The following is a 110,268-nucleotide window of genomic DNA, read 5'->3' on the forward strand; positions in this document are numbered from 1 at the left end:
TATGGCTGGGGCGACGAGGTAGAAAGCAACACCATCGAAGTCCATATCTACAACCTGCGCCGCAAGCTCTCGCCGGACACCATCAAGACGATCCGCCGCCAGGGCTACCGGCTGGCCGACTGACATGCGCTGGCGCCGCCGCACGCCCGACCGCGCGGGCTATTCCATTCACCGCAGGCTGGTCACGACCACCCTGGGGTCGAGCATCGCCGTGGGCCTGATCAGCACGGCCATCGTGCTGGCGCTGGCCTGGAAAGAAGTCAGCGACACCTTCGACGACACGCTCGAAGAAGGCGCCCGGCTGGTGCTGGCGCTGGGCGAAGGCACCGCCATGGACAACATGCCGGCGCGCGATCGCGACAATGCCGAGCCCGCGCTGCGGCTCGACTACCAGATCGTGGCGCGCGACGGCACCGTGCTGGGCCGCGGCGAAGACGCCCCCAGGCGCCCGTTCGTGTTCCCCCAGCCTCGCGACGACCACTTCTACGATGTGCGCATCGACGGCGAACGCTGGCGCGTCTATGTGCGCAATCACGAGCGCCGGGATTTTTCCGTGCAGATCGGCCAGGAATGGGACGATCGCACCGACCTCATCGTCGATATGCTGGAATCCCTGGCCTGGCCCCTGGCCGGGCTGTGGGCATTGCTGGGGCTGGTCAACTGGTGGCTGATCCGCCGGCTGGTGGCGCCGCTGGGCCGCATGGCCCGTGGCATCGAGGCAAAATCGCCCGCCGACCTGTCGCCCCTGGCCTACGACGGCAGGGCCCGCGAAGTGCGCACCGTGGTCACGGCGCTGAACCGGCTGCTGGGCCGCCTGGCCCACACCCTGGAAAGCGAACGCCGCTTCACCGCCGACGCCGCGCACGAACTGCGCACGCCGCTGGCGGCCCTGGCCTCGCGCATCCAGCTGATGCAGCGCGGGCTGCCCGCGCAAGACGCCGACGCCAGCGCCGCCCATCTGCGGCGCCTGCGCGACGACGTGGCGCGCACCACGGCCCTGGTGGAAAGCCTGCTGCAATTGGCGCGCCTGGACCCCCAGTCCGCCGACGCCCTGGTTGCCGAGCCGGTCGATATCCGGGCGCTGCTGGACGAAGTCGTGCGCGCCTGCGCCCCCGACGCGGCCGCCAAGAACGTTGCCGTGTCGGTGGACTGCCGCGTGGACAGCATCGTTGCCAACCGGGACGGCTTGCTGACCGCGATGCGCAACCTTGTGCACAACGCCATCCACTACGGCCGGCCGGGCGGCAGGGTGGAAATCTCGGCTGCCTGGCAAGGCCGCGACATCGCCCTGGCCGTGCGCGACGACGGCGACGGTGTCGCGCCGGCCGACCTGGAGCGGCTGACGCAACGCTTCTTTCGCGCGCTGGGCAGCAAGGTGCCGGGCAGCGGCCTGGGCCTGTCGATCGTGGCGCGGGTGGCGGAACTGCACCGCGGCAGCCTGCGTTTCGGCCCGGGGCTGGCAGAACGCGGCCTGGGCGTGGTATTGATATTGCCTGACGCGCCGGCACGCTGAACACGCGGGCCCCGCCTCAGATTCACTTAAGCTTCGCCGGTTCAAATGGTGCTGTGTTCAACCCATAGCGCAATTCGCGCAAGGAGCAATACCATGACCAAGACCTTTTCCCGCACGACCCTGGCCCGCGGCCTGATCGCCGGCACCGCCCTGGCGGGCGCGCTGATCGCCGGCGGCGTCCAGGCCCAGGGCTACGTGGGCCCCGGCGCCGCCCAGCAACAAGGCTATAGCGGGCCGAGCACCATCCCGGTGATGTCGGTGAAAGAGGTCATCGAGCAAGGCCGCGACGATCAGAACGCCATCTTGCGCGGCCGCATCGTCTCGCGCGATGGCGACGATCACTACACTTTCGACGATGGCACAGGCCGCATCCGCGTCGACATCGACAATGACGATTTTCCCGCCGGCGTGAAAATCGACGACAAGACCAAGGTCGAATTGCGCGGCGAAATCGACCGCGACCGCCAGGGCATCGAGTTCGACGTGGACGAAGTGCGGGTGATGTAAGCGCGGGCGAAGCGCGGCCGCGCTTCGCCCCCTGGGCATCAGCCCTGGCCCATCGCCGGATCGGATACCGAGTCCCGGCCGCTTTCGATGCGCCCGGCAAAGCGGCGCGACCAGGCAGCCGAATCGTCCGACCTGACTTCGTAGTCGTACCAGTTGCCGCTGCCGCCCAGCGTCCAGCTCAGCTCGCCCACCTGTCCGGCTTCGACCAGGCGGGTCCAGGGGCCGTCATCGCGATAGGCCAGCGCGGCCACCGAGAACGTGGCCGCGCTGCTGCCCCGGTTGTACAGCCTGGCCTGCACCTCCGGCGGTTCGCACAGCCGGTAGCACACCTGTACTTCCAGGCCCGCCGTGGCGGCGTCGCCCAGGTCGCCCACGAACTCGCGGTGGTAGCCATTGGGACCGATCACCCACAAGTGATAGCGGCCGCCATCCGCGCTCACGTCGAAGGCATCGTCGAGCTCTTTGCCCGCCTCGACCATATAGCGGCGCGGAATCGCATCCAGGTGGAGTTTGTCGTACACATGGAACACCGCGCCCGCCTGGCCGCTGTTGGCGAATACCAGCGTGACGATGCCCGCGCCGGCGTCGGCCCGCGCGGTGGTGTGCAGCTCGTACGGCAGCGCGCGCGACGGCCGCGTGCCGGCCTGCTGGCCCGGCAGCTCGGCCGAGGCGGGCACCGGGATGGGCGCGGCGGCCTCTTGCTGCGCAATCAGCTGGTCGGCGGCATCTTTGGTGGTGCGGCCTTCCAGCGTGGGCAGCACCTCGCCATTCGGGTTGGCGAAGTTGAAGGCCGAGGAGAGGTCGCCGCAGATCGCGCGCCGGTAGGCGCTGATGTTGGGCTCGCGCACGCCGAAGCGCTTTTCCAGGAACATCAGCGTCGAGTTGTGATCGAACACCTGCGAATTCACCCAGCCGCCCCGGCTCCAGGGCGACACCACCCACAGCGGCACGCGCGGCCCGGGGCCGTACGGCCGGCCGTCGGGCGGCGTGTGCTTGGGCGAAGCCGGCGCGTAGTCGTGGTATTCGAACGCCATCGCGGCTGCGTCCAGCGTGGTCTTGCCGGCCAGGCTGCCGTCGTCGCGCCGCGACGGCGCCGACGGCGGCGGCAGATGGTCGAAGAAACCGTCGTTTTCGTCGTAATTCACCAGCAGCACCGTGCTGGCCCATACCTCGGGGTTCGAGGTCAGCGCATCCAGCACTGCCTGCACGTACCAGCCGCCCTGGGCCGGGCTGGACGGGCCGGGGTGCTCGCTGTAGGTGGATGGCGGGATGATCCACGACACCGACGGCAGCGAACCGTTCTTCACATCGTCGCGCAGGCTTTGCAGAAAGCCGTCGGGCATGGTGTTGCCAAAGCCCTTGGCCAGCGGACTGAGCGGATCGTCGATGGCCGGATCATAGGCCGGCGACACGGCTGGCAACGCCAGCGGCCGGCGATCGGCCGGCATCGCCTCCATTGCCGCGCGCCAGTGGCGAAACGACATCATCTCGTTGCAGCCGAAGTTGTCCGCCAGGCTTTGATAAACCTTCCAGCTGACGCCGGCCTGCTCCAGGCGGTCGGCATAGGTGGTCCAGGTCCAGCCTTCGCTGGACGGGCCGACGTCGTTGCCGCCGTTGTACTCGTTGACGATGGCCGCATAGTTGTCGCCCGACGGCCCGTTGGTGCCGGTCCAGTAGAACAGCCGGTTCGGGATGGTGCCGGTGTGCATCGAGCAGTGGTAGGCGTCGCACAAGGTAAAGGCTTCGGCCAGCGCGCGCTGGAACGGCACCTCGGCCTCTTCCATGTACCCCATCGACAGCAGCTGCTTGGCCACCGGCCAGCGGTTCATGCGGCCGTGATCCCAGGCGGCCTGGGCATCGGTCCACACGTGGGGCGTGCCGCCGGCACGCTGGGCATTGCCCTTGCTGCTGTCCAGGTGGTACGGAGTTTCGGTGTTGCCGTCGGCATCGGTCTGGTAGAACACGTTCTTGCCGTTGGCCAGCGGAATCGGATGGCGATCGCCGTAGCCCCGCACGCCGCGGAAGGTGCCGAAATAGCTGTCGAACGAGCGGTTCTCCAGCATCAGCAGCACGACGTGCTTGACGTCCTGGATGGTGCCGGTGGCGTTGTTGGCCTCAATGGCCAGCGCGCGGCGGATCGACAGCGGCAGGCTCGACAGCGCGGTCAGCGCGGCGGTGGTGCCCAGCGAGGCGCGCAGGAACCCGCGCTTGGAAGGATCAAAGGACATGTCGGTTCGATGAGATCTGGGGTTGAAGGAATCAGGGCGCGGGCGCGCAGTGCGCGTCGGCCGTGCATTCAGTGCCGCCGGACGGCGGAGCGCCGGCATCGTCGTCATCGGAATCGCTGCCGCAAGCGGACAGCAGCAAGGCCAGCGACAGGCCCAGCGCCCACGCCAGCTTGCGCGTGGCGGGCCAACCCTCGGAACAGCTCTGCATCATCGTTGTATCGCCTGGAAAGGTGCGCGGCAGCCCTTGGCCGGCCGCGCAAGTTGATAGACCATGAAGAATGGGCCAGCGACCTGCACAGGTAAAAACCTGCGGCGCAATCCTAGGCGTGCAAAAGCGATTTTTCTTGACAGCCGGCGCCGCAACGCGCCAGCGCGGCGCTGCCGAGGCGGGCGGCTGTCATGATTCCGTCATGGCCAATCGCGTTTCCCCACGGACGGCGGGCGCGCCGCGTGCGGCGCACCGAACGTCTACTAACGCTAGAAAACAAGTTTTACACGGCTTGCACAGGCACCCTCGCAAGCGCCCGGCCTATGCGCGCGGCCACAGCCACCACCCCGCCGCGGCGGCAATGGCCAGCCACAACAGCACCACCAGCGCCGCCCCGGCGCGGCTGCGCGGCTTCGAGCCCTTGGCCTGCATCCAGGCATCCGCCTGGCCCCGGCATTCGGCCAGCACCTGGGGCGGCAGCAGCCGGATGGCCAGCCATATCAGGCCGGGCAGCAGCAGCACATCATCGAGATAGCCCAGCACCGGCACGAAATCCGGAATCAGGTCGATCGGGCTCAGCGCGTAAGCCACCACGAACACCGCGATGGCCTTGGCGTACCACGGCGTGCCGGGATGCCGGCCGGCAAACCACAGCGTCATCCCGTCACGCTTGATCCGGCGGGCCCAGGTTCTGAGGTTGTCGAAGATGCGCATGGCGTTTGTCAGAGGCGAGGGGTGGGCTGGCCGGGACGGGCCAATTCGAAGACGTGCATGTCTTGCCAACGGCCGGACGAGTTTTCCATCAGGGAAACGGCGTTGCACTCGGCCTGGATTGGCGGGCCGGCGCAAAGCCGCTTTTCCAGTTCCAATGCCGCAAGCCGCGAATTTTCAACGTCTCCGTGCGCGACAGTCAGGTGGGGGATGGTTCCATCGTGCTGCCCGCCATAGGGAGGAAAATCGGGAAACTGCCTGGCCACGGATGCCGTCAACAACACGAACGGCTCGGCGGGAACCGGTGCAAGAAAAGCGGTTGCGTCAAAACGTCCCACCGATTCCAGCGAGTAAGCGAACGCAGGCACGGCATCCAGCGCCACCTGCAAACGCTGTAGCACCGTTGGCGTCACCCGGTCTGGCGGCATGAAAGGGAACAGAATCGTGATGTGCGCGGGCACCCTCAACTGCGACACGGCATCGAATCGCGCGCGCAATGCGCCTACCGCGGCTTCCGCCTCTGGCACCTTGACTATAAGCGCAGTAATTGCCATTCGTCACCTCAGCCGAATTTCCGCAGCGATGCGGTGTCTCCAAGCTGCTAGAACCAGACGCGCATCCCCTACCCATCAGATTGACTGCCCACGAACAAGCGTGGCCAGCTCATCAGCCTCTTTCAGCAGTGCCATGACTTCTTTTTTTATCTCCAACAGGCGAAGATATTGCGCTGATTTTTGGGGCAAATCATCCACCACGCCATACTTTTCCAAATACGCTTCGATGCGTACACGTTGTTCAGCACTGTTGGGCAGGGACAGTTTCTCGATATAGGAACGCCAGTGCTTGTTTCCTTTCGCTGAATTGCATGGTTTACAGCATGGCAGCAGATTTCCCAGCCTGTGGCCATGCCCGCTGAAATTCGAAGCCTTGACCGTAGCAAACACGTGGTCCCATGTTTCGGCATGAGTGCCACAGTATGCGCATTGAAGATTTTCCGGGTCTTGCCCCAGATCGATCATTGCAGTCCGCACGCGATCCACAGAGTATTCATCATTGGGCGCAATAGCCGCTGCGAAAGCGTGGTTTATCGTCGTTTTCCGGCGTGCGACGATCCCATAGGGCTTCAGATGGTGCTTAATGGTCGAGTAATCCATATAGGAAATCCGGCTCAGTCGGTCGCAAGCATATCGGGTACATTCCATGAGCGGCGCCAGCAGCGGGATACCGTTGCGCCACGGCGGCCTGCGCCGATTATCGCAGCATCGCTGCCGCCGGCCCCCCTCAACCTTCCAAATGGCACGGCATGTCGACGCGTATTGAAGGCACCCTCAAGACCTGGAACGACGAGCGCGGCTTCGGTTTCATCGCGCCGGACCAGGGAGGGCCAGAGGTTTTTGTCCATATCAAGGCCTTCAAGGGCCTGCGCGAGCGCCCCCAAGAACGCCAGCGCGTCAGGTTCCGGGCCGCCACCGAACCGGGCGGAAAACCGCGCGCCTACCATGCCGAACTGATCGACGCCGCCGGCAGGGCCATGCGCAGGCCTGCAACCCTGAAAGGCACGGCCAGCCTGTTTTCCGCGGCCTTGTTCGTGGCCGTGATCGTGGCTGCCGGCATCCTGGGCCAGCCGCCGCTGTGGGCCTTGTGGATCTATCCGGCCGCCGGCGTGCTGACCTTCCTGGTGTACGCCATCGACAAATCGGCCGCCCGCGCGGGCGCCTGGCGCATTCCGGAAAACACGCTGCACGGACTTGCGCTGGCCGGCGGCTGGCCCGGCGCCTGGGTGGCCCAGCAAGTGCTGCGGCACAAATCCTCCAAGACAGCATTTCTGGCCGTATTCTGGTGCACCGTGCTGGCCAACGTCGCCGCCTTCGTGTTCCTGGCCTTTCCGGCCGCACTGCCGTTGCTGAGGTCTTGGCTTTAGGCAAAGCGATTCACGGCAACTCACCGTGGCTCGCGGCGGCCTGCCGCGCACGCGCGATACCCGGTCTACATGACACGGCCATGCATCCATTGCCCTTTGTACATGGAAGATGCTTTCCCGCCACACCGTAATAATCCCGATCGACGTCGCCTTCTAGACTGCTCCCGTACTGGTGTTCGTGGCTCGAAACCATGAAGCCGCAACGCCGGTGCCGTTTGTAAACACAGGAGCATTACATGAAGAAGACTCTGCTCGCTGCCGCCCTGGCAACGGGATTCGTTGGCGCCGCGCACGCGGCCGGCACCAACGTCACGCTGTACGGCCTGATCGATTCGGGTATCGGCTATGAACAGGTCAAGGGCCCCAACGGCTTCAAGGAAAGCCGGGTCGGCTCGACCTCTGGCGTCAGCGGCGGTTCGCGCTGGGGCCTGAAGGGCACCGAAGACCTGGGCGATGGCCTGAAGGCCATCTTCACGCTGGAATCCGGCTTCGACAGCCAGAACGGCACCTCGTCGCAAAGCGGCCGCCTGTTCGGCCGCCAGGCCACGGTGGGCCTGGCCAACGACGGCTGGGGCAAGCTGGAATTCGGCCGCCAGACCAACATGGCCTCGAAATACATCGGCGGCATCAGCCCGTTCGGCACCGACTACGGCATCGCCGGCATCGGCAGCGCGTTCGGCTCGGCCAAGTCGCTGCGCTTGGACAACATGGTGATGTACCAGTCACCCAGCCTGTCGGGCTTCAGCTTCGGCATCGGCTATTCGTTCAACGCCGACGACGAGAAAGAAAGCCACTTCGCCACCGGCGACAACAACCGCGTCATCACGCTGGGCGCCAAGTACAGCAGCGGCCCGCTGACGGTGGCCGCCAGCTACGACCGCCTGAACCCCACCAACGCCGTGTCCGACGAGCAGGACACCAGCCTGCAGGAATACATCATCGGCGCCGAGTACGACTTCGAAGTCGTGGCGCTGCATGCGGCGTGGGGCCAGACCTACGATGGCTGGTTCTCGGGCATCAGCATGGGCACCAGCCCCGACGACTACAACTCGCTGGGCAGCCTGCGGGTGGTGGACGGCGCGCGCGTGAACTCGATGATGCTGGGCGTGACGGTACCCCTGGGCGCCACCAAGGTGTTCGGCGGCTGGCAGCGCGCCGATCCGAAGAACAGCAAGCTTACCGGCGACGACGAAGCGTTCAACGTTTTCGCCCTGGGCATGACCTACGACCTGAGCAAGCGCACCAACCTGTATGCCTACGGCGCATACGGCGACAACTTCGCTTTCCAGGAAGACGTGAAGAACACGGCCGTGGCCGTGGGCATTCGCCACCGGTTCTGATCGACCGGAAAGCGGGGCGGCCTTACGGAACGAGGCGGCCCCGCTGGCCCGGCGGCAGGATCAGGCCGGACGGACGCCGATCCTGGCCGAGAAGCGCAGCAGGTAGCCATCGGGGTCCTGCACCAGGAACTGGCGCACGCCCAGTTCGGTGGCATTGCTGCGATACCAGCGCTCTTGCGGTTCACGGTACAAGGGCCATGCCGCGGCCGCCAGCCGCTGCAGAATCGGCTCGATCGACACGACATTGATCTCGAAATTGATTCCCCGGCCCAATGGGGCGTCCAGCGGCCCGGTGATCCAGTAATCATCGCCCCGCACTTCCTCCAGCATGAACTGCGCGCCGTCCCGGTCCAGGTATACGAAACCTTCGGCCTCGCGCCGGTATGCGATATTGAAACCGCACAGGTCGGTCCAGAATGCCAGGCTGCGGGACAGATCGGTGACCAGTAGTTCGGGGACCATCTGGGCGCGGTGTAGGGATTCCATGGGGGATTCTTTCTTTTTGTGGGGGAAGCGGGCAATAGTATCCCTTGGGGGGTTACGCTAATGAAAGGGTCGCAATAAGCAGGTTCGGTTCACGACCACAGTCAATCGGCACGTTCATTGCACAGCCGACATTGCAAAATGACGTCGCTCACTCTCTTAAACCGGATCCACTTGCCAGTTATCAAATTGAACGCGCCGCCACTGGCGAATGGCCTCTCTTAGCCGAAGCACGCTGCTGTCGATGTCTCTTTTCAACCCGAAGTGGCGCAGTTCAGTGCCTACGCGGCCTACGGGGCTTAGGGGCAATCGAATCGGACGTATTTTTCGGACCTATGTTAGGTCTATCAGATAAAGATTGCGCGAACTGCGCCAACGTGACGGATTGACCTATGGGTTCATCCATGGAGTTGGTGCCGGCGGCAAGCACATATATATCTCTCTCCTGACCAGTTATGACCTTCGTTAACCAAGTAACGTACTTGATGAATTCATTTGCTTGCACACAATAGCCTGGAGGCTTTCCGAAAAATACGTCCGCAAACTTACTCAGCTCCAAAGCGCCTTCACTTAACCTCGTCTCTCCTGTGCAAGTCTGAGGAAAGAACGTCTTGCACACCGCTTCGCGATAACTCTGGATACGTAATTCTCCGGTGGCTTGCTTCCAGGCGATCCGATGGCAGCGCGCATGAATTTCGGCCATTCGAGGATTGTTCTGCAGAGCCGAGCAAAGGGCTTCCAGCCGCCAAGTCTTTTTTAATTCGTCTTTGATCTGTTTTTCGCCTGCTTTGGATTCGATGATCGCGAAATGATCGTGGGTAACAAAAAATCGTCCGCGAGCAGGAACCGATCCTGCCCGCCAAGCGGCAAGTCGTCGAAATGTCCACCGCGAGCTCTCGCTTGCGAGGCGAGGTATTTTTTGATGATGCTAATAGTGCCGGCTTCGTTCTGACTCACTGTATCAGCCTCAATACTATAGAACTGTTTTTTATTTGCTCTCTACGCTCTTAGCGCTATCAAACAGCGATACCTCAGATAGAGGTAGCGAACAGTCATTTTTTAGCGATTTAATGGCTACTTAGACTCGACTAGACCGATGTCCTCGTCTGACCAGGAAGACCACTTCCGTGCACCCCTGAAGGCACCAAATTTTTCATACGCAGAGTGCCGATTTGATTTGTGCCACTGTTAACCATTGACGTCTCGAGTGAACGACCCGGTGACAGTTTGAGCACAGTAGTACTAAATCCGCCACTTTCGTCTTCTCTCCCGGCCGCATTGTATGGACGGGCTTTGTGTGGTGAACGTCAATGATCCCCTTGCCGGTTATGCCATAGCTCTGCGAAAAGTCAAAGTTGCACGCAGCACAAACTAGCCGTCCATGCCTTTTTAATGCCCGAGCTTTCGCTTCTTTCACAAGCCGTGGATCTCGCTCCCTGTATCGGTGAATACGGGTAGCAACTCTGCCTTCTTCAGCTTCTTCGATCTCTGATTCGTCCCGCTCTGCGATACCCACATCTTTGGAGTACCCGAGAACACCATTCCGGATGAACTCCGCTACCTCGGCTAGGTGTACCGGGTCATGCGCAAAGAGTTTCCACACGCGCACCTCATCGCTATTCCCTCGTGTGAGCCCGCTTCGCCCTGAAGCCGTATAGTCTGGATCCAAACGCCTGAAGTTCATCAACTTCATATAAACGCCATTGGTGTTTCGATATGTCCTGCTGTTACTCGTTCCTAACATGATGCCCAGCTCATTCAATACCTGAGAGAGCTCTTCGATCACTGGCGCGTCTTTCGCCAGTGATGTACCGCGATGTCGAATATATAAATCAAGGGCAAGGATCAATTCGTCTCGAGACCAAATGGCATTGCGCGAGAATTCCTTCGAGGAAGAATCTTGTATTGGGAGCCCGCTGAGGTAAGACAGATCGATCCGCTGTGCGTCCGCGCCGATACTCCCACCCCTTGTATCTAGTCTGAGCCAAAAGGCCGAACCATCCTCCTCATACCGCACATCCACAATATGAAAAATGTGATGAATTGAACATCGCGCAGTCTCTCGATCTTTCAGAATCGCGAGTTTAGGAAGGCTAAACTCCTGCGCAATGCTCATCCCATTCCATAGAGCGGTACGGTGGCCCGGATGAGATTCCTTAATGGTACGAGGGACCCTATACCAATAGGATCCCGTGGCGATGTCCATACGAATCCCTGAGTTCCACACGGTCATTGCAAACAGCTTGGCTTCCCCGCGCCTGGCGGCAGGCATCAAGACGTCGAATGCAAACCATCCTTGGCCCGGAGGATGTGCTCCCACATGTCTATATGCTTCGTTTGAGCGTGTTTCGAACGCTAGGCTTGTCATCTTATGTCCAAAAAAATTGCGATGTAACTTGATATTACGCAATTTACTGATCCAGTGACACGGGAATAGCACTTAAGAAAACACCGTCAGTCTAGGCACGGTGTCAAATGGCTCTTCTTTGCGCATTGATTGATTGCACAAACAACCGCTCCTGACCGGAAGCGGACATTGCCTCGATAGCCTACAAAACCTGAAGGTGTTTATGCAGACAGAAGCGCCAAAGCATTCCTGAACCGGGCGCTCAACCCCTCACAAGGCCAGGTAAAAATCCATAGGAATAAGCTCGACGGCCCATCCCCCTTCTTCGCCTAGCGTGGCGGCCGGGTGCATGGACGCAATGCGCAGCGCCTCGTCATGGCTATCCGCTTCAATAATGAACAGGCCGCCCACCACTTCCTTCGATTCGGTGTAAGGCCCGTCGGTGATGCGCGTCTTGCCACTGTGCGGGCGAAGGGTCTTCCAGCTTTCGATGTCGCCCAGCGACGCGGAAACCAGAACCTTGCCGGTGGCGCGCATCTTCTCGTCCAAAGGCGGGCATTGGCTGGCCAACTCCTTGACGTCGTCTGGCGCCATGGCGGCGAATTTTTCGGGGGTGAAGTAGGCCAGGCCGAGATATTTCATGGAACATCCTTTGGGTGGTAATGCACCAACGACGAATCTGACGGCCGGAAATCGACATGCGCAGGGAAGAGTTTGCAGCGACTCTCGCCGGCCTGCCCGCCTTCGGTGGAACGCATCACCCAGGCTTGCGAAGCCTGGTCACCCCCTTGCGGCAGTCTTCCCGGCGCTTTTCCTGGCCGGCCCGGCAGGCTTGGCCAGGTTCATCTCCACGGCCGCCCGAATCAGGGCTTTCAAGGCGGTTTCGTCGATTTCATCGCCTTCATGAATATCGATGGCGCGCCGCGTACCACCCGCCAGGCTGGCGTTGAACAGGCCCGACGGATCATCCAGCGCCGCGCCCTTGGGAAACGTCATTTTCACCGCGCTTTTGTAGGTTTCACCGGTGCAGATGATGCCGCCGTGCGACCACACCGGCACGCGCCATTTCCATTCTTCGATCACGCCGGGATCGGCCTGCTTGATCAGCGCGCGGATGCGCGCCAGCGTGCGGCCCCGCCAGTCGGCCAGTTCGTCGATGCGGGCATCGATCAGCACAGAGGGATCCTGAGCCCGCTCTTCCGGCGTGCTGCGCTTGGTGGCATTCATGATCATTTCCTGTTTATTTTCTGGCGCGCGGCCCGGCGCGCCTACATGCGTTCGCCCGGCAGCTGGCAGGCTTGCCGCACCCAGTCGGCGAACTGCGCTTCGTCCAGCGGTTTGTCTTCATGGATATGAAGATACCGCGTTTCCGCCGTTTTCGACTCAACCGGCGGCACCGGGCGCAGCGACGTGCCGCGAAAGAATGCCACCTTGATGTACTTGTCGAAGCAGTGCAGGCTTAGAAACCAGCTCTGGTCTTCCATGCCATACAGCGGCGAATTCCACTTGACCGCCTTGTGCACGCCGGGAACGGTTTGCATGATCAGCGCATCCAGGCGGCGGCCGACGGCGCTTTTCCAGCCCGGCATGGCGGCGATATAAGCCTGCACGGGCGCGTCGCCGTAGCCTTTCGGGATTTGCGGATTACCGCCCGACAGCAGCTTGGGCTGGCCGGTGGCCGGCCTGGCGGCTTTCTTTGCGACGTTCTCTGGCGGCTTGGAGGTACTGTCGGCCATGGTGTTCGCTCCGGTTGACGTGCTTCGTTGGCCGGGCCGGTAACGCGGCGCGGCCAGTCGTGCCTTTTTACACCAGGGGGGCGATGCCAGTCCTGTTCCGGCAGCCGGTGATCCTGGCCGGCTCAGCGCAGGCAATAGGCAAGCAATGGCGCCATCAGCACGTTGAACAGCCCGGCCAAGACCATCATCAGGCCGGCCACGGAGCCTTCCAGCGCGCCGAGCTCGTGCGCCCGCGCCGTGCCGATCCCGTGAGCGCCGGTTCCGAACAGCGCTCCGCGGGCCAGCGGCGAACGAATCGGCAGCCGCGCCAGCATGCAATCGCCGACGACCGCGCCCAGCACGCCGGTCAGCACCACGAAGATCGCGGTCAGGTCGGGAACCCCGCCGATATCGCCCGACACGGCCATGGCGAACGGCGTGCTGACCGAACGCGGCAGCAAGCTGAGCCGCAAGGCGCCGTCCAGGCCCAGCGCCGTCGCCAGCCCCCAGCCCGTCAGCACGGCCGTGGCGCTGCCGGCGATCACCCCTGCCGCCAACACGGGCCAATGTTGTCGAATGCGCGCGCGCTGCTCGTAGATGGGCACGGCGAACGCGACCATCGCGGGGCCAAGCAAGGTCAGCAGCCAGCCCGTGGCGCGCAGGTAGTCGGCATAACTGGCGTGCAGCGCCAGCAACGCGGCGGCCAGCATGATGGGCGTAACCGCCATCGGCATCGACCACCAGCGCGGCCAGCGGCGGTACAGGCGCTTGGCGCCCAGGTAGCACCCGATAGTCAGCGCCGACCACAGCAGCATGCCGGCCAGCGGCTCAAGGGCGGGCGGCATGGCCACGGGCCCTCCAGCGGTCATACAGGCCGACCGTCAGCGCCGTTACGCCCATGACGGCGACCAGGCCGGCCAGAATGACGCACAGCACTTTCAACCCCAGCACGCCAAACAATTCGCGGTGTTCGACAACAGCCAGCACGGCCGGCACAAAGAACAGCAGCATGTCGCCCAGCAGCCATTCGGCGCCGCGGCGCGCGCTGGCGGGATGGAGCCGGCGGCTGAGCAGGACGGCCAGCAGCAGCGCCATGCCGATGATGCCGCCCGGCAAGGGGATGCCGCCCCGACGGGCAAGCATTTCGCCCGCCAGCCAGAACATCATGATCAGGGCCGTCTGCGCCAGGCGGCTGGCCTGCAGGCGGCGCCGCAATGCGGCAGTAAGGGTATGCAAAGACATAAGGAATGCTTCCGGCGGCCACTATAAATGGCCGCCCCGGATGCATAAAATGAATTATTTGACTAATTTCAATTCCATTTTGGAATCCATATGGAACTGCGCAATTTGCGGGCGCTCGTCGAAGTCGTTCGCCAGGGCGGCTTCTCGCAGGCCGCCAAAGTGCTATTCGCCACCCAGTCCACTGTCAGCAAGGCGGTCAAGCAGCTCGAAGACGAGCTGGGCCTGTCCTTACTGGATCGCATCGGCCACCGCAGCACCCTGACCGCCGCGGGCGAGATCGTGTATCAGCGCGCGCTCGACATGCTGGCGCAGCGCGACGATCTGCTGATCGAGCTTGACGACCTGCGCGGCCTGCGCCGGGGCACCCTGCGGCTGGGCCTGCCGCCGGTGGGGTCCAGCACGCTGTTCGCTCCGCTCTTTGCGCTGTACAGGCAGCGCCACCCGGCCATCGAGATCCGCCTCACCGAGCATGGCAGCGACCGGCTGGAAGAGATCCTGCGCGCCAACGAGATCGACCTGGCCGGGTCGCTGTTGCCGGTAGCCGGCGAATTCGAGTGGCAGGCGGTGCGCCGCGACCCGCTGACCGCCCTGCTGCACAGCCAGCACCCGCTGGCACGCGCCCGGCGCCTGACGCTGGCGGACCTGAAGGCGGTGCCGTTCATTCTGTTCGAAACCGGCTTCGCGCTGAATCGGATCATTCTCGACGCTTGCCGGCGCCACGGCTTCGAACCCGAGATCGCGGCGCGCAGCAGCCAGATCGAGTTCATTGTCGAGCTGGCGGCCGCGGGGCTGGGCGTGGCGTTCCTGCCGCGCATGATCGCGGCGCAACGCCTTCATGCGGGCGTGGCCAGGGTCTCGCTGGCCGAGCCGTCCACCGACTGGCACATGGCGATGGTGTGGCGCCGCGGCGCCTATTTGTCGCACGCTGCCCGTGCCTGGCTGGAACTGGTGCGCGAACAGCACGGCGCGCGGCGCCGGTGATGCTAGGCCTGGCCTCGGGACAGGAAATCGGCAAATAGCGCGGCGGCGCCATCGGCCCCCAGCGTGGGCAGCAACATGCCGATGCCCTCGCAGGCCACGGGCAGGTCAACGTCCAGACGAACCAGTTGGCGGGCTTCGAGCGCCTGGCGAATCATGCATTCCGGCAGGATCGTCACCAGCGGTTCCACCTGCAGCAAATGCTGGATGATCGTCAGCGAGCGCGTGCCGATCGGCTTGATGGCCGGTTCGCCGCCCATGCCGGCCATCAACTCGTCGAAAGCCCGGCGCGGGTCGCTGGGCGCGGGAATCAATATCCAGGTCTCGGACAACAGCGCCCGCATGTCCAGGCGGCGGCGTTTCGCCAGCGGATGCCTCGGGCCGGCCGCGACGACATAGCGGTCGACGGTCAGCGGCAGGAACTGCCAGCCTTCCGGCACGACCGCGGGACGGCGGCACAACGCGATATCGACGCTGCCTTCAGCCACCAATTCGCCGATCTCGTGTATGCCGGCCTCGGTAATCGTCAGCCAGACATCTGCATGCTGCCGGCAGAAAGCCGGCAGCATGGGGTTGATGACTCCGGAAATTGCGCTGGCGATAGACGCCACGCGCACCACCGCATTCGCCTTGGTTGTCATGGCGGAGGCAACCTCGGCGCATTCATAGATGCCCACCAGGATGCGCCGCGCATAAGGCAGCAACGCCAGGCCGATCGGGGTGGGCAGCACACCGCGCGAGTGCCGGTGAAACAGCGTGCAGCCCAGCAGCGCTTCCAGGTCTGCCAGCACATGAGTAACCGACGGCTGGGCCATGCCCAGGGCATCGGCGGCGCGTTTCACGCTGCCCAGCTCGGCCAGTTTCACCAATGCCTGAATGTGACGCAGCCGGGCCCGCAACAGCAGCCGGTTGGCGAGCACGGTGGTGTCCATTGGTATTCCTGTTTTCTATTGAACAGGCATTAATTCTATTAGATTCAAATATCGAGTCTGCCTATGATTTGCCACACCCGATTACGGCGCCGGCACTCGCTTCGCGCGCTTTGAAACAGACAAGGAGACAACCATGGACAGGCGAATGCTCTTGAAAACGCTTGCGGCGCTCGGCGCGGGGCCCGTGATGCCCGCCCGCGCGGCGCAGAACGGGTATCCGGCCCGCCCGGTGCGGGTGCTGGTGGGCACGGCGCCGGGTGGCATCACCGATTTCATGGCGCGGCTGTTCAGCCAGCATGTGGGCAAGGCGCTGGGCCAGAGCTTCGTGGTCGAAAACCACGGTGGCGCCAGCGGCACGCTGGCCGCCGCGCAGGCCGCGCACGCTGCGCCCGATGGCTATACCCTGCTGGCCACTACGCCGACTGTGTCGATCGTCGCCCCCTACCTGTTCAAGAACCTGAGCTTCTCGCCGTCTCGCGACCTCGAGCCCGTCTGCCTGCTTGGCGCCGGCCCCATGGTTCTGGTCGTCAACGCCGCCCTGCCCGTGCACGACCTGGCCGAACTCATCGCCTACGCGCGCAAGCGCCCCGGGCAGCTGGCATACGCATCCGGCGGCGCCGGCTCGGCCGCCCACCTGACGGGCGCGCTATTTGCTTCGGCCGCCGGCCTGGACTTGATCCACGTGCCATACAAGGGGGACGGCGAAGGCGTGCTGGATGTCATCGGCGGCCACGTGCCGATGATGTTCTCGGTAATGAGCGTACTGGAGCCGCACATCAAGTCCGGGGCATTGCGGGCATTGGGCGTGGCCAGCGATACCCGCCTGGCCGCATGGCCCGACATCCCGACGCTTGCCGAGGCGGGGGTGGCCGGCGTGGATTCATTGGCCTGGGTGGCGATTTATGCGCCGCGCGGTACCCCGGCGAATGTGGTCGGGCAGCTTAATGCGGCCTGGCAAGCCGCGCGCCAGCAGCCTGGCGTTTCCGCGCAGATCGCGGCCATTTCCATGGCGCACCGCACCGTTTCGCAACCCGCGGAGCTGGCCGCATTCCAGCAACAGGAAGCGCGCCGCTGGGACGGCATCATCCGCAGCGCCCACATCGGAACAACGGCAGAATAAGGCAGCGGCATGCGGCGCAACCCCATCGAAAAAATCGAAACCTATCTGGTGGACCGCTGGTGCATCGTGCGCGTGATCTGCGCGGATGGCACCAGCGGCATTGGCGAGGCCGGCGTGCACGCCTGGCCGGGCCCCACGGCCGCCATGGTGCGGGCCATGTCGGCCTATCTGGTCGGCAAGGATCCGGCTCTGATCGAGCACCATGCCCAGTACCTGTTGCGCAACCTGCACTTCGGCGGCGCGGTGATCGCCGGCGCGATCTCGGCATTGGACATCGCGCTGTGGGACATCAAGGGCAAGCAGCTGCAAGCCCCCATCCACGATCTCATGGGCGGCAGCACGCGCGACAAGGTGCGCTGCTACATCCATATTCATGGCGACAGCACCGAGGCGCTGGTGCAGGCAGCGCTGGCGCGGCGCGGGGAAGGCTTCACCGCGGTGCGGTTTTCTCCGTTCGCCCCCCGCCACTACCGGCATCGCTCGTTCGAAGGCTGGGCCGCCGAGGCCCGCCAGCGAGTGGGCGCCGTGCACGAAGCGGTCGGCAAAGACATGGACCTGTGCATCGAATTGCACCGGCAGATGGATCCGGCGCAATCCATCGCGCTGGCGCAGCGGCTGCGGCAGTTCCACCCCTACTTTTACGAAGACCCCATGCTGCCTGGCAGCCCCTCGCGCATGGCCGAGGTACAGGCGCGCGGCGGCCTGCCGGTGGCCACGGGGGAACGGTTTACGTCGATCCACCAATTCCAGCAAGTGCTGGCCCATGCGGCGTGCGATTTCATCCGCCCGGACGTCTGCATGTGCCTCGGGCTCACCGGAGCCAAAAAGGTGGCCGCGCTGGGCGAAGCGCATCATGTGAAGATCATTCCACACAACCCCCTGTCGCCGATTTCCACCGCCGCCTGCGTGCAGCTCGACGCGTGCATCCCCAATTTCGCGTTGCAGGAATACACCGGCGAAGACCAGCCTCCCAAGCGCGACCTGGTCAAGCGCCCGCTGGTCTTGCGCGACGGCTACCTCGAGGTGCCGCAGGCGCCGGGCCTGGGCATCGAACTGAACCTCGAGGCAATCGCGCAGCTGCCGGCCAGCCCCTGCGAGCCTGCGGTGCCCATCGGGCTGGACGGCTCGGTACAGGACTGGTGAACCCGCGTCGGCATGGCCGGTTCATGGATGAATACGGATTGCGCTTGCGTTTTTTCGCAAGCCGCGGGATGCTGCCACCGTCGTCGTGCCGACCTCATCATCCACCATGCCATCAACATCCACCAACCCGCCGCCGTTTCCACTGCGGCGCCTGCGCGGCGCCGACGCCGCCCCCTACCGGGACCTGCGGCTCGAATCGCTGCAGGCCTCGCCCACGGCCTATGGCAGTTCCTGGGAAGAAGAAAGCGCGCAGCCGCTGGAATGGTTTGCCCACCGCCTGGAACACAGCTGGACGCTGGGCGGCTGGCTGGGCGAGCGCCTGTGCGGCACTGCCGCCGTCATTGCGCACGAACAGCTCAAGATGCGGCACAAAGGCATTATTGTTGGCGTGTATGTACACCCGGATGCCCGTGGGCTGGGCATGGGGCAAGCCTTGATACGCGGGCTGATCGCGCATGCCGGCGGCCGGCTGGACACGCTGTTGATAAGTGCCGAAGCGTCCAATACTCCCGCCCGCCGGCTATACCAGAAGCTGGGGTTCAAGGAATACGGGCGCGAGCCGCGCGCCATGAAAATCGATGGCCGCTTCTACGATGAAGTACTGATGGCGCTGCAGCTGCTGGCCGCTACTCCGGCCGCGGGCCGGCCGGCGCCGCCACCGGCGGGGGAACCGACGCCGAACGGGTAACCAGCACCTGGTCGACCCGGTAAGTGTCCACATCCAGCACCTCGAACTGGTAGCCGCCCAGGGCGACCACGTCGGTGCGGCGCGGTACGCGGCGCAGCGCGTCCATCAGGAAGCCCGCCAGCGTTTCGTATTCTTCGCCGTGCAGGTGCTCTTCGATGCCCAGCACGCGGCCCACGTCCTGGATAGGCGTGGCGCCGTCGATCAGCCACGAGTTGTCGTCGCGCTGGATGATGAGTTCTTCGTCCCAGGGCGACACCAGTTCGCCCATCACGGTGCTCATGACGTCATTCAGCGTGACCAGCCCCACGACCAGGCTGTATTCGTTGACGATCATGGCGAAATCTTCGCCCACCTGGCGGAACTGCTCCAGCACTTCGGCCAGGGTCAGCCTGTCGGGCACCACCAGCACCTTGTGAATCAGCTTGCTGTCGGTCAGGGCGATGGACTGGCCGTTCAGCAGCCGCTGGTACAGGTCGCGCGTGTCCACGTAGCCGACCACGTGGTCGATGTCGCCCTTGCAGACCGGATAGGTGGAAAACGGCTCTTCGGCGATGCGGGCCCGGATGATGTCTTCGGGGTCGTCCTGCAGGAACCAGGCGATGCGGTCGCGCTGCGTCATGGCGCTGGACACGGTGCGCGTATCGAGCTCGAAGATGTTTTCGATGATGCGCTGCTCGCCGCGCGCCAGCACGCCCGAGCGCGTGCCGGCTTCGGCCAGCGCCAGAATGTCGTCCGAGGTGATGCGCTCATCGCGCCGCGTGGGCAGCCGCAGCAGGCGCATCAGTTGTTCGGCCGTGTGCGAATACACCCAGACCAGCGGCGAGAAAATGCGCACCAGCACGCGCATGGGGCCGATCACCGCCAGGGCGAAGCGCTCGGGCTCGGCCATGCCCGCCTGCTTGGGAATCAGGTCGGTCAGGATGATGAACAGCGACGTGACCAGCACGAACGAGCCCAGGAACCCCAGCGACGCGGCCAGGTCGGCGGAAAGCCAGTTGCCCAGGAAGCGCGAGAACGTCGGGCTGAAAATGCCTTCGCCCACGATGCCGCCCAGTATCGCCAGCGCGTTGACGCCGATCTGGATGGCCGTGAAGTAATGCCCCGGCTGCTGCTGCACGCGCAACACTTCTTCGGCGCGCGCGTCGCCGTCTTCGGCAAGCTGCCGCAGGCGCAGGCGGCGCGAGGCGGCGATGGCGATCTCGGCGACAGAGAAAAATGCCGCCGCGACAAGCAGCGCCAGCAGCAGCAATAGATTCTGGCCGAGCGTCATCAAGGAAAGCGGGCGTGGCGCCGCCCGCAAGAGCGAGAGATGCTACAGATTCTACCCGCCCTGCCGGGTTGCCGCGCTCAAGCCACGGCTACCGGGATTTTCCCGATGCGCGCCTGCCATTCTTTCGGGCCAGTGGTGTGCACCGAGGTGCCCTGCGAGTCGACCGCCACGGTTACCGGCATGTCTTTTACGTCGAACTCGTAGATGGCTTCCATGCCCAGGTCTTCGAAGGCCAGCACACGGGCCTGGCGGATGGCCTTGGACACCAGGTAGGCCGCGCCGCCCACGGCCATCAGGTAGGCCGACTTGTGGTTGCGGATGGCCTCGATGGCCACCGGGCCGCGCTCGGACTTGCCGATCATGGCGATCAGGCCGGTTTTGGCCAGCATCATGTCGGTGAACTTGTCCATGCGGGTGGCGGTGGTGGGGCCGGCCGGGCCGACCACTTCGTCGCGCACCGGATCGACCGGGCCCACGTAGTAGATGACACGGTTGGTGAAGTCCACCGGCAGGGGCTCGCCCTTGGCCAGCATGTCTTGAATGCGCTTGTGGGCGGCGTCGCGGCCGGTCAGCATCTTGCCCGACAGCAGCAGGGTCTGGCCGGGCTTCCAGCCGGCCACTTCTTCAGGCGTGAGCGTGTCCAGGTTGACCTGCTTGGACTTGTTGTAGTCGGGCGCCCAGTGCACCTCGGGCCATTCGGACAGCGAAGGCGGATCGAGGCGCGCGGCGCCAGAGCCGTCGAGCACGAAGTGCGCGTGGCGCGTGGCGGCGCAGTTGGGGATCATGGCCACGGGCTTGGACGCCGCGTGCGTGGGGAAGGTGTTGATCTTGACGTCGAGCACGGTGGTCAGGCCGCCCAGGCCCTGCGCGCCGATGCCCAGCGCGTTGACCTTTTCGTAGAGCTCGATGCGCAGCTCTTCCAGCTTGTTCTGCGGGCCGCGGGCCAGCAGTTCGTACATGTCGATGTCGTCCATCAGCGACTGCTTGGCCATCAGCATGGCCTTTTCGGCCGTGCCGCCCACGCCGATGCCCAGCATGCCCGGCGGGCACCAGCCCGCGCCCATGGTGGGCACGGTTTTCAGCACCCAGTCGACCAGCGAATCGCTGGGGTTCAGCATGGCGAACTTGGATTTGTTTTCAGAGCCGCCGCCCTTCGAGGCGATCTGCACGTCGACCTTGTCGCCCGGGACGAGTTCGACGTGCAGGATACAGGGCGTGTTGTCGCGGGTGTTCTTGCGGGCGAAGATCGGGTCGTCGAGCACCGAGGCGCGCAGCGGGTTGTCGGGGTTGGTGTAGCCGCGGCGCACGCCTTCGTCGCACAGTTCTTGCAGGGTGCGTTTGGTATCGAAGCGCACGTCCATGCCGACCTTCAGGAAGACGTTGACGATGCCGGTGTCCTGGCACAGCGGGCGCTTGCCTTCGGCGCACATGCGCGAATTGGTCAGGATCTGCGCCATCGCGTCGCGCGCGGCCGGGCTTTCTTCGCGCTCGTAGGCGCGGGCCAGGTGGCGGATGTAGTCGACGGGATGGTAGTAGCTGATGAACTGGATGCCATCGGCAATAGACTGGACGAAGTCTTCTTCTTTGATGAGGACGGACATGGCGGTATGGGCAGAAGCGGAAAAAAGGGAAACGCGCGGCCAGGCGGGCGGGCCGCGCGCGGTCAACAGCTTATTTTATGACCGGTGCGGGAAAGGCTTATTTGCCCTGCCACACGGGTTTGCGCTTTTCGGCGAAAGCGGTGGCGCCTTCCTTGGCGTCGGCCGAGGTGAAAATGTGCGCGATCAGGGGGCGCTGGCGGTCGAACATGCCGTCTTGTTCCCAGTCGGTGGCCTGGGCCACGATGCTCTTGGCGGTCTGCACCGCCAGCGGGCCGTTTTCCACAATGACGCGGGCCAGTTCCAGGGCGCCTTCCAGGGCCTTGCCCGGCTCGGTCAGGCGGTTGACCAGCCCGTAGCCGTGGGCGCGCTCGGCGCTGAGCATGTCGCCCGTAAGAATGATTTCCATGGCAATGTGGTACGGCAGGCGGCGCGGCAGGCGCAGCATGCCGCCCGAGCCCGCCACCAGCCCGCGCTTGACTTCGGGCAGGCCGAACTTGGCATTGCTGGCGGCCACGATCAGGTCGGCGGCCAGGGCCATTTCGCAGCCGCCGGCCAGGGCATAGCCTTCGACGGCGGCGATCAGGGGCTTGCGCGGCGGCCGCTCGTTCAGGCCGGCAAAGCCGCGGCCTTCGACCAGCGGGCGCTGGCGGCTTTGCGCAAAGGCCTTCAGGTCCATGCCCGACGAAAACGTGCCGCCCGCGCCGGTCAGGATGCCGATGCGGATGTCGTCGCGGCTGTCCAGCTGGTCCAGCGCGGCGGCCATGGCCTGCGCGGTTTCCAGGTTGATGGCGTTCTTGGCTTCGGGGCGGTTGACGGTAATGATCTGGATACCGTCGACCACTTCGACTTTGATCAGGTCGGACATGCGGGGCTCCTGGGCGGGCGCGCGGGCCCGCGGTTATCTATAAGACTTGGGGGATACCGAATCATACGACTATCCGGGGAATGGGGCGGGCGGTCACTATATTGAACGGGGCAGAGCGTGCTTGAACCAGGTGTCTGGCTTCCTGCGGGAGCCAGACACCGCCTACGAATGCCGCGCCAGTTGCGTCACGGCCGCGACCAGCCGGTCGAGCTCCGCCCCCGAGGTCAGGTAGCTGACCGAGGCCCGCGCCACGCTGTCCAGGCCGCGCGTCCGCATGTCCAGCGGCGTGTAGGGCACGCCGTTGGCGGTGATGTTGATGCCTTGCCGCGCCAGCGCCTGGCGCACGTCGGCGGCGGGCATGCCGTCCAGGTTGAACGACACCAGGGCCGAGCAGGCCTCGCCCAGGTCGTGCAGGGTGACGCCGGGAATGCGCGCCAGGCGGTTGCGCAGCGCGCCGGCATTGGCGTCGATGCGGGCGCGGATCGCCTCGATGCCCAGGTCCAGCGCTTCCTGCAGGGCGTTGGCCAGCCCGCACAGCAGCGCCGCGGGCTGTTCGCTGGTTTCCAGGCACTGCGCCCCCGCACGCAGCACCGAGGCGCCGCCGTCGGCGCCGATCGGGGCGGACGAGGTGTCCACGAAAGCCGGCGCCAGGCGCCCGGCGAAACCGTTGCGCACGTACAGCAGCGACAGCCCGCGCGGCCCGCGCAGGTGCTTGCGCACCGGCGCCACCAGCACATCGCAGCCCACGCTGCCCACATCGATGGGCAGCTGCCCCAGCGCCTGGGCGGCGTCAATGATGTAGGGAATGCCGTGGCGGCGCGCAATGGCGCCGATGGCGGCGGCGGGGTTGATCAGGCCGCCGTTGGCGGGCAGCCAGGTCAGCGACACCAGCCTGACCCGGTCGTCCAGCATGGCCTGCAGCGCCGCGGGGTCGGCGCGGCCGTCGGCGTCGCAGGGAATGGGCTCGATGCGGGCGCCGGTCCGGCCGGCCACCTGCTGCATGGTGGCCAGGTTGCCGCCCCATTCGTGCCGGCCCACCAGGATGCGGTCGCCCGGCCCCCATGGCCCCAGCGCGGCGAAGGCGCGGCCCCAGGCGTCGGAACAGCCCGAGGCGAAGGCGATTTCGCCCGGCTGGGCGCCGATCAGCCTGGCCGCCCGCTGGCGGGCCGCGGCCAGGGTGTCCTGGGCCGCCTGGGCGGCTTCCATGGGGCCCAGCGCGGCTTCGCGGTGCAGGTGGTCGATCACCGCCTGCACCGTGGCGGCCGACGGCAGCGAGGCGCCGGCGTGATTGAAGTGCACGATCTGCGCCACGCCGGGCGTGGCCCGGCGCAGGCGCTCGACGTCGGCATCGGATAGGGCGGCTTGGGGCATGGCGGTTCCTGGGGTTTGATCTGGAGGATGGCCTCGGCCTCGACCGCCACGCCGCGCGGCAGCGGCGCCACGCCCAGCGTGGCCTGGCGAGCGGCCCAAGGGATCATGGTAGCGCGTTCAATATCTTTACCACCCGCCGGCGGGCATGAAATTCCCGCGCATGGCGCTCTTATAGTGACCGGAACCGCAGCCCCTTCGTCATCGAGAGACTTCATGCCCAGCACTACCGCCGTTCCCGCCTTCATCAAATCGCCTGCCGCCCGCGCCCAGGACAGCGTCGGCGCGATCGAGGACACCGTCCGCGAGATCATTGCGCAGGTGCGCGCCCGCGGCGACGCCGCCGTGCGCGAATATTCCCTGAAATTCGACCGCCAGGACACGCCTGTGCTGGAAGTGGGCATGGAGGCCCGCCTGCACGCCGTGGCCGGCCTGGACGACCAGACGCGCCAGGACACCGAGTTCGCCATCGAGCGCGTGCGCGCCTTCGCCCAGGCCCAGCTGGCCACCATGCTGCCCCTGGAAATCGAGGCCCTGCCCGGCCTGCACCTGGGCCACCGCGTCATTCCGGTGCAGCGCATCGGCGCTTATGTGCCGGGCGGCCGCTATCCCATTCTGTCGGCGCCTGTCATGACCATCGTGCCGGCCAAGGTGGCCGGCTGCGAAGAAGTGATCGCCTGCCTGCCGCCGGGCGCGCACCCGGCCATGATCGCCGGCTGCCATCTGGCGGGCGCCGACCGCATTTTCCTGGTGGGCGGGGCGCAGGCGATTGCCGCCATGGCCTGCGGCACCGAGTCGATTCCCGCGGTGGACAAGATCGTGGGGCCGGGCAATGCCTACGTCAATGAAGCCAAGCGGCAAGTGTTCGGCGAAGTCGGCATCGACCAGTTGGCGGGCCCCAGCGAGATTTTCGTGGTGGCCGACGAGACGGGCGACGCGGACATGATCGCCACCGACCTGCTGGCCCAGGCCGAGCACGACGTGCGCACCCGTGTCGGCCTGATCACCACCAGCGAGCCGCTGGCGCGCGCCACGCTGGCCGCGGTCGAGCGCCAGCTGCAAGACCTGCCCACGGCCGACGTGGCCGGGCGCGCCTGGCACGACTACGGCGAAATCGCCCTGTGCGCCGACGAAGCCGCGATGCTGGCCTATTCCGATCAGGTGGCCGCCGAGCACCTGCAAGTGCACACGCGCGACCCGCACGCCACCGGCCAGAAGCTGCGCAACTACGGATCGCTGTTCATCGGCCCGCTGGCCAGCGTGGTGTATTCGGACAAGTGCTGCGGCACCAACCACACGCTGCCCACCATGGGCGCCGGCCGCTACACCGGCGGCTTGTGGGTCGGGTCGTTCGTGAAGATCTGCACGCACCAATGGCTGGACCCGCGCGGCGTGGCCGCCGTGGCCCCGCCCGCCGTGCGCCAGAGCGCCACCGAAGGCATGGAAGGCCATCGCCGCGCCGCCGCGCTGCGCCTGGGCTGACCTCGCCGCAACGCCTACTATTCACACTCAAGGGGAACAACATGACATTCCGCACATCCGCCGCCGCGCTGGCCATGGCCGCCTGCTTCATCGCGCCGCAGGCCCAGGCCGAATCGCCGTATCCGTCGCGGCCCATCAAGCTGGTCGTGCCGTTTCCGCCGGGCGGCACTACCGATGTCCTGGCGCGCACCATCGCCGATCCGCTGGGCAAGCTGCTCAAGCAGACCGTGGTGGTGGAAAACCGCAGCGGCGCGGCCGGCCGCATCGGCAGCGAATATGTGATCCGCGCCGAACCCGACGGCTATACGCTGGGCATCGCCACGGTCAGCTCGCACGCCGTCACGCCGGTGGTGTACGACAACATCACGTACGACGTCACTACCGACCTGGTGCCCATCACCCGGTTGGCGTCGGTGCCCAATGTGCTGACCATCAGCCCCAAGGTGCCCGCCACCGACATGAAATCCTTCATCGCCCTGCTCAAGAGCCGGCCCAACCATTACACCTATGGGTCCGCCGGCGCCGGTTCCGAGGCCAACATGATGGGCGAGCTGTTCAAGCTGAGCACGGGCACCCAGATGATGCATGTGCCCTACCGCGGCTCGGGCCCGGCCTTGCAGGATGCCCTGGGCGGCCAGATCGCGGCGGTGTTCGACAACCTGCCCTCGTCGCTGCCTTTCATCCGCAACGGCGACCTGAAAGCGCTGGCCATTGCCTACCCGCAGCGCATCGACGCCCTGCCCGACGTGCCCACGTTCGCCGAAGTCGGGTTGCCGGAAGTGAACGACGCGTCGTGGTTCGGCTTGGTGGCGCCCAAGGACACGCCGCCCGAGATCGTGCAGCGCATTTACGAAGCCACCCGCGAAGTCCTGGCCATGCCCGACGTCCGGCAACGGCTGGCGGGCTTTTCGGCGGTGCCGGTAGGCAACCCGCCGGCCGAGTTCGCCGCCGAACTCAAGGCCGAGATCGACAAGCAGCGCAAGACGGCCGAGCGCGCCCACATCAACCTGAAATAAACGGGCAGGCGCCCGCGGAGACCGCCATGGCCACTTCCTACCGCATCCTGGTGGCGCAGTTGTTCCAGGAAACGCACGGCTTCACGCCCGTGGCCACGCCGCTGTCGGCCTTCGAGATCGAGGAAGGCCCCGCCATGCTGGCCGCCAATGCGGCGGCCGACTCGGTGCTGGGCGGCATCCTGCGCACCCTGCGGGCGCGCGGCTGCGAAGCCGTGCCCACCCTGGCCGCGCGGGCCCGGCCGGGCGGCCGCGTGGAAGACGCCGCCTATGCGCGGCTGCGCGACGGCATTCTGCAGGTGGCCCGCCAGGGCGGCTACGATGCCATCGCGCTGTGCCTGCACGGATGCATGCAGACCATCGGGCTGGACAGCGCCGAGGCCGACCTGCTGGCGCGGCTGCGAGGCATCGTGGGGCCGGACATGCCCATCGTGGCGGGCTTCGACCTGCACGCGCACGCCATCCCCGCGATGCTGGGGCAGCTGGACTTCGCCTCGGCCTACAAGACCAACCCGCACGCCGACGCCGCGGCCACCGGCGAACGCGTGGCGACGCAGTTGCTGCACATCCTGGACAGCGGCCGGCGGCCGGTGGGCGCCAGCGTGCACGTGCCCATGCTGACGCGCGGCAACGACGAAACCGCGCAGGGCCCGCTGGCCGACCTGCACGCGCGGGCAAGCGCCGCCGTAACCGCCGGGCGGGGCCTGATCGACGTGTCCATTTTCAACGTCAACCCGTTCATCGACGGCGCCGGCGTGGGCCAGACGGTAGCGGTATACGCCCAGCCGGACGCCCGCGGCGCGGCGCGCCAGCTCGCCGTGGAACTGGCGCAAGGCCTGTGGGACGGGCGCGACCGCTATGTGCACGACTTGCCCGACGTGGCCGGCCTGCTGCGGGCGCATGGCGACGATCCGCGCAAGCTCATCATCGGCGACTTCGGCGACCGCGTGCTGGCCGGCGGCCCGGGCGACAGCCCGCATGTGCTGGAGCGCTGCCTGGCGCTGACCGGCAAGCGTATCGCCGCCGTCATTACCGACCCCGACGCCCTGGCGCAATGCCGCCGGGCCGGCCTGGGCGCCGAGATGGCGCTGCAGGTGGGCGGCGCCTATTCCCCCGATTGCCCCGCCCTGGCCGTAAGCGGGCGCGTCGCGGCCCTGGGCGACGGCGTGTTCCGCAACCGCGGCGTATTCATGCGCGGCGCCACCCTGCGGCTGGGGCCCTACACCGTGCTGCGCCACCCCCGCTACGACCTGCTGATCACCCAGGACGCCATCATGTCGCAAGACCCGGGCTGCTACCTGGATGCCGGCATCGACCTGGACGCGGCCGATATCATCGTGGTGAAGTCGGGCTACCACTTCAAGCTGGCCTTCGACACCCTGGGCGCGTGCGCCTGCGCCGAAACGCCCGGCCTGACGGGGTACCACCCCGAACGCCTGCCGTTCGGCCGCGCCCGCCCGCTGTACCCGCTGGACGAGATCGCGTTCCGGCCCGCCCCGGTCGATTTGCCCAGGCGATCCGCGGCGTCGCCGGGGTATGGCCAGGTGTCAGGCTCCCCAGGTGCCTGACACCAAAGTGTGCAGCGACTGTCTCAATATAGAACGGTGTCAGGCACCTGCGGAGCCTGACACCTGCCAATAGCGCCCGGCTAGCCCCTGGCGGCGTGTATCCTGCCTGGCAGGGCTTTCCAAGGGGGACCACGCCATGCCGAGAATCGGTGCAGATATCAGGGAACTACGTCGCCGGCGCGGGCTCGGCATACGCGAGGTCGCGCAGCGCTCGGGCGTATCGCACGCCTCGATCTCGCTGATCGAGCGCGACAAGATCAGTCCGTCGCTGGACACCCTGGCCGCGGTGCTGGACGCCCTGGGCACCACCATCGTGGGCTTTTTTTCCAGCAGCCGGCTGCTGGTGGCCGAATCGCCTTTTTACGGCCCCGAAGACCTGCCCGAAATCGGCAAGGCCAGCACCATTTCGTACCGCATGATCGGCAGCCGCTTCGCCAACCGCGCCATGCTGATGATGCAAGAACGCTACGCGCCGGGCGCCGATACGGGCCAGCTGTTCAGCCACAACGCCCAGGAAGCCGGCCTGGTCACCGCCGGGGCCATCGAGGTCACCGTGGGCGACAAGACCCGCGTGCTCGAGGCGGGCGACGCCTATTATTTCGACAGCCGGGTGCCGCACCGTTTCCGCAACGTGGGCGACGGCACCAGCGAGATCGTCAGCGCCGTCACGCCCCCCACCTATTGACCCCGGGACAGGCCGGCGGCCCCGCCCGCGCCCCGGGCCAGTTAAAATGGCCGGTTTCCTGCGCCAGGCGGCCGGGCCGCCCGCGCGCCGGCCTTGTTGCACGGCGCCCCGAATTCCAAGAATCCTATGCTCACTTTTCAGCAAATCATCCTTACGCTCCAGGACTACTGGGACAAGCAGGGCTGCGCCCTGCTGCAGCCATACGACATGGAAGTCGGCGCCGGCACCTCGCACACGGCCACGTTCCTGCGCGCCATCGGCCCCGAGCCCTGGCGCGCCGCCTACGTGCAGCCCTCGCGCCGCCCCAAAGACGGCCGCTATGGCGAAAACCCCAACCGCCTGCAGCACTATTACCAGTACCAGGTGGTGCTCAAGCCCGCGCCGCCCGAAATCCTGGACCTGTACATCGGTTCGCTGAAAGCGCTGGGCATCGATCCCACCCAGCACGACATCCGCTTCGTCGAAGACGACTGGGAAAACCCCACGCTGGGCGCCTGGGGCCTGGGCTGGGAGGTCTGGCTGAACGGCATGGAAGTCACCCAGTTCACCTACTTCCAGCAAGTGGGCGGGCTCGACTGCACGCCCACCACCGGCGAAATCACCTACGGCCTGGAACGCCTGGCCATGTACCTGCAGGGCGTGGAAAGCGTGTACGACCTGGTCTGGACCGAAGGCGTGAACGGCAACCGCGTGCTGTACCGCGACGTGTTCCACCAGAACGAAGTCGAGCAGTCCACCTACAACTTCGAGCACGCCTCGGCCGACATGCTGTTCGCGCACTTCAACGACTACGAGGCCGAAGCCAAGCGCCTGATGGACGTGCCCCTGGCGCTGCCGGCCTACGAGGCCACGCTGAAGGCCGCGCATACCTTCAACCTGCTCGACGCGCGCGGCGCCATCAGCGTCACCGAGCGCGCCGCCTACATCGGCCGCATCCGCAACCTGTCGCGCGCCGTGGCGCAGGCTTATTACGATTCCCGTGAACGACTGGGCTTCCCCATGCTGACGAACCGCCGCGCCGGGGAGGCTGCCTGAATGACGACGAACCTCCGCCCCCTGCTGGTCGAACTGCTGACCGAAGAACTTCCGCCCAAGGCCCTGCAGAAGCTGGGCCAGGCCTTTGCCGAGGGCGTGCGCGCCACCCTGCACAAGCACGGCCTGCTGACCGACGGCTGCCAGGCCACGGCCTTCGCCACGCCGCGCCGCCTGGCGGTGCGCCTGTCGCAGGTGCTCGACCAGGCGCCTGATCAAGACTACGCCGAAAAGCTCATGCCCGTGAAAGTGGGCCTGGACGCCGACGGCAGCCCCACGCCAGCCCTGCTGAAAAAGCTGGCCGCCAAGGGCCTGGAAGGCATCGACCCGGGCAACCTGGCGCGCGAGTCCGACGGCAAGCAAGACTACCTGGTCGCGCGCGGCACCGCGCCCGGCGCCCGGCTGGCCGACGGCCTGCAGGAAGGCCTGCAGGCCGCCATCGACGGCCTGCCCATTCCCAAGGTCATGCGCTACCAGCTGGCCGACGGCGTCACCACCGTGAAGTTCGTGCGCCCGGCGCACGGCCTGATCGCCCTGCATGGCGCCGCGATCGTGCCCGTGTCGGCCCTGGGCCTGTCGGCCGGCCGCCGCACCCTGGGGCATCGCTTCATGGCCGATGCGCCGGTCGACGTGGCCGACGCCGATGCCTACGAAACCGTGCTGGCCGAACAGGGCCGCGTGGTGGCCTCGTTCGAGGCGCGCCGCGCCGAGATCGACAGCCAGCTGCAGGCGCACGCCGCGCGCCTGGGCGCCACGCTGGGCACCGATCCCGAAGTCGCCGCCCTGCTCGATGAAGTCACCGCCCTGGTCGAGCACCCCACCGTCTACGAAGGCCAGTTCGACGAGCAGTTCCTGCAGGTGCCGCAGGAATGCCTGATCCTGACCATGCGGCTGAACCAGAAGTACTTTCCGCTGTTCGACCCGGCCACCGGCACGCTGACGCACCGCTTCCTGATCGTCAGCAACATGCACACCGCCAACCCGGCCAATATCGTCGAGGGCAACCAGCGCGTGGTGCGTCCGCGCCTGGCCGACGCCCAGTTCTTCTTCGACACCGACCGCAAAACTCCGCTGGCCGCGCGCGTGCAGCAGCTGGGCAGCATCGTGTATCACAACAAGCTGGGCACCCAGCTCGAACGCGTGGAACGCGTGCGCGCCATTGCGCGCGGCGTCGCCGGGCTGTTGGGCGGCGACGCCGCCGCCGCCGACCGTGCCGCCCTGCTGGCCAAGGCCGACCTGGGCACCAACATGGTGGGCGAATTCCCCGAGCTGCAGGGCATCATGGGCGCGTACTACGCGGCCGGCGACGGCGAACCCGACGACGTGGTGCAGGCGCTGCGCGGGCAATACCGCATCAGGCTCGAAACCCCGGTCACGGCCGGCTCGCTGACCGCCGCCGTGCTGTTCATCGCCGAACGCGCCGAAACCCTGGTGGGCATCTGGGGCATCGGCCTGGCGCCCACCGGCGAGCGCGACCCCTTCGGCCTGCGCCGCGCCGCGCTGGGCCTGATCAGCGCCTTCGAACAACTGGCCGCGGGCGGCCTGCTGGCCGCCAGCGCCAGCGGCCCGCTGTCGCTCGACGGCCTGCTGGAACTGGCCGCCGGCACCTTCCCGGCCGGCAAGATTCCGGCCGCCACGGTGCCCGAAGTGCGCGCCTTCATCTACGAGCGCTACCGCAACCAGCTGGCCGCCGAATTCGACCGCAACGCCGTCGACGCGGTGATCGCGCTGGCGCCGCCCCTGCACCAGGCGGGCGCGCGCGTACGCGCGGTGACGGCGTTCGGCCAGCTGCCCGAAGCCGCCAGCCTGGCCGCCGCCAACAAGCGCATCGGCAACCTGCTCAAGAAGGCCGAAGGCGAGATCGGCGCGGTCGACCCGGCCCGCCTGGCCGAGCCCGCCGAACAGGCGCTGGCCGCCGCCGTGGCGGCCCTGCGCCCGCAGGCCCAGGCCCAGCTGCAGGCCGGCGATTTTGCCGGCAGCCTCAGCACGCTGGCCCAGGCGCGCGAGCCGGTCGACGCCTTCTTCGCCGACGTCATGGTCATGGCCGACGACCCGGCCGTGCGCGCCAACCGGCTGGCGCTGCTGGCGCAGCTGCACGGCCTGATGAACCAGGTGGCCGACATTTCCAGGCTGGCACAGTGAAGCTCATCGTCCTCGACCGCGACGGCGTCATCAACCAGGACAGCGACGCCTTCGTCAAGAACCCCGACGAATGGATCGCCCTGCCGGGCAGCCTGGCGGCCATCGCCCGGCTGTCGCAGGCCGGCTATACGGTGGTGGTGGCCAGCAACCAGTCCGGCGTGGCGCGCGGCCTGTTCGACATGGCCACGCTCAACGCCATCCACGCCAAGCTGCACCGCGAGCTGGCCCTGGCCGGCGGCACCATCGACGCCATCTTCCTGTGCCCGCACGGCCCCGACGACGGCTGCGCCTGCCGCAAACCGCTGCCCGGCATGTACCACGACATCGCGCGCCGCTACGACACCGACCTGACCGGCGTGCCCGCCGTGGGCGACTCGCTGCGCGACCTGCAGGCCGCCGCGGCGGCCGGCTGCGCGCCCTGGCTGGTACTGACCGGCAACGGCGCGAAAACCCGCCAGGGCAGCCTGCCCGACGGCACCCGCGTCGCCCACGACCTGTCGGCCGTGGCCGACGCCCTGCTGCAGGAAGCCTGACCCCATGGCCTGGTTGCGTTCGCTGTTGTATATGGTGTTCCTGGTGGTTACGGTCATTCCGTACGCCATCGCCTGCATCCTGTGGGCCCCCCTGCCGCTGCACTGGCGCTACAAGCTTACGGTGGGCTGGCCGCGCCTGGCCATCTGGGGCGCGTGGGTCTTCTGCGGCATCCGCTGGCAGATCAAGGGCGCCGAAAACCTGCCCGACGGCGGCTGCATTCTGCTGTCCAAGCACCAGTCGGCCTGGGAAACCCTGTTCTTCCCGGCCCACATGCCGCGCGAAGTCTGCTACGTGTACAAGAAAGAACTGCACATGCTGCCGTTCTTCGGCTGGGGCCTGGCGCTGTTGCGCATGATTCCCATCGACCGCTCCAAGGGCCGCGATGCCTTCGAGCAGGTCATCCGCCAGGGCAAGGTGCGGCTCGAAGAAGGCCGCTGGCCGCTGCTGTTTCCCGAAGGCACCCGCGTCCCCCCTGGCAAGACCGCGCGCTTCAAGATGGGCGGCGCGCTGCTGGCGTCGCGCACCGGCGCGGTGGTGATCCCTGTGGCGCACAACGCGGGCGAATGCTGGCGCCGCAATGCCTTCGTGAAACGGCCCGGAATGATCACCGTATCCATCGGGCCCGCGATAGAATCGCAAGGAATTTCCCCCGACGAGCTCAACGCCAGGGTGCAGGCCTGGATCGAAGGGGAAATGCGCCAACTCAATCCCGAAAGGTATGCCCAGCAACGGCCAGCTTGAACTTCTGTTCGCCGAACCCGCCGCCCCGGCGCCCCGCGCGCCCGAGGCCGCCCCCCTGCTGACGCCGCCGCCCGCCTTCGCCCCCGCCGCAACCGTTGCCACGCCGCGGCCCGATCCGCTGCCGCCCGGCGCGCGCTGGCGCGAAGTGGCCACCGAACAGCAGGCCATCGGCTTCGTGCTGCTGCGCTCGCGCCGGCGCAGCATCGGTTTCGTGGTGGCCGACGACGGGCTGCGCGTCACCGCGCCCACCTGGGTCACGCTCACCCAGATCGACGACGCGGTGCGCGAAAAAGCCCGCTGGATCCTGGCCAAGCTGCGCGACTGGCAGGCCCGCAAAGAACAGCTGGCCCTAGCCCAGACCCGCTGGCAGGCCGGCGGCGAACTTCCCTACCTGGGCAAGCGCATCGTGCTGGGCGTGGGCGCCGAGTTCCGGCAGGCGCGCCTGTCGGGCGATGCCGACGCCCCCTGCGACGGCGACACCCTGTGGCTGGCGCTGCCCGCCGACGCCGACCCGTCGCGCATCCGCGATGCCGCCCAGGCCTGGCTGCAGCAGCGCGCCGGCACCCTGTTCGGCGCCCGCCTGGCGCATTTCCTGCAGGCCAGCGGCCTGAAAATCCGCCGCTGGCGGCTGTCGTCGGCGGCCACCCGCTGGGGCTCGTGCACCAGCGACGGCAACATCATGCTGAACTGGCGCCTGATCCACTTCGCGCCGGCCATCATCGACTACGTCATCGCGCACGAACTCGCGCACCTGCGCGAAATGAACCACAGCCACGATTTCTGGGCCGAGGTCGGCAACATCCTGCCCGACTTCGAAGAAGCCAAGAACGTGCTGCGGCGGCACGACCCCGCCAGCCTGCCGCAGTTCTAGCCCCATGGAACTGCGCCAGCTTCGCTATTTCGTCAAGGTGGCCGAATGCGGCAGCATGGGCCGCGCCGCCGCCGACCTGGGCGTGGTCACCTCGGCGCTCAGCCAGCAGATCAGCCGCCTGGAAAGCGAACTGTCCACGCGGCTGCTGACGCGCACGTCCACCGGCGTGATGCCTACCGATGCCGGGCTGGCCTTCCTGCGGCAGGCCCAGCTGGCCCTGCGCCATGCCGACGGCGCCGCCCAGGCGGCCAAAGAATCGCGCCTGACCGGGCAGGTCAGCATCGGCCTGGCGGCCACCACGGCCTCGGTGCTGGCCCTGCCTTTCATGCGCGCCATGCGCGAGCGCTACCCCGACGTGCGGGTGCGCCTGGTCGAAACCCTGTCGGGCTACCTGACCAGCATGCTCAATGCCCGCCAGCTCGACCTGGCGATCGTCTTCCAGGCCGAGGCGGCGCGCCGCTGGAGCGTGCTGCCGCTGATCGACGAACGCCTGTTCCTGATCGCCCGCCCCGACCTGCCGGGCCTGCCGCCGGAAGGCCCGGTGCGGCTGCGCGATGTCGGCGGCCTGCCCTACCTGCTGCCCGGCATGGCCCACGGGCTGCGCTCGCTGGTCAGCAGCGCGTTCAGCCGCGTGCACGTCGAGCCCAATCTGGTGGCCGAGATCGACGGCCTGGATGTGCTGATGGACCTGGTGCGCAACGGCTTCGGCGCCACCATCCAGCCCGGCGCGGCCACCGTGCGCCTGCAGGGCGAGCCGCTGGCGCTGCGGCTGATCTCCGACCGCCACCTCAGGCGCCACAACCTGCTGGTCAGCCTGTCCGACGACGAACTGTCGCCGGCCGCCCTGGCGGCGCGCGTGCTGCTGGCGCGCACGGCCAGCGAACTGGTCCATTCCGGCGCCTGGCCCGGGGCCACTCTTCACAAATCGTGAACAGCCATTGAGGATACCGGCGTAGCGGGCGGCGCCGCTCCCGCCCTATAGTCACGGGCTGACTATAGGAATTTTTCCAATGATCGACGTACTGGTAATCGGCGGCGGCAACGCGGCGCTGTGCGCCGCCCTGATGGCGCGCGAAGCGGGGGCCAGCGTGTTGCTGCTGGAGGCCGCGCCCCGCGAATGGCGCGGCGGCAATTCGCAGCACACGCGCAACCTGCGCTGCATGCACGACGCCCCGCAAGACGTGCTGGTCGAGGCCTACCCCGAAGAAGAATACTGGCAAGACCTGCTCAAGGTAACGGGCGGCCTTACCAATGAACACCTGGCGCGCCTGGTGATCCGCGAATCGTCCACCTGCCGCGACTGGATGCGCAAGCACGGCGTGAATTTCCAGCCGCCGCTGTCGGGCGCACTGCACGTGGCGCGCACCAATGCCTTCTTCATGGGCGGCGGCAAGGCGCTGGTCAATGCCTACTATCGCAGCGCCGAGGCGCTGGGGGTGCAGATCCGCTACGACACCCTGGTCGATTCGCTGGAACTCGACAACGGCCGCTTCGTGGCGGCACGCGCCGGCGCCGAACGCTTTACCGCGCGCACCTGTGTGCTGGCTTCGGGCGGCTTCGAGTCCAACCGCGAATGGCTGCGCGAGGCCTGGGGCCAGAACGAACGCGGCGAATGGCCGGCCGACAACTTCCTGATCCGCGGCACGCGCTTCAATACCGGCGTGCTGCTGAAGTTCATGATCGAGGCCGGCGCCGACACCATCGGCGACCCGTCGCAGTCGCACTGCGTGGCCATCGACGCGCGCGCGCCGCTGTACGACGGCGGCATTTGTACCCGCATCGACTGTGTATCGCTGGGCGTGGTGGTCAACCGCGAGGCCAGCCGCTTCTACGACGAAGGCGAAGACTTCTGGCCCAAGCGCTATGCCATCTGGGGCCGGCTGACCGCCATGCAGCCCGGGCAGATCGCCTATTCCATCATCGACAGCAAGGCCGTGGGGCGCTTCATGCCGCCGGTATTCCCGGGCGTGCAGGCCGACACCCTGCCCGAACTGGCGCGCAAGCTGGGCCTGGACGAAGCCCGCTTCATGCAGACCCTGTCCAGCTACAACGCGGCCTGCCGCGTGGGCACGTTCGACCACACCTCGCTCGACGACTGCCACACCGAAGGCGTGCAGCCCGCCAAGACCCACTGGGCCCGCCCCATCGACACCCCGCCCTACTACGGCTATGCGCTGCGGCCCGGCATCACCTTCACCTACCTGGGGCTGAAGGTGGACGACACCGCCGCCGTGCGCTTTAACGACCGGCCCAGCGACAACCTGTTCGTGGCCGGCGAAATGATGGCCGGCAACGTACTGGGCAAGGGGTATACCGCCGGGGTCGGCATGTCCATCGGCACGGCCTTCGGCCGCATCGCCGGCACGCGCGCCGCCGCGGCGGCGCTGGCGCAACGGGCAACAGGAGCACAACGTGAAGCAGCTTGAAGAACTCACCCGCCAGGCGCGCGCCGCGGCCGCGCCGGCCATGACCGGCATGGCGGCCGAACAACCGGTGCAATGGCACGCCAAAGCCGCCGCGCCCGCCGCCCTGAGCGAAGATGAAACCGAAGTGGCGCGCGTCATGCAGATATGCAATGCGTGCCGCTATTGCGAAGGCTTCTGTGCCGTTTTCCCGGCCATGACGCGCCGGCTGGAGTTCGGCAAGGCCGACATCAACTACATGGCCAACCTGTGCCACAACTGCGGCGCCTGCCTGCACGCCTGCCAGTACGCGCCGCCGCACGAGTTCGGCGTGAACGTGCCGCGGGCCATGGCCAAGGTGCGGGTGCAAACCTACACCGACTATGCCTGGCCGGCCGCGCTGGGCAGGCTGTACAAGCACAACGGCCTGACCCTGTCGCTGGCCGTGGCCGGCGCCCTGGCGCTGTTCCTGGTGCTGACCGTGGCCATCACCGGCGGGCTGCTGCACGAACCGCTGGCCGGCAACTTCTACGCCATCTTCCCGCACAACACGCTGGCGCTGATGTTCGGCCTGGTGTTCCTGTTCGCCATCGTGGCGCTGGGTCTGGGCGTGGCGCGCTTCTGGCGCGACGTGTCGCCCGGCGCCGCCAGCGGCGCGGCCGTGGCCGAAGCCACCCACGACGCGCTGCGGCTCAAGTACCTGGACGGCGGCCACGGCAAAGGCTGCAACAACGCCGACGACGCCTTCACGCTGGCGCGGCGCCGCTTCCACCACCTGACGTTCTACGGCTTCATGCTGTGCTTTGCCGCCACCTGCGTGGCCACGCTGTACCACTACGCCTTCGGCTGGCAGGCGCCCTACCCGGTCACCAGCCTGCCGGTGCTGCTCGGCACGGCGGGCGGCATCGGCCTGCTGGCGGGCCCGGCCGGCCTGCTGTGGCTGAACCTCAGGCGCCATCCGCTGCAGGGCGACGCGGCGCAGCGCCCCATGGACCGCGGCTTCATCGCGCTGCTGTTCCTGACCAGCCTGACCGGCCTGCTGCTGCTGGCCCTGCGCGACACACCGGCCATGGGCCTGCTGCTGGCCATTCACCTGGGCATGGTCATGGCGCTGTTCCTGACGCTGCCCTACGGCAAGTTCGCCCACGGCATCTACCGCTGCGCGGCGCTGCTGAAATGGGCCATTGAAAAACGCCAGCCCGACCCGTTGAAACTGGGGGCCGACTGACGCGGGCGGCGCGCCGCCGGGCGGTTTGCTACGATGTAAGCCTGGCCGCAAGGCCTGGCCTCATCTAGCACAAGGAATTCCCCCATGCGTCTCTTGCACACCATGCTGCGCGTCGGCAACCTGGACCGATCCATCGACTTCTACACCAATGTCCTGGGCATGCGGGTGCTGCGCCGCAAAGACTACCCCGACGGCAAGTTCACGCTGGCCTTCGTGGGCTACCAGGACGAAAGCGAAGGCGCCGTCATCGAGCTCACCCACAACTGGGACACCGACCACTACGACCTGGGCAACGGCTACGGCCACATCGCCCTGGAAGTCGACGACGCCTACGACGCCTGTGAAAAGGTCAAGCAGAAAGGCGGCAAGGTCACGCGCGAAGCCGGCCCCATGAAGCACGGCACCACGGTCATCGCCTTTGTGGAAGACCCCGACGGCTACAAGATCGAGTTCATCCAGCACAAGGGCCGGGCCGACTGACCCCTGCCGCGCACGCCGCCATGATCCACACCATTCTCAAGATGGGCGACCCGCGCCTGCTGCGGGTTGCCCAGCCGGTCGGGCAATTCGACACCCCCGAACTGCACGCGCTGGTGGCCGACATGTTCGAAACCATGGTGCACGCCCAGGGCGTGGGCCTGGCGGCCCCGCAGATCGGCGTCGACCTGCAGCTGGTGATTTTCGGGTTCGAGCACAACGAGCGCTATCCCGACGCCCCGCCGGTGCCGCTGACGGTGCTGTGCAACCCCGTGATCACGCCGCTGTCGGACGAACGCGAAGACGGCTGGGAAGGCTGCCTGTCGGTGCCGGGCCTGCGCGGCCTGGTGCCGCGCTACCGGCGCATCCGCTACAGCGGCCGCGACCCGCACGGCCAGGCCATCGAGCGCGAAGCCGAAGGCTTCCATGCGCGCGTGGTGCAGCACGAATGCGACCACCTGATCGGCCGGCTGTACCCGTCGCGCATCGAAGACTTCTCGAAGTTCGGCTTCACCGAAGTGCTGTTCCCGGGCATGGACCCCAACCGCGACGACTGATCGCCAGGTGTCTGGCTCCGCAAGGTGCCAGACACCGACGTGCGCAGCGACTGTCTCAGCAACACGGTGTCTGACACCCGCTACGCGGGAGTCAGACACCTGCCTACGTTGCCTTGCGCTCGAACGCGCCCGGCGCGAAGTCGTCTACCGCCACCACCTGCGCCACTGCCGCCTCGGCGGCTTCGATCTGGCGCGCCTGGTCGTCGCTGATGGCGCCGCCGCGATGGGCCTCGCGCCAGTCGCGCACGCCTTCGCGGCGCAGGCGGTCGTACAGGGGCTGCACGGCGTTGACCAGCGCGAAGGCGCGTTCCAGCTGCGCCACCGGATCGGCGCCGTCGCCGCGCTGCAGGTCGGCGGCCAGGCGGTCGCGGGTGGCCGAAGGCGCCAGCAGCAGGTCGGCGCAGTCGCGGGTCAGGGCATCGCCGGGCCCGCGGTTCAGACGCACCGGCAGCACCACGGCCCGCAGCAGCCAGGCCAGCGGCCGCGCGGGCAGGTTGGCCAGCACCTGGTCGATGCGCGTTTCGATGCGGGCGCAGCCGTCGTCCATGCACCAGTGCACCAGCGGCAGGTCGACGTGGCGGCGCCCGTCGTCTTCCCAGCGCTTGAGCACGGCCGACAGCAGGTAGAGTTCGGCCAGGATGTCGCCCAGCCGCGCCGACAGCATTTCGCGGCGCTTCAGCGCCCCGCCCAGCGACCCCATGGCCGCGTCGGCCAGCAGCGCGAAGGCCGACGCATAGCGGCCCAGGCGCCGATAGTGCCGGGCCGTGGGGCCGGTGGCTGGCGCCGGCGCCAGCAGGCCGCCCGTCCAGGCGCGGCCCCAGGCGCGCAGCGTGTTCTTGGCGGCGTGCCCCATGTGCTTCCAGAAGACCTCGTGGAACGCCTGCGCGCCGCGGGTTTCGTCGCTGTCGCCCAGCGCGGTGACTTCGCGCATCAGGTAGGGGTGCGCGCGGATGGCGCCCTGGCCGAAGATGATCAGGCAGCGCGTCAGGATGTTGGCGCCTTCTACCGTGATGGCGATGGGCACGGCGCGGTACAGCGAGCCCAGGTAGTTGGCCGGGCCGTCGATGACCGCCTTGCCGCCGTGCACGTCCATGGCGTCGTTGACGGACTCGCGCATGCGCTCGGTGGCGTGGTATTTCATGATGGCCGACACCACGGCCGGCTTCTGGCCCTGGTTGAGCGCCGCGCAGGTCAGCCGGCGCGCGGCCTCGACCAGGTAGGCGTTGGCGGCCAGGCGGCCCAGCTTTTCCTGCACGCCTTCGAAACGGCCCACCGGAATGCCGAACTGCTGGCGCACGCGCGCGTACATGCCGGTGACATGGGCGCAGTACACCGCCGCGGCGGCCGACAGCGACGGCAGCGAAATGCCGCGCCCGGCCGCCAGCGCGCTCATCAGCATCTGCCAGCCGTGGCCGGCCTTGGCCGGGCCGCCGATCAGGGCGTCGAGCGGCACGAAAACGTCTTTGCCCTGGTTGGGGCCGTTCTGGAACACCTGCATGGACGGCAGGTGGCGGCGGCCGATGGTGACGCCCGGCGCGTGGGTGGGCACCAGCGCCACCGAAATGCCGATGTCGGCCGGCCCGCCCAGCAGGCCGTCGGGGTCGTGCAGCTTGAAGGCCAGCCCCAGCACCGTGGCCACCGGCCCCAGCGTGATGTAGCGCTTGTGCCAGTTCAGGCGGATGCCCAGCACTTCCTGGCCGTCGACCGTCTGGCGGCACACGACGCCGGTGTCGGTCATCGAGGCGGCGTCGGAGCCGGCCTCGGGACTGGTCAGGCCGAAGCAGGGCACCTCGGTGCCGTCGGCCAGGCGCGGCAGCCAGTAATCGCGCTGCTCGGGCGTGCCGAACTGCAGCAGCAGCTCGCCCGGCCCCAGCGAGTTGGGCACCATGACGGTGACGCCGGCGGTGACCGAGTGCGCCGAAATGCGCCGCACCACCTCGGAATGTGCGTAGGGCGAGAACCCCAGCCCGCCGTACGACTGCGGGATGATCATGCCGAAGAAGCGCTGTTCGCGCATGAAGCGCCAGACGGGCTCGGGCAGATCGCCATGGGCCCATGTGATGTCCCATTCGTTGAGCATGGCGCACAGTTGCGCCACCGGGCCGTCCAGGAACCGCTGCTCGGCCTCGGTAAGCGTGGCCTGCGGCACGGCCAGCAGCTTGTTCCAGTCGGGGTTGCCGGTGAACAGGTCGGCGTCCCACCAGACATCGCCGGCCTCGATGGCTTCGCGTTCGGTGTCGGAAAGGCCGGGCATTGCGCCGCGGGCCCAACGGTAGGCGGGATCGGAAATGCGGCGGCGGCGCCAGGCGTTGAAATCCATGTTCAACCTATTATGAGGGGCACGTACACCGGGCCAAGTTAACAGAATTGACGGACGGCCGACATCCCCCGCGGGCCAAGTCTGCGACAATGGGCGTCGCCGCCGACGGCGATTTTCACGCAGGGCTTGTCTTCCGTCATGCTCAATAAACTCTGGTTGGGTTTCTTCCTGGTTGCCGCCGCCGCGGGCCTGTACCGCTGGCTGGCCATCGGCGATGCCGATGTGTTCCGGCAGATCGTGGCCAGCCTGTTCGACATGGCGCGCGTCTCGGTCGAAGTCATGGTGCTGCTGTTCGGCACCCTTACCCTGTGGCTGGGCTTCCTGCGCATAGCCGAGGCCGCCGGCCTGGTCGAGAAGCTGGCCGCGCTGCTGGGGCCGCTGTTCGCCCGCCTGATGCCCGAGGTGCCGCGCGGCCACCCGGCCATCGGCCTGATCACGCTGAACTTCGCCGCCAACGCGCTGGGCCTGGACAACGCCGCCACGCCCATCGGCCTGCGCGCCATGCGCGAACTGCAGACGCTCAACCCCGCGCCCGACACCGCCAGCAACGCGCAGATCTTGTTCCTGGTGCTCAACGCCTCGTCGCTGACCCTGCTGCCGGTCACGCTGTTCATGTTCCGGGCCCAGCAGGGCGCGGCCGACCCCACGCTGATCTTCCTGCCCATCCTGCTGGCCACCAGCGCCTCGACCCTGACCGGCCTGCTCGCCGTCGCGGCCTGCCAGCGCCTGAAGCTGTACGACCCGGTGGCGCTGGCCTGGCTGGGCGGCGCCGCCCTGCTGCTGGGCGGCTTCATGGCCGTCCTGGCGGGCATGTCGGCCGCCGCCATCGCCAGCCTGTCGTCGCTGCTGGGCAATGTGGCGCTGTTCGGCGTGCTGCTGGCCTTCCTGCTGGTGGGCGCCTGCAAGCGCGTGCCGGTCTACGAAACCTTCATCGCCGGCGCCAAAGAAGGCTTCGATGTCGCCAAGAGCCTGCTGCCCTACCTGGTGGCCATGCTGTGCGCGGTAGGCGTGCTGCGCGCCTCGGGGGCGCTGGACATGGCGCTGGACGGGGTGCGCTGGGTGGCCCACGCGGCCGGCTGGGATACGCGCTTCGTCGATGCCCTGCCCACCGCGCTGGTCAAGCCGTTCTCGGGCAGCGCGGCGCGCGCCATGATGCTGGAAACCATGACGCACTTCGGCGTCGACAGCTTCCCGGCCCTGCTGGCCGCGGTCATGCAGGGCAGCACCGAAACCACGTTCTATGTGCTGGCGGTGTATTTCGGGTCGGTGGGCATCCTGCGCGCGCGCCATGCCGTGGGGTGCGCGCTGGCGGCGGACCTGGCCGGCGTGCTGGCCGCCATGGGCGTGTGCTACTGGTTCTTCGGCTAAGACCCGCGCCGCGCGCCGGGCGCCGCCGCCTCAGCGCAGCGCGGCCTCGATCAGGGCCAGGTCGCGCTCGGCCTGGATGCGCATCAGGCTGAGCAGGTCGCGGGCATTTTGCGAAAGCGGCTTGCCGGGCCGGAACACCAGCAGCGACCGGAATGCCACGTCGATGTCCAGCCGTTTGATGATGAGGCCGCGCGGCAGGTAATCCACCGCCGTCATCGGATGGATCAGGCCGATGCCCATGCCGCACAGCACCAGTTCGCACACCGAAAACGCGTAAGGCGTCTCCAGCACGGGACGCAGGGCCAGGCCGCGCTCGGCCAGCGTCGACTCCAGGCGCCGGCGGCTGGCGTCTTCCGGGTTCAGCGCAATGAAGTCGTGCCCGACCAGCGCCTCGGGAGACACGGTCTTGCACTGGGCCAGCGGATGGCTGGGCGTCATGGCGATCACGCCCGGCATTTCGATGAAGGGCGAATGCTCCAGGCCGACCACCGCGATTTCATCGGCCATCAGGCCGAAGTCGAGTTGGCCCGCGCCGACCTGCTGCAGCACCTCGCGCGAGCTCATGATCTGGAACGACATCTGCACGCGGCGCGATGTGGGGTTGAACGCCGCGATCGCGCGCGGCATGAAGCCGACCCCCAGCGCCGGCAGCGACCCCACCGTCATGCGGCCCACGCCGAACGACTTCAGGCTGCGGATGCGGTGCTCGATCTGCTCGAAGCCGGCAAAGCAGCGGTCCACTTCCACCAGCAGGGCGTCGGCCTCTTGCGTGGGCACCAGCCGGTTGCGCACGCGGTCGAACAGGCGCAGGTCCGCGTCGGCCTCCAGCCGGCGGATCGCCTGGCTGACGGCCGGCTGCGAAATATCCAGCAGCAGCGCGGCCTTGCTGGTGGTGCCGGCCCGCATCACGGCACGGAAGATCTGGATGTCGCGCATTTCCATATCTATAAGCGCTGCTTCTTGTTTAAGTAATATTTAATATTGAAATAATAGTATGCCCGGCACACACTGCGCCATCGATACTGATGACACCGCCCGCGCGGTTTGTGCCAATGCCCTTTTCCCCCGATGCCCCCGCCAGCGCCGGCCGCGCCTATGCCAGCCTGTCTCCCGCCGTCTGGCGCGGTTCGACCGTGGTGTTCGATTCGCTGGACGATTTCGCGGCGCGCAAGCACCGCCAGCCCGACGGCTATAGCTACGGCATTACCGGCACCCCCACCGCGCGCCTGCTGGAAGACCGCATCGCGGCGCTGGAAAACGGCAGGCACTGCGTCATCACTCCGTCCGGCGCCGCTGCCCTGATGACCGCCGTTCTGGCGTATGTGCGCGCGGGCGACCACCTGCTGCTGTCGGCCGCCTGCTACGGTTCGCTGGCGGCGCTGGCCGACAAATGGCTGGCCGCGCTGGGCGTGGCGGTCGAGTATTACGCGCCCACCATCGGCGCCGATATCGAGAGCCTGATCCGGCCCAACACCCGCATGATCTGCCTGGAATCGCCCGGCAGCCTGACCATGGAAATGTGCGACGTGCCGGCCATCGCCGCCGTCGCGCGGCGCCATGGCGTGCTGACCATGATGGACAACACCTGGGCCAGCCCGCTGGGCTTCCGGCCGCTGGACCATGGCGTGGACTTCAGCGTGGAAGCCGCAACCAAGTTCTTCAGCGGTCACTCCGACGTGCTGATGGGCAGCATCGCCACCAACGACGCCGGCCACTATGCCGTGCTGCGCGACGCGCAAAGCACGCTGGGCCAGCAGGTCAGCCCGGACGACTGCTTCCTGGTGCTGCGCGGCCTGGAAACGCTCGCCCTGCGGCTGCAGGCGCAGGGCGAATCGACCCACCGGATCGCCGGCTGGCTGGCGCAGCATCCCCTGGTTGAACGGGTCTGGTACCCGCCCCTGCCGTCCGACCCCGGCCACGCGCTGTGGCAGCGCGATTTCCACAGCAAGGGCTGCCTGTTCTCGCTGCAGCTGGCAGCGGCCGAAGAGCCGGCCTATCGCGCCTTCTTCGGCGCGCTGAAGCAGTTTCCCATCGGCGCCAGCTGGGGCGGCGTGCACAGCCTGGCGGCGTTCTATCCGGCCGAGCTGCAGCGCGCGCGGCAGTATCCGGCGACCGACCAGCCGCTGGTGCGCCTGTCGATCGGCCTGGAGGACAGCGGCCTGCTGCAGGCCGACCTGCAGGCCGCGCTGGCCGCCTATGGCGCGGCGCGGGGCTAGGGCCCATATAGCAGCACCCGCGGCGGCCCGCCGCCGCGGCCTATAACGACATTTCAAGAGGAAAACCATCATGATCGCCAACGTTGTCAGAAAAGCCGCCGGCCTGGCGCTGGCCGCCACGCTGTTCAGCAGCGCAGCCCTTGCCGATACCAAGGACGCCATCCTGGAAAGCCACAAGGTCACCATCGGCATCCACAATCGCCAGCCCTGGGGCTTTCGCGCCGAAGACGGCTCGGCCGCGGGCTTTCATCCCGACCTCATCCGCGCCGCCTTCCAGCGCCTGGGGGTCAAGCAGGTGGATTTCGTCATTACCGAGTTCGGCGCGCTGATTCCGGGCCTGAACGCGGGGCGCTTCGACATGGTGGCCTCGGGCATCGCCATCACGCCCGCGCGCTGCAAGGTGGTGATCTTCAGCGAACCCGACCTGGCCGTCGGTGACAGCCTGATCGTGAAAAAGGGCAACCCGCTGAACATCCACAGCTATGCCGATATCGTGGCCAACCCCAAGATCCGCCTGGCGGGCGGGCGCGGCACGCTGAACTCCAAGAATGCGGTCGACGCCGGCGTGCCGGCCTCGCAAATCACTTACCTGGGCGACGCGCAGGCCATGCTGTCGGCGCTGCTGGCCGACCGCGTCGACGCAGCCACGCTGTCGGCCCCCAGCGTGGCGGGCCTGCTGCAGGATCCCAAGCTGCAGGGCGTGGAACGGGCGCGGCCGTTCACCGGCCTGGTGCGCAACGGCGTGCCGGCCATGATGTACACCGCCATCGCGTTCCGCTCCGACGACACGGCGCTGCGCGACGCCTATGACGAACAGCTGCGCGCCCTGAAGGCCGACGGCACGGTGGACAAGCTGCGCGCCAAGTACGGTTTCACCGACGACGACAAGGTCGACCCGGCCGTGACGACCGACAAGGTCTGCGCCGGCAAGTACTGATTCCGCGCCCAGGATCGGCCATGCAAGGCTTCGACATTCTCGCCGGCATTCTCGAAGGATTCCGGGTGACGGCGCTGGTCACGCTGTACGGCATGATGTGGGCCGTGCCGTTCGCCCTGGTCACGGGGGTGCTGCAGTACTTCACCCGTGGCGGCGCGCGCTTCGCCGTTACGTGCCTGATCGAGTTCTGGCGCAGTTCGCCCGTGCTGATCCTGCTGTTCGTGCTGTACTACGCCCTGCCCGACTTCGGCATACGCCTGTCCAGCATGACCGTAGGCGCCATGGCGCTGGGCCTGAACATCGGCGGCTACGGCAGCCAGGCCGTACGCGCCGCGCTGCAGGCGCTGGACCGCGGCCAGGTCGAGGCGGGCCGCGCCCTGGGCCTGCGCCGGCTGCACATTCTGTGGCTGATCGAGCTGCCCCAGGCGCTGTCGGCCATGATGCCCACCTTTGTCAACCAGTTCATCCAGCTGGTCAAGGGCACGGCCATTGTGTCGCTGATCACGCTTACCGACATGACGTTCCGCGCCAAGCAGATCGCCGAGCTGCAGTACAACCCGGTAGGCGTCTACACCGCGCTGATGCTGGCCTACCTGATCGTGTGCTACCCCGCCACATTGCTGGGACGCCACCTGGAGCGCCGCGTGCAGATAAAGAGCCGAGGTCGCCGTGAGATTTGACCCCGACTTCGCCGTGTCCGTGGTGCCCACCATTCTGGGCGGGCTGGGCACGACCTTGTGGATTACCGTGGCGGCGTCGCTGTGCGCCGCGGTGCTGGGCTTCATCCTGGAGATCCTGCGGCGCAGCAACCGCTGGCTGGGCTATGTGATGCGTTTCGTGATCGACGCGATCCGCTCCACGCCGGTGCTGGTGCAGCTGTACTTCATTTATTTCGTGCTGCCCGTTTACGGGCTGACGCTGCCGGCGGCCGCCTCGGGCGTGCTGGGCCTGTCGATCTACTACAGCGGCTATCTGGCCGAGGTGTTCAAGGGCGGCATCGACAGCATCGACGCCGGCCAGTTCGAGGCCGGCAAGGCCCTGGGGCTGCGCCGCCGCGATGTGATCGTATCGGTGATATTGCCGCAGATGCTGCGCAACGTGGCTGCGCCCATGGGCAATTACTTTGTATCGGCGCTGAAGGCCACGCCCTACCTCGCCGTGATCGCCGTTCCCGAAATGCTGGGGCTGGCCATGGAAGTGGGCGCGAATTCTTTCCGCTATGCCGAACCCATGGTGGCTGTCGGCATCATTTTTCTGATTCTGGCGCTGGGCATCAATTTCCTGGTGCGCCAGCTCGAACGCCGGCTGCAGGCGGCGCACGAACGTTGAGAACGCAGGCCATGACCCCTACCCCTTCCGCGCCGGCGGTGCGCATCGCCGGGCTGCAAAAATGGTACGGCAGCTTTCAGGTGCTGCACGACATTGACCTGACCGTGCAGCCGAACGAGCGCATCGTGATCTGCGGGCCGTCGGGATCCGGCAAGTCCACCCTGATACGCTGCGTCAACCAGCTCGAGACGCACGACCGCGGCACCATCGAAGTCAACGGCCGCCAGGTCGGCCGGTCCACGCCCCGCATGCATATCCTGCGGCGCGACATCGGCATGGTGTTCCAGCACTTCAATCTGTTCCCGCACCTGACGGTGCTGCAGAACTGCACGCTGGCCCTGCGCAAGGCGCGCGGCATGACACCGGCCCAGGCCGAAGAGGTGGCGCGGCACTACCTGGGCCGGGTCCGCATACCCGAACAGCAGGACAAGTATCCCGGCCAACTGTCCGGCGGCCAGCAGCAGCGCGTGGCCATCGCCCGCGCGCTGTGCATGAGCCCCCGGATCATGCTGTTCGACGAGCCGACCTCGGCGCTGGACCCGGAGATGATCAAGGAAGTACTGGACGTCATGACCGACCTGGCGCGCGAGGGCATGACGATGATCTGCGTGACCCACGAAATGAATTTCGCGCGCACCGTGGCCGACCGGGTAGTTTTCATGGACGCCGGCCGCATTGTCGAGCAGGCCGATCCGCAGACATTCTTCCAGGCGCCGTCGCATCCGCGCGCGCGGCAATTCCTGAGCCAGATCTTGTAGGCCCGGCTCGTCACGATACAGCAAGGACTTCACCATGGCGGACAACAGCCGCGTCTGGACCCACATCGACTTCAACCTGGATGGCAAGCAGGCTGGCAACCTGCACGTACCGCATTCGGTCGACCTGTCGGCCTATGCGATGATCCAGATTCCCATCGTCTGCATCCGCAATGGCGAGGGGCCCACGGCGCTGCTCACCGCCGGCAACCACGGCGACGAATACGAAGGGCAGATCGCCCTGCGCAGGCTGGCGCAGGCGCTGCGCCCCGGCGACGTGCGCGGCCGCGTCATCATTATCCCGTCGTTGAACTACCCGGCCGTGGAAGCCGGCCGGCGCGCGTCGCCGGTGGACGAGGGCAACCTGAACCGGCTGTTTCCCGGGCGCGCCAACGGCACGGTCACCGAAATGATCGCCCATTACGTCGACAGCGTGCTGTTCGCCCTGGCCGACGTCGTGATCGATCTGCATTCGGGCGGCCGCTCGCTGGACTACGCGCACACCGCCCTGGCGCAGCGCGTGGCCGATGCCGCCCAGGACGGGGCGCTGCGCAGACTGCTTGCCGCATTCGGCGCGCCGCACAGCGTGCTGACCACCGGCTCGGGCGGTGGCGGCGCCACCACGCTGTACGCCGCCGCCGCCAAGCGCGGCATACCGGCCCTGACCACCGAACTGGGCAGCGGCGCCACCCTCGACCCGCAGGGGCTGGCCATTGCCGAGCACGGCGTGCGGCGCGTGCTGCGCCATTACGGCATCGCCCCCGGCCTGCATTGCGAGCCGGCGCCGGCCACCCAGCTGCTGACATCGCTGGGGCCGCGCCACGCCATCTATGCGCCATGCGCCGGCATGATGGAGCCGCTGGCCAAGGTGGGGGAACGCGTGCGCGAGGGGCAGGCCGCGCTGCGCCTGCATGGCCTGGAAGACCCGCTGGCCCCGCCCCTGACCCTGTATTTCAGTGCGGACGGGATTGTGTCCTGCCGGCGTTTTCCGACGCTGTGCGCGCGCGGCGACGGCCTGTTCCACCTGGCGGCGCCGCTCGACGAACGCTAGCAGGCAGCGGCGGGCGCGCCGAGGCAAGCCCGCCGGCCGCGGTCATTCGACCATCAGGATTTTCATGCCGTTGGTGCCGCCGCTGTCGCGGTAGAAATCGCCCTTGGTCAGGATGATCCAGTCGCCCGGCTGCACGCGGCCGCGTTTTTTCAGTTCGTCGATGGCGGCGTTGCTGAGTTCGGCCGGGTCGTACGCGGAAGGGTCGAACGGCACGGTGTACACGCCGCGGAACATCGCCACCCGGTGCTGGGTCTGGCTGTGCGGGCTGTAGCAGTAGATGGGCACGCCCGAGCGGATGCGCGACATGATCAGCGGGGTATGCCCGCTTTCGGTCAGGGCGATGATGGCCTTCACGCCGGGGAAATGGTTGGCCGCGTACATCGCCGCCAGGGCGATGGTTTCGTCGCAGCGCGAGAACGTTTCGCCCAGCCGGTGGTGCGAGTGCGTGGTGGTGGGGTGCTTCTCGGCGCCCAGGCACACCCGCGCCATGGCCTGCACCGCCTCGGCCGGGTACTGGCCCGACGCGCTTTCGGCCGACAGCATCACCGCATCGGTGTAGTCCAGCACGGCATTGGCCACGTCGGAAACTTCGGCGCGGGTGGGCAGCGGGCTGGAGATCATGGACTCCATCATCTGGGTGGCGGTGATGACCACTTTGTTGAGCGTGCGCGCATGCTGGATGATGCGCTTCTGGATGCCCACCAGCTCGGCATCGCCCACTTCGACGCCCAGGTCGCCGCGCGCCACCATGACGCCGTCGCTGGCACGGATCAGCGAATCGAGGGCCTCGTCGTCGACCACGGCCTCGGCGCGCTCGATCTTGGCGATGATCCAGGCCTCGCTGCCGGCGGCGCGCACCAGTTGGCGGGCCTCGTCGATATCGCGGCCGTAGCGCGGAAACGAGACCGCCACGTAATCGAGGTTGAGTTCGGCCGCCACCAGGATGTCGGCGCGGTCTTTGTCGGTAAGGCTGGGGGCCGACAGGCCGCCGCCGCGCCGGTTGATGCCCTTGTTGTTCGACAGCGGGCCGCCCACGGTTACGGTGGTGTGCACGGAATCGCCGGTAATGCGGTCGACCATCAGCACCACGCGGCCGTCGTCGAGCAGCAGTTCGTCGCCCGGCCGGCAGTCTTGCACCAGCTCGGGATAGTCGATACCCACGATGGAGGCATCGCCCGCGTCTTTGGGATGGCTGTTCGACAGGCAGAAGGGCTGCCCGGCGCGCAGCACCACCTGCTTGTCGGCAAAGCGCGCAATGCGGATCTTGGGGCCCTGCAGGTCGCCCATCAGGGCCACGAAGCGGCCCTGCTTCGCGGCGATTTCGCGCACCAGGCGCGCGCGCTCGCGGTGGTCGTCGGCGGTGCCGTGCGAGAAATTCAGGCGGGCCACGTCGACCCCGGCACGCACCAGCGCTTCCAGCTGCTCGGGCGTGGACGTGGATGGCCCCAGCGTGGCGACGATTTTGGTGCGGCGCAATACGGACATGGATAAACCTCTCGCAGAACGACGAAATCGCTATGGTACGACGCGCGCCCCGGCCGCGGGTATTATGCGCATACCCGACCCGACTACGTTGCGCGCCCGCCACCGACCACCGTGAAAATCGTCATCGCTCCCGATTCCTTCAAAGAAAGCCTTTCCGCCCCCGACGCCGCGGCCGCCATCGAGCGCGGCATCAAGCAGGCCTTCCCCGGCGCGCGCACCCTGTGCGTGCCCATGGCCGACGGCGGCGAGGGCACGGTGGCGGCGGTGCTGGCCGCCACCGGCGGCCAGTGGCGCGCCACGCCCGTCACCGGCGCGCTGGGCGAGCCGCTGCAGGCAGCCTGGGGCTGGCTGGAAGACGGCACGGCCGTGATCGAAATGGCGGCCGCGGCCGGGCTGGAACAAACCCCGCCCGAACGGCGCGACCCGCTGCGGGCCAGCAGCGGCGGCGTGGGCGAACTGCTGCGCGCCGCGCTCGACGCGGGCGCAAGGCGCATCATCCTGGGCCTGGGCGGCTCGGCCACCAACGATGGCGGCGCCGGCCTGCTGGCGGCGCTGGGCGTGCGTTTCCTGGACGCCAACGGACAAGACCTGCCGCCCGGCGGCGCGGCCCTGCTGCAGCTCGAAAACATCGATACGCAGGGCCTGGACGCGCGCCTGGCCAAGGTGCGGATCGACATCGCCTCGGACGTCGACAACCCGCTGTGCGGCCCGCAGGGCGCGTCGCATACCTTCGGCCCGCAAAAAGGCGCAATGCCCGAACAGGTGCAGATGCTGGATCGCAGCCTGGCGCGGCTGGCCGACGTCTGCGCGCGCCACCTGGGACGCGACGTGCGCGATGCGCCGGGCGCCGGCGCGGCCGGCGGGCTGGGCTATGCCGCACACGCTTTCCTGAATGCGCGCTTCCGCCCCGGCGTGGAACTGGTCGCCGAACTGGGCGGGCTGGCGCAGGCCATGGAAGGCGCGGCGCTGGCGTTCACCGGCGAAGGCCGCATGGATGCGCAGACCCTGCGCGGCAAGACCCCGGCGGGCGTCGCGCGCATTGCGCGGCAGGCGGGCGTGCCGGTGGTGGCGTTGGCGGGTTCGCTGGGCGAAGGCTACCAGGACCTGCACGCCGGCGGCATTACCGCGGCGTTCAGCCTGGCCCCGGGGCCGGTCAGCTTGCAGCAGGCCTGCGACAACGCCGCCCAATACCTGTGCGACCGCGCCCGCGACGTCATGCAGCTGTGGCTGGCCGCCGGCAAGCGCATGCTGTAGGCGCCGGGCGTATCAGGCCGGCACGGCGCCGGCCTGCAGCAGCGCATCGGTCAGGCGGATGAATTTCTCGACCGACACTTCTTCGGCGCGCGCCGTGGGCGCGATATCCAGCGCTTCCCAGGGCACCAGCGCGGCCCAGTCGCCCAGCCCGCGCCGCAGCATCTTGCGGCGCTGCGCGAAGGCCCGCGCTACCACGGCCTGCAGGGCGGCGTCGCTGGCCGGGCGCAGGCGGTCGGCCGACAGCGGCACCATGCGCACCACCGCCGACACCACCCGGGGCGGCGGGTCGAAGGCCTCGGGCGGCACATCGAACAGCTTGTCCATGCGGTAGCGCGATTGCAGCATCACCGACAGGCGGCCGTAATCGGCGCTGCCCGGCGCGGCGACCATGCGGTCGATGACTTCCCGCTGCAGCATAAAGTGCTGGTCGCGCACCGTATCGGCGGCGGCCATCAGGTGAAACAGCAGCGGGCTGGAAATGTTGTACGGCAGGTTGCCCACCACCCGCAGACGCTCGCCCAGCGCGGCGAAGTCCACGGTCAGGGCGTCGGCCTCGATCACGGTCAGTTGGGCGGGCGCATGCGCATTGCGCAGGCGCGCCGCCAGGTCGCGGTCGATCTCGACCACGGTCAGATGCGCCAGGCTGCGCAGCAGGGGCTGCGTCAGCGCCGACAGGCCCGGGCCGATCTCGACCACGCGGTCGTCGCGCGCGGGCGCGATGGCCCGCACGATGCCCTCGACCACGCTGTCGTCGGTCAGGAAGTGTTGCCCGAAGCGCTTGCGCGCCTGATGCCTGCTCATGATGGGCTCGCGCCGTGGTCAGCGGTTGTTCTGCTCGATGCGTTCCTGCTTTTCGAGGCGATTGTCGATGTAGGCTTCGTTGCGCAGCTGCGCCAGCCAGTCTTCGAAGGCGGGCTCGGCGCGGCGCTCGAACAGCACCTGGCGTGCCTGCATGCGCTGCAGCTCGTCGCTGACGTCGTGCTCGCGCCGCTGCTCGACCTGGATCAGGTGCCAGCCGAACGGCGACAGCACCGGCTCGCTGATGCCGCCGACTGGCAGCGCGTTCATGGCCTGCTCGAACGCGGGCACCATTTCGCCCGGGTTGACCCAGCCCAGGTCGCCGCCTTGCGGCGCGTTGGCGTCTTGCGAGTACTGGCGCGCCATGTCGGCAAACGAGGCGCCGCCATTGACGATGCGCTGGCGGATCTGTTCCAGGCGCTGGCGCGCCTGGTCGTCGCTCATGACGGCCGAGGTCTTGATCAGGATGTGGCGCGCGTGCGTCTGCGTGACCTGCACGGGGCCCTGGTGGGCCGGCATGCCGGCGCCCGGCTGCGGCGCCGGCGGCGCCTGGGGCGCGGCGGCCTGGGCGGGCGCCGGGCGGCCGCCGGCGCGGTCCAGCACCTTCAGGATATGGAAGCCATTGCCGCTCTGGAGCAGGCCGCTGATCTGGCCCGGCTGCAGCGAGGCGATGGCCTTGATGAACAGGTCGGGCCAGCCGTCGAGCGGACGCGCGCCCATGACGCCGCCCTGCAGCGCCTCGGGCCCGTCGGACGACGAGGCCGCCAGGCTGGCGAAATCGCCGCCCTGCTTCAATTGCGCCAGCAGGCCCTCGGCCTTCTTGCGCAGGTTGGCGACCTCGCTCGGGCTGGCGCCTTCGGGCACGCGCACCAGGATCTGCGCCAGCGCCACCTGCTCGGGCCCCGACTGCGCGGGCTGCGCCGGCCGCGGCGCGGGCTGGCCCTGGGCCTGGGCGCCGAAGCCCGCGCCGGCGGCCGGATTGTGGGCGCGGTCTTTCAGGAAGGCGTCGACTTCGGCGTCGGTGATGATGATGTTCGAATCGACCGCGCGCTGGCGCAGGCGGTTCATGCGGATGTCGCTGGCCAGCGATTTGCGGTATTGGTCCCAGGTGACGCCGGATTTTTCGATCTCGGCGCGCATCTGCGCCACCGGAATGCGGTTGCGGCCGGCGATGGTTTCGATGGCCTGGTCGACCTGCGCATCGTTGACGCGGATGCCCAGGCGGTCGGCCTCTTGCTTCTGCAGCCGTTCCATGATCAGGCTTTGCAGCACCTGCCTGCGCAGGATGTCCGGCGGCGGCACCTGGATGCCGCGATGCTTCAGGTCTTCGGTGGCGCGCGCCGCGCCGCTTTCGACTTCGCGCAGCGTGATGACGTCTTTGTTGACCACCGCCGCGATGCCGTCGACGAATTGCTCGCCCTGGGGCGCGGGCTGGGCCGCCGTGGCCGGGGCCGCGGCGGGCTTGGTGCCGCCCGTGGCCGGCCGCTGGGCCTGCGCGACGGAGGCGCCGGCGCAGACAGCCAGGATCAGCAGGCTGCCGGGCAGCCGGCGCAAGAAGTGCAAGCTACGCATCATTCATACCTTTCAAATGTCGTGCCCTGGGGCGTCGGGGGCGTCACGGCCTGATAGCCCGGGATGCTCTTGTTCAACAGGCTCATGGGGTCGGTGCCCAGCGAACCCAGGCCGGTCAGTTCAAGCTGGAAGAACACTGCCGTATTGGCGTCGGTGGCCGACACGGCATAGCGCTGGAATACGACGCGGCCGGTCCAGCAGCAATCGCCCTTGTACTCGAGCCCGGCGATGGCTTGCGTGACGCGCGGCGATTCTTCGGCGGCGGTGGCGGTGGCGGGCTCGGTGCGCAGGGAATAGTCGATGCGGCCCACGCCGTACCAGCGTTCGGTGAAGGGCCACTGGAACGCCAGGCTGATCTGGTCTTGCCCGCGCGGCTGGTAGGCCACGCCCGGCAGCGGGTCGCGCTGGTAGCGGTACGACAGCGCCACCGAGGTCAGGCGCTGCGGCCGCCAGCGCGCGCTGATCAGGCCGCGCGACCAGTTGTTGCGGTAGGGGTCGTACTGCGCGGCCACTTCGGTGCTGAGCGTGTCGGTCAGGGCGGCGCTGGCCGCCACCAGGAAATCGGAGCGCACGTTGTCGCGCGGTGTTTCGCCCGGCAGCGTGACGCGCTGGTCTTCGAAGTACAGGCGCTGCGCCGCCGACAGCGACAGGCGCTCGAGGCCGGAGTCGGCATCCAGCCAGCGCGTCGTCAGCGCGGCGGTCAGCTGGTTGGCGTTGGCGATGCGGTCCCAGCCGCCGGTGTAGATGTTTTCCTGGAAGGCCTGGTCGAAGCTGAAGTTGGCCAGCGTGGTGTCGTAGACCGGGATATCGGACTGGTCGCGGTACGGCACGCGCAGGTAATACAGGCGCGGCTCGAGCGTCTGGATGGAATCGTTGCCGAACAGCGTGGTGTCGCGCTCGAAGACCATGCCGGCATCGACCGAGAAAATGGGCAGGGTGCGCGAAATGGACTGCGGATTGTTCGACAGCCGGTACCAGTCGGTTTGGTACTGGGTGTAGTTCAGGCCGATCTTGGGGGTCAGGAACCAGCCCGGGCGCACAATGGGAAAGGCGGCCGTGGCGTAAGTCTGGAAGCGATCGCCGTCGGGGCCCAGGCGCACGCCGTCGAGCAGCGGCCGCTGGAAGCGCACGGCGGTGTTGGTCCATTCGAGGTCGAAGCCGCCCACGTCGTAGCGCGCGCCCTTCAGGTAGAGCTCGGGCACCTTGTCGTAGGGCGGCGCCAGCGGGGCGTCGGGATCCTGCAGGGTCTGGTACTTGTAGACCTGCGCGTACGACTGCCAGTAGCGGCTGCTCCAGCCCACCCGGCCGCGCTGCGGCAGGTAGGTGGTAGAGGCCTCGTTCAGCCCCAGCGTGGAAAAGTCGCGGAAATAGTTGTCGTCGGAAACCTTGGCGAAATCCCAGTCGGTATAGAACCCGCCGCCCAGCAGCTGCTGGTGGCGCGACCGGAACATCCAGCGGTCATCGCCGGTTTCGCGGTCGCTGGACAGGTACGTGCCCACCAGGTTGCCGTTGTACGACTGGCCCAGGTAGCGGAACTCGCCGCCCAGCTGCGGGCCGCGCTTGCTCAGGAAGCGCGGCTGCAGGGTCAGGTCGTAGTTGGGCGCCAGGTTGAAGTAATACGGCAGCGACAGGTCGATGCCGCTTTTGCTGGTCAGGCCATAAGTGGGCACCAGAAAGCCCGACTTGCGCTCTTTCTTGACCGGGAAGGTCAGGTACGGCGAGGCCAGCAGCGGCACGTCTTTGAAATACAGCACGCCATTGCGCGCCACGCCCTCGTTTTCGTCGAAATCCAGGTCGACGCTGTCGGCCTTGATGTACCACGACGGCTTGGGACACGGGCAGCCGCTGTACTGCACGGTGGTCAGCCGCATTTGCGAGCGGCTGAAGATTTCGGCCCGCTCGGCGCGGGCAAAGCCCCCGCTGGCGCCGATCCAGAAGTCGGGCGAATCGATCTCGCCGCTGTCGGTGTCGATGTTGAACTGCGCCGACGGGCCGGTAACCAGGGTGCCGTCGCGCATCAGGCGGGCGTTGCCCTGGATGTCGACCGCGCCGGTGTCGCTGGCGTAGTCGATGTGGTCGCCCTTGACCACGCCGTCGATGCGGCGCACCTGAGCGCCGCCGGTCAGGGTGACGTTGGAGTCGGGATCGCCCTTCAGGTGGTCGGACTCGGTGAACACGGGGATCTGGTCGTCGTCCATCCGGTGCATGCGCAGGCCGGGCGAGGTGCGCAGCTGGGTGGACTCGCGCAGCTGCGACTGGGGCGCCGTGTCGGCGGGCGGGACGGTTCCCTGGCTGCCTTGGGCGTGAACGGCCCCGGCCAAGCTGACAGCAGAGAGGATCAACCACCGGACCATACGCACCGTGAACGCAAACCTTATCGACAGAAACACCCGCCCCGGCGCGGACGCGCATGGCGGCGGTGGCGGCCCGGGCATGGCACGCGGCAAGCCGCGTGCCAACGGGAACGACCCGGTATTATAGAGAAGCCGCGCGCCATCGCCGCCATCGGCGGCGCACGCGGTTCGCAACCAAACCCTACCGCACTTCCGAGACGGCCCTTTGAGCACCGACCACGATCCGCGTCTGGCCCAGGTACATGCCTGGCTGCGCACCCTGCCCGCCAGCCTGGAGCTGGCGCCCGAGACCCTGCGCCCCGCGTCCAGCGACGCCAGCTTCCGGCGCTATTTCCGCCTGGACGCCGGCGCCCGCACCCTGGTCGTGATGGACGCCCCGCCGCCGCATGAAGACGTCGGCCCGTTCCTGCATGTGGGCGGCCTGCTGAGCCAGGCCGGCCTGAACGTGCCCCGGGTGCTGGCGCAAGACCCGGCGCAGGGCCTGCTGCTGCTGTCCGACCTGGGCCGCGACACCTATTACCAGCGCATCCAGGCCGGCCTGTCCGACGCGCAGCTGCAGTCGCTGTACCGCGACGCACTGGCGGCCCTGGTGCGCATGCAGCAGGCCCGCACCGACGGCCTGCCCGCCTACGACCAGCCCCGCCTGGCCGCCGAGCTCGAACTGTTTCCCGAATGGTATTTGGCGCGGCACCACGGTGTGCAGCTCGACGACAAGGCCGCCGCCGCGCTGCAGCAGATTTTCGGCCTGCTGTCCGCGGCCAATGGCGCGCAGCCCCCGGTGCTGGTGCACCGCGATTTCCATTCGCCCAACCTGATGGTGTGCGACGACCCGGCCTACGGCCCCAACCCCGGCGTCCTGGACTTCCAGGACGCGCTGGCCGGCCCGCTGACGTACGACCTGGCTTCGCTGGTGACCGATGCACGCACCACCTGGGAAGAGCCGCAGCAGCTCGACTGGGCGGTGCGCTACTGGGAAATGGCGCGCGCCGCCGGCCTGCCGGTCGACAGCGATTTCGCGGTCTTCCACCAGGCCTACGAATGGATGAGCCTGCAGCGCAACCTGCGCATCCTGGGCGTGTTCGCGCGCCTGCACCACCGCGACGGCAAGTCCGCCTACCTGGGGCACATGCCGCGCGTGAACGGCTACGTGCGCCAGGTGGCCCAGCGCTATGGCGTGTTCAAGCCCCTGCTGCGCCTGCTGGACAAGCTCGACAACCGCGAAGTGCGGGCCGGATACACCTTCTGATGCGCGCCATGATCCTGGCCGCCGGGCGCGGCGAACGCATGCGGCCCCTGACCGACCACACGCCCAAGCCGCTGCTGCCGGCCGGCGGCAAGCCCCTGATCGTGTGGCATATCGAACGCCTGGCCGCGGCCGGCATCCGCGACATCGTCATCAACCATGCCTGGCTGGGCGAACAGCTGCCGGCCGCGCTGGGCGACGGCGGCCGCTATGGCGTGCGCATCGCCTATTCGGCCGAACCCACCGCCCTGGAAACCGCCGGCGGCATCGCCCAGGCCCTGCCCCTGCTGGGGCCGCGACCGTTCCTGGCCATCAACGGCGACATCTGGTGCGACTGGGACCCGGCCCAGGCCGGCGTCCTGGCAGGCGCCCTGGACAGCGCGCAAGCCGACGCCTGGCTGCTGCTGGTGGACAACCCCGAGCACCACCCGCAGGGCGATTTCACCCTGTCCGGCGACGGCCGGGCCGGCACCGGAGCCGCCGGGCGCCTGACATTCGCCGGCATCGGCCTGTACCGGCCGGCCCTGTTCGCCGGCCTGGCGGCCGGCACGCCTGCGCCCCTGGCGCCCCTGCTGCGCCAGGCCATGGCCCGCGGCGCGGTGCTCGGCGCCCATCATGCCGGCGCCTGGACCGACGTGGGCACACCGCAGCGCCTGGCGGCGCTGGATGCCCGGCTGGCCGCCGCCCCGCCGGGCTGAACAAGGTGTTTCCAAGCCGTACGTGCGCAACCAGACTTGTCTGTCGTAACCTGTACAGGCTGTCACACGGTATCCTCTAGGGTTTGGCCGGTTGCTTACCGGCAGACACATATCAATACAGGGTTCTCGCATGGGGATGTTCGGACGCTCGCAACGGGCCGTTTTCAAACCTTCGGTCTATCAACCGGGCAAGCGCACGCGGCGCATGCCGCGCTGGCTGGTGCTGCTGCTGGTGGGCATCGGCCTGGGCGCAGGCGGCGTACTTTTCCTGCAGGCCAACTACGGCCCGCCGCGCCTGACGGCCGAACAATCCGAACAGCTGCAGTCCGAGCTCAACACCGCCAACCTCGACCGCCAGCGCCTGCGCACCCAGCTCAGCGAAGCCACGGCCCAGCGCGACGCCAACCAGGCCACCCGCGAGCAGGCCACCACCGAACTGGAACAGGCACGCGCCCGCATCCAGGAACTGAACCAGGAATTCCTGATCTTCCAGAACGCTGTTCCGCCCGATCCGCGCGGCACCGATATCGGCGTGCGCTCGGGCTCGTTCAACCGCGACCCGGGCAAGCTCAACTACCAGGTGCTGCTGATGCGCGAAAGCAGCGACGCGCCCGTCTTCAAGGGCACGCTGCACCTGGCCGTCACGGGCGTCTACCGCAACGGCCGTTCGGGCACCATCGAACTCGATCCCATCGATGTCAGCCTGGGCCGCTACCAGGTCGCGCAGGGCGTGGCCGACCTGCCCGAAAACTTCACGCCGCGCTCGGTGCGCATCCAGGTGCTGGACCCGTCCGAACGCCAGCAGGCCATGCGCATCTACTACGTGCGCAACTAAGGCCCCTGCCTCGCCAGGCCGGCCCTAGGCACCCGCATCGGCCGCGCCCATGGGCGCGGCCGTTTCGTTCATGAACCGCGCCATCCGCGCGTCCAGCTCGGTGACGCCACCGGCCGAGTGCGTGGCCAGCACCACATCGACGCGGTTGTACACATTGAACCATTCGGGATGGTGGTCCAGCTTCTCGGCCTGCATGGCCACGCGCGCCATGAAGCCGAAGGCGGCATTGAAGTCCTTGAACCGGAAAGTCTTCTGGATGGCATCGCGTTCCGCGTGCGCCTGCCAGCCGGCCAGGCCGGCCAGCACGGCCTGCGCGCCCAGGCGCGGCAATGATGGCTCGCTCATGGTGGATCTCCTGAAAAAAAAGGCGGCCGCGCGCCATGCCCGCGGCCGCCGTGCCCAGTGTGCGCCTACTGCTTGACCGCGTACAGGTAGACCTCCACGCGCCGGTTGGCGGCGCGCCCCTCGGCAGTGGCATTGTCGGCGATGGGGTCGCGCGCCGCGCGGCCTTCGATGGTCATGCGGGCCGGCGCCACGCCCTGCCTGGCCAGGTAGTCGGTGACGCTGCGCGCACGGTTTTCAGACAAGGTCTGGTTGTGGGCGGCGCTGCCGGTGCTGTCGGTGTGGCCCACCACCTTGGCGCGCAGCTCGGGATGCTGGCTGAGCGCGCGCGCCACGCTGTCCAGCACGGGCAGCAGGGCCGGCTTGAGCACCGCCTTGTCGGTGTCGAACGACACGTTGCTGGGAATGTTGACCTTCAGGCTGCCGTCGGGCATTTCGACCACATCGATGCCCAGCGAACTGGCGCCGGATTGCTGCACGTCTTTTTTCACGCCCGACCAGTTGTAGCCGATCAAGCCGCCGGCCACCGCGCCGATGCCGGCGCCGATGGCCGCGCCCTTGCCATGGCCGATCAGGGCGCCGATGCCCGCGCCGGCCGCGGCGCCTGCGCCGGCGCCGACGGCGGTGTTGGTCTGCTGCGGGGTGGCGCAGCCGGCCGCCAGCAAGGTGGCGGCCGCAATGGCGGCAATACGGGGAAAGGTTCTTCTTGCTTGCATGACAGCCTCCTGTGACGCTGTGTGTGGACACCGGGCGACCCGGCCGGACCATGCTAGCAAGGCGGTTGCGGACTGCTGCAACTTTTTGTACCGGATGATCGGCCTTTTAGTGTGAACGGGCTGCTGATCTAGGCGTTGGCGCGCAGCTTGCGCAGCAGGGCCGGCAAAAACAGCACCGCCAGCGCCAGCACGATCAGCGTCACCGACAGCGGCGACGACAGCAGCACGGCCGGGTTGCCTTCGCCGATGGACAGCGCCCGGCGCAGCTGCGTTTCGGCCGACGGCCCCAGGATCAGGCCGATCAGCACAGGCGCGATGGGAAAGTCGTACACGCGCATCACGTAGCCCATCAGGCCGATGCTGAACATCAGCAGCAGGTCCATCCATGACGTGCCCACCCCCCAGATGCCCACCATGGCGAACACCAGGATGCCGGCATACAGGTACGGGCGCGGGATCAGCAGCAGCCGCACCCACAGGCCCACCAGCGGCAGGTTCAGCACCAGCAGCATCAGATTGCCCACGTACAGCGAGGCGATCAAGCCCCACACCAGGTCGGCGCTGTTGACGAACAGGAACGGCCCCGGCTGCAGGCCGTAGCTCTGGAACGCCGCCAGCAGCACCGCGGCGGTGGCCGACGTGGGCAAGCCCAGCGTCAGCAGCGGCACCAGGATGCCGGCGGCGGCCGAATTGTTGGCCGCTTCGGGCCCGGCCACGCCTTCGATGGCGCCATGGCCGAACTCGTCGCGGCGGCGGCTCAGGCGGCGTTCCAGCGTGTACGACAGGAAGGTCGGCACCTCGGACCCGCCGGCCGGCAGCGCGCCGATGGGAAAGCCCAGCAAAGTGCCGCGCAGCCACGGTTTCCACGAACGCCGCCAGTCGTCCCGCGTCATCCAGCGCCCGCCCGACAGCGGGTTGACCGCAGGCGGCGCGCTGCGGTAACGGCTGGCCACGTACAGGATTTCGCCCACGGCGAACAGGGACACCAGCACTACCGTGATATCGATGCCGTCGAGCAGGTCGGGCGAACCGAACGCCAGGCGCGCCTGGCCCGACGGCCCGTCAATGCCCACCACGCCCATCGCCAGCCCCAGGAACAGCGCGATGAATCCGCGCACGCGCGAGGTGCCCAGCACCACCGACACCGACGTGAAGGCCAGCAGCATCAGGGCGAAATAATCGGCCGGCCCGAACACGAAGGCCAGTTCGGCAATGGCCGGCGCCAGGAAGGTCAGCCCCAGCGTGGCCAGCGTGCCCGCCACGAACGACCCGATGGCGGCGGTGGCCAGCGCGGCCGCGCCGCGCCCGGCGCGCGCCATCTTGTTGCCTTCGAGCGCGGTCATCATCGACCCGCTTTCGCCCGGAGTGTTCAGCAGGATGGAAGTGGTGGACCCGCCATACATGGCGCCGTACAGCACGCCGGCGAACATGATGAAGGCGGCGGTGGGCGCCACCTTCACCGTTACCGGCAGCAGCAGCGCGATGGTCAGCGCCGGCCCGATGCCCGGCAGCACGCCGATGGCGGTGCCCAGCAGCGAGCCGACGAACGCCCACATCAAATGGGCCGGCTGCAGCGCCACGCCGAAGCCGGCCATCAGGGAATGAAAAGCGTCCATGTCACCACCCCGCCAGCGGCAGCGCGCCGCCCAGCGTCACGCCCAGGCGCGTGAACCCCAGCCAGCAGATAATGCCCAGCGCCAGGCCGATGGCGCAGTCGAGCACCACGCGGCGCGACCCGAAGGCATGCGTGACCAGCGCGAACGCCAGCATCGCCGTCAGCGGAAAACCCAGCGGCCGCATGGTGAGCAGGGGAATGGCCGCCCCCGCCGCCGCGAAAAGCAGCGCCTTGCGCGAGGGGCGCGCGCCGGCTTCGGCGCTTTCGGCCTCTTGCGGCTCGAAGGAATCGCCGCGCGCGATCTGCGCCAGCAGGGTCAGGCCCAGCGCGATCAGCGCCGCCCCCACCAGCATGACAAAGTCGCCAGGCCCTACGCCTGCGTAGCCGCCCGACTTGGGCAGCGCGTATCCCTGCTGCAGCCAGACCGCCCCGATGGCGATCACGGCCAGCCCCAGCCACCATGGACGGCGGCGCGGCGGGTTTGCGGACATGGCGGTCTCCTGTGCCGGCGCGTTACTTGACCAGGCCCAGGTCCTTCAGCACTTGTTCCTGGCGGACTTTTTCTTCGTCCAGGAACTTGGCGAACGCGTCGCCCGCCAGATAGGCATCCGACCAGCCATGGTCGGCCAGCGTCTTTTTCCATTGCGGCGAGGCGTGCATCTTCTGGAAGCGGTCCAGCCACATGTCGCGCCCCTGCTTGCTCATGCCGGGCGCGCCGATGATGCCGCGCCAGTTGCCGATGACCACGTCCACGCCCGATTCTTTCAGTGTGGGCGCGTCCACGCCGGGCAGCCGCTGCTCGGACGTGACCGCGATGATGCGCAGGCGCTTCTGGTCGGCGTAGGGCTTGAATTCCGACAGGCCCGACAGCGCCAGCTTGAGCTGCCCGCTGACCAGCAGCGGCACCAGCTCGGCGCCGCTGGGATAGGGAATGTAGTTCAGCTTGCTGGGCGGCACGCCGGCCGACTTGGCGATCAGCCCGGCGGCCACCTGGTCGACCCCGCCGACCGAGCCGCCGCCGATGGCCAGCGCGCCCGGATTCTTGCGCAGCGCGGCGATCACGTCGGCCACATTCTTGATGGGCGAATCCATGGGCACCGCCAGCACATCGGCGTCGTCGGTCAGGCGCACCAGCGGCGTGATCGTGTCCAGCGTGACCGGCGATTTGTTGAGGATGATGCCGCCGACCAGGATGGAGCCCATCGACATGATGGCATTGTCGTCGTTCTTGCTGGTATTGATGAATTCGGCCAGCCCGATAGTGCCGCCCGCCCCGCCCTTGTTGGTGACCTGGTAGCCGTCGGTGAAGATGCCGGCTTCCTGCATGACCTGCATCGGCACGCGGGCCGCGGCATCGTAGCCGCCGCCGGGGCCGCCCGGGGCCATGACCTTGGCCGGCGCGGCGCCCGCGGCCAGCGGCAGCGCGGCCACGGCCAATGAAACCAGAACCTGTTTGATGCGTAGCATGGATGTCTCCTTGGGGCGCGGCACCCGCTGCGGGTATCGGCCAGTTGCCTGTTTATTGATGTGCGGTTCAGCAGGCTTCGATACTAGACAGTTTCTGGTGCCTCGCCAAGCGACGCGCGGCGCCCCTGTTCAGCATGCCGACAGAATGCGCACCGCCATCGGCGCCGATGGCGGGCGGGTTCAGCGCGCGCACAGGCGCCTGAGAATGTCGGCCAGGCCCCGTGCGGCCGGCCCCAGCGGCGCATCCAGCCGGTGGGCCAGATAGACTTCCGAGGCCGCGGCGCTGTTGCGCCCCAGCGCCGGCGTGCGCACCCGGACCAGGCGCGCCTCGTCCAGGTCGCGCTGCACCTGCCACTGGGGCAGTCGGCCCCAGCCCACGCCCGCCAGGATCAGCGCGTGCTTGGCGTCCTGATTGCCCACGCGATACGTGCGCGGCGAGATGACGCCAAAATCGCGGCCGCCGGAATGCGGCGTCGGATCGGCCAGCACGATCTGCACATGGTCGGCCAGTTCGGCAGCGCCGATGCGCTCGCCGTGGGCGCGCGCGGCAAGCGGATGCCCGGCCGCCACGACGGCCACCTGGCTTACCACCGACAGGGCCTCGAAGACGATGCGCGGATCGCGGAAGTTTTCTCCGGCCATGATGGCCAGGGTGCAGCGCCGTTCCAGCAAGGCCTGCAAGGGCCCGCCCAGCGGCGCGATGTCGAGCCGGATCGCCACCGACGGATAGGCGGCCTGCAGTTCAGCCAGCGCCGCGCCGATCTGGTGTAGCGGAAACAGGGTGTCGACCACCAGCGCCAGTTCCAGTTCGACGCCTTCGCCAAAGCCGCGCGCGCGGGCCCGCATGGCGTCGACGCGCAGCAGAATGTCGCGGGCGTTGACCAGCAGCGCGTGCCCCTGCGGCGTCAGCACCGGGCGATGGCCCGACCGGTCGAACAAGGCGATGCCCAGCTGCGCTTCCAGATTGGCGATGCTGGCGCTGACGCCGGACTGCACGCGCCGCAGCCTGGCGGCGCCCGCGCGAAAGCTGCCCTGCTCGGCCACCGTCACGAAAGTGCGAATCTGGTCCAGCGTCAGCGCGTCGAGCATGATCGTTTTTTATGATCAGAACAATCTGAATTATGTCACTTCTACTGCTCGACTTCCGTCGCTAGTATTTCGCCAAGACCGCTTCCCTTTCCACCATGACTCATCCGCCAGCAGCTGTTTTCCGTACCCGATGGGCCGCCGTGGCCGTGGTGGTCGCCTGCGGCGTGGTCGCCGCCATGCAGGTCGGCAAGGCCGCCATCGCCGGGCCGATGCTGCAGGCCGACCTGCGCCTGAACCTGGACGCCCTGGGCTGGCTGAGCGGCATTTTCGCCGTGCTGGGCGTGGTGGGCGGGATTCCGGCCGGCGTCATCGTCGGCAGCCTGGGCAGCCGGCGCGTGCTGGTCGGCGGCCTGCTGGCCACGGCCGCCGGCACCGCGGCGGGCGCCGCCAGCCCTTCCTATGGCTGGCTGCTGGCTTCGCGCGTGATCGAAGGCGCGGGCTTCCTGTTCATCACGGTGGCCGCGCCCTCGGTGCTGCAGCGGCAGGACGTGGTGCACGAAAGCCGCCGCGACCTGGTGTTTTCGCTATGGAGCTGCTTCATGCCTGCCGGCATGGCCATCGCCATGCTGGCCGGCCCGCTGCTCGGCGGCTGGCGCCCCCTGTGGTGGGCCAGCGGCGGCCTGGTCCTGCTGGCCGCCCTGGCGGTGCTGGCGGCCGTGCCCGGCCACGGCGCCCGCGCGCCTGGAGGCTGGCGCGCCGCGCGCCATGACGCCGCCCGCGTCGCGCGGGCGCGCGGCCCGCTGCTGCTGGCCGCCGTGTTCGCCTGCTACAGCCTGATGTTCTTCGCGCTGTTCAGCTTCCTGCCGGTACTGCTGATGGAACGCATGGAAGCCAGCCTGCGCACCGCCGGACTGCTCAGCGCCCTGGCCTCGGCCGTCAACATCCTGGGCAACCTGGCCGCCGGCCATTTGCTGGCGCGCGGCGTGGCCCGGCCGGTGCTGCTGGGCGCGGCCAGCCTGGCCATGGGCGCAGCCGGGCTGGGCATTTTCCTGCCACTGCTGCCCGACGCGGGCACGTTCCTGCTGTGCATCGTGTTCTCGGCGGTGGGCGGGCTGATCCCCGCCACCCTGCTGTCCGGCGCACCGCTGGCGGCGCCCGCGGCCGGCCTGGCGCCGATCGTGCTGGGCCTGGTCATGCAGGGCAACAACCTGGGCCAGATCGCCGGGCCGGTGGCCGTGGGCAGGGCCATCGATACCTACGGCTGGCATGCCGCCGCCCTGATCGTGGCGGCGGCGGCGCTGCTTGCCGCCGCCGCCGCGGCCGCCCTGCCCGGCGCCCACCCGGCATGCCGGCTTACTGCACCGCAGGAAAATCGACGTCGGTGTCGTTGATGCGGTTGAAGGTATTGGTGAAGAACACCAGGGCAATCACCAGCGAGATCTCGGCCAGCTGCACATCGGTATAGCCCGCGGCGCGGATGGCATCGAACTCGTCCTGGCTGAGGGTGCCGCTGGTGCGCACGATCTGCCGCACGAAATGCGCCAGCGCGTCGCGCTTGGCATCGCCCGAGGGCTGGCCGGCGCGGATGGCGCGCAGGGCGTCGGCGGGCAGGCCCGCCAGCTTGCCCAGCAAGGAATGGGCGGCCACGCAATAGTCGCAACCCGTCTGCGCGCTGGCGGCCAGCTTGATGATTTCCAGGTCGTGCTTGCTGAGCGTGCCGGCGGCCACCGCGCCTTCGGCGTTCAGCACCGCGGCCAGTTGCCTGGGCGCCAGGTGGCCCAGGGCGGCGAAAAGATTGGGCACCTTGCCGCCGGCGATTTTGCGGATCTGGTCATAGACCTCGGCGGTTGCGCCGGTGGCGGACGACAGGGCGGGAATGGCGATGCGGCTCATGATGTAGCTCCTTGGGTGGGTTAGAAAAAAACCGATGTATCGGTAGGTGCTACTGTAGAGACCGCGATTGATCCCGATAAGTCTTATAAAATCCACATAAATGCCCAATAGTTTCAAATCAACGCCGCACCCATGGCTGCCCCGATCGACTGGCTGAGCCGCCTGCTGGAAATCATCACGATTACCGGCCAATTGGAAGTCCGCTGCGCCTATGGCGCGCCGTGGCGGGTGGCATACGCCCCCTCGGCCGCGCGCGAGATCCCGTATCACGTGGTGCTGAAGGGCCGCGCCATGCTGGAAAACCCCGCTGAAAAATCGATGCGCGAGCTGGCAGGCGGCGACATCGTGCTGCTGCCGCACGGCTCGGCCCATGTGCTGCACGACGGCAGCGGCGCCGCGCCGACAGCGGCCACCGAGCGCCAGGGCTTCAACCTGCGCTACAGCGAAAACGGCGGCTCGGGCGAACGGCTGGACATGCTGTGCGGGCGCTTTTTCATTGCGCCGCCCCACGACAGGCTGGTGCGCGACTACCTGCCGGCCACGCTGGTGGTGCGGGCCGCCGATGACGGCGCCGACGGCCAGCCGTCCGCATCCGCGCACCTGGCCCGGCTGATGGACCTGATGCGCGTGGAATCTTCCGGCGAAAGGCTGGGTGGGCACGCCATGCTGAACGCACTGTCCGCGGCGCTGTTCGCCCTGGCCGTGCGCGCCGCCAGCGAATCCGAGCAGGCGCCGGCCGGCTTGCTGGCGCTGGCCGGCCACCCCCGGCTGGCGCCGGCCCTGCTGGCCATGCTGGGCAACCCCGCACGGCCCTGGACGCTGCCCGAACTGGCGGCGCTGTGCAGCATGTCGCGCTCGACCTTCATGCGCCATTTCGAAGGCCGGCTCGGACGTTCGGCCTTCGACTTGCTGACCGACATCCGCATGAGCCTGGCGGCCAACGAACTGAAGAAGCCCGCGGCCACCACCGAAGCCGTCGCCGAACTGGCCGGTTATCAATCGCTGTCGGCCTTCCGGCGCGTCTTCACGCAATGGATGGGAATGACACCGGGACAATGGCGCCGCCAGGCGGCGGCCGGGCCCGGGAACGCCTGAGGCACTCCAGCGGCGGGCGATCCGGCTGTTGATCTTGACGGTGCCCCAGCGCAAAATCAGGGCATGGATACCGGAGACAGCCATGACTTTGCTGCTCACCACGCCTGATGTCGCCACCCTGGTCGAACGACGAACGCTGCCCGGTTTCCTGCGATTGCTCGAACAAGCCATCCACGACGACTTCCTGCGCTGGCCCGACTTCGACAAATCCGCGCGCCTGGCGACGCACTCGCCCGACGGCGTCATCGAACTGATGCCCGCCGCCGACCACGCGCTGTACAGCTTCAAGTACGTCAATGGCCATCCGAAGAACCCGCGAGCGGGGCTGCCCACCGTCATGGCCTTCGGCGCGCTGGCCGAAGTGGCCACCGGCAGGCCGCTGCTGGTCAGCGAACTGACCCTTGCCACGGCCCTGCGCACCGCCGCCGCCTCGGTCATGGCGGCCCGCGCGCTGGCGCGCCGGGGCGCGCGTTCAATGGCGCTGATCGGCAACGGCGCGCAAAGCGAATTCCAGGCGCTGGCCTTTCACCACCTGCTTGGCGTATCCGAAATCCGCGCCTACGACATCGACCCCGCGGCAACCCGCAAGCTGGCCGGCAACCTGGCCGCCACGCCGGGCCTGGAAGTGATCGCGGCCGGCAGCACCGCACAGGCCGTGCGCGGCGCCGACATTGTGACCACGATCACGGCCGACAAGACCCGCGCCACCATCCTGACGCCCGACCTGATCGAGCCGGGCATGCACCTGAACGCGGTGGGCGGCGACTGCCCCGGCAAAACCGAGCTGCACCGCGGCATCCTGGCCGCGGCATCCACCTTCGTCGAATTCGAGCCGCAAAGCCGCGTCGAAGGCGACATCCAGCAAATGGACGCCGGCTTCCCGGTCACCGAACTGTGGCGCGTACTGTGCGGCCTGGCCGCCGGGCGCACCAGCGATGCCCAAGTCACCGTGTTCGATTCAGTGGGTTTCGCCCTGGAAGATTATTCCGTGCTGCGCGTGCTGCACGACGAGGCCACGCGGCTGGGGCTGGGCCGCGACGTGGCGCTGATTCCCGACCTGCCTGATCCCAGGAACCTTTACTCCGTCTTGCTTGCCGCAGACGGCGCCCGGCCGGCCGGATTGCCCGCCGGGCACGCCGCTTGCTGCCCGGGCGGGCAAGCCGAGTTCTCAACCTGAACCAGGAGAAAGGATATGGACAGCAAGAAATGGATGCTTGTAATGGCCCTGCTGGCCGCCAGCGTGACTGCAGGCTGCAATACCATGCACGGCGCCGGCCAGGACATCGAGCGCGGCGGCGAAAAGATTCAGGAGAATTCGCGGTAGAGGTTCCTGCCCCCAATGTCATTGGAAGTTTGTCGCCAAGAGGCTAAAGATTGGGATATTGACGGGCCAAAAGTCGCGAATCAGCTTTTTAAAGCAGGCTTTTGTCGCAAACCAGCTAATGAACAAGCCATAGCAGCGGCGAGCACTTACCGCAGCAGCTCCAGCGTCCGCCCGTCCGCCCCTTCCGGATAAAACCGGCCCAGCGCATCGCCGAACCGCGACTCGCCGGACGAAACGGCGTCAAACAGCGTCAGGCATGACCTGAGTTTCAGGTCGTCGGGCGAGCCGAAAATGGCGTGCGGGTCGGTCAGCCCCAGATCCAGCAGCTGATCCACGCACTGGCGTGGCCGCGCGCCCAGCACGGGATGCCGCAGGTAGGCGGCTGCTTCTTCTTCGGACGCGATGCCATAGTACTGAGCGGTGGCGCTGCGGCCCAGCGCCCGCAGCTGCGGAAAAACGAACCACATCCAGTGGCTGGTCTTGCGCCCGCGGGCCAGCTCACCCAGCGCCTGGTCGTATACGCCGGCCTGGGCATCGACGAAACGCTGCAGGTTGAAGGGGTCCGCGTTCATCGGCCGCCCCCGGACTACTCATTGATCCAGTTCTGCGCGTCCTGGATGAACCACGGCAGATTCAGTCTTTCGCCCTCGCCGGACTGGATCGTCAGGCGGGGCCGGGGCGCGCCGGGGTCGCCGGTCGCTTCCTGCCGAGTGGCGGGCTGGGCCTGCGGCTCGGGGGGCGGGGATGGCGCATTGGCGCACGCGGCAACCGAGGCGCACAGGGTTGCGAGCAGGCTGGCCGGGAATATCGAACGGAAGATCTGCATGATGCTGGGGCTCCAAATAACAACGCTGGCGGACACGCCAGGCGCCCGGATCGCTGGATCTGCCGAAGCGTGATGATCCATCAAGCAAGATGATAAGGCGTCGTCGTGCCCTACCGCTTGGACCGGTGGGACGATAGTCGAATCGATTGGAATGTCATTTAATATGACCCCATTAAGAAGTCGGCTTCTTATCGCAGTAAACAGCAGCGTTTCGCACACACCTTAGGGCTGGCATGCCATGACACGCAAAGGTTCCAAGCTTGTACACAGGTCAACGACCATTTTTGCCTTGCTTTGCGCCTTCGATGGCATGCGCCCCACCCTCGCGCAATCCGTGACAGCGACGGGCGATGTCTCGCCCGGGCCCGCGACAACGCCATGGGTCGTCGGCGGTGATTTGGTCGTAGGCGACACGGCCGCTGGCACGCTCGATATCGATGCCGGCGGAGAAGTCAGCAGTATTGATACTTACATCGGCAACCAAAATGGCGCAGTCGGCGCCCTTACGGTTTCAGGAAGCGACGCGAGCGGCGACGCTTCTACCTGGACCAGCTCAGGCCAGGCAATTATTGGCGTCGAGTCCGGCGCCAACGGAACGCTCAATATTCTCAATGGCGGCGTGGTGCGTGGCGACACCGCCACCATTGGCCGTGATAACGGCAGCACGGGTGTCGCCACCGTCGTCGGTCCCGGCTCCAGTTGGACACTTTCAACGGCGACCGCCTTCGTGATCGGTAGCGGCGGCAGCGGTACGCTCTTGATCAGCGATGGCGGCACCGTACATAGCGGGCAGGGCGTGATCGGCTGGGTGAATGGCAGCGATGGCCATGTCACCGTCTCCGGGCCGGCTACGGTCTGGGATCCCAAAGGCAATATTTACGTAGGGCTCGACGGCAGTGGAGAACTGAACGTCCAGGAAGGTGCCGCGGTGAGCACCGTCGGGTTCAGCGGGCCGACTTCCGCGGCCACCATCTACGTTGGCCTGAACGCCGGGAGTAGCGGCTTGGTCACTGTGTCGAGCAGCACATCCGATATCTCGACGCTTAGTGCGAGCGACAATATCGAAATCGGCCTGGGTGGAAGTGGAACCATGACCATCGAAAAGGGCGGCCTGGCTGTCGCCGGCACAAGCACCTGGATCGGCCGCAACAGCACCTCGGATGGCACCTTGAACCTCACCGGAGACGCCAGCGGCCGGGGGGTTCTTCAAACAGGTGCGGTGATCCACGGCGCTGGCGGCGTCACCTTCAACCTCGATGGCGGTGTCCTGCGTGCGAATCGCGATGAGGCGGACTTTCTGAGGGGGTTCACGACGCAGGCGGTGGGGGCCGAAGGAGCCTGGTTCGATACGAACACCTACGAGGTCGGGATCAGCACTGCGCTTTCCGGAACATCAAGCTTCCATAAGCTGGGCGCGGGCAGGCTGACCCTTACTGGCGACAGCTCGGCGTTCACGGGCGATACGGAGGTCCAGGCGGGAACGCTGCAAGTCGATGGCGTGCTGGGAGGGCCTACCGATGTTCTGACGGGCGGCCGGCTGACCGGCACGGGCCGGGTGGGCCCCACGACCAACTGGGGCACGGTCGCTCCCGGCCCCCGCAGCGGATTCGGGACGCTTACGATCGCGGGCGACTACGAGGCCCTGGGCGGCGGTCTCAACATCCGGACGCAGCTGGGCGACGACAGTTCGCCGACCGACAAGCTGGTCATCACGGGAGCCACTTCCGGCACGACCCCCGTCACCGTAACAAACGTCGGCGGCACAGGCGCGCAGACGCAAAACGGCATACAGGTGGTGCAGGTGGATGGCAACTCGGCCGGCCGGTTCGCCCTGGCCAACGGCGATTACGTCATCGAAGGCCAGCCCGCGCTGGTCGCCGGGGCATACGGATACGTACTGCAGAAGAACGCCGCGAACGGCAATTGGTATTTGCGCTCGTCGCTGATAAATGGCGGCCCGGGCGACGACGCCTCGCTCTACCAGCCCGGCGTGCCGGTGTACGAAGCCTACGCCAATACGCTGATGTCCTTGAGCCGGCTTCCCACGCTGCGCCAGCGGGTCGGCAATCGTCTCTATGACCCTGCCGATACCGGCCACGATGGCGTATGGGGCCGCGTGGAAACGGCCACCAGCCGTTTCGACCCGTCGAGCTCGACCACCCGCCAGCATCACGACATCGATAGCTGGAAAGCGCAGTTTGGCGTCGATCGCGTCCTGTACGGCCGGCAGGACGGTTCGCGCCTGGTGGGCGGGATCAATTTCAATTACGGCACGGCCAACGCCCGCGTGTCTTCGCTGTATGGCAATGGCCATATCGACACCGCCTCTTATGGCCTGGGCCCCACGCTGACCTGGTATGGCAAGGACGGCACTTATGTCGACGCGCAGGCCCAGGCGACCTGGTTCGACAGCGATCTGCGTTCCAGTCTGGCGGGCGAGCTTGAAAACGGCCAGAACGCGCGCAGCTATGGACTTGGGATTGAAGCTGGCAAGGCGTTCGCGCTGAATGACACATTCGCGCTTGTCCCGCAGGCCCAGATCAGCTACGTCTCGACCCGGTTCAGCGCGTTCAACGACAAGTTCGGCGCGCGTGTCGAAAGCGACAAAGGCGACAGCCTGCAGGGCCGTCTGGGCGTGGCGCTGGACTACAAGCGAAGCTGGGACGCGGCCGGGAAGACGCGCGAGGCCAGCGTGTACGGCGTGGTCAATGTCAAACACGAATTCCTCGACGGAACCCGTGTGGAGGTGGCGAGCGTGCCCGTCAGCAGCCGCATGGGCCGTACCTGGGGCAGCGTCGGGCTCGGCGCCAACTACGGGTGGAGCGAACGCTACGCCATCTACGGAGAAGTGGCCGCGGATGCCGACTTCTCGGGCAGCTACATTCTGGCCGCCACGGCGGGGTTCAGGATGGCATTCTGAACATCTGCCACATCGCGGCGCACGCTGGAACGGCCAAGTTTTGGCCAAAGCCTGATCCGCAATAACAAACGCCACCCCTGGGGGTGGCGTTTGCCTGGAATTCTGGTGGGCTGTGAGTGGCTCGAACACTCGACCTACGGATTAAGAGTCCGCTGCTCTACCAACTGAGCTAACAGCCCGCTAGCCGCGAAACGCCCCGTAAAAAGGCAGCCCCGCCGCGAGAAGAACGAGATTATACATGGTTTTTTTTCCGCCTGATCAGCAACCTGGGCGGGCCCGCCGCAGGGCCTGGGGACAATGCTGTGGATAAGCCCGTGCATACCGCGTGCATAACCCGGTGCACAAGCCGTGGACAACTTACGGGCCATCGGCCCCGGGCGGGCATCGTGCGCGAATGGCGGCCACCCTGGCCTGCGCGCCCGCCAACAGAAAGCCGGTATCGGTGCCGGCCGACACGTAGCGGACCCCGGCCGCGACCACCTCGGCCAGCAGGTCGAGCTGGCCGGCCAGCCCCCCTGCCCCGGCGGTCTTGCCGTGGCGCCGGCAGGCGGCAATGACGGTATCGAAGGCGCCGCGCAGGGCCGCCTGCGCGGATGGCCCGGCCACGCCCAGGTCGGCCGCCAGGTCGCCGGCGCCCACCAGCAGCATGTCGATGCCTTCGACAGCTGCGATCTCGTCCGCATGCCGCAGCCCGCGGCCGCTCTCGATCATGGCCGCCACCAGGGTTTCGCGATTCAGCAGGCCGTGGGCCTCGGCCGCGGGCAAGGGGCGGTACGCCAGCTGCGGCAAGGTGGTGGACACCGAGCGCCGGCCCTGAGGCGGATATTTGGCCAGCGCCACGGCGGCGCGGGCCGCGGCCGCGTCTTCGACATGGGGCACGATGACGCCCATGGCGCCGCCGTCCAGCACGCGCGATATCCAGGCCGCGCTGGCTTCCGGCACGCGCACCAGGGGCGTAACGCCCGCGGCCTGGCTGGCGATGCACAGCATGCTGGCGGTATCCAGCGACAACGGGCTGTGTTCCAGGTCGATGTACAGCGCATCGAAGCCGCTGCTGCGGGCCACCAGGGCGATCTCGGGGCCGCGCGCGCTGCGCACGATCAGCGACACGGCCACCTGGCCGCGCGCCAGCCTGGCTTTCAGCGCATTGTGCGCGGGTGCTACGTCACGGGTCACGTCTGCTGCTGCCAGGGGCGCGGCGAAAACGGCGCCAGGCGCAATATCTTCACCTCTTGCGCGGTGAAGGCGCCGCGGTTGCCGCGCTTGAAGGCAATCCATTCCGGATCGGCATCCAGGCTGGCGCGGCGCTGCTCGCGGTCGGCCAGGCTGTCGTAGGCCCAGATGTGCAGCACCTGGTTCAGCGGGCCGATCTCGCTGACGAAGACGCCCACCAGGTGGCCCAGGTGCTGCCGCAGCACCGGCAGCGCCTGCCGCTCGAAGCGCGCCAGGTAGTCGTCCAGCGTGCCGTGCGGCACGGTATAGGTGCGATGTTCGATGATCATCATGAGGCGGGTCGTTTCAGGCGGGCGGGGTCAGCACTTTGCCGGTGGCGAAGAAGGCGGCCAGGTTGTCCAGCACCAGCTGCTCCATGGCGCGGCGAGTCTCGCGCGTGGACGCCGCCACGTGCGGCAGGGTGACCACGCGGTCGTTGTCCAGCAGGCCGGCCGGCACGCGCGGCTCGTCGGCATACACGTCCAGGCCGGCGCCGGCGATGCCGCCGGCCTGGATGGCCGCCACCAGCGCGTCTTCGTCCACCACGCTGCCGCGCGCGATATTGATCAGGTAGCCGTCGGGCCCCAGCGCATCCAGCACGCCGGCCGACACCAGGTGGCGGGTTTGCGGGCCGCCGGGGCAGGCCAGCACCAGGAAGTCGGCCCAGCGCGCCAGCGCGGGCAGGTCGGGCTCGAAGCCATACGGCACGCCGGCGCGCGCGCTGCGTCCGTGGTAGCGCACGGGCATGTCGAACCCGCTGGCGCGGCGCGCGATGGCCTGGCCGATGCGCCCCAGGCCGACGATGCCGACACGCTTGCCGCTGACCCGCGCGGCCAGCGGAAAAGGCCCTTGCAGCCAGGCGCCGCTTTGCACGTGGCGGTGGGCCGCCACCAGTTGGCGCGCGCAGGCCAGCATCAGGCCCAGCGCGGTATCGGCCACGCAGTCGGTCAGCACGTCGGGCGTGGTGCTGATCTGCACGCCGTGCCGGCGGGCGGCCGCCAGGTCGATGCCGTCATAGCCCACGCCGAAGCAGGCCACCACGCCGGGGCGCGGCGCGGCGGCCAGGCATTCGATGACCGCGGCCGGGCAGCCATGGCGCGACATCATGATGGCGCCGTCGAAGGCGCCCTGCTGCGCGGCCAGGAACTGCGCCGGCGCGGGCTGGGTCCACAGCGGTTCCAGCACGTACTGGCTGGCGGCCTGGCGCTGCAGGTCGGCGGGCAGCGGCCCCAGCTGCAGCAGCCGATGAGCGGGCATGGAAACGGCGCCGCTCATTTTTTCGCGCTCAGCCCGACTTCGCGCAGAAACGGCACCCAGCGCGCGAACTCGGCATCCAGCTTCTTGCGGAAATCGGCCGTACCCATGGGCCCGCGCAAACCGGCCTCGGACAGCCGCTGCGCGATATCGGGCTGCCGGATGGCGGCCAGGAAGGCGTGCTCCAGCTTCTGCTTGGCCGCCTGCGGCGTGCCGGCGGGCACCATGGCGCTGTACCAGTTGCTCATCAGCAATTGCGGGTAGCCCACCTCGACGGCATCGGGCACATCGGGCAGTTCGACCGAGCGCTTGGTGTCGTAGATCACCAGCGCCTTGACGCGGCCGCTTTTCACATAGGGCTGCAGCACCGGCACGTCGGCGTTCACCATGTCGACCTCGCCGGCCATCAGTGCGGTAATGGCCGGCGCCGCGCCGCGATACGGCACATGCAGCGCCTCGATGCCGGCGGCGCGTTTCAGCAATTCGCCGCCCACGTGCATGGTGCCGCCCACGCCGGTCGAGCCGAACGACAGGGGCTTGCCCGATTTGGCCAGCTTGACCAGTTCGTCCAGGCTGTTCACGCCCAGCGAGGGCCGCACCACCAGCAGGGTCTGCACCTGGCCCACCAGCGCAAGCGGCTCCAGGTCTTTGTGCGGGTCGTACGGCAGGTTGGCGGTGGTCTGCGACGAGATCACGAAACTCGAGGTCGCCATCAATACGGTGCGGCCGTCGGCCGGGGACTTGGCCACGTAGTTGGTGCCCACGGTGCCGCCCGCGCCGCCGCGGTTCTCGACCACCACCGTGGCGCCCAGCGCGGCCTCCAGCCCCGGCGCCAGGATGCGCGCCACCTGGTCCACCGGGCCGCCCGCCGAAAACGGCACCACCAGCCGCACCACGTCGTTCGCCGCGCTGGGCGCGGCCGCCAATATGCCGGCCAGCGCCAGCATCACAGTCAGGATACGCATGAGTTCTCCTTCGGGCGTTCAGCCCGCAAAGCGCGGTTCGGGCAGGCCGCGCACGCCGACGTCCAGGGCCAGCAGCGCGCCGGCCCAGGGCTCGGCCGCCAGGCGTTCGGGCGGGATGCGCTGCGAATGGCTGGTGACGTACAGCGTGGCCAGGTCCGGCCCGCCGAAGGCCGGGCAGGTGGGATTGGTGACCGGCAGCGCGATGACGCGGTCGACGCTGCCGTCGGGCGCCAGCCGCACCAGTTCGCCGCTGGCCACCATGCAATTCCACAGATAGCCTTCGCGGTCCACTGTCGAGCCGTCGGGGCGGCCGTGGTGGTGGGTCCAGTCCTTGAAGACGCGGCGGTTCGAGATGACGCCGTCATCCAGGTCGAAGTCGAAGGCCCAGATCAGCTGCCGGTGCGTGTCGGCGAAATACATGGTGCGGTCGTCGGGGCTCCAGGCGATCGAGTTCGGCACCACGATTTCGTTGAACTGCGCGTGGCAGGCGTAGTCGGGGTCGAACCGGTACAGGGTGCCTTCGGGCAGGCGCTGCGCGTCGCGCATGCTGCCCACCCAGAAGCGTCCGCGCCGGTCGCACTTGCCGTCGTTCAAGCGGTTGGCGGGCTTGTCGGCTTCGGGGTTGGCCAGGAATACCGGCGGCTGCGGCACGGCGGGGTCGTACCGGTACAGGCCAGTGTTGGTGGCCAGCACAAAGCCGCCCGCCTCGCGCAGCGCGATCGAGCCCACCAGCATGCCTTCCGGCATGCGGCGCGCCTGGTGCCGGCCCGTGGCGGGGTCGTACGACTGCAGCGCGCTGCGCCGCACGTCCACCCACCACAATTGCCGGGTGCGGTCGCACCACAGGGGCACTTCGCCCAGGATGTCGGCTGCGCCGACCGCGCATTCGATGCTTGTCTCCATGGCTCCCTCTTTGAGGAACGTTTATCGGACTACTTGTATTTGGTGCTTGCCAGCGTCTGCAGATCGACGCCGGCGGCAATATCGCGCTGCTGCCGGTGGTCGCCGGCCTGGATGCGCTCCATTTCCTGCAGCACGGCCTGCGCTTGCGCATAAGGAACGAAGGCCACGCCGGATTCATCGGCCAGCACCAGGTCGCCGGCCTCGACGGCCACGCCGCCGATGCGCACGCGCCCGTTGATCTCGGCCGTCTGCAGGCGCCACTTGCCGGTAACGGGCGTGACGCCGCGCGACCAGATGGGAAAGCCCAGCGCGCGCGAGACGCGCGGATCGCGGAAGCCGCCATCGACGATGGCGCCCGCGCAACCCGCGCGATGCGCCACCGAGGCCGACTGGCCGCCCAGGTTGGACACGCCGGGCAGGCCTTCGATCACCACCACGTTGCCGGGCTCGGCCAGGTTGTAGGCCTCGTGTTCGCCCATGCGGCTTTGGCCGGCCTGCGCGGCCGCGCCCACCGCATCGGGCCGTTCGGTATTGCGCACCGTGACGGCCTGCCCCGCCAGGCGCGCCGCGGCCAATTGCGGCGCCAGCACCGAGGCGGGCACCACGCCGGCCAGGCCCAGGTTGTCCATGGCGTCGGAAGCGGTAGCGGTCAGGTCTTCGATGCGCGCGTAGCGCTGCAGCACATCAGCCGGCAGGGCCGGGAATTCGCGGCAGCGCACGGCTTGCGGCGGCACGCGGCCGGTAAGGGGTTTCTGCGGGCGCGTCGGGGCGGGATCGGCCATGGCGATAGAGACTTTGCGGCGGGACGGGGCCGCGTTGCAATGAACAATATCCTGCCATTTTGATAATGTCAATATTCCCGAATATTGGGATTTCTTTATATTTTGGACGGACCGACCTCTGGCGGCGCTTATCATGTGGGGCGTCGTTTGCCCGCTTTACCGATTCACTCCTGTTCGGACTGCTTTCCGTGACCGCCAAGGAAAATGCCTCTACCAGCCTGGACAAGGCTTTCGAGATACTCGATCTGTTCTCGCTTGCGCGGCCCATCCTGCGCATTGAAGAAATCTGCGCGCTGCTGGGCTATACCCGCTCGACGGCCTACCGCTACCTGAAGGCCCTGTGCGATGCCGGGCTGCTGGCGCCCTCGTCGGGCGGCACGTATGCGCTGGGGCCGCGCATCATCGAACTCGAGCACCTGCTGCAATTGACCGACCCGCTCTACCTGGCGGGCCGCAAGGTGCTGCGCACCCTGCACGCCGAGAACCGCGTGCTGCTGCTGCACAACCTGTACCGCGACCAAGTGCTGTGCATCTACAAAGAAGGCCCGGACACGCTGGTGCACAAGGGCCGCCGCATTGTGGTGCGGCGCGCGCGCGGCGTGCCGTTTCCGCTGTTCCAGGGCGCGGCGTCGCTGGCCCTGCTGGCCTACCTGGCGCCGCACCGCGTGCGGCAGACCTACCTGCGCAACGGCGCGGCCATCGCCGCGGCCGACCTGGGCGATTCGTGGGAAGCGTTCCGCAAGAACCTGTCGGCCATCCGGCGGCGCGGCTACGCCCTCAGCCGCGAACGCATCACGCCCAACCTGGGGGGCGTGGCCGTGCCCATCCTGCTGCCCGCCGACAAGCGCGTGGTGGGCAGCCTGGCGCAGACCCTGCCTTCGGAATCGATGACCGATGAAGTCATCGACGAAAGCGCGCGCCGCCTGTGGACGGCCAGCGAGCAGATCGCCGCGGAATACGTCCGCGCCAGCGAAGGCTAGGGCCGGAGCCGCTGTCGCCGCCGGGATCTAGGCGGCAAACCCGCCGTCCACCGATATTTCGGCGCCGGTCACGTAGCCGGCGGCCGGGCTGGCCAGGTAGCCCACCATGCCGGCAATGTCATCGACATGGCCATAGCGCTGCAGGGCCAGGCCGGCCGCGCTTTCGGCCGCGCCCTCGCGCTGGGCGGGATTCATGTCGGTGTCGATGGGGCCCGGATGCACCACGTTGACGGTGATGCCGCGCGGCCCCAGGTCGCGCGCGGCGCCCTTGGTCAGGCCCGCCACCGCGGCCTTGCTGGCGGCGTAGATGGCCAGGCCGGCCTCGCCGGTGCGGTCGGCCAGGCAGCTGCCGATGTTGATGATGCGCCCGCCGCGCGGCAAGTGCGGCAGGGCCGTCTGGGTAGCCGCGAATACGGCGCCCACGTTGACGTCCAGCGTGCGCTGGAAGTCGTCATGCGCCAGCGCGTCCAGGCCGCCCGCGATGAAAATGCCCGCGTTGTTGACCAGGATATCCAGCCCGCCCAGGTCGCGCACGGCCTGCTCCACGGCGGCACGCACCTGCCGGTGGTCGGCCGCGTCGGCGGCGTAGGCATGGGCGCGGCGGCCCGTGCCGCGCAATTCTTCCACCAGCGCCCGCGCCCGGTCGGGCGTGCTGACGTAGGTGATGGCCACATCGGCGCCGCGCGCGGCCAGGTGGCGCGCGATGGCCGCGCCGATGCCGCGGCTGCCGCCGGTCACGAATGCGATCTTGCCTTGCAGGTCTGACATGATGAATCCATATTTGTAGTGATTAGTACAAATATCATCGCCTGATTGCCGGGCGGCCGTCAAGTGCGGCAGGCGGCGGGTAAAATCGCCCTTATGGCAGAACGAGGACGCCCCCGCTCTTTCGACCGCGACGCCGCCTTGCAAAAGGCCATGGATCTGTTCTGGGAGAAGGGCTACGCAAGCACGTCGCTGGCCGACCTGACGGCCGCGATGGGCATTAACGCGCCCAGCCTGTACAGCGCGTTTGGCTCGAAAGAGCAGTTGTTCCGCGACGCCGTGGCGCTGTACAGCAACGGCGAAGGCGGCTGCACGCAGGCCGAACTGCTGCGCGGCCCCACCGTGCGGGCCGGCATCGAGAACATGCTGCTGGCCGCGGCCCGCGCCGGCACCCAGCCGGGCCGGCCCCGGGGCTGCATGATCGTGCTGGGCGCGCCCACGAACGCGGACGACCACGCCCCGGTCCACAAAATGCTGTGCGACAGCCGGCGCCACGCACAGGCGCTGATCCTGCAGCGGCTGCGCGACGCCGTGCGGCACGGCGAACTGCCCGCCCACACCGACCTGCCCGCCCTGGCCGCCTACTACACCACCGTGTTGCACGGCATGGCGATCCAGGCGCGCGATGGCGCCTCGCGCAAGATCCTGCAGCAATCGGCCCGCCTGGCCATGCTGGCCTGGGACGCGCTGGCCGCCCCCGCCTGACCGGCGCGCGCCCTCCTTGCCCGCGTCCTACTTGCCCGCGTCCTTGCCGCCGGCCCGGCCCTTGGCGGGCGGCGCCTTGGGCGGCTGGCGCATTTGCTGCAACAGCGTGGCGCACTGGTTGTCTTCTTCGCCGGCGCTGGGCGCCACCAGGGCCAGCAGGCCCGCCACCGGCGTCAGCAGCACGCCCAGCGCCACGGCTCCGGCGCCGCGCGCGGCCAGCGGCAGCACATGCACGCCGGCCTGCGGGTCGCCGAACGTGCCGCGCACGTACAGCGGCGAACGCAGCGAAAACACCCGCACGCCCTTGCTCTTGGGCATGATGTCCAGGTCCAGGGTCTCGTCCTTGAAACTGACCGTGCCGTCCACTTGCACCAGCGCGTTCTCGGTATCGAACACGAACACCCGCGGCGTCATCACGCCGCGCTGCATCTGCAGGTCGGCTGCGCCGCAGTTGATCTTGACCTCTTCGTCGCCGAACAATTTGCTGACCACATAGTTGCCCACGTTCAGGCCGGCGATCTCCATCAGCGCGCGGCTGATCAAGCCATCATTGACCAGCAGCCTGGTGTCGCCGCTGGCGCTGCCCAGCAGGGCGGCCACGGAATTGCCGGTGCCGCTGAGCGCCGCGTCGCCGTTCAGCTGGCCCAGGGCCCGCTGCATGGATTCCACTTTCGGAAACAGGCGCTTCAGGCGCAGGCCGCGCGCCGCGATCTGCACCTTGCCCGCCATCGGCGTGCGGCCGCCGTCGAGCCGCAGCGTGGTGTCGATGGTGCCGCCCGCCATGCCGAAGCGCAGCGGATCCAGCGTAAGCAGGCCGTTGTCCATGATCAGGTGGACGTTCAGCTTGGTAATCGGCAGGTCTTCGTCGTAAATGATGCGCTCGGCAGTCAGGGTGACGTCGGCGTCCATGACGCGCCAGCGATCGGTGCGGAATTCCTGCGTGGGCAGCACCTTGCCGCCGGCCGGACGCTTGGGGCCGTCCTTCGATGCAGTGTTGGACTTGCCGGCGGGCGGCACGCCCACCAGCGGCCCCAGGTCGCGCATGCGCAGCAGGCGGGAATTCAGCTTGCCCGCCAGTTTGGGGCGCGGCGCCCCGGCGGTGAAGGTCAGGTCGCCGTGCAGGTCGCTGGCGCCCACCTTGCCGTTGAAATCGCGGTAGTGAAACACCGCGCCGCCCGGCTCGTGCAGGCGCGCGCTCAGGCGGCCGTCGGTGGCATAGCGCGGCGTATCCGGCAGCGTGACGCCCGTCAGCGGATACAGGTCGGACATGGTGGCGCCCGACAGCTCCAGCCGCAAGTCCAGCGCACCCAGGTTGGCGGGATCGGTCAGCGTGCCCGCCAGCGCGATGCGCGTGTCGCCCACCGTCACGTCGGCCTGCAGCGGAAACGGGCGGCTGGGGTCGCGCACGGCCAGCATGCCGCCGATCTTGCCGGCGCCGTGCAGCGGCAGGCCCTTGTAGCGCCCTTTTACCTTCCAGCCGAAGATGTAGTCGGGCGCCGCCGGCGCCTGGTTCGTGCTGTCCGCGTTCTCTGTGTTGCCTGTTTTCTCCGTGTCGTCCGCTTTCTTTTCCTTGTCCGCCTTGTCCGCCTTGTCCGCCGGCGTCTGCCCGGCGATGTCGGCAAACGGCACCGGCTTGCCCAGCGGGTCGATCTGCGCCTCGATGTCGGCGCGCAGGGTTTCATCGCGGAACTGCACCTGCCCCTGGTCGAAGCCGATCTCGTCGATATCCATCACCCAGGGCGACGGCTCGCCGCTGTCCGGCAGGGTGAACACCCAGTTGGCGCGGCCGTCTTTCAGGCGCTGCAGGCTGGCGGCCGGCCGGGTCAGCTGGATCTGGCGGATGACCACATGGTGGTTCAGCAGCGGCAGCGGCGACAGGCTGAACTCGGCCCGCTGCAGCGTGGCCATGTTGGGCGCTTCGGCCCAGTCGGGATTGCCGATGGATACGTCGTTCATGCCGATGTGCGGCCATGGCACCCAGCCGCGCCAGCCCGGCTCGCCTTCGGGGCGCCGCCACTGCACGGTCAGGTCGCCGTTGATGGCGAATGGCCGGCCCAGGGCGGCCGATACGCGCTCATTGATGGTGGGCTTGAGCTGGTTCCAGTCGAACAGCGCCACCACCAGCGCCAGAGCCGCCACCAGCAGGACGATGGCGCCGCCCAGCCCGATCAGTACTTTCTTCGTGCGCGTCATGGCCGGTTTTCCTTTGCCAGGCCGTCCCGATGCCGCCTGGCCTCGCTATCAGGGTATAGGCGGATACGGAAATCTGTGACAAGGAATGTGTGCGGATTTTTCCAAATCTGCCCAGGGTGATATCACACAGGACGCACAAAGCGTGCCCGGGCCTGTTCACATTCGGCATGATGATGGCACTGCGGGCTGTGGTCGTTGACCATGCCCACCGACTGCATGAAGGCATACACCGTGGTGGGGCCGACGAACTTCCAGCCCAGCTTCTTCAGGTCTTTGGACAGGGCCAGCGACTGAACCGACTGCGACGCCGGCTGCGCCGCGCGCCGTGCGGCCGGCGCTTCGTAGCGCCAGAAATAGGCGCCCAGCGAGCCGTGCCGGTCGCGCATTTCCCGGGCGCGGCGCGCGTTGTTGATCACGGCCTCGATCTTGCCGCGATGGCGCACAATCGAAGCATCGGCCACCAGTTTTTCGACCCGCGCCTCGGTGTAGCGCGCCACTTTGTCGATGTCGAAGCCGGAAAACGCGCGGCGAAAGCCGTCGCGCTTGTCCAGGATGGTGCGCCAGCTCAGGCCCGACTGGAAGCCTTCCAGGCTCAGTTGCTCGAACAGGCTGCGGTCGTCGCCCACCGGCCGCCCCCATTCGTCGTCGTGATAGCACCGGTAGCCGGCCGAGCCGTCCACCCAGGCGCAGCGCGCCAGGCCATCGGGGAAATCTGTGCGCACAGCCATGCCTGTGTCTCCTGACCAACGGTAGCGCCGATGCTACTACGGCAGCCTGCCAAACGTCAGCCGCGCCGGGGGGCCCGACAGGGCAGGATCAGGCGGCTGCCGGCTGGTGCGGGTGCACCGGTCCCTGGGGGTCGTTCTCGGCATCGGGGCGCGGATCCAGCGGCGGCAGGCCCAGCGCCGCGCGCAGGCGCTGGCAGTCGGGGTTGACCGAGCCATCGGGCTGCCACACTTCGAATTCGCGGCATGGAGTGGGCCGCTGCAGGTAAATGACGCAGCGGATGCCGGGCTGCCCCAGCTCGCCGCGCAGGGCCACGCAGCGCCCGCCACCCTGCTCGGTGCCGGCCATGCAGACGCGCAGCGGGCTGATGGGGCGCACCAGCTCGACCGGCACCGTGCCGCCGTTCTCGCCGGCCACTTCGCCGCAATAGAACGACACGCGAAAATGCGCGCAGCAGGCGCCGCAGCTCAGGCAGGGATTGGCGGCATCGTGCCCGCCCAGGGTGGCGGGCGAAACCAGGTCGACGGGATACGGTTGCAGGCGCGGCATGAAAACGCCAAAAGAGGGGAAGGCCGGAGAACCGCGCAAGTTTAGCCAAGTTTGGCGGCGCGCGGAACCGGCCCGGCGGCCCCGGGGGTCAGGCCGCTGGCACCCCGTCCGCCCTGCCATCCGGCACCCCGGTCAGTTGTTCACCGTGATGCCTTCCGCGCGGATCAGGTCGCCCCATTTTTTCGTGTCGTCGCGCACGATGTCGGCGAACTGCTGCGGCGTGGTGGGCGAAAGCTCCACGCCGGTGGATTGCTCGTAGGCTTTCAGTTCCGGCGACGCCAGCACCTTGCCGATCACCTTGTTCAGCGCGGCCACCGTGTCGGCCGGCGTATCTTTGGGGGCGAATACGCCGTACCAGTTGTTGGCATACACATTCGGCACGCCCAGCTCGTCGAAGGTGGGCACGTCGGGCAGCACGGGCGAGCGCTTGGGCGCGGCGATGGCCAGCGCGCGGGCCTTGCCCGACTTGATGTGCGGCATCAGGCCCGAAACGTCGCCGATGAAACCGCCCACCTGGCCGCCGATGGTATCGGTGATGGCCGGCGCGGCGCCCTTGTACGGCACGTGCAGGATCTTGGCGCCCGTGGACTTTTCCAGCTGCACGATCGCCATGTGCGGCATGCTGCCCACGCCCGACGAAGCCATCGACACGCCCCCGCTCTTGGCTTGCGCCACGAAGGCCTTGGCGTCCTTGGCCGGGTTGCCGGGGCCCACGATCAGCACTTCGGGCACCGACACCAGCAGCGACACCGGCACGAAATCCTTGGCGGGATCGTAGATCAGCTTGGGATACAGCGACGGGTTGATCGAAATGGCGCCCACCGAGCTCAGGAACAGCGTCTGGCCGTCGGGACGCGCGCGCCCCACGAAGGTGGCGGCGATGGCGCCGTTGCCGCCCGGCTTGTTCTCGACCACCACCGGGTGCTTCAGTTCTTTTTCCAGCTGCGCGGCCACGACGCGCGCCAGCGAATCGGCGGGGCCGCCGGCCGGAAACGCAACCACCAGGCTGGTGCTGGACTGCGCATGCGCACCGGCCGCGGCCAGGCCGAGCAGGCCGATGGCCAGGCCCTTGAGTATCTGGGTATACATGGTTTTCTCCTTTGTGTGCTTATAGGCGGGAATTGACGCTCAGGGGACTGCCGCCCCTTGCGTGTTGACGAACAAGGAATAAATCGACGTGCACGACGCCATGAACAAACGGTTGCGGTGCTTGCCGCCGAAACAAAGGTTGGCGCAGCGCTCGGGCAATGCGATGCGGCCCAGCAGTTCGCCGCGCGGCGAATACACGCGCACGCCGTCCAGTTCGGGCGTGCCCATGCCCCAGCCGCACCACAGGTTGCCTTCGACATCCACGCGGAAGCCGTCCGGCGTGCCTTCGGCGGCGTCGAACAGCACGCGCGACGGGCCCAGCGCGCGGCCGTCGTCCGACACGTCGAACACCAGGATGTTGCGCGGGCGCGAGCGCGACTCAATGACGTACAGCAGTTTCTCGTCGGGCGAGAACGCCAGGCCATTGGGGCCGTTGACCGTATCGCACACCCGCTCGACCGCGCCGCTGTCGGGGCAGATGCGGTAAATGGCCGCGGGCAGCTCCTGCTCGGCTTTTTCGCCCTGGTAGTAGCCGATAATGCCGAACGGCGGATCGGTGAACCAGATCGAACCGTCCGACTTCACCACCACGTCGTTGGGCGAGTTCAGGCGCCTGCCCTGGTAGCGGTCGGCCAGCACGGTGATGCGGCCGTCGTGCTCGGTGCGGGTGACGCGGCGCCCCAGGTGTTCGCAGGTAATCAGCCGGCCCTGGCGGTCGCGCGTATTGCCGTTGGCGTGGTTGGACGCGTGGCGCCATACCTGTGTCTGCCCGGTGATCTCGTCCCAGCGCAGGATGCGGTCGTTGGGCACGTCGCTCCATAGCAGGTAGCGGCCGTCGCCGAACCACACCGGCCCCTCGGCCCAGCGGCTGCCGGTGGCCAGGCGCTCGACCGCCGCCAGCGGCAGCACCAGCTCCTTGAAGCGCGGGTCCAGCGCGATTACCGCCGGATCGGGGTAGCGCGTGGGCATTGCGCCCTCAGTCGCAGCGTGCACTCATGCCTCCGTCGACAACGATTTCAGTGGCCGTGATGAAGCGGGCCTCGTCCGAAGCCAGGAACAGCGCCGCATTGGCGGTGTCCAGCCCGTCGCCCATGAAAGGCAGCGGAATGCGCGCCTGGCGCTGGGCCAGCAACTGGCTCACGTCGCCGCCGGTGCGCTGGCCGGCCAGCCGCACTTCCACCATGGGGGTGTGCATCTGGCCGGGAATCACGGTGTTGCAGCGGATGTTCTTTTTCGCGTATTCCAGCGCCACCACGCGCGACAGCTGGATGACGCCGGCCTTGGCGCTGGCGTAGCCGACCTGGGCCGACCCGGTCCAGCGTATGCCCGAGGTCGACGCGATGTTGACGATGGCGCCGCCGCCCTGCTGCTCCATCAGCGGCAGCACATGGCGGCAGCCCAGATAGACGCTCTTCAGGTTGAAATCGATCTGCTTGTCCCAGGTGTCTTCGTCCAGGCTCGCCGGGCCACCCTTGCGCGAGCCGCCCACGTTGTTGACCAGGATGTCGACGCGGCCCCAGGTGTCGGTGCACGCCCGCACCAGCTCGCGCACGGCGTCCGACGAGGTGACGTCGGCCCGCCAGGTGGCGATCTCGCCGCCGGCCTCGCGCACGCGGGCCACGGTCTCTTCCATGGCGTCGGCGTTCATGTCCACGGCGAACACGCGCGCGCCTTCCTGCGCGAAACGGTAGGCAATGGCGCGGCCATTGCCCCAGCCCGGGCCGACACTGCCCGCGCCCGTCACGATCGCCACTTTGCCCTGCAATCGGCCTGTCATGATGTGTCCTTCAGGATAAGGTTGCGGCGGCTCAGCGCCCGAAGCTGACCGTGCTGCCATCGGTCGGCGCAATGTCGAAGACATTGATGGTCATCGAGATCAGCGAGTAGTACCCGGCGACGCCGACCAGGTCGACCACGCTGTCGGTGCCCAGCACCTGCACGGCTTCCTGGTACAGCGCGTCGGGCACCTGGCGCGTTTCCAGCAGCGCGCGCACGAAGCGGTACACGACCGACTCGTCGGCCTGCTCGAACGCCGGCGTGTCGCCCAGGCGGATCTGCTCGGTAATGCCGGCGTCCAGCCCGGCCTTCACGGCGATGGGCTGGTGGGCCCACCACTCGAACGATGAACGCCACCAGGCCGCCATGGTCAGGATGGCCAGCTCGGACAGCCGCGGGCTCAGGCTGGAGTCGTAGCGGCAATACTGGCCCAGCGCCTGCGCGTGCTCGGCCAGGCCCGGGCGGTGCAGCCACACCGCCAGCGGTCCGCGCACGCGGCCGCGCGGGCCGCTGGCGATGGCATCGTAAATGCGGCGCTGGTGCGCCGACATGCCGTCGACCTCCGGGGGATTCAAGCGCGGCATGGTCAGGCCTCCTGGTTGGCGGGCACCCGGCGGAACATGGTGCGTTTGGTGTTGATGAAGTTGGGGCGCACGCGGCTGCTCCAGTCGGTGGCGCGCACGGCCAGCCAGGGCGGCGAGCCGAACGTCTCGCGGCTGGCCAGGTCATAGCAGGCGTAGTAGCGCGGCGAGCCCTCGCGGGCCAGATAGCGGCGCGCGCGCACCGTGCCCGGCACCGCGGCCAGCCCGGGCAGGTGTTCTTCTTCGTACCAACGGTCGAAATCGGCCTCGGCGCCCGCCTTGATGTCGGTTTCCACCACGTAGAACCAGGGCGCCGGCTGGCCGGCGGCCTGCCCCGCCACATCGGTGGTCAGCGCCAGCGCCACCGCCTGCGCGCGGGGATGCCTCGCGCGCAACGCGTCCTGCAGGGCGCGCGGGTCGGCCGGGGCCGCCAGCAGCGCATAGGTTTCGGTATGGTCGGCGGCGTGGTAAAGCCACGCGTCGCCCCGGCCCGCGCCCGGCAGGGCGCGCACGGCGGCGATATCGACAGTCTCTTCCGGAAATTTGATCAGCATTTGCTCCATGCTTGTTCTCGGCAAAGGAATCAGGGGGTATCGGCAGGCTCGAAGCGGTACAGCCGGTCGGGGTTGTCCACCAGGATCTGCCGCCGCAGGCCCGCATCGGGGCACAGGCGCAGAAAGGTGTTGAGCAGTTCGCCGTCGTCGGGCATGGCGCCGGTCACGTTGGGATGCGGCCAGTCGGTGCCCCACAGCAGGCGCTCGGGCATGGCGTCCAGCAAGGCCGACACCAGCGGCTCGCCGTCGTAAAACGGGCGCACGCCGCTGCTCGAGACGCGGTCCAGCCCCGAGATCTTGACCCACGCGCCCGGATGACCGCGCAGCGCCAGCAGCGCCTGGAACGCTTCGCCGGCGGTGCCCTGCGCGGCGGCCGCGCGTCCCATGTGGTCGATCACGAACGGCACGGGCAGGGTCTTCAGGCGCTGCAGCAGCCCGGGCAGCGAAGCCTGGTCGGAATGGATGCACACATGCCAGCCGAACGGCGCGATGCGGGGCGCCATCGCGGCCAGTTCGTCCCAACCGGCATTGGCCAGGTGCGCCACGAAGTTGTAGCGCACTCCGCGCACGCCGCGGCGGTCGAGCTCGGCGATCTGCTGCGGGCCCGCATCGGGCGCCAGCAGCGCCACCGCGCGGTACTGTCCGGCGCCCCGGTCCAGCGCGTCCAGCGTGGCCGACATGTCGTAGCCGTGGCAGCCGGGCTGCACAATCACGCCGCGGCTGATGCCCAGCTGCCGGTGCAGCCGGCGCAATTGCCCGAACGGCGCATCTGGCGGCGTATAGGGGCGGTGCTCGGCATAAGGAAAAACGTCCGCCGGGCCGAAAATATGGAAATGGCTATCGCAGGCATGCGCCGGCAGCGTTGCGCTGGCGGGCGTGATCTGGGTTAGCGCAGGTGCGCAATCGGGCATGGAAGCAGCTGGGTAACCGTGAATCCCCGCATGATGCGCAGCCCGCGCGGCCCCGGCAATGGCGCGGAGCTGACTTCTGATATAGAAAAAACGTATACCATTGCCGTTATGGATCTGAAGCAAGTCCGCTACTTCATCATGGCGTGCGAAATGCGCAGCCTGTCCCGTGCCGCCGAGGTGCTGGGCCTGTCGCAGCCGTCGCTCAGCCGGCAGATCCAGCTGCTCGAGACCGAACTGCGCCACCACCTGCTGACCCGCACCGGGCGCGGCGTGGAGCCCACGCCGGCGGGCCTGCGCTTCCTGGCGCACGCCAAGGCGCTGGACGCCCTGGCCCAGCATGCCAGGCAGGACATGCGCGCCTACGCCTCCACCGTGCAGGACAAGGTGCGGCTGGGCATGCCGCACCGCGTGGCGCGCCGGCTGGCGCCGCAGATCGTGCAGGCCTTCCGCCGCCAGCATCCCGACGCGGCGCTGACGCTGGCCGAGGGCCTGAGTTCCGAGATGAACGAGTGGCTGGTCAAAGACCGCGTCGACCTGGCGCTGCTGTACGACCCGCCCCCTTCCACCCTGGTGCGGTTCGAATCGGTGTACCGCGAAGACCTGGTGCTGGCGTACGCCAAATCGTGCCGGCCGGTGCCGCCGCCGCGCGTGCGCGCACGCGACCTGGGCCGCTATCCGCTGGTGCTGCCCAGCGCGCCCAACACTATCCGCGCCCTGGTCGACAAGACCTGCCGCGACCTGGACGTGGCGCTGGACATCGCCGCCGAGGTCGACGTGGTGCACACCATCCTGGAAACCATGACGCAGGACACGCTCTACACCATTCTGCCCCGTTCGGCCCTGCACGACATGCCGGGACAGGACTACCTGGTTTGCTCGGAGATCGCCGAGCCCGTCATCATGAACAACCTGACGCTGGCCACGCCGGTGCGCGATCCGCTGCCGGCGCTGGTGCAAGCCACGGCGGCCATCATCCGCGGGCTGGACATGCGGCAGCTGTTCGCCTGAACCGCGCGCCGCTCAGCCCAGCACCGACACCGCCTTGATCTGCGCCCACGCCTGCGCGCCCGGCGCCAGCTTGAGCTGGTCGCGCGAATAGCGCGTGATGCGGGCCAGCAGCGCCGTGCCATCGGCGTCCAGGCGCACCAGAATGTGGTCGGGGTTGTCGGCCGGCGCCATGTCCAGCACGCGCACGGGGATCACGTTCACGATGCTGCTGCCCCGCGGATGCTCCAGCGCCACGCTGACGTCGCGCGCCTTGATGGCCAGGCGCGCCGAATGGCCGTCCGGCAGCGCGCCGTGCACCACGCGCAGGCAGGCCGTGCTGCCCGGCAGGCGCACCGACATCAGGCGGTAGGCCGGATCGAAGCCCGCCACGCTGCCCGCCACCACCACCGATGCGTCATCGTCCATCGCCAGCGGCAGGTCCAGGCGCGACAGCATCTGCCCGATGGGGCCGCTGGCCGTGGCGCGGCCCTCTTCCAGCAGCACCAGGTGGTCGGCCAGGCGCGCGACTTCCTGTGGCGCGTGGCTGACGTACAGCACGGGGATGTCCAGCTCGTCGTGCAGGCGTTCCAGGTACGGCAGGATCTCCTGCTTGCGGGCCATGTCCAGCGACGCCAGCGGCTCGTCCATCAGCAGCAGGCGCGGGCTGGTCAGCAGCGCGCGCGCCATGCCCACCCGCTGGCGCTCGCCGCCCGACAGGCCGGCCGGCATGCGCCGCAGCAGGTGCGCAATGCCCAGCAGATCGACGGCCTGGTCCAGGTCGACGCGGCGCTGCCCGGCTGGCACCCGCTTCAGGCCGAACTGCAGGTTGCGCAGCACGGTCAGGTGCGGGAACAGGCTGGCTTCCTGGAAGACATAGCCCAGCGCCCGCCGGTGCGTGGGCACGTTGATGCCGGCCGCCGTGTCCAGCCAGACCTCGCCGTTCACGCGCAGGTAGCCCTGCGCCACCGGCGCCAGGCCGGCCACACCGCGCAGGCAGGTGGTCTTGCCCGAGCCCGAATGCCCGTACAGGGCGGTCACGCCGCGGCCGGGCAGGCGCAGGTCCAGGTCCAGCGAGAAATCGGCGTAGTCCACGCGCAAGCGCGCCTCGATGCCCACCGTATCATTCACTTCGTACTGCATCGCCGCCATGGGGCTACCACACCGTAACGGCGCGGCGCCGCGTGTAAAGCAGCAGCAGCACCACGAACGAGAACACGACCATGCCGCCGGCCAGCCAGTGCGCCTGCGCATATTCCAGGGCCTCGACGTGATCGTAGATCTGCACCGACACCACGCGGGTCCGGCCCTCGATGTTGCCGCCTATCATCAGCACCACGCCGAACTCGCCCACGGTGTGCGCGAAACCCAGGATGCCGGCAGTGATGAAGCCGGGCCGCGCCAGCGGCAGCACCACCGAAAAGAAGCAGTCGCGCGGGCTGGCGCGCAGCGTGGCGGCCGCCTCCAGCGGGCGCGCGCCGATGGCTTCGAAGGCATTCTGCAGCGGCTGCACCACGAACGGCAGCGAATACACCACCGAACCCACCACCAGGCCGGCAAAGGTGAAGGGCAGCACCCCCAGCCCCAGCGCCTGCGTCGCCTGCCCCACCGGCCCGTGCGGGCCCATGACCACCAGCAGGTAAAAGCCCAGCACCGTGGGCGGCAGCACCAGCGGCAAGGCCACCACCGCTCCGATCGGGCCCTTCAGGCGCGAGCGCGTGCGCGCCAGCCACCAGGCGATGGGCGTGCCGATGATCAGCAGCAGCAGGGTCGTCAGCGACGCCAGCTGGATGGTCAGCCAGATGGCGGCCAGGTCCGAGGAATCCAGGGGCATGCGGCGGCACGGCTCCGTAGCGTGTTGTTGTTATTGCGCCGGGACCTGATAGCCGTACGACTTGATGATGGCGGCGGCCCTGGGGCCTTTCAGGTAGTCGACGAAAGCCTGGGCGGCGGGATTGTCCCTGCCCTTTGCCAGGATAACAGCGTCCTGCCTGATCGGATCATGCAGCCCGGCCGGCACCAGCCAGGCCGAGCCCGAGTTCAGCTTGCCGTCTTTGTATACCTGTGACAGGGCCACGAAGCCCAGCTCGGCATTGCCGGTGGCCACGAACTGCAGTGTCTGGGCAATGCTCTGCCCTTCCACGATCTTGGGCTTGACGGCATCGGCCAGGCCCAGCTTGTCCAGCACCTGGGTGGCCGCCAGGCCATACGGCGCGGCCTTGGGATTGGCGATGGCCAGGTGGCGGAACGCGTTCCGCTTCAGCACGGCGCCCTGGTCGTCCACATAGCCCGGCCTGGCCGACCACAGCGCCAGCGAGCCCACGGCATAGGTAAAACGCGAGCCGGGCACGGTTTGCTGCTCGGCTTCCAGGCGGGCCGGGCGGTTGTCGTCGGCGGCCAGGAACACCTCGAACGGCGCGCCATTCTTGATCTGCGAATAAAACTGGCCGGTGGCGCCGAACGCGGCCACTGCCTTGTTGCCGGTGTCCTGCTCGAACTGGCGGGCAATGGCCTGCATGGGCGCCGTGAAATTGGCGGCGACGGCAACTTGCACTTCGCCCGCGGCCGCGGATGCCGCCACGGTGGCGGCAGCCAGGAAAAGGGAAATGCGCAGAACGGGCATGGCGGCTCCTGTAAGCGGTCGGGGTTCGCTATAAAGTGAACTATATAACGAATTGCAGGCAACCCGCGCGCTTGCCGTTGCCGCGCATCAATCCGCCGCCATCCCCGGCGGCTTCTGATACTGTGCGTACTGTTGGCCCGCCGGGCGTCCGGCGCGCAGGCCCGTACTTTCCGCCCTCTTCCCATGACCCAATCCATACCCGACGGTTTCGAACCCTGGCACCCCAGCAGCCCCTTCATGACCCACCTGGCCGACCTGGGCGCCTTCTACCGGCGCACCGACAGCAATGTGCTGGCCATGCGCGTGGCCGCGCCGCACACCAACATGCACAACATCGCGCATGGCGGGCTGCTGGCCACACTGGCCGACAGCGCGCTGGGATACTGCATCGTGCAGCAGGCGCAGGTGTCGGTGGTAACCGTGCAAATGTCGGTCGAATACCTGAACGCGGTCAAACCCGGCGACTGGCTCGAAGCCCACGTGCGCATCGACAAGCAGGGGCGCCGCCTGCTGTACGCCACCTGCCTGCTGCAGGTCGAGGGCAAGGTCATGCTGAAGGCCAACGCCGTATTCGCGGTGCGCGCGGCGCTCAAGCCGGCATCCGACGGCTGAGGCCCGGCGGCCGGGCCCGCGCGCCCACGCCAGGCAAAAAAACGCCGCCATGCATGTGCACGGCGGCGTTCTTCCTGATTCGGTGGTGGGTCGTGCGCGACTCGAACGCGCGACCAACGGATTAAAAGTCCGCTGCTCTACCAACTGAGCTAACGACCCAACCTAAGCCAGCCATTATGGCTTAGGCGGGCCAAATTGTCAAAACGGCCTACCAGGCAGCCACTACTGCGCCCTTGAATTTCTGGGCGATGAATTCCTTCACGACCGGGCTCTGGTAAATGCCAACCAGTTTCTGCAGGTCGGCGCGGCCCTTGTCCTGCTCGCGCACCACCAGCACGTTGGCGTACGGCGACTCGGACGATTCGCGGGCAATGGCGTCCTTGTTGGGATCCAGGCCGGCTTCCAGCGCGAAATTGGTGTTCACGGCCGACGCATCGGTATCGTCCAGCGAGCGCGGCAGCTGGGCGGCGTCCAGCTCCACGAAGCGCAGCTTGCGCGGATTCTCGACCACGTCGATCGGCGTGGCCTTCAGTCCGGCATCGGGGTTCAGCTTGATCAGCCCCTGGGCCTGCAGCAGCAGCAAGGCCCGGCCCCCGTTGGTGGGGTCGTTGGGAATGCCGATCTGCGCGCCCGGCTTCAGTTCGTCCAGGCTCTTGACCTTCTTGCTGTAGATGCCGATGGGAAAGATCACCGTCTTGGCGATGCTGGCCAGCTTGTAGCCGCGGTCGGCATTGGCGGCGTCCAGGTACGGCTGGTGCTGGTAGCTGTTCATGTCCAGGTCGCCGGCGGACAGCGCCGCATTGGGCTGCACATAGTCGCTGAACTCGATGATCTCGACTTTCAGCCCCTGCTTGGCGGCCTCTTGCTTGACCACCTCGAAAATCTGCGCGTGCGGCCCCGCCGTCACGCCGACTTTCAGCGGCTTGTCCTGCGCCAGCGCGGGTTGCGCGAAAACGGCGGCGCCCAGGGTCAGCGCCGCCAGCGACTTGAAGAACGTGATGCTCATGTTGCGTTAGATTCCAGGTAGAAAAACAAGGCGAAAACTCAGCGATGCGACATGCGGCGTACCAGCCAGTCGCCCAGGCCCTGCACGACCTGCACCAGCACGACCAGCACCACCACCACGGCCAGCATGACTTCCGGCAGGAAGCGCTGGTAGCCGTAGCGGATGCCCAGGTCGCCCAGGCCGCCGCCGCCGATGGCGCCCGCCATGGCCGAATAGCCGATCAGGCTGATCACGGTGACGATGGTGGCGGCCACCAGGCCGGGCAGCGATTCCGGCAGCAGCACTTTCATGATGATCTGCAGCGGGCTGGCGCCCATGGCGCGCGCGGCGGTCAGCAGGCCGGCGTCCACTTCGCGCATGGCGTTTTCGGCGATGCGCGCCATGAAGGGAATCGCCGCCACCGACAGCGGCACAATGGCCGCCGTGGTGCCGATCGAGGTCTGCGCGATCAGCCGCGTGAACGGAATGATGGCCACCATCAGGATGATGAAAGGCACCGAGCGGGTAATGTTGACCACCGCCCCCAGCGAGCGGTTCACCGCCAGGTTCTGCAGCATGGCGCCGCGCGCCGTTACCACCAGCACCACGCCCATCGGGATGCCCACCAGCACCGCGATAAGGCTGGGCACGCCCACCAGCAGCAGCGTATCAAGCAGCGAGGTGGCGAGCAGTTCGATCAGTTGCGGACTCATGTGCGATTTCTTCTACAGATATGTCTTGCGCGGCCAGAGCGGCCAGCGCCTGGTCCAGGGCGGCCGCGGTGCCTTGCACCAGCACGAACAGCGTGCCGACGGCAACGCCCTGGATGTCTTCGACGCGCGCCTGCACCAGGCTGACATCGAGCGCATGCGCGCGCGTCAGGTCGGACAGCAGCGTGCCGGCCGAGGCGCCCGCCAGACGGATGCGCAGCAGGCGCACCGCGCTGTCCGGCCGCGCGGCCTGCAGCTCGGCCATGCGGTCGCGGGTGGCGGCCAGCGTGGCGTCGGTCAGGTCGGAAGCCGTGGCGGCCGACACCATGGCGCGGGTAACCTCGTGCCGCGGTGTGGCGAAAATATCTTGCGTGCGGCCCATCTCGACCACTTCGCCCTGCGACAGCACGGCCACGCGGTCGCAGATCTCGCGCACCACTTCCATCTGGTGCGTGATCATCACCACGGTAACGCCGGTCTGGCGGTTGATGTCGCGCAGCAGTGCCAGGATGTTGTGGGTGGTTTCCGGGTCCAGCGCCGAGGTGGCTTCGTCGCTGAGCAGCACGTCGGGGTCGTTGGCCAGCGCCCGGGCAATGCCCACGCGCTGCTTCTGGCCGCCGCTGATCTGGCTGGGATAGCGGTCGCGCAGGTGCTCCAGCCCCACCAGCGCCAGCAGCCGCTCCACCCTGGCCGGAATCTGCGCGGCGGGCACGCCGGCGATTTCCAGCGGCAGCGCCACATTGCCGTACACCGTGCGGCGCGCCAGCAGATTGAAGCCCTGGAACACCATGCCGATGCGGCGGCGCTGGCTGCGCAGTTGGGCCTCGCCCAGGCCGGTCAGGGCGGTGCCGCCAATGACGATCTCGCCGCTGTCGGGGCGCTCAAGCAAATTGATGCATTGGACCAGAGTACTTTTGCCGGCCCCGCTGGGACCGATAATGCCGAACACCTCGCCCTGCTCGATATGCAGGCTGATGTTGCGCAATGCCTCAAAGCGTCCGTGCGGGGTAGCGTAGGTCTTTGAGAGGTTTTCGATGTGAATCATGACGTTGCGATTGTGGCGGAGCGCGCTTCCAAAGAGAACGACTGTTTGTTCTCTTTTTAATAACTTTTGGTTATATAAAAGAAGCCGCCCCGGACGTGATGCGCGCCGAACCATAGCACACGCCACCCGCCAGCAGCGTTGCCATACGGCCTGTTGTCCCGCATAGAACCAGTGCAACTCAAGCGGGGACGCCGCGGATCCGGCTTCGCCGGTCCGCCAGCGTCGCCCCCTTGAGGGGGAAGCGCGCAGCGCTTCGGGGGTGGGACCTACTACCGGGCTCGCGAAATACGAACCTCGGCGCCGCGGCGCTTGACCTCCAGGCCTTCCGACGGAAGAATGCGCAGGCCTTCCAGCCCCTTGATGTAGCTGGAGCCCTGCATCTGCATGACGCGGATCTTGTTGCGCATGACCACGGGGTTGTGGACGGGCATGCCGAACATCCAGACTTCGTCCAGGATGCGGGCCGAATTGAATTCGCCCGCGTGCTGCGCCACCGGCCCCAGGCACAGCATGTGCCCTTCGCGGCCGAACACCGGAAACTTGTCGGTGCCGCACTCGATGGTCCAGGTCGTGCCGCCTTCGTAGCGATGGCCGGTGTTCAGGTCCCACCACGCATCGCCCTTGGGCAGGTACACGCGCACGCTGTTGCCGGGCTGCGTGACCGGGGCCACCAGCAGCGCCGGCCCCAGCAGATACTGCAGGTCCCAGTCGTGGGCGTCGGGGTCGTGCGGAAAGCTCAGGGCCATGGAACGCTGCACCGGCAGCCCGGTGCGCACCGAATCTTCGATGGCCCCCAGCACGTAGGGAATCAGGCGATAGCGCCACTGCAGCCAGGTGCGCGCCTGCTCGAGCGCGGCATCGCCGAACGACCAGGGCAGCAAGGCGGAAATGCCCTGGAAGCAGAAGTTGGCCGAAAACACGCCGGCCGTCAGCCAGCGCAGGTAAAGCTCGGGCGTCATGCCGTCCAGCGGCGCGGTGGCCGAGCCGATGGCATGCACCTGCACCGGCACACCGCTGGCGCCGATGGACAGCGCCGTGCGCAAGGTATGCTGCAGGCCGGCCCAGTCGTTGGTTACCTGCGGGCCGGTCTGCCAGGGCAGGCGCTGCGCCGCCGGGAACAGGTCGGTGCTGGGCACCACGCCTTCGGGCGGCACCTTGTGGCCGGCCACTGCGTCGAACAGCGCGCGCCGCGCCAGCAACGGATACATGGTGCGCAGCGCGGCGCCGCTTTCGCCGTTGCGCGCGCTGACGCCTTCGGGAAGCGCGATCTGGGCGTCGCAGGCGGGCGCGTCCAGGCCGTCTTCGAGCAGCTGGCGATGGCGCTCGATCCACAGGTTGTAGACGTCGCGGTAGGTCAGGTCCAGCAAACCGTAGGGCCGGCCGGCGGTGGCGGCGTTGCCGTCGAACACCTGGGCGCTGCCGTCGTCACGCGTCAGCAGCCAGCCGCGGTCTTCCAGCTCTTCGAACAGCGGGCTGGACTTGATGACCCCCGGAAAGCCGGTGGCCGCCACGTGCACATGGTGCTTGTGGAACAAGGCCAGCATCTGGCGCGCGTCGGGGAAGCGCTGGGCATCCCATTCGAATACGGTCTTGTCGGCCTGAAAGCCCCAGGCCGCCGGCTGCGCCAGCCTGACGGCGTCGAGCGGCAGCTGCATCTCGCGCATCTGCGCGACCAGCGCGGCGGTTTGCGTGGGCATCTCGCCTTCGGCCTGCTGCAGCCACGCGCCCATGGCCCACAGCACCGGCTGCCCGGCCCGGCCCGTCAGGGCGGTGTACTGGTTCAGGATCTCGCCGGGTTCGCCGGCAAACAGGAACAGGTCGAGCACGGTGTCTTCGACCGACAGCGCGTACGCATCGTCGATGGGCGCCACGCCCACCCCGTGCTGCACGCGATGCATGGTGTTCACGTACACGCCCCAGCCGCGCGGGCTCCAGGCCAGCGGCAGGGCGCGGTGCTCGGGGTCGTCGGACACCACGGCTTCGTCGCGGCGGTTCAGGTCGCCCGGGGTTTCGCCCAGGCCGTAGACGCGTTCGCCGGCCTCGAGGCCGAAGGCGGCGTTCCAGACGGCATGCTCGGCTTCATCGAGCGCGTTGTGGCCGAAAGCAGGCTCGTGCGCCGAAACGTCGGAAGACAGCAGCCTGGCATCGCCGCGATACAGCGCGATGCGCACCGGATCGGACTGGATGTCGAGCGCGACGTCGCCCTGCGTAATGCGCCAGCCTCCGCCGTCGTCATGCGGCGCGATCGTACATTCGCCCACGGCCTCTTGGCGCGCAAGCAACATTTCGGCAACAGCCCGCGCGCGCGCGCCGGGCTTGTCGTCGGTAAGGAGATTCGCCTCGCCGCAGCGCAGGCGAAACACACCAGGCGCATGCGCCTCGACTACCAGACGCAATCCATCGCCCGCATCGAAATCAATGCGGCTGGGACGCGACGACAACAGCTCGACAGAATCGAGCTGGGTAGTATGGGCAAAGTCGAATTTGGGCGGCACAGAGCATCCCCCGGCTTAAGCCAAAAACCAATTAAAAGACGCTATTTTGACGGATTTGGCCCTCGAAATAAACTCGGTCCCTTTTTTCGTGCCGAATTTGGTTTCCGGACAACCCATCAATGCCGATGCCGGCGGGCGCAGCGACCACTTACTTGCAAGCCCGAACACAACCGCGCCAGGCAGCCTACAGCGCGGTTTTGCGGCGATCGTCCGGCATCGCGGGCTCTTCTGCGCGGCCGCCGCGGCTAGCGCGGCGCCACGGCGGCCAGCAGATCGGCCGGCAGCGGCAGGGGTTCGCCATACAGGCAGGCGCCGACCAGATCACCCGCCAGGGCCGACCAACTGAGCCCGCGCGAGGCATAGCCGGCAGCCAGCCACACGCCGGGGGCATGGCCCAGCGGCCCCACGGCCGGCAGGCGGCCGGGCAGCACGGCGCGCCAGCCGGCCCATCCCGGCAATTGCCCGGGCACCAGCGCGGCCCAGGCGGGGGGCAGCCCGCCCAGCAGCCCGGCCGCCTTGTCCAGGGTAGTTTGCTGCCCCGCCGCGCTGACCTGCGCGGCGCTGGCGCCGTGCTCGTAGGTGCTGCCCGCCACGCACCAGCCGTCCACCGCAGGCAGCAGATAGCCCTCGCCGCCGACAATGCAGCGCGGGCCGCCGCCCAGCCCCGCGGCCGGCAGCAGGCTGACCTCTCCCGCCAGCGCGTGCATTTGCGCCACGCGCGGCAGGGGCTCAAGCAGCCCGCTGCCGCGCAGCAGCGCCTGGGCGCCGAATGCATTGGCAAGCACCACGGTGGCGCCCTGCCCCAGCAGTTGCCCGCCGCCATCCAGCACCTGCCAGCCGTGTCCGGCATGGCGCAGCGCGACCGCGCGGCCCTCGACCCGGCGCACGCCGGGCGTGGCCAGCAGGGCGGGAATCAGCCTGGCGGGCCGCACCAGCAGGCCGTCGGCAAAGAACACGCCGCCGCGCGCCACCGGCACGCCTGCCTGCGCCGTCGCCTCGTCGCGGTCGACGGCGCGCACCCAGTCGGCCGGAAACTGCAATTGCCGCAAGGTTTCTTCCATGGCCGCGCTGCGCCCGGCATCGCGCTCGAGCTGCAGGGTGCCGCAGCGCCAGGGCGCGGCGTCGGGCGCAAGCGCGGCCCAGCGCGCCAGCGCCCGCTGGCTGCCGGCGCGCGACAGGCGCGCGCGCGCATTGTCGTCGCGCGCAATCACCGGCGTCAGCGCCGCGGCCACATGGCCCGCATGGGCCGAGGCCGGCCCGGCGGCGTCGATCACGCACACCGGCCGTCCGCGCAGCGCCAGCGCCTGGGCGATGCCGGCGCCGGCCAGCCCGCCGCCCACCACCACGACTTCATCTTGCCCCGCCCCATCAGCGCCGCGCGCCAGGGCCCACGCATCGCCAGGCGCCTGTGCCGGCCCGGGCGCGCGCACCCCTGCCGTCATGTGCCATTTGCCGCCATAGCCGGGCTGCCTGCGCACCTGGAAGCCCGCGTCGCGCAATGCCTGCCGCACCGGCCCGGCGCTGGCCCAGGTGGCCAGCGTGGCATCGGGTGCGGCCAGCCGCGCCAGGTCGCGCATCAGCGCCGGCTGCCAGAGATCGGGATTGCGGTCGGGGGCGAAGCCGTCCAGGAAGTAAGCATCGACGCTGGCGCGCAGCTGCGGCGCCAGCGTCGACGCCGCGCCGAATGCCAGGGTCAGCGTCAGCGTGCCGCCTTCGAATTCCAGCCGGTGCAGGCCGGGCAGGCAGGCCGGCCATTGATCGGCCAGTTGTTCGGCCAGCCCGCGCAGCACGTCGGGCGCCAATTGCCGCAGCCAGCCGCGCAGCGCATCGCGGGTGAACGGATGCGCCTCGATCGACAGCATGTGCAGCCGGCGCGGCCGCGCCGGGTCCGTACGCCAGGCATGCCACAGCGCCAGGAAATTCAGCCCCAGCCCGAAACCCGTCTCGCACACGGTGAAGGCCTGCCGCCCGCGCCAGCGCTGCGGCAGGCCGTTGCCGCGCAGGAACACATGCTCGGCCTGCCCCAGCGCGCCGGACGGGCTGTGATAGACATCGCCATACGCGGCGCTGCTGAAACGCCCGTCGGCATCGAGGCCGGCGGCGGGAGGAAGCAGGGGCGAATAAGAAGGCATGTATGCAAAGAAAAGTCCGGGCGGCCGGCGCCGCGCGCGCCAGCATACCCAAAGCGACAAGCCTGTGACGTTGGTTGAAAGCCACGCTGGCCGTCTTGATTTACGGCCAACCGACAGACTGGCCGCCACAAAGGCTTACACTGAGTTTCATGCCGACGACAGAACCCACCACGACCCAGGCTGCACCGCTGGACCTGGCTGCCGCCATCGACACCGCTGTATCGGCGGCCCACACCGGCGCCGCCATCCTGCAATCGTACGCGCACCATCGCTCCGATCTCGTGATCGACCACAAGGCCCGCAACGACCTGGTTTCACAGGCCGACCGCGAAGCCGAGGCGGCCATCATCGAATCGCTGCGGGCCCGCACGCCCGAATTCGGCATTGTGGCCGAAGAAACCGGCGGCGCCGAACAGGGGCCGGCCACCTGGTACATCGACCCGCTCGACGGCACCACCAATTTCCTGCACGGCATTCCCCACTATGCCGTGTCGATCGCCCTGGTCGCGCATGCGGGCACGCGCGTGCCGGGCAGCGGCCCGCTGGCCGAAGACACGCCGGTAATCGGCGTGATTTACGACCCCAGCCGCGAAGAACTCTTCACCGCCGTGCACGGCATCGGTTCGTGGCTCAATGGCCGGCGCATCGCCTGCTCGCGCACGCAATCGCTGAACGACGCGGTGCTGGCCACAGGCTTTCCGTTCCGCGATTTTTCGTTCGCCAGCCAGTACATGCCCATGCTGCAAGACGCCATCTGCACGGCCCGCGGCGTGCGCCGCATGGGCGCGGCGGCGCTCGACCTGGCCTGGACGGCCTGCGGACGCTACGACGGCTACTGGGAAATGGGCCTGGCGCCCTGGGACGTGGCCGCCGGCACGCTGATCCTGCGCGAAGCGGGCGGCGTATGCCACGACATGCACCAGCAAGACCCCTGGCCCGTGGGCGGGCGCGTGGTGGCCGGCAACCCGGCCATCGTCGACGCGCTGCACGAACTGGTGGCGCCGCACCTGCGGGCCCCCTGAGCCCGGCGGCGCCCAGCCCGCCGCTACTGCCCGGGGCGCAATTCGCGGCGTAGTATCTTGCCCACATTGCTCTTGGGCAGTTCGCCGCGAAACTCGACCGCATGCGGGCGCTTGTAGCCCGTAAGCTTTTCCTTGCACCAGTCGATCACCTGCGCTTCGGTCAGGGATGGGTCTTTCCTGACCACGAAAGCCTTCACGGCCTCGCCGGAGTGGTCGTCGGGCACGCCTACCACCGCGCACTCGAGCACGCCGGGGTGGGCCGCGATGACGGCCTCGACCTCGTTGGGATAGACCTTGAAGCCCGACACCGCGATCATGTCTTTCTTGCGGTCGACAATGCGGGTATAGCCTTTTTCATCCATGATGCCGATGTCGCCGGTGCGAAAGAAGCCGTCGCTGGTCATGCTGCGGCGGGTTTCTTCGGGCTTCTGCCAGTAGCCCAGCATGACCTGCGGGCCGCGGATGCAGACTTCGCCGCGCTCGCCCAGCGGCACGGGCTTGCCGTCGTCATCCAGAATGGCCACGTCGGTGGACGGCAGCGGCAGCCCGATGGACCCGGAATACTCGCGCGCATCGGTGGGGTTTACGGTGGCCACGGGCGAGGTTTCCGACAACCCGTAGCCTTCGATGAGCGGACGTCCGGTGATCTGCAGCCAGCGTTCGGCCACCTGGCGCTGCACCGCCATGCCGCCGCCCAGGGTCAGGCGCAGGCCGGAGAAATCGAGCCTGGCGAAGTCGGCGTTGTGCGCCAGCGCGTTGAACAGGGTATTGACGCCCGGAAAGATGTTCACGCCCGCCTTGCGCCACGCGTCGATCAGGGCGGGCTGGTCGCGCGGATTGATGATGAGCAGGTTGCGCATACCCGCATAAATGCCGAACAGGCCGCATACGGTCATGGCGAACACGTGGTACAGCGGCAGCGCGCTGATGATGGTGAGCTGGCCGTGTTCCAGGTCGCGCAGCGCCGGGCGCGCCACGGCCTGCAGCTGCAGCACGTTGGCCACCAGGTTGCCGTGCGACAGCATCGCGCCCTTGGGCACGCCGGTGGTGCCGCCCGTGTACTGCAGCACGGCCACATCGTCCAGGCTCAGCGCGGGCGGCGTGAACGGCGCGGCCGCCCCGCGCGCCAGCACCTGCGGCAGGCGCAGCGCGCCGTCGATGCGCCAGGCGGGAATCATGCGCTTGATATAGCGCGCGGCCAGGTTCACCAGCGGCGCCTTCAGGCCGCCCAGCAGGTCGCCCGGGCCGGTAACCACCACGTGCCGCAGCGCGCCGCGGTCGCCGACCTCTTGCAGCGTGCGGGCGAAGTTTTCCAGAATGACGATGACTTCGGCGCCGCTGTCGAGCATTTGCCGCTGCAATTCGTCTGTTTTGTACAGCGGGTTGACGTTGACCACCACGTGGCCCGCGCGCAGCGTGCCCAGCATGCACACCAGGTAGGCGGGCACGTTGGGCATCATCAGGGCCACCCGGGCGCCCTTTTGCAGCCCCAGGCCCTGCAGCCAGCCCGCGAAGGCCCGCGCGTGGGCGTCGAGCTGGGCGTAGGTGAGGTCGGTGCCCATGGCGGTGCACGCCACGCGGCCGGCATGGCGCAGGCAGGCCTGGTCGAGCAGTTCGGCCAGCGAAGTATGGGGTTCGATGGAGATCTCGGCGGGAACGCCGTCGGGATAGTGCGCGAGCCAGGGACGTGACATGGTGGGCCTCCGTGCATGTTATCGGTGATTTTGCTTGATAATACCTGTGTTGCCTTTGGCCCAATTCAACGAGACCCCGATGAATCTGCTCGAACCCATCGTTGCCTGGCACCGCGATATCGCCGGCATCCGGCGCGACATCCACGCCCACCCCGAACTGGCCTTCGAAGAATTCCGCACCGCCGACCTGGTCGCCGCGCGCCTGCAGGAATGGGGCATCGAAATCGACCGCGGCCTGGGCGGCACCGGCGTGGTCGGCATCATCCGCGGCAACACCGCCAGCCCGCGCGCCGTGGGCCTGCGCGCCGACATGGACGCGCTGCCCATGCAAGAGGCCAACACCTTCGAACACGCCAGCCGGATCCAGGGCAAGATGCACGCCTGCGGGCACGACGGCCACACCGCCATGCTGCTGGCGGCCGCGCGCTACCTGGCGCAGCACCGCGATTTCGCCGGCACCGTATATGTCATTTTCCAGCCGGCCGAAGAAGGCGGCGGCGGCGCCAAGCGCATGATCGACGACGGCCTGTTCACGCGCTTTCCCATGGAAGCCGTGTTCGGCATGCACAACTGGCCCGGCCTGGCCGTGGGCCAGTTCGGCCTGACCGCCGGCCCCATCATGGCCTCGAGCAACGAATTCATCATCACCATCCAGGGCAAGGGCACGCACGCCGGCATGCCGCACCTGGGCATCGATCCGGTCATGACGGCCGTGCAGTTGGCGCAGTCGCTGCAAACCATCATTACGCGCAACCGCAACCCGCTCGACGCCGCCGTGCTCAGCATTACGCAAATCCACACCGGCAGCGCCGACAACGTCGTGCCCAACCAGGCGGTCATGCGCGGCACGGTGCGCACCTTCACGCTCGAAACCCTCGACCTGATCGAGCGGCGCATGGAAGAAATCGCGCGCCACACCTGCGCCGCGCTCGACTGCGACGTCGAATTCGATTTCCGCCGCAACTACCCGCCCACCATCAACCACGCCCGCGAAGCCGCATTCTGCGCCGAGGTCATGCGCGGCATCGTCGGCGCCGACAACGTCGACGAGCACGTGCAACCCACCATGGGCGCCGAAGACTTCGCCTTCATGCTGCAGGAAATGCCGGGCTGCTATGTGTGGATCGGCAACGGCGAAGGCGGGCATCGCGACGCCGGGCACGGCATGGGCCCCTGCATGCTGCACAACGGCAGCTACGATTTCAACGACGAACTGCTGCCGTTGGGCGGCACCTATTGGGTCGAACTGGCGCGCCAGTGGCTGGCGCGGCCGGCCCCCGGGCAAGCCTAGGCAGCTGGCCCGGCGTCAATCGCCGGCCGCGGCGCGCAGCGCCAGGCAAGCCTCCAGGAAGCGCCCGGCCGCGCGCGCGGACGCATGGGCGTGCGGCACCAGGATGCTGAGCGTGCGGGTCAACGGCCGCGGCAGCATGCGTATCACCGCCAGCGTGCCGTCTTCGTGGCGCATCGACATCAGCGACACGAAGCCGATGCCCAGCCCGGCGCGCACCGCCTGCTTCACGCCCTCCACGCCCGCCAGTTCCAGCCCCACCGAAGGCGCCAGCCCGGCGCTGTCGAAGGCGCGCTCCACCAATTGCCGCACGCCCGAACCGGGCTCGCGCATCACCAGCGGCTCGCCCGCCAGGTCGCGCATGCGCGCCGCACCCTTGCCCGCCAGAGGGTGGTCGGCGCGCGCGATGGCCACCACCTCGTCCTGGCGCCAGCCGTGCACGGCGGTATCGGCCGGCAGGCCCGCGGGCACCTCGCCTTCGATGAAGGCCAGGTCCAGCACCGGCAGCCGCTCGACAATCTGGCGCGTATTGCCATCCGACAGGTGCAGGCTGACCGACGGAAAGCGCCGGCGGAAGTCGGCCACCAGCGAAGGCAGCAGGTAGCTGGCCGGCGTGGTGCTGGCCCCCAGGCGCAGCGTGCCGGTTTCCAGCCCGCGCCAGGCTTCGCGCGCGGCGTGGGCCTGGTTGTACACCTGCCGCAGCTGGCGCGCCTGCTCGGCCAGGCGCTCGCCGGCGGCGGTCAGCGCCACGCCGTGGCCGCTGCGGCGGTACAGCGGTTCGCCGAACCAGTCTTGCAGCAGGCGCAGCTGCCCCGATACGGCCGGCTGCGACAGATGCAGCAGGCCGGCCGCCCGGCTGATATTGCCGGTGTCGGCCACGTAGGCGAAGGTCAACAGCTGGTCGGGTGTCATGGGCGGCGGCTCGATATCTGGGTTTCTTATATTTAATATCGAATTTAAAAATTTCCCAAATAGTAGTGGCGGATTTAATATTGCCCGAAGTTATTTAGATATACCGCAACCCCAATGTCGACTTCTACCGCCCTGCCCCTGGCCACTCCCTGGCGCGACAAGCTCAATGGCGTGCTGTTCGTGGCGCTGATGACTGTCGCCGTCATGCAACTGAGCGACCTGCCGGCCATCCGCCAGCTGGGATTCTCGCCCCTGGTGGTGGGCATCGTGTGCGGCATGTTGTACGGCAATTTCCTGCGCGGTACCATGCCGGCCGACTGGGCGGCGGGCGTCAATTTCACGGCGCGGCGGCTGCTGCGCATTGCCGTGGCGTTCTATGGCCTGAACATCAGCATCCAGCAGATCGCCGCCGTGGGCCTGCCGGGGCTGGCCGTATCGGTGGCGGTGGTGGTGGGCACGCTGTTGCTGGGCACCGTGGTGGGCCAGCGCCTGCTGGGCCTGGACCGCGACACCGCCATGCTCACGGCGGCCGGCAGCGCCATCTGCGGCGCCGCGGCCGTCCTGGCCTTCGAGCCCACCCTGCGCGCCGCCCCCCATAAAAGCGCGGTGGCCGTGGCCACCGTGGTGCTGTTCGGCACCCTGTCGATGTTCCTGTACCCGGTGCTGTACCACGCGGGCTGGCTGTCGCTGGATACCCAGGCCCTGGGCATTTATATCGGCGGCACGGTGCACGAGGTCGCCCAGGTGGTGGGCGCGGCCAGCAACATCGACCCGGCCACCACCGAAGTCGCCACCATCGTCAAAATGACGCGCGTCGCCCTGCTGGTGCCCGTGCTGCTGGTGCTGGGCCTGTGGCTGCGCAGCGCCGCCGCGCGCGCCGAACCGGGCCACGCCAAGGCGCGCCTGCCCATCCCGTGGTTCGCGGTCGGCTTCCTGGTGCTGGCCATTGTCAATTCGCTGGCCATCCTGCCGCCCGATGTGGTTACCGCCACCCGCCGGCTGGACGTCTTCGCCCTGACCATGGCCATGACCGCGCTGGGCATCGAGACCCGCTTCAGCCAGATCCGCAAGGCCGGCCCGCGCGTGCTGGCGCTGGGCCTCATCCTGTACGCCTGGCTGCTGTTCGGCGGCTACGGCATCGTGAAACTGGCAACGTAGCATACAGTTGCGGCAATCGCCGCATGCGGCGGCGTTTTCCTGCATAATCGGCCCGTCTTCATCCTGGACAGGAGCGGGCCCATGCCTACCACCGACCACTCTTCCACGGCATTGCCCAAGGGCCACGACCCGGTACTGCGCGTCATGCCCATGCCGGCCGACGCCAATATCCATGGCGACGTCTTCGGCGGCTGGATCATGTCTCAGGTCGATATCGCCGGCTCGGTCCCGGCGGCGCGCCGGGCGGCCGGGCGGGTCGCCACGGTGGCAGTCAATGCCTTCCAGTTCAAGCAGCCGGTGTTCGTGGGCGACCTGCTCAGCTTTTACGCAACTATCACAAAGACGGGCACGACTTCGGTTACCGTATCGGTCGAGGTCTATGCCGAACGCCATCGCCTGGATGCAGAAGTCGTCAAGGTCACCGAAGCCACCCTGACCTACGTTGCCACCGACGAGGCCCGGCGCAGCCGCCCCCTGCCCACCCTTTAAGCATCCTTCAGCCCGTATGACGCAGCAGCCTGCCGCCGCGACCAAGCCTGCGGCGACGCCCCGCCGGCTAGACCCCGAAGACGCCCAGCACGCGCTGGCCGAGGTCCAGGAACGGCTGCGCCGCCAGCAGCTGGTCGAAGACCTGGTGCACCGCCAGGAACAGGGCGACAGCAAAGCCACGCTGGTCGAAGACCTGGTGCATCGCCAGCACGAGGCCGAGCTCAAGGCGCTGGTCGATGCCCTGCACCCGGCCGACATCGCGTTCATTCTCGAATCGCTGCCCAAAGACGAGCGCCAGGACGTCTGGCGCCTGGTCAGCCCCGAGCATGACGCCGACGTGCTGCTCGAGGTCGAAGACTGGGTGCGCGAATCGCTCATCGAAGCGATGGACCGCCAGGACCTGGTCGCCGCCACCGGCAGCATGGATGCCGACGAGCTGGCCGACCTGGCGCCCGACCTGCCGCCCGACGTGGTGGCCGAAGTCCAGAAAGGCCTGACCGAAGAAGAGCGCGCGCAGCTGCTCGAAGCCATGGGCTACCCCGAAGACAGCGTGGGCGCCATCATGGACTTCGAAATGGTGCGCGTGCGCGAAGACGTCACGCTCGAGGTGGTGCTGCGGTACCTGCGGCGCCTGCACGAACTGCCCGACCATACCGACCAGGTATTCGTGGTCGACCGGCAAGACAAGCTGCAGGGCGTCCTGCCGCTGTCGAAGCTGCTGGTCAGCGAGCCCGAAACCGAAGTGCGCGCCGTCATGAGCACCGACTTCCTGACGCTCAATCCGCTCGATTCCGACGCCGATGCCGCCGGCGCGTTCGAGCGCTACGACCTGGTCTCGGCCCCCGTCATGGACGACCAGGGCCGGCTGATCGGCCGCGTCACCATCGCCGACGTGGTGGACGTCATGCGCGAAGACTCGCAAGAGCAGGCGCTGTCGCGCGCCGGCCTGCAAGAAGAAGACATCTTCGCGCCCGTGGTCATGGCGCTGCGCAACCGCGCGCCGTGGCTGCTGTTCAATCTTTGCACCGCGGCCACGGCGTCGTTCGTGGCCTCGCGCTTCGAAGACACCGTCAGCCACATCGTGATCCTGGCGTTCCTGATGTCCATCGTGGCCGGCATCGGCGGCAACTCGGGCAACCAGACCATGACCATGATCATCCGCGCGCTGGCCATGGGCCGCATCACGGGCCGCAACCTGTGGCAGCTGGTCAAGCGCGAAATGCTGGTCACCCTGCTGGTGGGCCTGTGCGGCAGCGTGGTGGCGGCCCTGTTCGCGTGGGGCATATCCAATTCGCTGTCGATCGCGGTGGTGATGATGGCCGCCATGATCTGCAACATGCTGGTGGGCGCGTCGGTCGGCGTGCTGGTACCCATGGTGCGGGCCCGCTTCGGCAAAGACCCGGCAATCGGCTCGTCGGTGCTGCTGACGTTCGCCACCGACTCGCTGGGCTTTTTCATTTTCCTGGGCCTGGCCACCGTGTTCCTGCTGTAGCGCGGCGGGCCGCGCGCTTCAGCGCTGGCCCGGTTCCAGCGGCAGTTCAGTGGTGCTCTTGATCACTTCCATCGAAAAGCTGGCGCTGACGTCCAGCAGGTCCACGGCTTCGATCAGGCGCCGGTAGAAGCGATCGTAGGCCGGCATGTCCTCGACCACGACCTTCAGCAGGTAGTCCAGGTCGCCCGCCATGCGGTGGAATTCGACCACGTTGGGCAGGGCCATGACCGCGCCGATCAGGTTCTGCGTCCATTTCACGTTGTGCTGGCTGGTCTTGATGGTAACGAACACCGTCAGGCCCAGCCCCACCGCCTTGGGGTCGAGCAGCACCGCGGTGCGCTCGATGACACCGTCTTCTTTCAGCTTCTGGATGCGGCGCCAGCATGGCGTGACCGACAGGTTGACCTGTTCGGCGATCTCGGCCACCGGGCGCGTCGCGTCTTTCTGCAGCAGGCTCAGTATCTTGAGGTCTGTCTGGTCCATGGCATTTTCCTGGTGGCGTCCGGACGGGTCGTGCAAGCCTGTACGCAGGCCCTAGGCAAAGCGCTCTGCGGTCAGGCCGTCCATATCGACTTCCGGCGCGCGGCCGGCGACGATATCGGCCACAATCTTGCCCGTTCCGCAGGCTTGCGTCCAGCCATTGGACCCATGCCCGCAATCCAGGTACAGATTGTCGTAGCGGGTCTTGCCCAGGATGGCCGGGCCGTCGGGGGTCATGGGCCGCAGCCCGGCCCATGCCTGCGCGTGGTCCAGGTCGATGCCCTGGGGAAACCATTCGCGCGCCACGCCTTTCAGGAACGCCACGCGCCCCGGATCCAGCGCCGTTCCGTAGCCCTTGAGCTCGGCCATGCCGGCCGCCCGCACCCGGTCGCCCAGGCGCGAGATCATCACTTTGTTGTATTCGTCCATCAGCGCCGCGCGCGGCGCGCGCGCCGGATCTTCAATGCGCGCCGTGATGGAATAGCCCTTAAGGGGATAGACCGGCAGCGCCAGGCCCAGCGGCCGCAGCAGGAACGGCGCCTGCGGGCCCAGGGCCACGACGTAGGCATCGGCGCTCAGCAGGTCCTGGCGGCCCTCGATCCGCACGCCCTGGATGCGGCCGCCCGCGTGCGCCAGGGCGGCGATCTGCATGCCATAGTGAAACGACACGCCCTGGCCGGCCAGGTACGCCGCCAGCCCGGTGGCAAACTTGTGGCTGTCGCCCGAGCCGTCCAGCGGCAGGTACAGCGCGCCGGCGATCGGCGCCCGCGAGGCGGCCAGGGCAGGCTCCAGGCGGCGCGCGCCGGCAGCGTCCAGCAACTGCCAGGGCACCTCGTATTCGTCCAGGGCCTGCGTAATGCCCTGCACGGCCTTCAGGTCGCGCTCGCTGCGAAACACCTGCAGCGTGCCGTCCTGGTGATAATCGAACTCCACGGGCAGGCCGGCGCCCGCCAAGGCCCGCAGACAGGCATCGCTGTAGTGCGCCACCCGCTGCATGCGCAGCTTGTTGGCGCGGAAGCGCTCGGCATTGCAGTTGCCCAGCCAGCGGGCCAGCCAGGCCAGCTTGCGCGGGCTGGGCGAAAGCGAAAAACGGATCGGCGCCTGGCGCTGCAGCGCCATCTTGAGCACCTTGCCGATCATGCCGGGCGCGGCCCAGGGGCCGGCGAAACTGGGGCACAGGCCGCCGGCATTGCCGAAACTGGTTTCAAGCGCCGGCCCCGGCCGGCGTTCCAGCACGACGACCTCATGGCCGTCGCGCCACAGATAATAGGCCGCGGCGACGCCGGCCACCCCCGCCCCCAGCACTGCGATTTTCATGCCCGCTCCTGTGCCTGCCGCTCTTGCCCCGGCAAAGTGCGCGCATTATGCCCCGCGCACCCGGCCCTGCATAGCGCCCTGCGCGATACGCAAAATTTTTCCAAACCCCGGGCTGGCGCGGCGCCATTTGGCAAAACGATTCCCGCCCCGGCGCTTAGCATGGAAAGTATTGCCGACCCGATACCGAATGCCCGCCATGCATGCCAGCCGCCGCACCCAGACCTGCCTCGATTCCCTGTGCGCCACCGTGCGCGCGGCCCAGCGCAACGCCGAACGGCAGCTGCTGGACGAGCTGGCCGGCAGCCAGGCGCATACCGAAGGCATGCTGGCCCACCTGCCCATGCCGCTGCGCGAAGGGCGGGCCGACACGTATCTGCGCCACATCGCCTACAGCGACCCTCACGGCAGTTTCACGATTTTCTATCTGGTGTGGCGGCCGGGCCAGGCTACGCCGGTGCACGGCCACAAAACCTGGTGCACCTACCGCGTGCTGCAGGGCGAGCTGCAGGAAACCCACTATCAATGGGACGA

The 110,268-nt window shown here is 67.9% G+C and carries 109 protein-coding genes and 2 tRNA genes (2 of these 111 running past the window's edge); 49 read left to right on the forward strand and 62 right to left on the reverse strand.

The window, feature by feature from the left end; translation table 11 throughout:
- From J2P76_RS11590 to J2P76_RS11600, 3 genes are all read left to right on the forward strand, one after another.
- Nucleotides 1–123 carry the 3' end of a response regulator gene (locus J2P76_RS11590; protein ID WP_207407497.1) on the forward strand. Its footprint begins 534 nt before the window's first position, so 123 of the gene's 657 nt are visible here — the last part of the coding sequence; the start codon falls outside the window, past its left edge; its stop codon occupies nt 121–123.
- A 1-nt stretch (nt 124) separates the two neighbouring features.
- Nucleotides 125–1,513 (forward strand): ATP-binding protein, encoded by a 1,389-nt coding sequence (locus J2P76_RS11595; protein WP_207407499.1) that lies wholly within the window; start codon nt 125–127, stop codon nt 1,511–1,513.
- A gap of 93 nt (nt 1,514–1,606) precedes the next feature.
- Entirely contained in the window at nt 1,607–2,020 is a 414-nt protein-coding gene (locus tag J2P76_RS11600; RefSeq protein WP_207407506.1) for a YgiW/YdeI family stress tolerance OB fold protein, read from the forward strand.
- Between the two features lie 38 nt (nt 2,021–2,058).
- Here J2P76_RS11600 and J2P76_RS11605 read toward each other — a convergent pair whose 3' ends face one another.
- The 5 genes from J2P76_RS11605 to J2P76_RS11625 all read right to left on the reverse strand — a co-directional run bounded on the left by J2P76_RS11605 (nt 2,059) and on the right by J2P76_RS11625 (nt 6,321).
- Complete coding sequence (locus J2P76_RS11605) at nt 2,059–4,248, reverse strand: phosphocholine-specific phospholipase C (RefSeq protein WP_207407512.1); 2,190 nt, start codon at nt 4,246–4,248, stop codon at nt 2,059–2,061.
- A 31-nt stretch (nt 4,249–4,279) separates the two neighbouring features.
- A complete protein-coding gene (locus J2P76_RS11610) occupies nt 4,280–4,459 on the reverse strand; it encodes a hypothetical protein (RefSeq protein WP_207407514.1) in 180 nt (59 codons plus the stop codon).
- 318 nt (nt 4,460–4,777) lie between these two features.
- Nucleotides 4,778–5,170 carry a YkvA family protein gene (locus J2P76_RS11615; RefSeq protein WP_207407516.1) on the reverse strand — a complete coding sequence of 131 codons (393 nt, stop codon included), beginning with the start codon at nt 5,168–5,170 and terminating at the stop codon, nt 4,778–4,780.
- Nucleotides 5,171–5,178: 8 nt separating this feature from the next.
- The gene (locus J2P76_RS11620) at nt 5,179–5,721 is read right to left on the reverse strand and encodes a 2'-5' RNA ligase family protein (RefSeq protein WP_207407518.1); all 543 of its coding nucleotides are present in this window, start codon (nt 5,719–5,721) and stop codon (nt 5,179–5,181) included.
- A gap of 75 nt (nt 5,722–5,796) precedes the next feature.
- Nucleotides 5,797–6,321, reverse strand: a complete 525-nt coding sequence (locus J2P76_RS11625; protein WP_207407520.1) for an HNH endonuclease — start codon at nt 6,319–6,321, stop codon at nt 5,797–5,799.
- A gap of 149 nt (nt 6,322–6,470) precedes the next feature.
- Here J2P76_RS11625 and J2P76_RS11630 point away from each other — a divergent pair, with 149 nt between their 5' ends.
- On the forward strand, nt 6,471–7,088 hold the full coding sequence (locus tag J2P76_RS11630; RefSeq protein ID WP_207407521.1) for a DUF1294 domain-containing protein: 618 nt from the start codon (nt 6,471–6,473) through the stop codon (nt 7,086–7,088).
- A 236-nt stretch (nt 7,089–7,324) separates the two neighbouring features.
- Nucleotides 7,325–8,428: a porin gene (locus J2P76_RS11635; protein ID WP_207407523.1), complete on the forward strand. Its 1,104-nt coding sequence runs from the start codon at nt 7,325–7,327 to the stop codon at nt 8,426–8,428.
- Nucleotides 8,429–8,488: 60 nt separating this feature from the next.
- Here J2P76_RS11635 and J2P76_RS11640 read toward each other — a convergent pair whose 3' ends face one another.
- The 7 genes from J2P76_RS11640 to J2P76_RS11670 all read right to left on the reverse strand — a co-directional run bounded on the left by J2P76_RS11640 (nt 8,489) and on the right by J2P76_RS11670 (nt 14,215).
- The gene (locus J2P76_RS11640; RefSeq protein WP_207407525.1) at nt 8,489–8,914 is read right to left on the reverse strand and encodes a bleomycin resistance protein; all 426 of its coding nucleotides are present in this window, start codon (nt 8,912–8,914) and stop codon (nt 8,489–8,491) included.
- 1,150 nt (nt 8,915–10,064) lie between these two features.
- The gene (locus J2P76_RS11645) at nt 10,065–11,027 is read right to left on the reverse strand and encodes an HNH endonuclease (RefSeq protein ID WP_207407533.1); all 963 of its coding nucleotides are present in this window, start codon (nt 11,025–11,027) and stop codon (nt 10,065–10,067) included.
- A gap of 501 nt (nt 11,028–11,528) precedes the next feature.
- On the reverse strand, nt 11,529–11,900 hold the full coding sequence (locus tag J2P76_RS11650; RefSeq protein ID WP_207407535.1) for a YciI family protein: 372 nt from the start codon (nt 11,898–11,900) through the stop codon (nt 11,529–11,531).
- Between the two features lie 138 nt (nt 11,901–12,038).
- Nucleotides 12,039–12,485 carry a DUF1801 domain-containing protein gene (locus tag J2P76_RS11655; RefSeq protein ID WP_207407537.1) on the reverse strand — a complete coding sequence of 149 codons (447 nt, stop codon included), beginning with the start codon at nt 12,483–12,485 and terminating at the stop codon, nt 12,039–12,041.
- A gap of 41 nt (nt 12,486–12,526) precedes the next feature.
- Nucleotides 12,527–12,994: a DUF1801 domain-containing protein gene (locus J2P76_RS11660; protein WP_207407538.1), complete on the reverse strand. Its 468-nt coding sequence runs from the start codon at nt 12,992–12,994 to the stop codon at nt 12,527–12,529.
- A gap of 122 nt (nt 12,995–13,116) precedes the next feature.
- Nucleotides 13,117–13,818 carry an LrgB family protein gene (locus J2P76_RS11665; protein ID WP_242697356.1) on the reverse strand — a complete coding sequence of 234 codons (702 nt, stop codon included), beginning with the start codon at nt 13,816–13,818 and terminating at the stop codon, nt 13,117–13,119.
- On the reverse strand, nt 13,802–14,215 hold the full coding sequence (locus tag J2P76_RS11670) for a CidA/LrgA family protein (protein ID WP_207407540.1): 414 nt from the start codon (nt 14,213–14,215) through the stop codon (nt 13,802–13,804). The genes J2P76_RS11665 and J2P76_RS11670 overlap by 17 nt, the downstream gene beginning before the upstream one ends.
- A 90-nt stretch (nt 14,216–14,305) precedes the next feature.
- Here J2P76_RS11670 and J2P76_RS11675 point away from each other — a divergent pair, with 90 nt between their 5' ends.
- Nucleotides 14,306–15,196 carry a LysR family transcriptional regulator gene (locus J2P76_RS11675; protein ID WP_207407542.1) on the forward strand — a complete coding sequence of 297 codons (891 nt, stop codon included), beginning with the start codon at nt 14,306–14,308 and terminating at the stop codon, nt 15,194–15,196.
- A 2-nt stretch (nt 15,197–15,198) separates the two neighbouring features.
- Here J2P76_RS11675 and J2P76_RS11680 read toward each other — a convergent pair whose 3' ends face one another.
- Nucleotides 15,199–16,125, reverse strand: a complete 927-nt coding sequence (locus tag J2P76_RS11680) for a LysR family transcriptional regulator (protein WP_207407544.1) — start codon at nt 16,123–16,125, stop codon at nt 15,199–15,201.
- Nucleotides 16,126–16,276: 151 nt separating this feature from the next.
- Between J2P76_RS11680 and J2P76_RS11685 the strand changes: the two genes are divergently transcribed.
- From J2P76_RS11685 to J2P76_RS11695, 3 genes are all read left to right on the forward strand, one after another.
- A complete protein-coding gene (locus J2P76_RS11685; protein WP_207407546.1) occupies nt 16,277–17,245 on the forward strand; it encodes a Bug family tripartite tricarboxylate transporter substrate binding protein in 969 nt (322 codons plus the stop codon).
- A 9-nt stretch (nt 17,246–17,254) separates the two neighbouring features.
- A complete protein-coding gene (locus tag J2P76_RS11690; protein ID WP_207407548.1) occupies nt 17,255–18,388 on the forward strand; it encodes a mandelate racemase/muconate lactonizing enzyme family protein in 1,134 nt (377 codons plus the stop codon).
- 106 nt (nt 18,389–18,494) lie between these two features.
- Nucleotides 18,495–19,076 carry a GNAT family N-acetyltransferase gene (locus J2P76_RS11695; RefSeq protein WP_207407550.1) on the forward strand — a complete coding sequence of 194 codons (582 nt, stop codon included), beginning with the start codon at nt 18,495–18,497 and terminating at the stop codon, nt 19,074–19,076.
- Here the strand turns inward: J2P76_RS11695 and J2P76_RS11700 are convergent.
- From J2P76_RS11700 to J2P76_RS11715, 4 genes are all read right to left on the reverse strand, one after another.
- Nucleotides 19,015–20,346 (reverse strand): hemolysin family protein, encoded by a 1,332-nt coding sequence (locus tag J2P76_RS11700; protein WP_207407552.1) that lies wholly within the window; start codon nt 20,344–20,346, stop codon nt 19,015–19,017. The two genes, J2P76_RS11695 and J2P76_RS11700, sit on opposite strands and share 62 nt — an antisense overlap.
- Nucleotides 20,347–20,423: 77 nt before the next feature.
- The gene (locus J2P76_RS11705; protein WP_207407554.1) at nt 20,424–21,947 is read right to left on the reverse strand and encodes a fumarate hydratase; all 1,524 of its coding nucleotides are present in this window, start codon (nt 21,945–21,947) and stop codon (nt 20,424–20,426) included.
- 97 nt (nt 21,948–22,044) lie between these two features.
- Nucleotides 22,045–22,812, reverse strand: coding sequence for a crotonase/enoyl-CoA hydratase family protein (locus J2P76_RS11710; protein WP_207407556.1), 768 nt, complete (start codon nt 22,810–22,812; stop codon nt 22,045–22,047).
- A 162-nt stretch (nt 22,813–22,974) separates the two neighbouring features.
- Nucleotides 22,975–24,183: an aminotransferase class V-fold PLP-dependent enzyme gene (locus tag J2P76_RS11715; protein ID WP_207407558.1), complete on the reverse strand. Its 1,209-nt coding sequence runs from the start codon at nt 24,181–24,183 to the stop codon at nt 22,975–22,977.
- 213 nt (nt 24,184–24,396) lie between these two features.
- Between J2P76_RS11715 and hisD the strand changes: the two genes are divergently transcribed.
- The 14 genes from hisD to def all read left to right on the forward strand — a co-directional run bounded on the left by hisD (nt 24,397) and on the right by def (nt 38,912).
- Nucleotides 24,397–25,662, forward strand: a complete 1,266-nt coding sequence (gene hisD / locus J2P76_RS11720) for a histidinol dehydrogenase (RefSeq protein WP_207407559.1) — start codon at nt 24,397–24,399, stop codon at nt 25,660–25,662.
- Between the two features lie 41 nt (nt 25,663–25,703).
- Nucleotides 25,704–26,678: a Bug family tripartite tricarboxylate transporter substrate binding protein gene (locus J2P76_RS11725; protein ID WP_207407561.1), complete on the forward strand. Its 975-nt coding sequence runs from the start codon at nt 25,704–25,706 to the stop codon at nt 26,676–26,678.
- Nucleotides 26,679–26,704: 26 nt separating this feature from the next.
- Entirely contained in the window at nt 26,705–28,243 is a 1,539-nt protein-coding gene (locus tag J2P76_RS11730) for a M81 family metallopeptidase (RefSeq protein ID WP_207407563.1), read from the forward strand.
- A gap of 136 nt (nt 28,244–28,379) precedes the next feature.
- Nucleotides 28,380–28,928, forward strand: coding sequence for a cupin domain-containing protein (locus J2P76_RS11735; protein WP_207407565.1), 549 nt, complete (start codon nt 28,380–28,382; stop codon nt 28,926–28,928).
- 126 nt (nt 28,929–29,054) lie between these two features.
- Nucleotides 29,055–29,963, forward strand: a complete 909-nt coding sequence (gene glyQ, locus J2P76_RS11740) for a glycine--tRNA ligase subunit alpha (RefSeq protein WP_207407567.1) — start codon at nt 29,055–29,057, stop codon at nt 29,961–29,963.
- Complete coding sequence (gene glyS, locus J2P76_RS11745) at nt 29,964–32,102, forward strand: glycine--tRNA ligase subunit beta (protein WP_207407569.1); 2,139 nt, start codon at nt 29,964–29,966, stop codon at nt 32,100–32,102.
- A complete protein-coding gene (gene gmhB, locus J2P76_RS11750) occupies nt 32,099–32,635 on the forward strand; it encodes a D-glycero-beta-D-manno-heptose 1,7-bisphosphate 7-phosphatase (RefSeq protein ID WP_207407571.1) in 537 nt (178 codons plus the stop codon). Before glyS ends, gmhB begins: the two co-directional genes overlap by 4 nt.
- A gap of 4 nt (nt 32,636–32,639) precedes the next feature.
- Entirely contained in the window at nt 32,640–33,377 is a 738-nt protein-coding gene (locus tag J2P76_RS11755; protein ID WP_207407573.1) for a lysophospholipid acyltransferase family protein, read from the forward strand.
- On the forward strand, nt 33,355–34,248 hold the full coding sequence (locus tag J2P76_RS11760; protein ID WP_207407575.1) for a M48 family metallopeptidase: 894 nt from the start codon (nt 33,355–33,357) through the stop codon (nt 34,246–34,248). Before J2P76_RS11755 ends, J2P76_RS11760 begins: the two co-directional genes overlap by 23 nt.
- Before the next feature lie 4 nt (nt 34,249–34,252).
- Entirely contained in the window at nt 34,253–35,179 is a 927-nt protein-coding gene (locus J2P76_RS11765; protein ID WP_207407577.1) for a LysR family transcriptional regulator, read from the forward strand.
- 79 nt (nt 35,180–35,258) lie between these two features.
- Nucleotides 35,259–36,674, forward strand: coding sequence for an FAD-dependent tricarballylate dehydrogenase TcuA (tcuA, locus tag J2P76_RS11770; RefSeq protein ID WP_207407579.1), 1,416 nt, complete (start codon nt 35,259–35,261; stop codon nt 36,672–36,674).
- Nucleotides 36,661–37,878: a tricarballylate utilization 4Fe-4S protein TcuB gene (gene tcuB / locus J2P76_RS11775; RefSeq protein WP_347565305.1), complete on the forward strand. Its 1,218-nt coding sequence runs from the start codon at nt 36,661–36,663 to the stop codon at nt 37,876–37,878. The genes tcuA and tcuB overlap by 14 nt, the downstream gene beginning before the upstream one ends.
- 84 nt (nt 37,879–37,962) lie before the next feature.
- Nucleotides 37,963–38,358, forward strand: coding sequence for a lactoylglutathione lyase (gloA, locus tag J2P76_RS11780; RefSeq protein WP_207407581.1), 396 nt, complete (start codon nt 37,963–37,965; stop codon nt 38,356–38,358).
- 20 nt (nt 38,359–38,378) lie between these two features.
- Nucleotides 38,379–38,912: a peptide deformylase gene (gene def / locus J2P76_RS11785; RefSeq protein WP_207407583.1), complete on the forward strand. Its 534-nt coding sequence runs from the start codon at nt 38,379–38,381 to the stop codon at nt 38,910–38,912.
- 103 nt (nt 38,913–39,015) lie between these two features.
- On the opposite strand, the gene J2P76_RS11790 is transcribed toward def, so the two are convergent.
- Nucleotides 39,016–41,232: an acyl-CoA dehydrogenase gene (locus tag J2P76_RS11790; RefSeq protein ID WP_207407586.1), complete on the reverse strand. Its 2,217-nt coding sequence runs from the start codon at nt 41,230–41,232 to the stop codon at nt 39,016–39,018.
- A 138-nt stretch (nt 41,233–41,370) separates the two neighbouring features.
- Between J2P76_RS11790 and J2P76_RS11795 the strand changes: the two genes are divergently transcribed.
- Nucleotides 41,371–42,600, forward strand: coding sequence for a nucleoside recognition domain-containing protein (locus J2P76_RS11795; protein WP_207407588.1), 1,230 nt, complete (start codon nt 41,371–41,373; stop codon nt 42,598–42,600).
- 30 nt (nt 42,601–42,630) lie between these two features.
- Here J2P76_RS11795 and J2P76_RS11800 read toward each other — a convergent pair whose 3' ends face one another.
- On the reverse strand, nt 42,631–43,542 hold the full coding sequence (locus J2P76_RS11800) for a LysR substrate-binding domain-containing protein (RefSeq protein ID WP_207407590.1): 912 nt from the start codon (nt 43,540–43,542) through the stop codon (nt 42,631–42,633).
- A 110-nt stretch (nt 43,543–43,652) separates the two neighbouring features.
- Between J2P76_RS11800 and metC the strand changes: the two genes are divergently transcribed.
- From metC to J2P76_RS11830, 6 genes are all read left to right on the forward strand, one after another.
- Nucleotides 43,653–44,816, forward strand: coding sequence for a cystathionine beta-lyase (metC, locus tag J2P76_RS11805; RefSeq protein WP_207407592.1), 1,164 nt, complete (start codon nt 43,653–43,655; stop codon nt 44,814–44,816).
- Nucleotides 44,817–44,886: 70 nt separating this feature from the next.
- Nucleotides 44,887–45,753, forward strand: coding sequence for an ectoine/hydroxyectoine ABC transporter substrate-binding protein EhuB (gene ehuB, locus J2P76_RS11810; protein ID WP_207407594.1), 867 nt, complete (start codon nt 44,887–44,889; stop codon nt 45,751–45,753).
- Between the two features lie 20 nt (nt 45,754–45,773).
- Entirely contained in the window at nt 45,774–46,433 is a 660-nt protein-coding gene (locus J2P76_RS11815) for an amino acid ABC transporter permease (protein WP_207407595.1), read from the forward strand.
- The gene (gene ehuD / locus J2P76_RS11820; protein WP_207407597.1) at nt 46,423–47,082 is read left to right on the forward strand and encodes an ectoine/hydroxyectoine ABC transporter permease subunit EhuD; all 660 of its coding nucleotides are present in this window, start codon (nt 46,423–46,425) and stop codon (nt 47,080–47,082) included. The genes J2P76_RS11815 and ehuD overlap by 11 nt, the downstream gene beginning before the upstream one ends.
- A gap of 11 nt (nt 47,083–47,093) precedes the next feature.
- Nucleotides 47,094–47,840 (forward strand): amino acid ABC transporter ATP-binding protein, encoded by a 747-nt coding sequence (locus tag J2P76_RS11825; protein WP_207407599.1) that lies wholly within the window; start codon nt 47,094–47,096, stop codon nt 47,838–47,840.
- A 34-nt stretch (nt 47,841–47,874) separates the two neighbouring features.
- Entirely contained in the window at nt 47,875–48,888 is a 1,014-nt protein-coding gene (locus J2P76_RS11830) for a succinylglutamate desuccinylase/aspartoacylase family protein (RefSeq protein WP_207407601.1), read from the forward strand.
- A 42-nt stretch (nt 48,889–48,930) separates the two neighbouring features.
- On the opposite strand, the gene pyk is transcribed toward J2P76_RS11830, so the two are convergent.
- Entirely contained in the window at nt 48,931–50,373 is a 1,443-nt protein-coding gene (gene pyk / locus J2P76_RS11835; RefSeq protein ID WP_207407603.1) for a pyruvate kinase, read from the reverse strand.
- Between the two features lie 111 nt (nt 50,374–50,484).
- On the opposite strand from pyk, the gene J2P76_RS11840 reads away from it, so the two are divergent.
- Nucleotides 50,485–51,627 carry a glycerate kinase gene (locus tag J2P76_RS11840; RefSeq protein WP_207407605.1) on the forward strand — a complete coding sequence of 381 codons (1,143 nt, stop codon included), beginning with the start codon at nt 50,485–50,487 and terminating at the stop codon, nt 51,625–51,627.
- 12 nt (nt 51,628–51,639) lie between these two features.
- Here the strand turns inward: J2P76_RS11840 and rsmA are convergent, their stop codons facing one another.
- The 3 genes from rsmA to J2P76_RS11855 are packed head-to-tail and all read right to left on the reverse strand — an operon-like array spanning nt 51,640 to nt 56,357.
- On the reverse strand, nt 51,640–52,428 hold the full coding sequence (gene rsmA / locus J2P76_RS11845) for a 16S rRNA (adenine(1518)-N(6)/adenine(1519)-N(6))-dimethyltransferase RsmA (protein ID WP_207407607.1): 789 nt from the start codon (nt 52,426–52,428) through the stop codon (nt 51,640–51,642).
- Between the two features lie 18 nt (nt 52,429–52,446).
- Complete coding sequence (locus J2P76_RS11850; RefSeq protein ID WP_207407609.1) at nt 52,447–54,000, reverse strand: peptidylprolyl isomerase; 1,554 nt, start codon at nt 53,998–54,000, stop codon at nt 52,447–52,449.
- On the reverse strand, nt 53,997–56,357 hold the full coding sequence (locus J2P76_RS11855; RefSeq protein WP_207407610.1) for an LPS assembly protein LptD: 2,361 nt from the start codon (nt 56,355–56,357) through the stop codon (nt 53,997–53,999). The genes J2P76_RS11850 and J2P76_RS11855 overlap by 4 nt, the downstream gene beginning before the upstream one ends.
- A 199-nt stretch (nt 56,358–56,556) precedes the next feature.
- Here J2P76_RS11855 and J2P76_RS11860 point away from each other — a divergent pair, with 199 nt between their 5' ends.
- The 3 genes from J2P76_RS11860 to J2P76_RS11870 all read left to right on the forward strand — a co-directional run bounded on the left by J2P76_RS11860 (nt 56,557) and on the right by J2P76_RS11870 (nt 59,127).
- Nucleotides 56,557–57,597: an aminoglycoside phosphotransferase family protein gene (locus tag J2P76_RS11860; protein ID WP_207407618.1), complete on the forward strand. Its 1,041-nt coding sequence runs from the start codon at nt 56,557–56,559 to the stop codon at nt 57,595–57,597.
- Complete coding sequence (gene murU / locus J2P76_RS11865) at nt 57,597–58,292, forward strand: N-acetylmuramate alpha-1-phosphate uridylyltransferase MurU (protein ID WP_207407620.1); 696 nt, start codon at nt 57,597–57,599, stop codon at nt 58,290–58,292. Before J2P76_RS11860 ends, murU begins: the two co-directional genes overlap by 1 nt.
- A gap of 136 nt (nt 58,293–58,428) precedes the next feature.
- Complete coding sequence (locus J2P76_RS11870; protein WP_207409189.1) at nt 58,429–59,127, forward strand: DUF6776 family protein; 699 nt, start codon at nt 58,429–58,431, stop codon at nt 59,125–59,127.
- Between the two features lie 24 nt (nt 59,128–59,151).
- Here the strand turns inward: J2P76_RS11870 and J2P76_RS11875 are convergent, their stop codons facing one another.
- The 6 genes from J2P76_RS11875 to J2P76_RS11900 form a co-directional block, all read right to left on the reverse strand.
- The gene (locus tag J2P76_RS11875; RefSeq protein ID WP_207407622.1) at nt 59,152–59,472 is read right to left on the reverse strand and encodes a 4a-hydroxytetrahydrobiopterin dehydratase; all 321 of its coding nucleotides are present in this window, start codon (nt 59,470–59,472) and stop codon (nt 59,152–59,154) included.
- Nucleotides 59,473–59,537: 65 nt separating this feature from the next.
- Nucleotides 59,538–60,185: an OmpA family protein gene (locus J2P76_RS11880; protein ID WP_207407624.1), complete on the reverse strand. Its 648-nt coding sequence runs from the start codon at nt 60,183–60,185 to the stop codon at nt 59,538–59,540.
- Nucleotides 60,186–60,313: 128 nt separating this feature from the next.
- A complete protein-coding gene (locus J2P76_RS11885; RefSeq protein ID WP_207407629.1) occupies nt 60,314–61,801 on the reverse strand; it encodes a tripartite tricarboxylate transporter permease in 1,488 nt (495 codons plus the stop codon).
- Between the two features lies 1 nt (nt 61,802).
- Nucleotides 61,803–62,291, reverse strand: a complete 489-nt coding sequence (locus J2P76_RS11890; RefSeq protein WP_207407630.1) for a tripartite tricarboxylate transporter TctB family protein — start codon at nt 62,289–62,291, stop codon at nt 61,803–61,805.
- Between the two features lie 22 nt (nt 62,292–62,313).
- Nucleotides 62,314–63,267 carry a tripartite tricarboxylate transporter substrate binding protein gene (locus J2P76_RS11895; protein ID WP_207407631.1) on the reverse strand — a complete coding sequence of 318 codons (954 nt, stop codon included), beginning with the start codon at nt 63,265–63,267 and terminating at the stop codon, nt 62,314–62,316.
- Between the two features lie 180 nt (nt 63,268–63,447).
- Nucleotides 63,448–64,356, reverse strand: a complete 909-nt coding sequence (locus J2P76_RS11900; RefSeq protein WP_207407632.1) for a LysR family transcriptional regulator — start codon at nt 64,354–64,356, stop codon at nt 63,448–63,450.
- Between the two features lie 95 nt (nt 64,357–64,451).
- Here J2P76_RS11900 and J2P76_RS11905 point away from each other — a divergent pair, with 95 nt between their 5' ends.
- Nucleotides 64,452–65,687 carry an MFS transporter gene (locus J2P76_RS11905; RefSeq protein ID WP_207407633.1) on the forward strand — a complete coding sequence of 412 codons (1,236 nt, stop codon included), beginning with the start codon at nt 64,452–64,454 and terminating at the stop codon, nt 65,685–65,687.
- On the opposite strand, the gene J2P76_RS11910 is transcribed toward J2P76_RS11905, so the two are convergent.
- Entirely contained in the window at nt 65,650–66,189 is a 540-nt protein-coding gene (locus tag J2P76_RS11910; RefSeq protein WP_207407634.1) for a carboxymuconolactone decarboxylase family protein, read from the reverse strand. The genes J2P76_RS11905 and J2P76_RS11910 overlap by 38 nt on opposite strands.
- 132 nt (nt 66,190–66,321) lie before the next feature.
- On the opposite strand from J2P76_RS11910, the gene J2P76_RS11915 reads away from it, so the two are divergent.
- From J2P76_RS11915 to J2P76_RS11925, 3 genes are all read left to right on the forward strand, one after another.
- Entirely contained in the window at nt 66,322–67,284 is a 963-nt protein-coding gene (locus tag J2P76_RS11915) for a cupin domain-containing protein (RefSeq protein ID WP_207407635.1), read from the forward strand.
- Nucleotides 67,285–67,366: 82 nt separating this feature from the next.
- On the forward strand, nt 67,367–68,461 hold the full coding sequence (locus tag J2P76_RS11920) for an ornithine cyclodeaminase (RefSeq protein WP_207407637.1): 1,095 nt from the start codon (nt 67,367–67,369) through the stop codon (nt 68,459–68,461).
- A 15-nt stretch (nt 68,462–68,476) separates the two neighbouring features.
- On the forward strand, nt 68,477–68,608 hold the full coding sequence (locus J2P76_RS11925) for an entericidin A/B family lipoprotein (RefSeq protein ID WP_207407639.1): 132 nt from the start codon (nt 68,477–68,479) through the stop codon (nt 68,606–68,608).
- A gap of 146 nt (nt 68,609–68,754) precedes the next feature.
- Here the strand turns inward: J2P76_RS11925 and J2P76_RS11930 are convergent, their stop codons facing one another.
- Both J2P76_RS11930 and J2P76_RS11935 read right to left on the reverse strand, forming a co-directional pair.
- Nucleotides 68,755–69,180, reverse strand: a complete 426-nt coding sequence (locus tag J2P76_RS11930; RefSeq protein WP_207407646.1) for a DUF1810 domain-containing protein — start codon at nt 69,178–69,180, stop codon at nt 68,755–68,757.
- Nucleotides 69,181–69,194: 14 nt separating this feature from the next.
- On the reverse strand, nt 69,195–69,434 hold the full coding sequence (locus J2P76_RS11935) for a hypothetical protein (protein ID WP_207407648.1): 240 nt from the start codon (nt 69,432–69,434) through the stop codon (nt 69,195–69,197).
- Between the two features lie 238 nt (nt 69,435–69,672).
- On the opposite strand from J2P76_RS11935, the gene J2P76_RS11940 reads away from it, so the two are divergent.
- Nucleotides 69,673–72,354, forward strand: a complete 2,682-nt coding sequence (locus J2P76_RS11940) for an autotransporter outer membrane beta-barrel domain-containing protein (protein WP_207407650.1) — start codon at nt 69,673–69,675, stop codon at nt 72,352–72,354.
- Nucleotides 72,355–72,457: 103 nt separating this feature from the next.
- Here the strand turns inward: J2P76_RS11940 and J2P76_RS11945 are convergent.
- The 7 genes from J2P76_RS11945 to J2P76_RS11975 form a co-directional block, all read right to left on the reverse strand.
- Nucleotides 72,458–72,533 (reverse strand) — tRNA-Lys (locus J2P76_RS11945).
- A gap of 178 nt (nt 72,534–72,711) precedes the next feature.
- Nucleotides 72,712–73,530: an aldolase/citrate lyase family protein gene (locus J2P76_RS11950; protein WP_207407652.1), complete on the reverse strand. Its 819-nt coding sequence runs from the start codon at nt 73,528–73,530 to the stop codon at nt 72,712–72,714.
- A complete protein-coding gene (locus J2P76_RS11955) occupies nt 73,527–73,859 on the reverse strand; it encodes an NIPSNAP family protein (RefSeq protein ID WP_242697359.1) in 333 nt (110 codons plus the stop codon). Before J2P76_RS11955 ends, J2P76_RS11950 begins: the two co-directional genes overlap by 4 nt.
- A gap of 13 nt (nt 73,860–73,872) precedes the next feature.
- Nucleotides 73,873–74,823 carry a 2-hydroxyacid dehydrogenase gene (locus J2P76_RS11960; RefSeq protein ID WP_207407660.1) on the reverse strand — a complete coding sequence of 317 codons (951 nt, stop codon included), beginning with the start codon at nt 74,821–74,823 and terminating at the stop codon, nt 73,873–73,875.
- A gap of 14 nt (nt 74,824–74,837) precedes the next feature.
- Nucleotides 74,838–75,785, reverse strand: coding sequence for a tripartite tricarboxylate transporter substrate binding protein (locus J2P76_RS11965; protein ID WP_207407663.1), 948 nt, complete (start codon nt 75,783–75,785; stop codon nt 74,838–74,840).
- 18 nt (nt 75,786–75,803) lie between these two features.
- Nucleotides 75,804–76,688, reverse strand: coding sequence for an SMP-30/gluconolactonase/LRE family protein (locus J2P76_RS11970; RefSeq protein WP_207407665.1), 885 nt, complete (start codon nt 76,686–76,688; stop codon nt 75,804–75,806).
- Between the two features lie 29 nt (nt 76,689–76,717).
- Entirely contained in the window at nt 76,718–77,470 is a 753-nt protein-coding gene (locus J2P76_RS11975; RefSeq protein WP_207407667.1) for an RraA family protein, read from the reverse strand.
- Nucleotides 77,471–77,658: 188 nt separating this feature from the next.
- Here J2P76_RS11975 and J2P76_RS11980 point away from each other — a divergent pair, with 188 nt between their 5' ends.
- Nucleotides 77,659–78,450, forward strand: a complete 792-nt coding sequence (locus J2P76_RS11980; protein WP_207407668.1) for a helix-turn-helix domain-containing protein — start codon at nt 77,659–77,661, stop codon at nt 78,448–78,450.
- 27 nt (nt 78,451–78,477) lie between these two features.
- On the opposite strand, the gene J2P76_RS11985 is transcribed toward J2P76_RS11980, so the two are convergent.
- Complete coding sequence (locus J2P76_RS11985) at nt 78,478–79,218, reverse strand: 3-oxoacyl-ACP reductase family protein (RefSeq protein ID WP_207407670.1); 741 nt, start codon at nt 79,216–79,218, stop codon at nt 78,478–78,480.
- 93 nt (nt 79,219–79,311) lie between these two features.
- Here J2P76_RS11985 and J2P76_RS11990 point away from each other — a divergent pair, with 93 nt between their 5' ends.
- Entirely contained in the window at nt 79,312–79,920 is a 609-nt protein-coding gene (locus J2P76_RS11990) for a TetR/AcrR family transcriptional regulator (protein WP_207407672.1), read from the forward strand.
- Between the two features lie 27 nt (nt 79,921–79,947).
- Here the strand turns inward: J2P76_RS11990 and J2P76_RS11995 are convergent, their stop codons facing one another.
- The 9 genes from J2P76_RS11995 to J2P76_RS12035 form a co-directional block, all read right to left on the reverse strand.
- Complete coding sequence (locus tag J2P76_RS11995; RefSeq protein WP_207407674.1) at nt 79,948–82,113, reverse strand: AsmA family protein; 2,166 nt, start codon at nt 82,111–82,113, stop codon at nt 79,948–79,950.
- Nucleotides 82,114–82,235: 122 nt separating this feature from the next.
- The gene (locus J2P76_RS12000) at nt 82,236–82,841 is read right to left on the reverse strand and encodes a DNA-3-methyladenine glycosylase I (protein ID WP_207407677.1); all 606 of its coding nucleotides are present in this window, start codon (nt 82,839–82,841) and stop codon (nt 82,236–82,238) included.
- An 88-nt stretch (nt 82,842–82,929) separates the two neighbouring features.
- Nucleotides 82,930–83,388, reverse strand: coding sequence for a YkgJ family cysteine cluster protein (locus J2P76_RS12005; protein WP_207407679.1), 459 nt, complete (start codon nt 83,386–83,388; stop codon nt 82,930–82,932).
- Between the two features lie 132 nt (nt 83,389–83,520).
- Nucleotides 83,521–84,477: a Bug family tripartite tricarboxylate transporter substrate binding protein gene (locus J2P76_RS12010; protein WP_207407681.1), complete on the reverse strand. Its 957-nt coding sequence runs from the start codon at nt 84,475–84,477 to the stop codon at nt 83,521–83,523.
- Between the two features lie 39 nt (nt 84,478–84,516).
- Nucleotides 84,517–85,446, reverse strand: a complete 930-nt coding sequence (locus J2P76_RS12015; protein WP_207407683.1) for an SMP-30/gluconolactonase/LRE family protein — start codon at nt 85,444–85,446, stop codon at nt 84,517–84,519.
- A 7-nt stretch (nt 85,447–85,453) separates the two neighbouring features.
- A complete protein-coding gene (locus J2P76_RS12020) occupies nt 85,454–86,254 on the reverse strand; it encodes an SDR family NAD(P)-dependent oxidoreductase (RefSeq protein WP_207407685.1) in 801 nt (266 codons plus the stop codon).
- A gap of 31 nt (nt 86,255–86,285) precedes the next feature.
- Nucleotides 86,286–86,837: a carboxymuconolactone decarboxylase family protein gene (locus J2P76_RS12025; protein ID WP_207407687.1), complete on the reverse strand. Its 552-nt coding sequence runs from the start codon at nt 86,835–86,837 to the stop codon at nt 86,286–86,288.
- A gap of 2 nt (nt 86,838–86,839) precedes the next feature.
- Nucleotides 86,840–87,397, reverse strand: a complete 558-nt coding sequence (locus J2P76_RS12030) for a DUF4286 family protein (RefSeq protein WP_207407689.1) — start codon at nt 87,395–87,397, stop codon at nt 86,840–86,842.
- A 20-nt stretch (nt 87,398–87,417) separates the two neighbouring features.
- Nucleotides 87,418–88,299, reverse strand: coding sequence for an amidohydrolase family protein (locus J2P76_RS12035; protein ID WP_207407690.1), 882 nt, complete (start codon nt 88,297–88,299; stop codon nt 87,418–87,420).
- Nucleotides 88,300–88,407: 108 nt separating this feature from the next.
- Here J2P76_RS12035 and J2P76_RS12040 point away from each other — a divergent pair, with 108 nt between their 5' ends.
- Nucleotides 88,408–89,307: a LysR family transcriptional regulator gene (locus J2P76_RS12040; RefSeq protein WP_207407692.1), complete on the forward strand. Its 900-nt coding sequence runs from the start codon at nt 88,408–88,410 to the stop codon at nt 89,305–89,307.
- 12 nt (nt 89,308–89,319) lie between these two features.
- Here the strand turns inward: J2P76_RS12040 and modC are convergent, their stop codons facing one another.
- The 3 genes from modC to modA are packed head-to-tail and all read right to left on the reverse strand — an operon-like array spanning nt 89,320 to nt 91,906.
- Nucleotides 89,320–90,426: a molybdenum ABC transporter ATP-binding protein gene (modC, locus tag J2P76_RS12045; RefSeq protein ID WP_207409191.1), complete on the reverse strand. Its 1,107-nt coding sequence runs from the start codon at nt 90,424–90,426 to the stop codon at nt 89,320–89,322.
- A gap of 13 nt (nt 90,427–90,439) precedes the next feature.
- Nucleotides 90,440–91,117 carry a molybdate ABC transporter permease subunit gene (modB, locus tag J2P76_RS12050; protein WP_207407699.1) on the reverse strand — a complete coding sequence of 226 codons (678 nt, stop codon included), beginning with the start codon at nt 91,115–91,117 and terminating at the stop codon, nt 90,440–90,442.
- 30 nt (nt 91,118–91,147) lie between these two features.
- Nucleotides 91,148–91,906, reverse strand: a complete 759-nt coding sequence (gene modA, locus J2P76_RS12055; RefSeq protein ID WP_207407702.1) for a molybdate ABC transporter substrate-binding protein — start codon at nt 91,904–91,906, stop codon at nt 91,148–91,150.
- A 183-nt stretch (nt 91,907–92,089) separates the two neighbouring features.
- Between modA and J2P76_RS12060 the strand changes: the two genes are divergently transcribed.
- Nucleotides 92,090–92,518 (forward strand): PaaI family thioesterase, encoded by a 429-nt coding sequence (locus J2P76_RS12060; RefSeq protein WP_207407704.1) that lies wholly within the window; start codon nt 92,090–92,092, stop codon nt 92,516–92,518.
- Between the two features lie 83 nt (nt 92,519–92,601).
- Here the strand turns inward: J2P76_RS12060 and J2P76_RS12065 are convergent.
- From J2P76_RS12065 to mnmC, 6 genes are all read right to left on the reverse strand, one after another.
- A tRNA-Lys gene (locus J2P76_RS12065) sits at nt 92,602–92,677 on the reverse strand.
- Between the two features lie 49 nt (nt 92,678–92,726).
- Nucleotides 92,727–93,524 (reverse strand): MetQ/NlpA family ABC transporter substrate-binding protein, encoded by a 798-nt coding sequence (locus J2P76_RS12070; protein WP_207407706.1) that lies wholly within the window; start codon nt 93,522–93,524, stop codon nt 92,727–92,729.
- Nucleotides 93,525–93,562: 38 nt separating this feature from the next.
- Entirely contained in the window at nt 93,563–94,216 is a 654-nt protein-coding gene (locus J2P76_RS12075; protein WP_207407707.1) for a methionine ABC transporter permease, read from the reverse strand.
- Complete coding sequence (locus J2P76_RS12080; protein ID WP_207407716.1) at nt 94,173–95,258, reverse strand: methionine ABC transporter ATP-binding protein; 1,086 nt, start codon at nt 95,256–95,258, stop codon at nt 94,173–94,175. The genes J2P76_RS12075 and J2P76_RS12080 overlap by 44 nt, the downstream gene beginning before the upstream one ends.
- A 269-nt stretch (nt 95,259–95,527) precedes the next feature.
- The gene (locus J2P76_RS12085) at nt 95,528–97,753 is read right to left on the reverse strand and encodes a glycoside hydrolase family 31 protein (RefSeq protein WP_207407718.1); all 2,226 of its coding nucleotides are present in this window, start codon (nt 97,751–97,753) and stop codon (nt 95,528–95,530) included.
- A gap of 245 nt (nt 97,754–97,998) precedes the next feature.
- On the reverse strand, nt 97,999–99,885 hold the full coding sequence (gene mnmC, locus J2P76_RS12090) for an FAD-dependent 5-carboxymethylaminomethyl-2-thiouridine(34) oxidoreductase MnmC (protein ID WP_207407720.1): 1,887 nt from the start codon (nt 99,883–99,885) through the stop codon (nt 97,999–98,001).
- Nucleotides 99,886–100,034: 149 nt separating this feature from the next.
- On the opposite strand from mnmC, the gene J2P76_RS12095 reads away from it, so the two are divergent.
- Entirely contained in the window at nt 100,035–100,907 is an 873-nt protein-coding gene (locus J2P76_RS12095; protein ID WP_207407722.1) for an inositol monophosphatase family protein, read from the forward strand.
- Nucleotides 100,908–100,930: 23 nt separating this feature from the next.
- On the opposite strand, the gene J2P76_RS12100 is transcribed toward J2P76_RS12095, so the two are convergent.
- A complete protein-coding gene (locus tag J2P76_RS12100) occupies nt 100,931–102,601 on the reverse strand; it encodes an AMP-binding protein (RefSeq protein WP_207407724.1) in 1,671 nt (556 codons plus the stop codon).
- 79 nt (nt 102,602–102,680) lie between these two features.
- Between J2P76_RS12100 and J2P76_RS12105 the strand changes: the two genes are divergently transcribed.
- Entirely contained in the window at nt 102,681–103,892 is a 1,212-nt protein-coding gene (locus J2P76_RS12105; protein ID WP_207407726.1) for a M20 aminoacylase family protein, read from the forward strand.
- 15 nt (nt 103,893–103,907) lie between these two features.
- On the opposite strand, the gene J2P76_RS12110 is transcribed toward J2P76_RS12105, so the two are convergent.
- Nucleotides 103,908–104,801 carry a LysR family transcriptional regulator gene (locus J2P76_RS12110; protein ID WP_207407728.1) on the reverse strand — a complete coding sequence of 298 codons (894 nt, stop codon included), beginning with the start codon at nt 104,799–104,801 and terminating at the stop codon, nt 103,908–103,910.
- 114 nt (nt 104,802–104,915) lie between these two features.
- Between J2P76_RS12110 and J2P76_RS12115 the strand changes: the two genes are divergently transcribed.
- The 3 genes from J2P76_RS12115 to mgtE all read left to right on the forward strand — a co-directional run bounded on the left by J2P76_RS12115 (nt 104,916) and on the right by mgtE (nt 107,940).
- A complete protein-coding gene (locus J2P76_RS12115; RefSeq protein ID WP_207407730.1) occupies nt 104,916–105,959 on the forward strand; it encodes a YeiH family protein in 1,044 nt (347 codons plus the stop codon).
- Nucleotides 105,960–106,040: 81 nt separating this feature from the next.
- Nucleotides 106,041–106,448 carry an acyl-CoA thioesterase gene (locus J2P76_RS12120; RefSeq protein ID WP_207407731.1) on the forward strand — a complete coding sequence of 136 codons (408 nt, stop codon included), beginning with the start codon at nt 106,041–106,043 and terminating at the stop codon, nt 106,446–106,448.
- A 16-nt stretch (nt 106,449–106,464) separates the two neighbouring features.
- Complete coding sequence (mgtE, locus tag J2P76_RS12125) at nt 106,465–107,940, forward strand: magnesium transporter (RefSeq protein WP_207407733.1); 1,476 nt, start codon at nt 106,465–106,467, stop codon at nt 107,938–107,940.
- An 18-nt stretch (nt 107,941–107,958) separates the two neighbouring features.
- Here mgtE and J2P76_RS12130 read toward each other — a convergent pair whose 3' ends face one another.
- Both J2P76_RS12130 and J2P76_RS12135 read right to left on the reverse strand, forming a co-directional pair.
- Nucleotides 107,959–108,423, reverse strand: coding sequence for an Lrp/AsnC family transcriptional regulator (locus J2P76_RS12130; protein ID WP_207407735.1), 465 nt, complete (start codon nt 108,421–108,423; stop codon nt 107,959–107,961).
- 51 nt (nt 108,424–108,474) lie between these two features.
- Nucleotides 108,475–109,737: a D-amino acid dehydrogenase gene (locus J2P76_RS12135; RefSeq protein ID WP_207407737.1), complete on the reverse strand. Its 1,263-nt coding sequence runs from the start codon at nt 109,735–109,737 to the stop codon at nt 108,475–108,477.
- A 187-nt stretch (nt 109,738–109,924) separates the two neighbouring features.
- Here J2P76_RS12135 and J2P76_RS12140 point away from each other — a divergent pair, with 187 nt between their 5' ends.
- Nucleotides 109,925–110,268, forward strand: partial view of a cysteine dioxygenase gene (locus tag J2P76_RS12140; RefSeq protein WP_431603393.1) — the 5' portion only. The gene runs 193 nt beyond the window's last position; 344 of the gene's 537 nt are visible here — the first part of the coding sequence; the start codon lies at nt 109,925–109,927; its stop codon lies off the right edge, out of view.

The sequence above is a fragment of the Bordetella petrii genome, from assembly GCF_017356245.1.
In the GTDB taxonomy this organism is placed as follows: domain Bacteria; phylum Pseudomonadota; class Gammaproteobacteria; order Burkholderiales; family Burkholderiaceae_B; genus Bordetella_A; species Bordetella_A petrii_D.

Excerpts from the sequence above, each read along its gene's own strand:
- J2P76_RS11595 (WP_207407499.1), top strand. The coding sequence starts at position 125 with ATGCGCTGGCGCCGCCGCACGCCCGACCGCGCGGGCTATTCCATTCAC.
- J2P76_RS11600 (WP_207407506.1), top strand. The coding sequence starts at position 1,607 with ATGACCAAGACCTTTTCCCGCACGACCCTGGCCCGCGGCCTGATCGCC.
- J2P76_RS11605 (WP_207407512.1), bottom strand. The coding sequence starts at position 4,248 with ATGTCCTTTGATCCTTCCAAGCGCGGGTTCCTGCGCGCCTCGCTGGGC.
- J2P76_RS11610 (WP_207407514.1), bottom strand. The coding sequence starts at position 4,459 with ATGATGCAGAGCTGTTCCGAGGGTTGGCCCGCCACGCGCAAGCTGGCG.
- J2P76_RS11615 (WP_207407516.1), bottom strand. The coding sequence starts at position 5,170 with ATGCGCATCTTCGACAACCTCAGAACCTGGGCCCGCCGGATCAAGCGT.
- J2P76_RS11620 (WP_207407518.1), bottom strand. The coding sequence starts at position 5,721 with ATGGCAATTACTGCGCTTATAGTCAAGGTGCCAGAGGCGGAAGCCGCG.
- J2P76_RS11625 (WP_207407520.1), bottom strand. The coding sequence starts at position 6,321 with ATGGATTACTCGACCATTAAGCACCATCTGAAGCCCTATGGGATCGTC.
- J2P76_RS11630 (WP_207407521.1), top strand. The coding sequence starts at position 6,471 with ATGTCGACGCGTATTGAAGGCACCCTCAAGACCTGGAACGACGAGCGC.
- J2P76_RS11635 (WP_207407523.1), top strand. The coding sequence starts at position 7,325 with ATGAAGAAGACTCTGCTCGCTGCCGCCCTGGCAACGGGATTCGTTGGC.
- J2P76_RS11640 (WP_207407525.1), bottom strand. The coding sequence starts at position 8,914 with ATGGAATCCCTACACCGCGCCCAGATGGTCCCCGAACTACTGGTCACC.
- J2P76_RS11645 (WP_207407533.1), bottom strand. The coding sequence starts at position 11,027 with ATGAGCATTGCGCAGGAGTTTAGCCTTCCTAAACTCGCGATTCTGAAA.
- J2P76_RS11650 (WP_207407535.1), bottom strand. The coding sequence starts at position 11,900 with ATGAAATATCTCGGCCTGGCCTACTTCACCCCCGAAAAATTCGCCGCC.
- J2P76_RS11655 (WP_207407537.1), bottom strand. The coding sequence starts at position 12,485 with ATGAATGCCACCAAGCGCAGCACGCCGGAAGAGCGGGCTCAGGATCCC.
- J2P76_RS11660 (WP_207407538.1), bottom strand. The coding sequence starts at position 12,994 with ATGGCCGACAGTACCTCCAAGCCGCCAGAGAACGTCGCAAAGAAAGCC.
- J2P76_RS11665 (WP_242697356.1), bottom strand. The coding sequence starts at position 13,818 with ATGCCGCCCGCCCTTGAGCCGCTGGCCGGCATGCTGCTGTGGTCGGCG.
- J2P76_RS11670 (WP_207407540.1), bottom strand. The coding sequence starts at position 14,215 with ATGTCTTTGCATACCCTTACTGCCGCATTGCGGCGCCGCCTGCAGGCC.
- J2P76_RS11675 (WP_207407542.1), top strand. The coding sequence starts at position 14,306 with ATGGAACTGCGCAATTTGCGGGCGCTCGTCGAAGTCGTTCGCCAGGGC.
- J2P76_RS11680 (WP_207407544.1), bottom strand. The coding sequence starts at position 16,125 with ATGGACACCACCGTGCTCGCCAACCGGCTGCTGTTGCGGGCCCGGCTG.
- J2P76_RS11690 (WP_207407548.1), top strand. The coding sequence starts at position 17,255 with ATGCGGCGCAACCCCATCGAAAAAATCGAAACCTATCTGGTGGACCGC.
- J2P76_RS11695 (WP_207407550.1), top strand. The coding sequence starts at position 18,495 with ATGCCATCAACATCCACCAACCCGCCGCCGTTTCCACTGCGGCGCCTG.
- J2P76_RS11700 (WP_207407552.1), bottom strand. The coding sequence starts at position 20,346 with ATGACGCTCGGCCAGAATCTATTGCTGCTGCTGGCGCTGCTTGTCGCG.
- J2P76_RS11705 (WP_207407554.1), bottom strand. The coding sequence starts at position 21,947 with ATGTCCGTCCTCATCAAAGAAGAAGACTTCGTCCAGTCTATTGCCGAT.
- J2P76_RS11710 (WP_207407556.1), bottom strand. The coding sequence starts at position 22,812 with ATGTCCGACCTGATCAAAGTCGAAGTGGTCGACGGTATCCAGATCATT.
- J2P76_RS11715 (WP_207407558.1), bottom strand. The coding sequence starts at position 24,183 with ATGCCCCAAGCCGCCCTATCCGATGCCGACGTCGAGCGCCTGCGCCGG.
- hisD (WP_207407559.1), top strand. The coding sequence starts at position 24,397 with ATGCCCAGCACTACCGCCGTTCCCGCCTTCATCAAATCGCCTGCCGCC.
- J2P76_RS11725 (WP_207407561.1), top strand. The coding sequence starts at position 25,704 with ATGACATTCCGCACATCCGCCGCCGCGCTGGCCATGGCCGCCTGCTTC.
- J2P76_RS11730 (WP_207407563.1), top strand. The coding sequence starts at position 26,705 with ATGGCCACTTCCTACCGCATCCTGGTGGCGCAGTTGTTCCAGGAAACG.
- J2P76_RS11735 (WP_207407565.1), top strand. The coding sequence starts at position 28,380 with ATGCCGAGAATCGGTGCAGATATCAGGGAACTACGTCGCCGGCGCGGG.
- glyQ (WP_207407567.1), top strand. The coding sequence starts at position 29,055 with ATGCTCACTTTTCAGCAAATCATCCTTACGCTCCAGGACTACTGGGAC.
- glyS (WP_207407569.1), top strand. The coding sequence starts at position 29,964 with ATGACGACGAACCTCCGCCCCCTGCTGGTCGAACTGCTGACCGAAGAA.
- J2P76_RS11755 (WP_207407573.1), top strand. The coding sequence starts at position 32,640 with ATGGCCTGGTTGCGTTCGCTGTTGTATATGGTGTTCCTGGTGGTTACG.
- J2P76_RS11760 (WP_207407575.1), top strand. The coding sequence starts at position 33,355 with ATGCCCAGCAACGGCCAGCTTGAACTTCTGTTCGCCGAACCCGCCGCC.
- J2P76_RS11765 (WP_207407577.1), top strand. The coding sequence starts at position 34,253 with ATGGAACTGCGCCAGCTTCGCTATTTCGTCAAGGTGGCCGAATGCGGC.
- tcuA (WP_207407579.1), top strand. The coding sequence starts at position 35,259 with ATGATCGACGTACTGGTAATCGGCGGCGGCAACGCGGCGCTGTGCGCC.
- gloA (WP_207407581.1), top strand. The coding sequence starts at position 37,963 with ATGCGTCTCTTGCACACCATGCTGCGCGTCGGCAACCTGGACCGATCC.
- def (WP_207407583.1), top strand. The coding sequence starts at position 38,379 with ATGATCCACACCATTCTCAAGATGGGCGACCCGCGCCTGCTGCGGGTT.
- J2P76_RS11790 (WP_207407586.1), bottom strand. The coding sequence starts at position 41,232 with ATGGATTTCAACGCCTGGCGCCGCCGCCGCATTTCCGATCCCGCCTAC.
- J2P76_RS11795 (WP_207407588.1), top strand. The coding sequence starts at position 41,371 with ATGCTCAATAAACTCTGGTTGGGTTTCTTCCTGGTTGCCGCCGCCGCG.
- J2P76_RS11800 (WP_207407590.1), bottom strand. The coding sequence starts at position 43,542 with ATGGAAATGCGCGACATCCAGATCTTCCGTGCCGTGATGCGGGCCGGC.
- metC (WP_207407592.1), top strand. The coding sequence starts at position 43,653 with ATGCCCTTTTCCCCCGATGCCCCCGCCAGCGCCGGCCGCGCCTATGCC.
- ehuB (WP_207407594.1), top strand. The coding sequence starts at position 44,887 with ATGATCGCCAACGTTGTCAGAAAAGCCGCCGGCCTGGCGCTGGCCGCC.
- J2P76_RS11815 (WP_207407595.1), top strand. The coding sequence starts at position 45,774 with ATGCAAGGCTTCGACATTCTCGCCGGCATTCTCGAAGGATTCCGGGTG.
- J2P76_RS11825 (WP_207407599.1), top strand. The coding sequence starts at position 47,094 with ATGACCCCTACCCCTTCCGCGCCGGCGGTGCGCATCGCCGGGCTGCAA.
- J2P76_RS11830 (WP_207407601.1), top strand. The coding sequence starts at position 47,875 with ATGGCGGACAACAGCCGCGTCTGGACCCACATCGACTTCAACCTGGAT.
- pyk (WP_207407603.1), bottom strand. The coding sequence starts at position 50,373 with ATGTCCGTATTGCGCCGCACCAAAATCGTCGCCACGCTGGGGCCATCC.
- rsmA (WP_207407607.1), bottom strand. The coding sequence starts at position 52,428 with ATGAGCAGGCATCAGGCGCGCAAGCGCTTCGGGCAACACTTCCTGACC.
- J2P76_RS11850 (WP_207407609.1), bottom strand. The coding sequence starts at position 54,000 with ATGATGCGTAGCTTGCACTTCTTGCGCCGGCTGCCCGGCAGCCTGCTG.
- murU (WP_207407620.1), top strand. The coding sequence starts at position 57,597 with ATGCGCGCCATGATCCTGGCCGCCGGGCGCGGCGAACGCATGCGGCCC.
- J2P76_RS11870 (WP_207409189.1), top strand. The coding sequence starts at position 58,429 with ATGTTCGGACGCTCGCAACGGGCCGTTTTCAAACCTTCGGTCTATCAA.
- J2P76_RS11875 (WP_207407622.1), bottom strand. The coding sequence starts at position 59,472 with ATGAGCGAGCCATCATTGCCGCGCCTGGGCGCGCAGGCCGTGCTGGCC.
- J2P76_RS11880 (WP_207407624.1), bottom strand. The coding sequence starts at position 60,185 with ATGCAAGCAAGAAGAACCTTTCCCCGTATTGCCGCCATTGCGGCCGCC.
- J2P76_RS11885 (WP_207407629.1), bottom strand. The coding sequence starts at position 61,801 with ATGGACGCTTTTCATTCCCTGATGGCCGGCTTCGGCGTGGCGCTGCAG.
- J2P76_RS11890 (WP_207407630.1), bottom strand. The coding sequence starts at position 62,291 with ATGTCCGCAAACCCGCCGCGCCGCCGTCCATGGTGGCTGGGGCTGGCC.
- J2P76_RS11895 (WP_207407631.1), bottom strand. The coding sequence starts at position 63,267 with ATGCTACGCATCAAACAGGTTCTGGTTTCATTGGCCGTGGCCGCGCTG.
- J2P76_RS11900 (WP_207407632.1), bottom strand. The coding sequence starts at position 64,356 with ATGCTCGACGCGCTGACGCTGGACCAGATTCGCACTTTCGTGACGGTG.
- J2P76_RS11905 (WP_207407633.1), top strand. The coding sequence starts at position 64,452 with ATGACTCATCCGCCAGCAGCTGTTTTCCGTACCCGATGGGCCGCCGTG.
- J2P76_RS11910 (WP_207407634.1), bottom strand. The coding sequence starts at position 66,189 with ATGAGCCGCATCGCCATTCCCGCCCTGTCGTCCGCCACCGGCGCAACC.
- J2P76_RS11915 (WP_207407635.1), top strand. The coding sequence starts at position 66,322 with ATGGCTGCCCCGATCGACTGGCTGAGCCGCCTGCTGGAAATCATCACG.
- J2P76_RS11920 (WP_207407637.1), top strand. The coding sequence starts at position 67,367 with ATGACTTTGCTGCTCACCACGCCTGATGTCGCCACCCTGGTCGAACGA.
- J2P76_RS11925 (WP_207407639.1), top strand. The coding sequence starts at position 68,477 with ATGGACAGCAAGAAATGGATGCTTGTAATGGCCCTGCTGGCCGCCAGC.
- J2P76_RS11930 (WP_207407646.1), bottom strand. The coding sequence starts at position 69,180 with ATGAACGCGGACCCCTTCAACCTGCAGCGTTTCGTCGATGCCCAGGCC.
- J2P76_RS11935 (WP_207407648.1), bottom strand. The coding sequence starts at position 69,434 with ATGCAGATCTTCCGTTCGATATTCCCGGCCAGCCTGCTCGCAACCCTG.
- J2P76_RS11940 (WP_207407650.1), top strand. The coding sequence starts at position 69,673 with ATGACACGCAAAGGTTCCAAGCTTGTACACAGGTCAACGACCATTTTT.
- J2P76_RS11955 (WP_242697359.1), bottom strand. The coding sequence starts at position 73,859 with ATGATGATCATCGAACATCGCACCTATACCGTGCCGCACGGCACGCTG.
- J2P76_RS11960 (WP_207407660.1), bottom strand. The coding sequence starts at position 74,823 with ATGCCCGCTCATCGGCTGCTGCAGCTGGGGCCGCTGCCCGCCGACCTG.
- J2P76_RS11965 (WP_207407663.1), bottom strand. The coding sequence starts at position 75,785 with ATGCGTATCCTGACTGTGATGCTGGCGCTGGCCGGCATATTGGCGGCC.
- J2P76_RS11970 (WP_207407665.1), bottom strand. The coding sequence starts at position 76,688 with ATGGAGACAAGCATCGAATGCGCGGTCGGCGCAGCCGACATCCTGGGC.
- J2P76_RS11975 (WP_207407667.1), bottom strand. The coding sequence starts at position 77,470 with ATGGCCGATCCCGCCCCGACGCGCCCGCAGAAACCCCTTACCGGCCGC.
- J2P76_RS11985 (WP_207407670.1), bottom strand. The coding sequence starts at position 79,218 with ATGTCAGACCTGCAAGGCAAGATCGCATTCGTGACCGGCGGCAGCCGC.
- J2P76_RS11990 (WP_207407672.1), top strand. The coding sequence starts at position 79,312 with ATGGCAGAACGAGGACGCCCCCGCTCTTTCGACCGCGACGCCGCCTTG.
- J2P76_RS11995 (WP_207407674.1), bottom strand. The coding sequence starts at position 82,113 with ATGACGCGCACGAAGAAAGTACTGATCGGGCTGGGCGGCGCCATCGTC.
- J2P76_RS12000 (WP_207407677.1), bottom strand. The coding sequence starts at position 82,841 with ATGGCTGTGCGCACAGATTTCCCCGATGGCCTGGCGCGCTGCGCCTGG.
- J2P76_RS12005 (WP_207407679.1), bottom strand. The coding sequence starts at position 83,388 with ATGCCGCGCCTGCAACCGTATCCCGTCGACCTGGTTTCGCCCGCCACC.
- J2P76_RS12010 (WP_207407681.1), bottom strand. The coding sequence starts at position 84,477 with ATGTATACCCAGATACTCAAGGGCCTGGCCATCGGCCTGCTCGGCCTG.
- J2P76_RS12015 (WP_207407683.1), bottom strand. The coding sequence starts at position 85,446 with ATGCCCACGCGCTACCCCGATCCGGCGGTAATCGCGCTGGACCCGCGC.
- J2P76_RS12020 (WP_207407685.1), bottom strand. The coding sequence starts at position 86,254 with ATGACAGGCCGATTGCAGGGCAAAGTGGCGATCGTGACGGGCGCGGGC.
- J2P76_RS12025 (WP_207407687.1), bottom strand. The coding sequence starts at position 86,837 with ATGCCGCGCTTGAATCCCCCGGAGGTCGACGGCATGTCGGCGCACCAG.
- J2P76_RS12030 (WP_207407689.1), bottom strand. The coding sequence starts at position 87,397 with ATGGAGCAAATGCTGATCAAATTTCCGGAAGAGACTGTCGATATCGCC.
- J2P76_RS12035 (WP_207407690.1), bottom strand. The coding sequence starts at position 88,299 with ATGCCCGATTGCGCACCTGCGCTAACCCAGATCACGCCCGCCAGCGCA.
- J2P76_RS12040 (WP_207407692.1), top strand. The coding sequence starts at position 88,408 with ATGGATCTGAAGCAAGTCCGCTACTTCATCATGGCGTGCGAAATGCGC.
- modC (WP_207409191.1), bottom strand. The coding sequence starts at position 90,426 with ATGCAGTACGAAGTGAATGATACGGTGGGCATCGAGGCGCGCTTGCGC.
- modB (WP_207407699.1), bottom strand. The coding sequence starts at position 91,117 with ATGCCCCTGGATTCCTCGGACCTGGCCGCCATCTGGCTGACCATCCAG.
- modA (WP_207407702.1), bottom strand. The coding sequence starts at position 91,906 with ATGCCCGTTCTGCGCATTTCCCTTTTCCTGGCTGCCGCCACCGTGGCG.
- J2P76_RS12060 (WP_207407704.1), top strand. The coding sequence starts at position 92,090 with ATGACCCAATCCATACCCGACGGTTTCGAACCCTGGCACCCCAGCAGC.
- J2P76_RS12070 (WP_207407706.1), bottom strand. The coding sequence starts at position 93,524 with ATGAGCATCACGTTCTTCAAGTCGCTGGCGGCGCTGACCCTGGGCGCC.
- J2P76_RS12075 (WP_207407707.1), bottom strand. The coding sequence starts at position 94,216 with ATGAGTCCGCAACTGATCGAACTGCTCGCCACCTCGCTGCTTGATACG.
- J2P76_RS12080 (WP_207407716.1), bottom strand. The coding sequence starts at position 95,258 with ATGATTCACATCGAAAACCTCTCAAAGACCTACGCTACCCCGCACGGA.
- mnmC (WP_207407720.1), bottom strand. The coding sequence starts at position 99,885 with ATGCCTTCTTATTCGCCCCTGCTTCCTCCCGCCGCCGGCCTCGATGCC.
- J2P76_RS12095 (WP_207407722.1), top strand. The coding sequence starts at position 100,035 with ATGCCGACGACAGAACCCACCACGACCCAGGCTGCACCGCTGGACCTG.
- J2P76_RS12100 (WP_207407724.1), bottom strand. The coding sequence starts at position 102,601 with ATGTCACGTCCCTGGCTCGCGCACTATCCCGACGGCGTTCCCGCCGAG.
- J2P76_RS12105 (WP_207407726.1), top strand. The coding sequence starts at position 102,681 with ATGAATCTGCTCGAACCCATCGTTGCCTGGCACCGCGATATCGCCGGC.
- J2P76_RS12110 (WP_207407728.1), bottom strand. The coding sequence starts at position 104,801 with ATGACACCCGACCAGCTGTTGACCTTCGCCTACGTGGCCGACACCGGC.
- J2P76_RS12115 (WP_207407730.1), top strand. The coding sequence starts at position 104,916 with ATGTCGACTTCTACCGCCCTGCCCCTGGCCACTCCCTGGCGCGACAAG.
- J2P76_RS12120 (WP_207407731.1), top strand. The coding sequence starts at position 106,041 with ATGCCTACCACCGACCACTCTTCCACGGCATTGCCCAAGGGCCACGAC.
- mgtE (WP_207407733.1), top strand. The coding sequence starts at position 106,465 with ATGACGCAGCAGCCTGCCGCCGCGACCAAGCCTGCGGCGACGCCCCGC.
- J2P76_RS12130 (WP_207407735.1), bottom strand. The coding sequence starts at position 108,423 with ATGGACCAGACAGACCTCAAGATACTGAGCCTGCTGCAGAAAGACGCG.
- J2P76_RS12135 (WP_207407737.1), bottom strand. The coding sequence starts at position 109,737 with ATGAAAATCGCAGTGCTGGGGGCGGGGGTGGCCGGCGTCGCCGCGGCC.